Annotated in this window: 103 protein-coding genes and 2 pseudogenes (1 of these 105 cut by a window edge); 53 read left to right on the top strand and 52 right to left on the bottom strand. The window is 72.7% G+C overall.

From position 1 onward, the window contains the following. Positions 1-74 precede the first annotated feature (74 nt). The 7 genes from AMK19_RS17155 to AMK19_RS17185 all read left to right on the top strand — a co-directional run bounded on the left by AMK19_RS17155 (position 75) and on the right by AMK19_RS17185 (position 7,408). A complete protein-coding gene (locus tag AMK19_RS17155; RefSeq protein WP_073812615.1) occupies positions 75-533 on the top strand; it encodes a MarR family winged helix-turn-helix transcriptional regulator in 459 nt (152 codons plus the stop codon). A 469-nt stretch (positions 534-1,002) separates the two neighbouring features. Beyond that, positions 1,003-1,767, top strand: a complete 765-nt coding sequence (locus tag AMK19_RS17160; RefSeq protein ID WP_143200246.1) for a hypothetical protein — start codon at positions 1,003-1,005, stop codon at positions 1,765-1,767. After that, complete coding sequence (asnB, locus tag AMK19_RS17165; protein ID WP_073812618.1) at positions 1,755-3,584, top strand: asparagine synthase (glutamine-hydrolyzing); 1,830 nt, start codon at positions 1,755-1,757, stop codon at positions 3,582-3,584. The genes AMK19_RS17160 and asnB overlap by 13 nt, the downstream gene beginning before the upstream one ends. Continuing rightward, positions 3,581-4,123 (top strand): flavin reductase family protein, encoded by a 543-nt coding sequence (locus AMK19_RS17170; RefSeq protein ID WP_073812619.1) that lies wholly within the window; start codon positions 3,581-3,583, stop codon positions 4,121-4,123. The genes asnB and AMK19_RS17170 overlap by 4 nt, the downstream gene beginning before the upstream one ends. Then, positions 4,120-5,592 (top strand): 4-hydroxyphenylacetate 3-hydroxylase N-terminal domain-containing protein, encoded by a 1,473-nt coding sequence (locus tag AMK19_RS17175; protein ID WP_073812621.1) that lies wholly within the window; start codon positions 4,120-4,122, stop codon positions 5,590-5,592. The genes AMK19_RS17170 and AMK19_RS17175 overlap by 4 nt, the downstream gene beginning before the upstream one ends. Further along, on the top strand, positions 5,589-6,473 hold the full coding sequence (locus AMK19_RS17180; RefSeq protein WP_073812623.1) for a class I SAM-dependent methyltransferase: 885 nt from the start codon (positions 5,589-5,591) through the stop codon (positions 6,471-6,473). Before AMK19_RS17175 ends, AMK19_RS17180 begins: the two co-directional genes overlap by 4 nt. A 41-nt stretch (positions 6,474-6,514) precedes the next feature. Continuing rightward, on the top strand, positions 6,515-7,408 hold the full coding sequence (locus AMK19_RS17185; protein WP_073812624.1) for a helix-turn-helix domain-containing protein: 894 nt from the start codon (positions 6,515-6,517) through the stop codon (positions 7,406-7,408). Positions 7,409-7,413: 5 nt separating this feature from the next. On the opposite strand, the gene AMK19_RS17190 is transcribed toward AMK19_RS17185, so the two are convergent. Beyond that, positions 7,414-8,661 (bottom strand): MFS transporter, encoded by a 1,248-nt coding sequence (locus AMK19_RS17190; protein WP_143200247.1) that lies wholly within the window; start codon positions 8,659-8,661, stop codon positions 7,414-7,416. 211 nt (positions 8,662-8,872) lie between these two features. Here AMK19_RS17190 and AMK19_RS17195 point away from each other — a divergent pair, with 211 nt between their 5' ends. Next, on the top strand, positions 8,873-10,123 hold the full coding sequence (locus AMK19_RS17195; RefSeq protein WP_073812626.1) for an FUSC family protein: 1,251 nt from the start codon (positions 8,873-8,875) through the stop codon (positions 10,121-10,123). 19 nt (positions 10,124-10,142) lie between these two features. Here AMK19_RS17195 and AMK19_RS36535 read toward each other — a convergent pair whose 3' ends face one another. Next, positions 10,143-11,042 carry a hypothetical protein gene (locus tag AMK19_RS36535; protein WP_198953354.1) on the bottom strand — a complete coding sequence of 300 codons (900 nt, stop codon included), beginning with the start codon at positions 11,040-11,042 and terminating at the stop codon, positions 10,143-10,145. On the opposite strand from AMK19_RS36535, the gene AMK19_RS17205 reads away from it, so the two are divergent. From AMK19_RS17205 to AMK19_RS17215, 3 genes are all read left to right on the top strand, one after another. Beyond that, a complete protein-coding gene (locus tag AMK19_RS17205; protein WP_073812628.1) occupies positions 10,962-11,609 on the top strand; it encodes a response regulator in 648 nt (215 codons plus the stop codon). The two genes, AMK19_RS36535 and AMK19_RS17205, sit on opposite strands and share 81 nt — an antisense overlap. A 148-nt stretch (positions 11,610-11,757) precedes the next feature. Further along, positions 11,758-12,405, top strand: coding sequence for a hypothetical protein (locus AMK19_RS17210; RefSeq protein ID WP_073812630.1), 648 nt, complete (start codon positions 11,758-11,760; stop codon positions 12,403-12,405). Positions 12,406-12,455: 50 nt separating this feature from the next. Then, complete coding sequence (locus tag AMK19_RS17215; RefSeq protein WP_143200248.1) at positions 12,456-13,079, top strand: class F sortase; 624 nt, start codon at positions 12,456-12,458, stop codon at positions 13,077-13,079. Here AMK19_RS17215 and AMK19_RS35235 read toward each other — a convergent pair. Genes AMK19_RS35235 through AMK19_RS17230 form a run of 3 tightly spaced genes read right to left on the bottom strand, consistent with a single transcriptional unit; the run spans position 13,069 to position 15,971 of the window. Continuing rightward, a complete protein-coding gene (locus AMK19_RS35235; RefSeq protein ID WP_073812631.1) occupies positions 13,069-14,658 on the bottom strand; it encodes a hypothetical protein in 1,590 nt (529 codons plus the stop codon). The genes AMK19_RS17215 and AMK19_RS35235 overlap by 11 nt on opposite strands. After that, positions 14,655-15,554: an ABC transporter ATP-binding protein gene (locus tag AMK19_RS35240; RefSeq protein ID WP_073812632.1), complete on the bottom strand. Its 900-nt coding sequence runs from the start codon at positions 15,552-15,554 to the stop codon at positions 14,655-14,657. The genes AMK19_RS35235 and AMK19_RS35240 overlap by 4 nt, the downstream gene beginning before the upstream one ends. A 30-nt stretch (positions 15,555-15,584) precedes the next feature. Continuing rightward, positions 15,585-15,971: a hypothetical protein gene (locus AMK19_RS17230; RefSeq protein ID WP_073812634.1), complete on the bottom strand. Its 387-nt coding sequence runs from the start codon at positions 15,969-15,971 to the stop codon at positions 15,585-15,587. A gap of 170 nt (positions 15,972-16,141) precedes the next feature. Between AMK19_RS17230 and AMK19_RS17235 the strand changes: the two genes are divergently transcribed. The 3 genes and pseudogenes from AMK19_RS17235 to AMK19_RS17245 all read left to right on the top strand — a co-directional run bounded on the left by AMK19_RS17235 (position 16,142) and on the right by AMK19_RS17245 (position 18,426). Next, positions 16,142-17,191 (top strand): PRC and DUF2382 domain-containing protein, encoded by a 1,050-nt coding sequence (locus AMK19_RS17235; RefSeq protein WP_073812636.1) that lies wholly within the window; start codon positions 16,142-16,144, stop codon positions 17,189-17,191. A 6-nt stretch (positions 17,192-17,197) separates the two neighbouring features. Then, positions 17,198-17,917: pseudogene (locus AMK19_RS17240) on the top strand (SDR family NAD(P)-dependent oxidoreductase); the annotation flags it as partial. A 182-nt stretch (positions 17,918-18,099) separates the two neighbouring features. Further along, on the top strand, positions 18,100-18,426 hold the full coding sequence (locus tag AMK19_RS17245; RefSeq protein ID WP_073812638.1) for a putative quinol monooxygenase: 327 nt from the start codon (positions 18,100-18,102) through the stop codon (positions 18,424-18,426). Positions 18,427-18,518: 92 nt separating this feature from the next. Here the strand turns inward: AMK19_RS17245 and AMK19_RS17250 are convergent, their stop codons facing one another. From AMK19_RS17250 to AMK19_RS17265, 4 genes are read right to left on the bottom strand one after another with little or no spacing between them, the layout of a single operon-like run. Further along, the gene (locus tag AMK19_RS17250; RefSeq protein WP_073812640.1) at positions 18,519-19,688 is read right to left on the bottom strand and encodes an aminotransferase class V-fold PLP-dependent enzyme; all 1,170 of its coding nucleotides are present in this window, start codon (positions 19,686-19,688) and stop codon (positions 18,519-18,521) included. Between the two features lie 53 nt (positions 19,689-19,741). After that, entirely contained in the window at positions 19,742-21,856 is a 2,115-nt protein-coding gene (locus AMK19_RS17255) for a dipeptide ABC transporter ATP-binding protein (RefSeq protein ID WP_083646943.1), read from the bottom strand. Beyond that, the gene (locus tag AMK19_RS17260) at positions 21,853-22,791 is read right to left on the bottom strand and encodes an ABC transporter permease (protein ID WP_073812642.1); all 939 of its coding nucleotides are present in this window, start codon (positions 22,789-22,791) and stop codon (positions 21,853-21,855) included. Before AMK19_RS17260 ends, AMK19_RS17255 begins: the two co-directional genes overlap by 4 nt. Next, on the bottom strand, positions 22,788-23,774 hold the full coding sequence (locus AMK19_RS17265) for an ABC transporter permease (RefSeq protein ID WP_073812654.1): 987 nt from the start codon (positions 23,772-23,774) through the stop codon (positions 22,788-22,790). The genes AMK19_RS17260 and AMK19_RS17265 overlap by 4 nt, the downstream gene beginning before the upstream one ends. A gap of 365 nt (positions 23,775-24,139) precedes the next feature. Here AMK19_RS17265 and AMK19_RS17270 point away from each other — a divergent pair, with 365 nt between their 5' ends. Further along, positions 24,140-25,834, top strand: a complete 1,695-nt coding sequence (locus AMK19_RS17270; RefSeq protein WP_073812656.1) for an ABC transporter family substrate-binding protein — start codon at positions 24,140-24,142, stop codon at positions 25,832-25,834. Positions 25,835-25,944: 110 nt separating this feature from the next. On the opposite strand, the gene pip is transcribed toward AMK19_RS17270, so the two are convergent. Then, the gene (gene pip / locus AMK19_RS17275; RefSeq protein WP_073812658.1) at positions 25,945-26,916 is read right to left on the bottom strand and encodes a prolyl aminopeptidase; all 972 of its coding nucleotides are present in this window, start codon (positions 26,914-26,916) and stop codon (positions 25,945-25,947) included. A gap of 131 nt (positions 26,917-27,047) precedes the next feature. Here pip and AMK19_RS17280 point away from each other — a divergent pair, with 131 nt between their 5' ends. Beyond that, positions 27,048-27,422, top strand: coding sequence for a helix-turn-helix domain-containing protein (locus tag AMK19_RS17280; protein WP_073812659.1), 375 nt, complete (start codon positions 27,048-27,050; stop codon positions 27,420-27,422). Positions 27,423-27,561: 139 nt separating this feature from the next. On the opposite strand, the gene AMK19_RS17285 is transcribed toward AMK19_RS17280, so the two are convergent. The 3 genes from AMK19_RS17285 to AMK19_RS17295 form a co-directional block, all read right to left on the bottom strand. Then, on the bottom strand, positions 27,562-28,164 hold the full coding sequence (locus AMK19_RS17285) for a ClpP family protease (protein ID WP_073812661.1): 603 nt from the start codon (positions 28,162-28,164) through the stop codon (positions 27,562-27,564). A 1-nt stretch (position 28,165) separates the two neighbouring features. After that, positions 28,166-28,798, bottom strand: coding sequence for a ClpP family protease (locus AMK19_RS17290; protein WP_073813042.1), 633 nt, complete (start codon positions 28,796-28,798; stop codon positions 28,166-28,168). A 159-nt stretch (positions 28,799-28,957) separates the two neighbouring features. After that, positions 28,958-29,407, bottom strand: a complete 450-nt coding sequence (locus AMK19_RS17295) for a DUF523 domain-containing protein (protein WP_073812662.1) — start codon at positions 29,405-29,407, stop codon at positions 28,958-28,960. Positions 29,408-29,724: 317 nt separating this feature from the next. Here AMK19_RS17295 and AMK19_RS17300 point away from each other — a divergent pair, with 317 nt between their 5' ends. From AMK19_RS17300 to AMK19_RS17315, 4 genes are all read left to right on the top strand, one after another. Then, positions 29,725-30,963, top strand: a complete 1,239-nt coding sequence (locus AMK19_RS17300) for an MFS transporter (RefSeq protein ID WP_073812664.1) — start codon at positions 29,725-29,727, stop codon at positions 30,961-30,963. Positions 30,964-31,111: 148 nt separating this feature from the next. Beyond that, positions 31,112-31,711, top strand: a complete 600-nt coding sequence (locus tag AMK19_RS17305; RefSeq protein WP_073812666.1) for a hypothetical protein — start codon at positions 31,112-31,114, stop codon at positions 31,709-31,711. Positions 31,712-31,845: 134 nt separating this feature from the next. Then, positions 31,846-33,732 carry an NAD-binding protein gene (locus AMK19_RS17310; protein ID WP_338015794.1) on the top strand — a complete coding sequence of 629 codons (1,887 nt, stop codon included), beginning with the start codon at positions 31,846-31,848 and terminating at the stop codon, positions 33,730-33,732. Positions 33,733-33,944: 212 nt separating this feature from the next. Then, complete coding sequence (locus AMK19_RS17315) at positions 33,945-34,814, top strand: CPBP family intramembrane glutamic endopeptidase (protein ID WP_143200249.1); 870 nt, start codon at positions 33,945-33,947, stop codon at positions 34,812-34,814. Between the two features lie 65 nt (positions 34,815-34,879). Here AMK19_RS17315 and AMK19_RS17320 read toward each other — a convergent pair whose 3' ends face one another. Both AMK19_RS17320 and AMK19_RS17325 read right to left on the bottom strand, forming a co-directional pair. After that, a complete protein-coding gene (locus tag AMK19_RS17320) occupies positions 34,880-35,128 on the bottom strand; it encodes a DUF397 domain-containing protein (protein WP_073812671.1) in 249 nt (82 codons plus the stop codon). Further along, positions 35,125-35,955 carry a helix-turn-helix domain-containing protein gene (locus AMK19_RS17325; RefSeq protein ID WP_073813043.1) on the bottom strand — a complete coding sequence of 277 codons (831 nt, stop codon included), beginning with the start codon at positions 35,953-35,955 and terminating at the stop codon, positions 35,125-35,127. Before AMK19_RS17325 ends, AMK19_RS17320 begins: the two co-directional genes overlap by 4 nt. 129 nt (positions 35,956-36,084) lie before the next feature. Between AMK19_RS17325 and AMK19_RS17330 the strand changes: the two genes are divergently transcribed. The 4 genes from AMK19_RS17330 (at position 36,085) to AMK19_RS17345 (ending at position 38,892) form a co-directional block, all read left to right on the top strand. Next, positions 36,085-36,378, top strand: coding sequence for a hypothetical protein (locus tag AMK19_RS17330; RefSeq protein ID WP_073812672.1), 294 nt, complete (start codon positions 36,085-36,087; stop codon positions 36,376-36,378). Between the two features lie 178 nt (positions 36,379-36,556). Continuing rightward, positions 36,557-36,820: a putative ATP-grasp-modified RiPP gene (tgmA, locus tag AMK19_RS17335; RefSeq protein ID WP_241844447.1), complete on the top strand. Its 264-nt coding sequence runs from the start codon at positions 36,557-36,559 to the stop codon at positions 36,818-36,820. A gap of 24 nt (positions 36,821-36,844) precedes the next feature. After that, the gene (tgmB, locus tag AMK19_RS17340; protein ID WP_073812674.1) at positions 36,845-37,801 is read left to right on the top strand and encodes an ATP-grasp ribosomal peptide maturase; all 957 of its coding nucleotides are present in this window, start codon (positions 36,845-36,847) and stop codon (positions 37,799-37,801) included. After that, positions 37,798-38,892: a methyltransferase domain-containing protein gene (locus tag AMK19_RS17345; RefSeq protein ID WP_073812675.1), complete on the top strand. Its 1,095-nt coding sequence runs from the start codon at positions 37,798-37,800 to the stop codon at positions 38,890-38,892. The genes tgmB and AMK19_RS17345 overlap by 4 nt, the downstream gene beginning before the upstream one ends. Positions 38,893-39,145: 253 nt before the next feature. Here AMK19_RS17345 and AMK19_RS17350 read toward each other — a convergent pair whose 3' ends face one another. After that, complete coding sequence (locus AMK19_RS17350; RefSeq protein WP_241844448.1) at positions 39,146-40,144, bottom strand: DUF3103 family protein; 999 nt, start codon at positions 40,142-40,144, stop codon at positions 39,146-39,148. A gap of 559 nt (positions 40,145-40,703) precedes the next feature. On the opposite strand from AMK19_RS17350, the gene hemC reads away from it, so the two are divergent. Beyond that, complete coding sequence (hemC, locus tag AMK19_RS17355; protein ID WP_073812677.1) at positions 40,704-41,672, top strand: hydroxymethylbilane synthase; 969 nt, start codon at positions 40,704-40,706, stop codon at positions 41,670-41,672. 7 nt (positions 41,673-41,679) lie between these two features. Here the strand turns inward: hemC and AMK19_RS17360 are convergent, their stop codons facing one another. From AMK19_RS17360 to AMK19_RS17385, 6 genes are all read right to left on the bottom strand, one after another. Further along, positions 41,680-42,357: a JmjC domain-containing protein gene (locus tag AMK19_RS17360; protein WP_158071917.1), complete on the bottom strand. Its 678-nt coding sequence runs from the start codon at positions 42,355-42,357 to the stop codon at positions 41,680-41,682. A 253-nt stretch (positions 42,358-42,610) separates the two neighbouring features. Next, positions 42,611-43,099 carry a hypothetical protein gene (locus tag AMK19_RS17365; protein ID WP_073812680.1) on the bottom strand — a complete coding sequence of 163 codons (489 nt, stop codon included), beginning with the start codon at positions 43,097-43,099 and terminating at the stop codon, positions 42,611-42,613. 90 nt (positions 43,100-43,189) lie between these two features. Further along, positions 43,190-43,432, bottom strand: a complete 243-nt coding sequence (locus tag AMK19_RS17370) for a hypothetical protein (RefSeq protein WP_073812681.1) — start codon at positions 43,430-43,432, stop codon at positions 43,190-43,192. Positions 43,433-43,756: 324 nt separating this feature from the next. Beyond that, the gene (locus AMK19_RS37285; protein WP_241844449.1) at positions 43,757-44,200 is read right to left on the bottom strand and encodes a hypothetical protein; all 444 of its coding nucleotides are present in this window, start codon (positions 44,198-44,200) and stop codon (positions 43,757-43,759) included. Positions 44,201-44,296: 96 nt separating this feature from the next. After that, complete coding sequence (locus tag AMK19_RS17380) at positions 44,297-45,424, bottom strand: helix-turn-helix transcriptional regulator (RefSeq protein ID WP_073812684.1); 1,128 nt, start codon at positions 45,422-45,424, stop codon at positions 44,297-44,299. A 342-nt stretch (positions 45,425-45,766) separates the two neighbouring features. Beyond that, entirely contained in the window at positions 45,767-46,588 is an 822-nt protein-coding gene (locus AMK19_RS17385; protein WP_073812686.1) for a lipase family protein, read from the bottom strand. Positions 46,589-46,813: 225 nt separating this feature from the next. Between AMK19_RS17385 and AMK19_RS17390 the strand changes: the two genes are divergently transcribed. Next, positions 46,814-47,797, top strand: a complete 984-nt coding sequence (locus tag AMK19_RS17390) for a RimK family alpha-L-glutamate ligase (RefSeq protein ID WP_073812688.1) — start codon at positions 46,814-46,816, stop codon at positions 47,795-47,797. A 2-nt stretch (positions 47,798-47,799) separates the two neighbouring features. On the opposite strand, the gene AMK19_RS17395 is transcribed toward AMK19_RS17390, so the two are convergent. The 4 genes from AMK19_RS17395 to AMK19_RS17410 form a co-directional block, all read right to left on the bottom strand. Further along, positions 47,800-49,152, bottom strand: coding sequence for a glutamate-cysteine ligase family protein (locus AMK19_RS17395; RefSeq protein WP_143200250.1), 1,353 nt, complete (start codon positions 49,150-49,152; stop codon positions 47,800-47,802). A 77-nt stretch (positions 49,153-49,229) separates the two neighbouring features. Beyond that, a complete protein-coding gene (locus AMK19_RS17400; RefSeq protein WP_073812691.1) occupies positions 49,230-50,762 on the bottom strand; it encodes a flavin monoamine oxidase family protein in 1,533 nt (510 codons plus the stop codon). Between the two features lie 149 nt (positions 50,763-50,911). Beyond that, positions 50,912-52,345: an amino acid permease gene (locus AMK19_RS17405; protein ID WP_083646953.1), complete on the bottom strand. Its 1,434-nt coding sequence runs from the start codon at positions 52,343-52,345 to the stop codon at positions 50,912-50,914. Next, complete coding sequence (locus tag AMK19_RS17410) at positions 52,342-53,115, bottom strand: gamma-glutamyl-gamma-aminobutyrate hydrolase family protein (RefSeq protein ID WP_073812692.1); 774 nt, start codon at positions 53,113-53,115, stop codon at positions 52,342-52,344. Before AMK19_RS17410 ends, AMK19_RS17405 begins: the two co-directional genes overlap by 4 nt. A gap of 54 nt (positions 53,116-53,169) precedes the next feature. Here AMK19_RS17410 and AMK19_RS17415 point away from each other — a divergent pair, with 54 nt between their 5' ends. The 5 genes from AMK19_RS17415 to AMK19_RS17435 all read left to right on the top strand — a co-directional run bounded on the left by AMK19_RS17415 (position 53,170) and on the right by AMK19_RS17435 (position 59,560). Next, positions 53,170-53,910 carry a FadR/GntR family transcriptional regulator gene (locus tag AMK19_RS17415; protein ID WP_073812694.1) on the top strand — a complete coding sequence of 247 codons (741 nt, stop codon included), beginning with the start codon at positions 53,170-53,172 and terminating at the stop codon, positions 53,908-53,910. 112 nt (positions 53,911-54,022) lie between these two features. Then, positions 54,023-55,285: a DUF262 domain-containing protein gene (locus AMK19_RS17420; RefSeq protein ID WP_241844450.1), complete on the top strand. Its 1,263-nt coding sequence runs from the start codon at positions 54,023-54,025 to the stop codon at positions 55,283-55,285. Then, a complete protein-coding gene (locus AMK19_RS17425) occupies positions 55,282-56,430 on the top strand; it encodes an AAA family ATPase (protein ID WP_073812695.1) in 1,149 nt (382 codons plus the stop codon). Before AMK19_RS17420 ends, AMK19_RS17425 begins: the two co-directional genes overlap by 4 nt. 42 nt (positions 56,431-56,472) lie before the next feature. Further along, positions 56,473-57,411, top strand: coding sequence for a hypothetical protein (locus AMK19_RS17430; protein ID WP_073812697.1), 939 nt, complete (start codon positions 56,473-56,475; stop codon positions 57,409-57,411). Positions 57,412-57,769: 358 nt separating this feature from the next. Continuing rightward, entirely contained in the window at positions 57,770-59,560 is a 1,791-nt protein-coding gene (locus tag AMK19_RS17435; protein WP_143200251.1) for a zinc-ribbon domain-containing protein, read from the top strand. Between the two features lie 83 nt (positions 59,561-59,643). Here AMK19_RS17435 and AMK19_RS17440 read toward each other — a convergent pair whose 3' ends face one another. Both AMK19_RS17440 and AMK19_RS17445 read right to left on the bottom strand, forming a co-directional pair. Further along, positions 59,644-60,033 (bottom strand): hypothetical protein, encoded by a 390-nt coding sequence (locus AMK19_RS17440; RefSeq protein ID WP_073812699.1) that lies wholly within the window; start codon positions 60,031-60,033, stop codon positions 59,644-59,646. 58 nt (positions 60,034-60,091) lie between these two features. Further along, positions 60,092-60,817, bottom strand: coding sequence for a WXG100-like domain-containing protein (locus AMK19_RS17445; protein ID WP_073812700.1), 726 nt, complete (start codon positions 60,815-60,817; stop codon positions 60,092-60,094). Positions 60,818-61,049: 232 nt separating this feature from the next. Between AMK19_RS17445 and AMK19_RS17450 the strand changes: the two genes are divergently transcribed. Beyond that, positions 61,050-61,622 (top strand): MarR family winged helix-turn-helix transcriptional regulator, encoded by a 573-nt coding sequence (locus AMK19_RS17450; RefSeq protein WP_073812702.1) that lies wholly within the window; start codon positions 61,050-61,052, stop codon positions 61,620-61,622. Here the strand turns inward: AMK19_RS17450 and AMK19_RS17455 are convergent. The 10 genes from AMK19_RS17455 to AMK19_RS17500 form a co-directional block, all read right to left on the bottom strand. Continuing rightward, positions 61,619-62,344: a gamma-glutamyl-gamma-aminobutyrate hydrolase family protein gene (locus AMK19_RS17455; protein WP_073812703.1), complete on the bottom strand. Its 726-nt coding sequence runs from the start codon at positions 62,342-62,344 to the stop codon at positions 61,619-61,621. The two genes, AMK19_RS17450 and AMK19_RS17455, sit on opposite strands and share 4 nt — an antisense overlap. Next, positions 62,341-63,822, bottom strand: coding sequence for an aldehyde dehydrogenase (locus tag AMK19_RS17460; protein ID WP_073812705.1), 1,482 nt, complete (start codon positions 63,820-63,822; stop codon positions 62,341-62,343). The genes AMK19_RS17455 and AMK19_RS17460 overlap by 4 nt, the downstream gene beginning before the upstream one ends. A 59-nt stretch (positions 63,823-63,881) precedes the next feature. Beyond that, positions 63,882-65,336: an APC family permease gene (locus tag AMK19_RS17465; protein ID WP_073812707.1), complete on the bottom strand. Its 1,455-nt coding sequence runs from the start codon at positions 65,334-65,336 to the stop codon at positions 63,882-63,884. A gap of 192 nt (positions 65,337-65,528) precedes the next feature. Then, positions 65,529-66,152, bottom strand: coding sequence for a TetR/AcrR family transcriptional regulator (locus AMK19_RS17470; RefSeq protein WP_073812708.1), 624 nt, complete (start codon positions 66,150-66,152; stop codon positions 65,529-65,531). Positions 66,153-66,180: 28 nt separating this feature from the next. Further along, positions 66,181-67,026, bottom strand: a complete 846-nt coding sequence (locus tag AMK19_RS17475; RefSeq protein ID WP_073812710.1) for a fumarylacetoacetate hydrolase family protein — start codon at positions 67,024-67,026, stop codon at positions 66,181-66,183. 12 nt (positions 67,027-67,038) lie between these two features. Next, positions 67,039-67,974, bottom strand: coding sequence for a 3,4-dihydroxyphenylacetate 2,3-dioxygenase (locus tag AMK19_RS17480; protein ID WP_073812712.1), 936 nt, complete (start codon positions 67,972-67,974; stop codon positions 67,039-67,041). Beyond that, positions 67,967-69,430, bottom strand: coding sequence for an aldehyde dehydrogenase (locus AMK19_RS17485; protein ID WP_073812713.1), 1,464 nt, complete (start codon positions 69,428-69,430; stop codon positions 67,967-67,969). Before AMK19_RS17485 ends, AMK19_RS17480 begins: the two co-directional genes overlap by 8 nt. 30 nt (positions 69,431-69,460) lie before the next feature. Continuing rightward, the gene (locus AMK19_RS17490) at positions 69,461-70,270 is read right to left on the bottom strand and encodes an acetoacetate decarboxylase family protein (protein ID WP_073812715.1); all 810 of its coding nucleotides are present in this window, start codon (positions 70,268-70,270) and stop codon (positions 69,461-69,463) included. Positions 70,271-70,279: 9 nt separating this feature from the next. Then, on the bottom strand, positions 70,280-71,491 hold the full coding sequence (locus AMK19_RS17495) for an NAD(P)/FAD-dependent oxidoreductase (protein WP_274536979.1): 1,212 nt from the start codon (positions 71,489-71,491) through the stop codon (positions 70,280-70,282). A 5-nt stretch (positions 71,492-71,496) separates the two neighbouring features. Beyond that, a complete protein-coding gene (locus tag AMK19_RS17500; RefSeq protein WP_073812716.1) occupies positions 71,497-71,685 on the bottom strand; it encodes a ferredoxin in 189 nt (62 codons plus the stop codon). Positions 71,686-72,017: 332 nt separating this feature from the next. On the opposite strand from AMK19_RS17500, the gene AMK19_RS17505 reads away from it, so the two are divergent. The 6 genes from AMK19_RS17505 to AMK19_RS17530 all read left to right on the top strand — a co-directional run bounded on the left by AMK19_RS17505 (position 72,018) and on the right by AMK19_RS17530 (position 78,465). Continuing rightward, the gene (locus AMK19_RS17505; RefSeq protein WP_073812718.1) at positions 72,018-73,373 is read left to right on the top strand and encodes a glutamine synthetase family protein; all 1,356 of its coding nucleotides are present in this window, start codon (positions 72,018-72,020) and stop codon (positions 73,371-73,373) included. A gap of 15 nt (positions 73,374-73,388) precedes the next feature. Continuing rightward, the gene (locus AMK19_RS17510) at positions 73,389-74,675 is read left to right on the top strand and encodes a cytochrome P450 (RefSeq protein ID WP_073812720.1); all 1,287 of its coding nucleotides are present in this window, start codon (positions 73,389-73,391) and stop codon (positions 74,673-74,675) included. Between the two features lie 178 nt (positions 74,676-74,853). Continuing rightward, positions 74,854-75,762, top strand: a complete 909-nt coding sequence (locus AMK19_RS17515) for an ABC transporter ATP-binding protein (RefSeq protein ID WP_073812721.1) — start codon at positions 74,854-74,856, stop codon at positions 75,760-75,762. A 41-nt stretch (positions 75,763-75,803) separates the two neighbouring features. Beyond that, positions 75,804-76,544: an ABC transporter permease gene (locus AMK19_RS17520; RefSeq protein WP_073812723.1), complete on the top strand. Its 741-nt coding sequence runs from the start codon at positions 75,804-75,806 to the stop codon at positions 76,542-76,544. A gap of 14 nt (positions 76,545-76,558) precedes the next feature. After that, complete coding sequence (locus tag AMK19_RS38095) at positions 76,559-77,845, top strand: sensor histidine kinase (protein WP_083647021.1); 1,287 nt, start codon at positions 76,559-76,561, stop codon at positions 77,843-77,845. After that, entirely contained in the window at positions 77,842-78,465 is a 624-nt protein-coding gene (locus AMK19_RS17530) for a response regulator (protein WP_073812725.1), read from the top strand. The genes AMK19_RS38095 and AMK19_RS17530 overlap by 4 nt, the downstream gene beginning before the upstream one ends. A gap of 33 nt (positions 78,466-78,498) precedes the next feature. Here the strand turns inward: AMK19_RS17530 and AMK19_RS17535 are convergent, their stop codons facing one another. The 4 genes from AMK19_RS17535 to AMK19_RS17550 all read right to left on the bottom strand — a co-directional run bounded on the left by AMK19_RS17535 (position 78,499) and on the right by AMK19_RS17550 (position 82,935). Beyond that, the gene (locus AMK19_RS17535; RefSeq protein ID WP_073813056.1) at positions 78,499-79,278 is read right to left on the bottom strand and encodes a GntR family transcriptional regulator; all 780 of its coding nucleotides are present in this window, start codon (positions 79,276-79,278) and stop codon (positions 78,499-78,501) included. A gap of 192 nt (positions 79,279-79,470) precedes the next feature. Then, positions 79,471-80,250 (bottom strand): sulfite exporter TauE/SafE family protein, encoded by a 780-nt coding sequence (locus AMK19_RS17540; RefSeq protein WP_073812726.1) that lies wholly within the window; start codon positions 80,248-80,250, stop codon positions 79,471-79,473. Further along, complete coding sequence (locus AMK19_RS17545) at positions 80,247-81,671, bottom strand: MBL fold metallo-hydrolase (RefSeq protein ID WP_241844451.1); 1,425 nt, start codon at positions 81,669-81,671, stop codon at positions 80,247-80,249. Before AMK19_RS17545 ends, AMK19_RS17540 begins: the two co-directional genes overlap by 4 nt. Before the next feature lie 64 nt (positions 81,672-81,735). Then, positions 81,736-82,935, bottom strand: coding sequence for an NAD(P)/FAD-dependent oxidoreductase (locus AMK19_RS17550; protein WP_073812728.1), 1,200 nt, complete (start codon positions 82,933-82,935; stop codon positions 81,736-81,738). Positions 82,936-83,147: 212 nt separating this feature from the next. Between AMK19_RS17550 and AMK19_RS17555 the strand changes: the two genes are divergently transcribed. The 3 genes and pseudogenes from AMK19_RS17555 to AMK19_RS38620 all read left to right on the top strand — a co-directional run. Beyond that, positions 83,148-83,480, top strand: coding sequence for a hypothetical protein (locus AMK19_RS17555; protein WP_073812730.1), 333 nt, complete (start codon positions 83,148-83,150; stop codon positions 83,478-83,480). A gap of 152 nt (positions 83,481-83,632) precedes the next feature. Continuing rightward, positions 83,633-84,145, top strand: a complete 513-nt coding sequence (locus tag AMK19_RS17560; protein WP_198953358.1) for a tetratricopeptide repeat protein — start codon at positions 83,633-83,635, stop codon at positions 84,143-84,145. A 471-nt stretch (positions 84,146-84,616) separates the two neighbouring features. Beyond that, a pseudogene (locus tag AMK19_RS38620) lies at positions 84,617-85,105 on the top strand (IS110 family transposase); the annotation flags it as partial. Positions 85,106-85,444: 339 nt separating this feature from the next. On the opposite strand, the gene AMK19_RS17570 reads toward AMK19_RS38620, so the two are convergent. Next, positions 85,445-86,395: an ankyrin repeat domain-containing protein gene (locus tag AMK19_RS17570; RefSeq protein ID WP_073813061.1), complete on the bottom strand. Its 951-nt coding sequence runs from the start codon at positions 86,393-86,395 to the stop codon at positions 85,445-85,447. 344 nt (positions 86,396-86,739) lie between these two features. Between AMK19_RS17570 and AMK19_RS17575 the strand changes: the two genes are divergently transcribed. After that, positions 86,740-87,780, top strand: coding sequence for an RICIN domain-containing protein (locus AMK19_RS17575; protein ID WP_073812732.1), 1,041 nt, complete (start codon positions 86,740-86,742; stop codon positions 87,778-87,780). A 74-nt stretch (positions 87,781-87,854) separates the two neighbouring features. Here the strand turns inward: AMK19_RS17575 and AMK19_RS38100 are convergent, their stop codons facing one another. Beyond that, complete coding sequence (locus AMK19_RS38100; RefSeq protein WP_073812735.1) at positions 87,855-88,163, bottom strand: hypothetical protein; 309 nt, start codon at positions 88,161-88,163, stop codon at positions 87,855-87,857. A 158-nt stretch (positions 88,164-88,321) separates the two neighbouring features. Here AMK19_RS38100 and AMK19_RS17585 point away from each other — a divergent pair, with 158 nt between their 5' ends. Further along, positions 88,322-88,552, top strand: a complete 231-nt coding sequence (locus tag AMK19_RS17585; protein WP_073812738.1) for a hypothetical protein — start codon at positions 88,322-88,324, stop codon at positions 88,550-88,552. A gap of 32 nt (positions 88,553-88,584) precedes the next feature. On the opposite strand, the gene AMK19_RS17590 is transcribed toward AMK19_RS17585, so the two are convergent. Next, the gene (locus AMK19_RS17590) at positions 88,585-89,610 is read right to left on the bottom strand and encodes an alcohol dehydrogenase catalytic domain-containing protein (RefSeq protein WP_073812741.1); all 1,026 of its coding nucleotides are present in this window, start codon (positions 89,608-89,610) and stop codon (positions 88,585-88,587) included. A gap of 357 nt (positions 89,611-89,967) precedes the next feature. Here AMK19_RS17590 and AMK19_RS17595 point away from each other — a divergent pair, with 357 nt between their 5' ends. Then, positions 89,968-90,507: an EF-hand domain-containing protein gene (locus AMK19_RS17595; protein ID WP_241844452.1), complete on the top strand. Its 540-nt coding sequence runs from the start codon at positions 89,968-89,970 to the stop codon at positions 90,505-90,507. A 13-nt stretch (positions 90,508-90,520) separates the two neighbouring features. Here the strand turns inward: AMK19_RS17595 and AMK19_RS17600 are convergent, their stop codons facing one another. Beyond that, the gene (locus AMK19_RS17600) at positions 90,521-90,934 is read right to left on the bottom strand and encodes a hypothetical protein (RefSeq protein WP_073812746.1); all 414 of its coding nucleotides are present in this window, start codon (positions 90,932-90,934) and stop codon (positions 90,521-90,523) included. Between the two features lie 16 nt (positions 90,935-90,950). After that, positions 90,951-91,748, bottom strand: coding sequence for a hypothetical protein (locus AMK19_RS38105; protein WP_073812749.1), 798 nt, complete (start codon positions 91,746-91,748; stop codon positions 90,951-90,953). Positions 91,749-91,915: 167 nt separating this feature from the next. Here AMK19_RS38105 and AMK19_RS17610 point away from each other — a divergent pair, with 167 nt between their 5' ends. The 5 genes from AMK19_RS17610 (at position 91,916) to AMK19_RS17630 (ending at position 99,741) form a co-directional block, all read left to right on the top strand. After that, on the top strand, positions 91,916-92,644 hold the full coding sequence (locus tag AMK19_RS17610) for a Crp/Fnr family transcriptional regulator (RefSeq protein WP_073812751.1): 729 nt from the start codon (positions 91,916-91,918) through the stop codon (positions 92,642-92,644). Between the two features lie 295 nt (positions 92,645-92,939). After that, positions 92,940-96,026: an ATP-binding protein gene (locus AMK19_RS36015; protein ID WP_073812753.1), complete on the top strand. Its 3,087-nt coding sequence runs from the start codon at positions 92,940-92,942 to the stop codon at positions 96,024-96,026. A 27-nt stretch (positions 96,027-96,053) separates the two neighbouring features. Then, entirely contained in the window at positions 96,054-96,287 is a 234-nt protein-coding gene (locus AMK19_RS17620) for a hypothetical protein (RefSeq protein WP_073812755.1), read from the top strand. A gap of 26 nt (positions 96,288-96,313) precedes the next feature. Continuing rightward, positions 96,314-96,895, top strand: a complete 582-nt coding sequence (gene thpR, locus AMK19_RS17625) for an RNA 2',3'-cyclic phosphodiesterase (RefSeq protein WP_073812757.1) — start codon at positions 96,314-96,316, stop codon at positions 96,893-96,895. A 140-nt stretch (positions 96,896-97,035) separates the two neighbouring features. Beyond that, entirely contained in the window at positions 97,036-99,741 is a 2,706-nt protein-coding gene (locus tag AMK19_RS17630) for a glycosyl hydrolase (protein ID WP_073812758.1), read from the top strand. A gap of 82 nt (positions 99,742-99,823) precedes the next feature. Here AMK19_RS17630 and AMK19_RS17635 read toward each other — a convergent pair whose 3' ends face one another. Both AMK19_RS17635 and AMK19_RS17640 read right to left on the bottom strand, forming a co-directional pair. Beyond that, positions 99,824-100,714: a hypothetical protein gene (locus AMK19_RS17635; RefSeq protein WP_073812760.1), complete on the bottom strand. Its 891-nt coding sequence runs from the start codon at positions 100,712-100,714 to the stop codon at positions 99,824-99,826. A 7-nt stretch (positions 100,715-100,721) separates the two neighbouring features. Further along, positions 100,722-107,234 carry an RHS repeat-associated core domain-containing protein gene (locus AMK19_RS17640; RefSeq protein ID WP_073812761.1) on the bottom strand — a complete coding sequence of 2,171 codons (6,513 nt, stop codon included), beginning with the start codon at positions 107,232-107,234 and terminating at the stop codon, positions 100,722-100,724. Between the two features lie 300 nt (positions 107,235-107,534). On the opposite strand from AMK19_RS17640, the gene AMK19_RS17645 reads away from it, so the two are divergent. From AMK19_RS17645 to AMK19_RS17660, 4 genes are all read left to right on the top strand, one after another. Further along, positions 107,535-108,452 (top strand): ABC transporter ATP-binding protein, encoded by a 918-nt coding sequence (locus tag AMK19_RS17645; protein ID WP_073812763.1) that lies wholly within the window; start codon positions 107,535-107,537, stop codon positions 108,450-108,452. Then, positions 108,449-109,795: an ABC transporter permease gene (locus AMK19_RS17650; RefSeq protein ID WP_073812765.1), complete on the top strand. Its 1,347-nt coding sequence runs from the start codon at positions 108,449-108,451 to the stop codon at positions 109,793-109,795. Before AMK19_RS17645 ends, AMK19_RS17650 begins: the two co-directional genes overlap by 4 nt. A gap of 5 nt (positions 109,796-109,800) precedes the next feature. Further along, a complete protein-coding gene (locus AMK19_RS17655) occupies positions 109,801-112,542 on the top strand; it encodes a bifunctional YncE family protein/alkaline phosphatase family protein (RefSeq protein WP_073812766.1) in 2,742 nt (913 codons plus the stop codon). A 139-nt stretch (positions 112,543-112,681) separates the two neighbouring features. Next, entirely contained in the window at positions 112,682-114,040 is a 1,359-nt protein-coding gene (locus tag AMK19_RS17660) for an acyltransferase family protein (protein WP_073812768.1), read from the top strand. Here the strand turns inward: AMK19_RS17660 and AMK19_RS17665 are convergent. From AMK19_RS17665 to AMK19_RS17675, 3 genes are all read right to left on the bottom strand, one after another. Further along, positions 114,010-114,249, bottom strand: a complete 240-nt coding sequence (locus tag AMK19_RS17665; protein ID WP_143200253.1) for a hypothetical protein — start codon at positions 114,247-114,249, stop codon at positions 114,010-114,012. The two genes, AMK19_RS17660 and AMK19_RS17665, sit on opposite strands and share 31 nt — an antisense overlap. Positions 114,250-114,358: 109 nt before the next feature. Continuing rightward, positions 114,359-114,931, bottom strand: a complete 573-nt coding sequence (locus AMK19_RS17670; protein ID WP_073812771.1) for a hypothetical protein — start codon at positions 114,929-114,931, stop codon at positions 114,359-114,361. A 225-nt stretch (positions 114,932-115,156) separates the two neighbouring features. After that, positions 115,157-115,343 carry the end of a hypothetical protein gene (locus AMK19_RS17675; RefSeq protein WP_073812773.1) on the bottom strand. Its footprint extends 1,655 nt past the window's final position, so 187 of the gene's 1,842 nt are visible here — the last part of the coding sequence; its start codon lies off the right edge, out of view; the stop codon is at positions 115,157-115,159.

Consider the following 115,343-nt stretch of genomic DNA (forward strand, 5'->3'; position numbering starts at 1 on the left):
CCACGCACGAAACGTTAGTGCCACTAACAAAGATAGACTGTTAGTGCCACTAACGCAACGACTCAAGGACCCCCGTGAGCCAGTCCTCCCCGGACCCCACCCCGGCCCGCCTGCGCACCGTCCCCAGCCGCCTCCTCGCCCAGGCCGCCACCGTCGCCGACCGCCTCGTCGGCGACCGCCTCGCCGCCGAAGGCGCCCGCAAGTGGCACTTCGCCGTCCTGGTCGCACTCGCCGAGACCGGCCCCACCAGCCAGGCCGAACTCAGCCGCCGCACCGGCATCTACCGCAGCGACATGGTCGCCGTCCTCAACGAACTCGCCGCCACCGACTGCATCCACCGCACCCCCGACCCCGCCGACCGCCGCCGCAACACCATCACCCTCACCCCCGCCGGCCACCACCGCCTCGCCCGTCTCGACGCCCTCGTCACCGAAGCCGAGACCGAACTCCTCGCCCCCCTCACCCCCACCCAACAACACGACCTCACCCACCTCCTCACCCTCCTCACCACCCACCACCGCCCGCCCCACTGAGAACGGAGGCACTCGTACGCATCCTCGTACTCGGCGCAGTGGGCCTTCTCCGCACCGGGACGGGCGGTTCGACCGGTGGTCAGGAGGGTGAGCCGGGGCCTCGGAGCGCAGGTGCGGCAGCTATTTTCCGTACCGCGACCGCGCGCACCGCCCGCGTGGCGCGGTTCCGTACGCCGCCGCGGCCCGGATCGTTCCGCTGCTGCCGGGCTGACCTCCGCCGCGCGGGGCGTCGCGCCCCCGGCGGCGATCACCGCTTCGCCCGAGCCGCCCGCACCGACGCCCGCGGCGCCCTCACCGGCGCCCGCAGCACCCGCGTTCGGGCGCGGATCCGCTGCCGATCGCGGGTGCCCAGGGCCGGAGGGCGACGAAGGTCGCCCTCGGGGGATCCGTTCGGGGCTTCTGGGGTCCGGGCGGCGCTGCCTAGCGTGGCTGGCAGGACACAGTCGCGCGGGTCGGAGGGAGAGCACCGATGGGCGTCGTACCCGAGGGAAGGACCGGGCCGGACAGGGTCGCACTCCTGCCGGCGGACAACAACGGGGCAGGGGCGGAGGGCGCGGACCGTTCGCCGTTCCGGTCTATGCCGGACGCCGAGCGCTCCGCGCTCTGGCGGCAGCGGCTGCACGAGGCGGAGGCGGGGCTGACCAGATACCTGGTGAGTCTCGGCGATCAGCCGCAGCTCGCGGAGTGGTTCGCCCTGCAGGGCGAGATCTTCGCCGATCTGCCGGACGGCTCCGCGCCGTCCGCGCAGTGGCAGCGGCTGTTCTTCCGCGGCCAGGCGCTGATGGAGCGTTTCCTGGTGCGGCACTACGGCGAGCAGGTGCTCGCGGCGTGGGCGGCGTCCAACGCCGAGGTGCACCGCACGGTCGAGCCGGACCACGGCCGGGGCGCGGCGGACCCGATCCGCCGGATCGCCCGGCAGGCCGAACTGTACGGCTCCGACTACGAGTTCGACGACGCCACGCCGCCGGGGCCGCGGCACGCGGCGCTGACCATCACGCACTGCGCGATCTGGGACTACCGCGAGCAGGCCCGCCGCAGCGGCGTGACGCTCACCCTGGCCTCGCCGTGCACGTACTGCACGCACGCGCTGTCCGCGAACATCCGCGCCAAGGGCTTCCGCCCGGCGCACCGCCTGCGCTCGGGGCCGACCGGCCACGGCTGCCGCTGGGAGGCCGGCGTCGAGGAGCAGGGGAACGACGAGACCACGACGGGGGCGTCCCGATGTGCGGAGTGACGGGCTGGCTGGACTGGGCGGACGATCTGCGGTTGCGCGCGGAGACGGTCCGCCGGATGACGCAGACGCTGACCTGCCGGGGGCCGGACGCGGACGGGGTGTGGCTGTCGCGGCACGCGGCGCTGGGCCACACCCGGCTGGCGGTGATCGACCTGGACGGCGGCCTGCAGCCGTTCACCGACGGCGAGCCGGTCCGGGCGGTGCTGGCGTACAACGGCGAGCTGTACAACTACCGTGAGCTGCGGGCCGAGTTGGAGTCGCACGGGCACGTGTTCCGGACCCGCTCGGACACCGAGGTGGTGCTCCGCGCGCACCTGCACTGGGGGCATCGGGCGCCGGCCCGGTTCAACGGGATCTTCGGGTACGCGCTGTGGGACGCCCGGCGCGAGGAACTCCTGCTGGTGCGCGACCACTTGGGCATCAAGCCGCTGTACTGGCACCGGCATGCGAACGGCGTGCTGTTCGGCTCCGAACCGAAGGCGGTGCTTGCGAACCCGTTGCTGCGGCCCGAGTTGGACGCGGCGGGCATCGCGGAGCTGTTCGCGCTGCCGGCCGCGCCGAGCGCCGGGCACGGGCTGTTCCGGGGCCTGCACGAGGTCCGCCCGGGCCACCTGGTGCTGGCGACCCGGCACGCGGTGCGCGAACTCCCGTACTGGCAGCTGGAGTCGGCCCCACACCCGGACGACGCGGCGACCACCCGGGCCACCGTGCGGGCGCTGCTCGCGGACGCGGTGGAGGGACAGTTGGTCAGCGACGTGCCGCTGTGCACGCTGCTGTCCGGCGGCGTCGACTCCTCGGCGATCACCGCGCTGGCCGCGCAGGCCCGCGAACGGGCCGGCCAGGGCAAGATCACCAGCTTCTCGGTGGACTTCCCCGGCAGCGCCGACCGCGCGCCCGACGCCTGGCGCACCGGCCAGGACGCCCCGTTCGTGCGGGCCGCCGCCGAGCACATCGGCACCGTGCACACCAGCGTGCTGATACCCGACGACGACCTGCTGGACGCCCGCGACGCGGTGCTGCGGGCCCGCGACCGGCCCGGCTGGGGCGAGATGGACGCCTCGCTGCACCTGCTGTTCCGCGAGGTGCGCCGCCGCTCCACGGTCGCGCTGTCCGGCGAGGCCGCGGACGAGGTCTTCGGCGGCTACCCGTACTTCCACGACGCCCCGGCGCTCGCCTCCGGCACCTTCCCGTGGCTGCACGGCCGCACCACCCCGGCGGCGCTGCTGCACCCGGAGGTGCGCGCCGAGGTCCGGCCGGTCGAGTACACCGAGGCCGCGTACCGCAGCAGCCTGGCCTCGGTGCCCCGGCTGGACGGGGAGGACCCGGCGGCGGCGAAGGTCCGGGAGACCTTCCACCTGGCGCTGACCCGCTGGCTGCCGCCGCTGCTGGACCGGGTGGACCGGGTGTCGATGTCGGTCGGCCTGGAGGTGCGGGTGCCGTTCTGCGACCGCCGGCTGGTGGAGTACCTGTGGAACGTGCCGTGGGAGCTGAAGTCGCCCGGCGGCCGCGCCAAGGGGCTGCTGCGGGACGCGGTGCGCGACCTGCTGCCGCCGCAGGTCGCGGACCGTCCGAAGTCCGGCTACCCGTCGACCCCGGCGGTGCGCTACACCGAGGTGCTGACGGCCCGCGCCCACGAGCTGCTGGCCGACCCGGCCGCGCCCGTCTTCGACCTGGTGGACCGGGACCTGGTGCGCCGCCACCTCGCCGAGGGCCGCCCGCTGCCCAGTCCGCGCACCGCGCCGAACCCGGTCGGCGGCCTGGACCACCTGGTGCAGGTCGACGAGTGGCTGCGCGCCTACCGGGTGGGTCTGCGATGAGCGCGCCGGCCCACCAGGCGCTCACCGCGAGCGCGTTCCGCTCGGCGGCCCGGCACTGGCCGACCGGTGTCGCCGTGCTCGCCGCCCGCCGGTCGGGCGTCGAGTACGCGAAGACCGTCTCCTCGTTCAGCACCCTCTCGCTCGACCCGCTGCTGATCGGCGTCGCCGTCTCGCACCGCAGCCCGCTGACGGACGCGGTGCGCGCGGCCGGACGCTTCGCGGTCTCCGTGCTGGGCGAGCAACAGGCCGCCCTGGCAAGGCGGTTCGCCACCCCGGGCGCAGGCCTGGCGGTCGGCGGCTTCGCGGACCGGCCGTGGCAGGACGCCCCGACCGGCGCGCCCGTCCTGGCCGGCGCACCGGCCTGGTTCGACGCCCGGCTGTACGCCGAACTCCCGGTCGGCGACCACCTGTTGCTGGTCGGCGAGGCCGTCGCGATCGGCGAGGGCCCGGGCCGGCCGCTGCTGTACCACGCGGCCCGCTACCGGCAGCTCGGCCCGGAGATCCCAAATCCCCTTCCCGCACGAGGAGTCGGCGCATGACCCTGCTGTCCCCGGAGCCGCGCGGCCTGCTCACCGGCGCCCGCTACCTGGCCGAACTCGACGACGGCCGCGAGCTGTACCTCGACGGGCAGCGCGTCGCCAACCCGGCCGACCACCCGGCGTTCCGGCCCGCCGCCGAGGAGCTCGGCCGCCTGCTCGACCTCCAACACCAGCCCGAGCACCGCGAGTTGCTCACCTTCAAGGACCCGGACACCGGCCTGCGCCTGGCCCGCGCCTACCAACCGCCCACCAGCCTGGAGGAGTTGCGCGTCCAACGGCGCAGCGCCGAGTTCTGGCACGCCGAGGCGCTCGGCCAGCAGGGCCGTTCCCCGGCATTCATGGCCTCGATCGCCGTCGGCGTGCACGACTTCCGCCACCGGCTGGCCTCCGCCGATCCCCGTTTCGGGGCCAACGCCGAGGCCTGGTACCGGCATTGCGCGCAGAACGACCTGGTTCTGTCGCACGCCCTGGGCGACCCGCAGATCGACCGCTCGGCGAATCCGCTGGACGATCCCGACCTGGCGCTGCGGGTGCTGTCGGAGAACGAGCACGGCATCGTGGTGCGCGGCGCGAAGCAGCTCACCACCCTCGCGCCGCTCGCGCACGAGGTGCTGGTGTACCTGTCGGCGTCGTTCGCCCAGGGCCGGGCCGAGCAGTTCGTGGTGTGGTTCGCGTTGCCGCTGAACACCCCGGGCCTGATCACGCTGGCCCGCGAGCCGCTCGGCGCCGCCCCGTGGGGGCACGGCCATCCGCTCGGCGCCCGCTACGACGAGCAGGACGCGATGCTGTTCTTCGACGACGTCCTGGTGCCGTGGGAACGGGTGTTCCTGCTGCGCGACGCCGACCTCGCCCGCCAAGGCCTGGCCCGGATCAACGCCTGGAGCGCGTACGTCGGCCACATCCGCTACCGGGAGCGCCTGCGCACCCTGCTGGCCACCGCGACGCTGCTCGCCGAGTCCATCGGAGTCTCCCAGTTCCGCAACATCCAGGAGGACTTGGGCCGTCTGGCCGGGTACGCCGAACTCACCGAGTACTTCCTCGACGCGGCGGAGAACCGCGGCGCCCGCACCGACGCGGGCCTGTTCGCCCCCGGCGACACCTTCGCCTCCCGGGTGTGGTCCGCCGAGGTCGCCGGCCACGCCGTCGAGATCGTCCGGAAGATCGGCGCGTCCGGCCTGCTCATGCAGCCCTCCCCCGGCGACCTCGCCAACCCCCGGCTGCGCCCGCACCTGGACCGTTACATGCGTGGACGGGAGACCGGCGTCGAGCTCAAGTCCCGGCTGTTCCGGCTGGCTTGGGAGCTCACCGGGGACGGCTTCGGCCAACGCCAGGACCTGTACGAGTACGTCCACCGCGGCGACCTCGCCCGCAACCGCATCACCGTCTTCCACCGCTACGACCAGTCTGCGACCAGGGCCCGGCTGCTCGCCCTGCTCGACCCCGCCACTGACCAGGAGGCCCGCGCGTGAGCCCGTCCGCCGTCGAGATCCAGGCCCGCACCCTCGCCGGGTACGCCGACGCCAGCCGACTGCGCCAAGTCCACGACCGCGACTGGGTGTTGGACCGCGTCACCGGCAGCCCCGAGACGCTGATCGACCTCGGCAGCGGCATCGGCCAGCTGCTCGACACCGCCCTCGGCCGCTTCCCCTCGCTGCGCCTGGCCGTCGGTCTGGAACGCTCCGAGCACCGCCTCGCCGAGGCCGCCCGCCGGCTCGCCCCGTACGGCGACCGCGCCGTGCTGCACGCCGCCGACCTCACCGCGCCCGAGCAACTCCCGTACCGCGCCCAGGTGATCACCCAGACCTCGGTGCTGCACTGGCTGTACCCGGACGAGGACCGGATCTTCGCCTGGGTCGCCGAACACCTCGCCCCCGGCGGCCGCTTCCTGCTCACCACCTACCACCCCGCCCGGGACGCCCAGGGCCTCGGCGGCGAGGACGAGTTGGTCCGCGAGGCGCTCACCGCCCTCGGCACCCCGGCCGCCTCGGTCGCCGCGCTGCTCGCCGCGCACGGCGTCCTGCCGATCGCCACCCGCACCCGCACCGTCGACGACCTGCTCGCCGTCCTCGCCCCGCACCTGCGGGTGGCCGGCCACGCGGAGCGCGACGCGGTGGTGACCGTCGACTCGGCCGAGCAGTACGAGCACTTCCACGCCGCGACCTTCGGCGACTACTACGCGCAGGTGCTGCCCGGCCCGCGGCGCGCCGACTTCTACCGGGCCGTCGGCGCGGCCGCCTGGCGGCGCCAGAACGAACGCGGACACGTCAGCCACATGCCGGTTCGGCTCTGGGAGTTGACGGCACATGAGGAGTTTGTTGCAGGAACCGGAAACCGCCCCGCCCGCGCCTAGGGTGGGACGACCCCGCAGCCGCCGCACCTGAGGAGCCAGCCGTGTCCACCCCCGCCGTCAGTCAGGAGCTCGGCGCCTTCCTGCGCGCCCACCGCGAACGCCTCCAGCCCGCCGACGTCGGACTCACCGCCACCGCGCGGCGGCGCACCCCCGGGCTGCGCCGCGAGGAGGTCGCCTCGCTCTCCGGCGTCGGACTCGCCTGGTACACCTGGCTCGAACAGGGCCGCGTCACCGCCTCCCGGCAGGTCCTGGAGGCGGTGGCGCGCGCCCTGCGTCTGGACGCGGCGGGCCTGCGGCACGCGATGCGGCTGGCCGGCTACCACGAGCCCGTCCCCGTCTCCCGCACCGCCGCGCAGCGGCTGGCCGACGCGGTCCGGCCGGTCCTCGACTCCTGGCCCGCCAGCCCCGCCGTGCTGCTCGACCGGCACTTCGACCTGCTCTCCTGGAACGCGGCGTGGACGGCGCTCTGGGGCTCCCCCGAGGCCGTCCCCGCCGACCGGCGCAACCTAATGTGGCTGATGGCCGTCGACCGCCGCCTGCGCAGCGTCCTGCACGACTGGGAGCCGCTCGCCATGAACGTCTTCCAGCACTTCCGCGCCCAGGCCGGCCCCGCCAGGGCGGACGCCCGCACCGGCGAGCTGTACCGCCGCCTGGAAGCCGACGCCCCCGACCTCCGCCACTGGTGGGGCTGCCACACCGTCGCCGAACTCACCGCCCGCGAGGTCGTCGCCGAACCCCCGACGATCGGCCCGGTGCGCCTGACGCTCAGCTCGTTCCACCCGGTGGACGATCCGTCGGCGCTGGTGCTGCTCTTCACCCCGAACACGGGGACGGACCTGGCCCGGATGACGGAGCTGGCGGCCGCGACGAGCTGCGCCACAGGCCCCGGCCTCACGGTCAGGTCACGTCCACGGGCGAGTCACTGCCCCGCGTAGCGCTGCTACTGTCGGGCGCCCTCCGTCCCGCGCAGTGCCCCGCGCCGCTGCACACTGCCGGCGGCGGCGACGAGGGCGAGCACCACGCCCACGATCAGCGACCCGGTGGCGACGTCCCCGAACGCCCCGACCGCCCAGGCTCCGACGCCCGTGCCCGCGTACATGGTGGAGGTGAGCCAGGCGCTGGAGGTGGCGCGGTGGGCGGGGGCGACGGTGCCGGCGAGGGTCTGCTGGTCGGTGACGAAGGCGCCGGAGGCGGTGAACCAGAGCAGGACGCCGAGCAGTGCGAGAACGATCCCGGGCCCGGCGACCGCGAGCGCGATCCCGGCGGCCAGCAGCACCGACCACACCGGGAGCAGCGGCAGCCGGCGGCCCGCCGCGCGGGCCTGGTCGCCGAGGCGTCCGCCGAGCAGCGAGCCCGCCACGCTGCCCGCGCCCACCAGTACGCCGATCAGGCCGAGCGCCTGCACGGAGAGGTCGAAGCGTTCGCCGAGCACCGCGCCGAGGAAGGTGTACGCGCCCAGGTTGGCCGCGTTGAAGGCGGTGTTGACCAGCAGCGCACGCCGCAGCGCGGGGTCCCGCCAGGCCGCCAGCACCGCCAGCGCCGAACCCCCGCCCGCGCCCCCGCCCGCATCCGCGGGAGCGGCGGGCCGCGGCGCGACCTGCCGCAGCAGCACCGGCACGGCGGCGGCCGTACCGACCGTCAGGGCCCAGAACGCCGCCCGCCAGCCCGCCGCGCCGGCCAGCAGTCCGCCGAGCGGGACGCCGATGACCTGGCCGGTGGAGAACAGGGCCATGCCGAGTCCGAGGGCGCGGCCGCGCACCGCGTCGGGGGCGGTTTCGGCGATGTGGGCCCAGATCGCGGGGCCGGCGGCCGCGGCGGCGAGTCCGGCGAGGGCGCGCGAGAGGACCAGCAGGGTGAGGTCGGTGGAGAGCGCGGCGGCGGCGTTGGAGAGGACGAACAGCACGGTGCCGGCGAGCAGCGTGCGGCGGCGTCCGAACCGGTCGCTGAGCAGGCCGAGGAAGGGCGCGCAGATCGCGTACACCAGGACGTACGCGGTGACGGTGGACGCCGCGGCGGCCTCGCTGACGTGGATCGAGTCGGCGATGGTCGGCAGCAGCGGCGAGACCAGGAAGGTCTCCGTCCCGAACAGGAACAGCAGGGCGAACACCCCGGCGTAGCGCCACCGCCGGAACACCTCCTGCTCCGGCACGTCCGCGACGATCGGGGGAGAGTCGGACACGTCGCTCACGGCGACCACCACCTTGTCGGGCGGCGCGCGGCGCGTCCTCGGACCGGGGACGCCGTCGGCCGCGCGCAAGGGGGGCACGGGAGGTCCGATACGGCCATCCTCGGCAGCGGCCGGGGCCGCAACCAGACAGGCGTTCATCCTGTGACCGCCGCTCACACGCTGGTGGAGTGTCAGCACGTGTGGAGCCGCGCCGGGGGGATAGAAGGGCGGCATGCGTGTTGTTCCGGAGTCGGTGGCGGCGGTGGTGCGTCGCGGTGCCAGGGATCCGTTCGTCGTGCAGACGGTGCGGGCCACCATAGCGGCGACGCTGGCGTACGTGGCGGCGACCTGGCTGAGCCGGGAGCCGGTGCCGTTGACGGCGCCGCTGACGGCGCTGCTGGTGGTCCAGGTGACGGTCTATTCGACGTTGAAGACCAGTGTGCGGCGGGTCAATTCGGTGGTGGTCGGGGTGCTGATCGCGATCGGTTTCTCGTCGGTGGTGGGGCTGTCGTGGTGGAGCCTGGGCCTGATCATCCTGGCGTCGTTGACGGTGGGCCGGTTCGTGCGGGTGGACGAGTTCGTCCAGGAGGTGGCGATCAGCGCGATGCTGATCCTGGGCGTCTCGCAGGTCACCACGCAGGCGTGGGACCGGGTGCTGGAGACCCTGATCGGCGCGGTGGTCGGCCTGCTGTTCAATCTGGTGTTCGCGCCGCCGGTGTGGGTGGACACCGCCGGCGAGAAGATCGAGGACCTGGCCCGCCGGGCCCGGCACCTGCTGCTGGACCTCGCGGAGCAGCTGGGCCGCCCGGTGCCGGTGGAACGGGCGGCCGAGCGGCTGCACGAGGCCCGCCGGCTGGACCAGGCGATCGCGGAGGTGGACGGCGCGCTGCGGCAGGCCGAGGACAGCCTGCGGCTGAACCCGCGGATCAGCGAGGGCCTGCTGTCGCGGCTGGTGCTGCGCACCGGCCTGGACACGCTGGAGATCTGCGTGGTGGTGATCCGGGTGATCGCCCGTTCGCTGACCGACCTGGCCAAGCGCCGGGCCGCCGACGAGCGGCTGTTCCCGACGGAGGTCGCGGTGGCGCTGGAGGAGCTGTTCGCGCACATCGGCGGCGCGCTGGTGAGCTTCGCGGTGCTGGTCACCACCCAGGTCACCCGCAACGCGGAGGAGGCCGAGCAGCGGCTGACGTCCGAGCTGGCCGCCGCCTGGACGTGCCGGGACAACGTCGCCCAGCTGCTCCTGCACCGCGTCCAACAGGACCCGCAGGCCTGGCAGTTGCACGGCGCCCTGCTCGCCGAGGTGGACCGAATCCTCGACGAGCTGGACCTCGAACACCGCTCCCGCCGCCTGATGGAGGAACTCGACCGCGTCTCCGTCGCCAACCGCGAACGCTTCTCCCGCTTCGCCGGCCTCCGCCGCCTCGCCCGCGGCGAGCGGCTGCGCCGCCCACGCCGCCGACAGCACGACCGCCGGCCGGCCTGACCCGACGCCGCCGCCCGCCTCACTTCCTGAGCCCGCGCCAGGTGGTGAGCACACCCGCCGCGACCGCCGTCAGCAGCGACCCGAGCACGGCCACCGCCAGGGTGGGCAGGTGCAGGTGCGGTCCGACCTGCGTGCCGGCCGCCCGGGACAGGCCGGACGCGGTGGCCGCGAGCGGCGGCAGGGCCGCCAGGAGGCCGAGCGCGGCGCCGAGGCCGACCGTCACGGCGGTCTCCCGGGCGGCCAGCGCGAGCAGTTGCCGCCGGGTGCCGCCGACGGTGGCGAGGACGGTGTGGTCGCGGCGGCGGGCGTGCGCGGCGGCGGCCGCGCCGTTGGCGGCGGCGAGGGCGCCGTACCCGGTGGCGACGGCGATCAGCAGCGCCGCGAGGGCGTCCGTCAGCCGGGCGTCGGTCGCGTAGTCGTCCAGGGCGTAGCGCTCCGCGTCGTGCACGGCGGTGCCGGGGACGGCGGTGGCCCGGGCACCGGCGGGGACGAAGATGTCGTCGCCGAGGGCCGCCGGGTCGTGCGCCCGCACCTCTGCGCGGGACATCACGAACGCGCCCCGGGCCGGGCCGTCGGGCAGCACCTCGACGATCCGCACAGGTACGGTCGCGCCGTCGGCGAGCCGTACGCCGTACTCCTGTCCGGCCCGGACGCCGAGGCGCTGGGCCAGGGTGCGTCCGAGGACGGCCTGCCCGGGACGGTCCAGGGCGGGGTCGCGGGAGCCGAGGACGTCGATGGCGGTGGTGGCCCCGTCGGCGGCGCGGACGGCGGCCGTCGACGGCCGGCTGCGGGTCTCCAGCCCGCCCGGCGGCCCGACCCTGCTCCACGTGGAGGTTCCGTGCCGCTTCGAGTGATCGTCGCCGAGGACGCCGCGCTGCTGCGCGAGGGCCTGGTCGGGCTGCTGCAGCGGTTCGGCCACCACGTCACGGCGGCCGTCGGCGACGCCACGGCCCTGCTGGCGGCCGTCCGCGCCGAGCCGCCGGAGCTGGTCGTCACCGACGTCCGGATGCCGCCGGCCGACGCCGACGACGGCCTGCGCGCGGCCGTCGAACTGCGCCGCGAGCACCCGGGGCTGCCGGTGGTGGTGCTCAGCCAGTACGTGGAGCAGTCGTACGCGATGCGGCTGCTCGACTCCGACCGGGGGCGCGCCGTCGGCTACCTGCTGAAGGAGCGGGTCGGCGCGGTCGCCGACTTCATGGCCGCGCTGGAGCGGGTCGCGGCGGGCGGCACCGTGGTCGACCCGGAGGTCGTGCAGCAGCTGGTGCGGCTGCGGCACGACCCGTTGGAGCGGCTGAGCGCCCGCGAGCGGGAGGTGCTCGGCCTGATGGCGCAGGGCCGTTCCAACGCCAATCTGGCCGCCGAGCTGTTCATCAGCGACGCCGCGGTCAACAAGCACATCGGGAACATCTTCGCGAAGCTCGACCTGCCCGCCGACACCGACGGACACCGCCGGGTGCCGGCCGTGCTGCGCCACCTGGGGGCCTGACGGGCCGTCGGAGTGGGGGCGCTCGACCGTTGGTGCGAAACGTCGTACCGGTGCGGAGTGTTGGGACGGCGGTCGGCGGGGGCCCGGTGACCCTCGTGGGGTGTCGGCGCGGTGCCGGCAGCTCCCGTCCACCCCTCCGGAGTTCCCCATGGCCTCAACCCTGGCCGGGCGACGCCTGCTTGCCCTGCGTGTCGGCGCCGTCGCCGGCGCCGTCGCGCTGCCGCTCGTCGCGTCCGTCCCGCCCGCGTCCGCCGCCCCCGGCGACAACGGCGACGTGAAGATCCACAGTACCGGTGTGCCGTTCAACGACCCTCGGGACGAGTCGAAGGTCTGCAAGTTCTACCTGGACGCCTTCAGCTTCGACACCGTCCAGCTGGTGTCCTGGGAGATCGACCTGCAGCCGGCCGGCACCAGGACCCTGTCGGGCAGCATCGTGCTGGCCGGCGGCACCGGTCACACCACCAACCTCTCGCTGGCGAACGGCAGTTACAAGCTGACCTGGAACTTCGTCGGGCAGACCGGCGCGGCCCGGCAGAAGGTCTTCACCGTCGACTGCGGCCCCGCCGCCGCGTCCGCCCAGCCGACCGCGCCGCCGCCCGCGCACCAGAACGGCGCGCAGCCCGGGCAGCAGAGCGGCTCCCCCGAGCACCAGGGCCACATGCCCAAGGGCGGGGTCGCGGCCGGTGCGGGCGGCGCCTCGCGCGGGCCGAACCCGGCGGAGATCGCCGTCGGCGGCGCGCTGCTCGCCGGGGGCGGATGGCTGGTGGTCCGCCGGCTGCGCCGCGCCCGCCGTTGACCGCACCCCGGCGGGCCCCCCGCCGCCGGCGGACCCGTGGCGCCGACCCGTTGACGGTCGGCGCCACGGCCGTGGCGCTGCTCTTCGGCGGCATGCTGATGCGCGACGGCCTGACCTCCGAGCACCCGCCGCCGCCCGCGGCGGCCCCGGCCGGGCCGCCGCGCCTCGCCGCGCTCACCCCCGACTCCCCCGCGCTGGACCCGTCCGCGCCGCAGCGGCTGCGCATCCCGTCGATCGCCGTGGACGCCACCTTCACCGACCTGGGCCTGGACACCCGGGGCGAGCTGGAGACCCCGCCCACCGAACGGGCGAACCTGGTCGGCTGGTACCGCGCCGGGGCCGCGCCCGGCGCCGACGGCACCGCCGTGGTGGTCGGGCACGCGGACGACCGGCGCGGGCCCGGCGTGCTGTACCGGCTCGGGCTGCTGCGTCCGGGCCTGGCCATCGCCGTCACCCGGGCGGACCGGCGGATCGCCACCTTCACCGTCGACGCGGTCCGCTCCTACCCGAAGTCCGCATTCCCGTCCGACGAGGTGTACGGCACGACCGGCCGCGCCGAACTGCGGGTGATCACCTGCGGCGGCCACTTCGACCGGAAGAACGGCTACGACTCCAACACCGTCGTGTACGCGCACCTGACGTCCAGCAGCGGGCCCGGCGGCGCTAGCGCTTGACGTCGCGCCGGGCCGCGCCGGCCGCGAACGCCGCGCCGAGCAGGGCCGCGCCGAAGGCCGCGACCAGCAGCGGGTTCGGCCCGTCCAGGTGGCCGTCGGTGCGGACGGCGCCCATGAAGTCGACCGGCCCGACCTGGTTGACCAGCAGGTACCACAGCGGCAGGTACAGCGCCTGGAACGGGCGGTGGCTGCGCACGACGGCGCCCAGCCCGAGGGCCAGCGCGGGGACGAACAGCGCCCCGGCGAGCCAGTGCGCGGCCCCGGCGGCGTCGCCCCCGGCGAGCATCCGCAGCAGCGGGCCGAGGCCGGTGACCGCCGCCAGCAGCACGCCCGACACCCATTCGGCCAGCAGCCGCAGGCGCGGCGAGGGGTGCGCGGCGAGCAGTTCCTCCACGCCGTTCTCGACCTGCTGGGAGCCCAGCCGGGACCAGATCAGCACCGGCCACAGCCACACCGCGGGCAGCAGCAGCCCGGTGGCCATCGGCAGCGGCACGGCGAGCGCGGCCACGCCCAGTGCGGCGGTGACGGCCCACCAGGTCCACGGCACGCCCTGCACCAGGATCCGGGCCTGCCCGGCGAGCAGCCGCCCGAACGCCCCCGCCCGGACCGGCGCGGTGCCCGGCAAGGCCCCGAACGAGACACGCTGCGACGGCAGTTCGACGGCGGAGGCCTCGGCGGCCGGTTCGACGGCGGAGGCCCCGGCGGGTGCGGCGGTACGGCCGGGGTTGCGGGCCGGGTCGAAGCGGCCGAACCACAGCGCGGGCAGCACGGCCAGCACGGCCGCGCACAGCACGACGGCCACTCGGCTCGCCAGGAAGCCGCCGGAGTACTGCGCGCCGTCCCAGACGAAGGTGTGCAGCGACTCCGGGACCTGGGTCAGCCCCAGGCTGAACTGGCCGTCGCCGAGCTGGAGTTGCCGGCTGCGCAGGGCGTCGGCCATGGAACTGGTGGCCTGCTGCACGCCGATCCCGCCGAGCGGGGCGTCCGGCGACTGGCCGCCGATCGCGAGCGCCAGCGACACCACGAACCACACCACGTTGCCGAAGCCGCCCCGCAGCAGCGGCACCGTCTCGAACAGCACGGCGGCCGCGGCGGTCAGCGCGACCAGCGGCAGCGCGATCACGGCGAACGGTCCGAACAGGGCGAGCGGATCGACGGCGCGGTCCTCGCCGCGGACGAGTTGCAGCGCCAGCGCGGTGCCGGCCAGCACGCCGAGCATCGAGCCCAGCACCAGCAGGTTGGCGAGGAACTTCGCGGCCAGGTAGCCGCCGGTGCGCAGCGGGGTGGCGGCGAGGATCTCGCCGACCCGGCCGGCGGCGTCCCGGGCGATGCCGCCGCGCACCACCCAGAACCCGCCGACGGTGAGCCACAGCGCGCCGGCGAGGGCGGTCGCGGTGCCGACCCAGGCGCTGTTGTAGACGCCCCGGTGGCCGCCGACGTCGATGATCACCCAGCGGCTGCCGGCGTCGGGCACGGCGAGCCAGCCGAGCGCGACGGCGGCCAGCAGCGTCACCGCGTACACGGGCCGTCGCACCCGGTCGCGGAAGTCCCCGGCGGCGAGCCGGACGAAACCGCTCATCGCAGCGCCTCCTGCGGGGCGGGCGCGCCGTGCACGGCGGCCAGGTAGACGTCCTCCAGGTCCGGCGGCACGGGCACGGCGCCGTGGGCGGGCGGGTGCGCGGCCAGCACCCGCAGGCGGACGCCGTCGGCGGTGCGCACGGTGCGGCCGACCCGATGGCGGGCCTGCAGGCCCGGCACCTCGGCCGGTGCGACGGTCAACTCCCAGACCCGGCCGTGGAGTTCGCGCAGCAGCTGGTCGGGGGTGCCGCGCCGCAGCAGCCGGCCGTGGGCGAGCACGGCGAGGTCGGCGGCGGTCGCTTCGACGTCGGAGACGATGTGGGTGGAGAGCAGCACGATCCGGTCGACGGCGAGTTCGCCGAGCAGGTTGCGCAGCCGCACCCGTTCCTCGGGGTCGAGTCCGGCGGTCGGCTCGTCGACCACCAGCACCCGGGGGTCGGCGAGCAGGGCCTGGGCGATGCCGACCCGGCGGAGCATGCCGCCGGAGTAGCCGCGCAGCGGGCGGCGGACGGCCTCGGTGAGGTTGACCAGTTCGATCAGCTGGTCGATCCGGGCCCGGGCGGAGCGGGCCGAGAGGCCCTTCGCCGCGGCCAGGTAGCCGAGGAACTCGCGGGACGTCAGGTTCGGGTAGACGCCGAAGTCCTGTGGCAGGTAGCCGAGATCGTGCCGTACCCGGTCGGGCTTGGCGAGCGCGTCGCCGCCCCGGTAGCGGTAGCTGCCGCGGGTGGGGCGGGTGACGGTGGCGAGGATCCGCATCAGCGAGGACTTGCCGGCGCCGTTGGGTCCGAGCAGGCCGGTCAGTCCGGGGCGGAGGGTCAGCGTGAGGCCGTCCAGGGCGCGTTTGCCGCCGCGGTACTCCTTGCCGATGCCGTCGAGTTCGATGGTCAGGTCGGTCATGGTGGTGGTTCTCCGTGGTCGCGGGGGCGGTCAGCCCTTGAGGTCGGTGGCCCGGCCGTCGCGGGTGACGGCGACGTTGCGGGGCACTTCGACGCGGAACCTGGCCTCGCAGTCGGCCAGCCCGGTGCATCCGGCGTGCAGGTCGAGGACGCCGTCGTCCAGCGTCCAGCTGAGCTTCTTGCCGCCGACCTGCGCGCCGGTGTCGAACCACCGGGTGACCTTGACGTCGGTCCGGTCGGCGGGGATCAGGTCGGTCGGGTTCCCGTGCGCCTTGACGTCCAGCGTGGTCCCGGAGAACGCGAAAGTCTGCTCCTCCGGCTTGGCCTCGGAGGCGTCGGCGCACCCCGTCAGCGGCAGCAGCGCGGCCACCGCGAGTGCGAGCAGGGCGGTCTTCTTCGGGCTCGGGGATCGTTTCACCGGTTCCTCCGGTCGGCTCGGTCGGTCACACGGCCGAGCCTCGCCGATCCGCCGCCGCCTGCCATCTGCCGTTCGGCAGATATCCGGGCCTTGGCGGGCCTGCTGCCCGCTTGGACTCGCGCGGGTTGCCCCTCCACCCTGACGCTGGAATGTGAAGGAGGCGTGAATCCATGATCACCGAACAACAGATCCGCTCCATGCTGCACCACCCCGTGCACGACGCCGAGGGCAACCGGATCGGCACCGCGGACCACCTCTTCCTCAACGACGAGACCGGCCGACCGGAGTGGGTCAGCGTGAAGACGGGACGGCTCGGAGGCGGGCAGTCCTTCGTGCCGGTCAGGGACGCCCACATGGTCGGCGACCACCTCCAGGTCCCGTTCGCCAAGGACAAGGTCAAAGAGGCCCCGCACGTGATGGTGGACCGCGGCGGACACCTCTCCGAGCAGGAGGAACGACGGCTGTACACCCACTACGGCATTTCCTGGGACGACGCGTGGAGGACCGCCAACGAGCCCGGCGAGGGCGGCTGGGCGCACCGCGACAGCGGCAGCGGCAGCGCGGAGAGTGCCGACCAGGCCGAGCGGGCCGAGCGGGCCGCGTCGGCGACCGGACGCGAATCGCCCGCCGACATGTCCGGCACCCGCATCACCGCCACCTCCGGGGAGGGCACGACCGGCGCCGCGGCCACCGGCATCCCGGACACCGGCGGCCCGGCGAGCGCCCGCGCGGGCGAGCGGACGACCGACCGGACGACCGACCGGACGACCGACCGCATGACCGACCGCATCGGCGACCGGGAGGCGCGGGACGACGTGATGACCCGCTCCGAGGAGCGGATGCGCGTCGGCGTCGAACGCTACGAGACCGGGCACGCCCGGCTGCGGAAGTACGTCGTCACGGAGGAGGAGCAGCAGACCGTGCCGATCCGGCACGAGGAGGTCCGCGTCGAACGCGAGCCGATCACCGAGACGAACCGGACCTCGGCGATGTCCGGCGAGCCCCTCGCGGAGGCCGAGTACGACGTCGTCCTGCACGCCGAGCGCCCGATCGTGCGCACCGAGGCCGTGCCGGTGGAGCGGGTCCGGCTGGTGACCGAGGAGCACGTCGAACAGCGGACGGTCACCGGCGAGGTCCGCAAGGAACGCATCGAGGCCGACATCCCCGACGCGGACGCGTCCCGGCCGACGACCGGCGACGACGCACGCGGCACGGCCTGACCGCCCACCGCCCGGGCCGCGGCCGCGCGGATCGCCGAACTGCTGACGAGGATCGACCTGTTGATGGCCGTGGCCGGGGTGATGGCGACGCCCGGGCGGCGGGTCGGGCCGGGGTGGGAGAGCCAGTTGGCGGTGAACCACTTCGGGCACTTCGCGCTGGCCTGCGGGCTCTACCCGCTGCTCGCCGCCGCGCCGGACGGCGCGCGGGTCGTGGTCAACAGTTCGGCGGGCCACGCGTTGACCGAATTCCGTTGGCAGGACCCGCACTTCGGCGCCGGCTACGACAAGTGGCTGGCGTACGGCCAGGCCAAGACCGCCAACTCGCTGTTCGCGGTGCACCTCGACGCCCTCGGACGGGCCGACGGCGTCCGGGCGTTCACGCTGCACCCGGGCCGGATCATCACCGGGCTGCAGCGGGAGATGACGCTCCGGGAGCAGGTCGAGCGCGGCTGGGTGGACGAGCGGGGCACGGTGATCGGCGCCGGGTTCAAGTCGCCGTCGCAGGGCGCCGCCACCGAACTGTGGGCGGCGACCTCGCCGCTGCTCGCCGGGCACGGCGGCCGGTACCTGGAGGACTGCGAGGTCGCCCGCCCCGCCGCCCCGGGGACGCCGATGGACGACGGCGGCGTGCACGCCCACGCCGTCGACCCGGAGGCGGCCGCCCGCCTGTGGGAGCTCTCCCTCGCCGCGACCGGCGCCCCGCCGCTCACCCGTCCCACTCCCTGAGGCAGCCCGGGCGGCCGCCTCCTCGCCCGCTGCACGACCGGAGGCGCAGAGAGCCGTCGGGGCCCGCACGTCATCCCCGGGGGTTGACCCCGGTGCACGCGTGACAGCCCAGGTGAGAGATCGTTGGAGTTCACACGAACGAATCTTCCGGGGCCGCCCCCGGACGACAGGAGGAGACTTCCATGATCTTCATCGCGGTGAAGTTCACCGTCCGCCCCGAGCGCAGCGAGGAGTGGCTGGACCTGGTCGCCGACTTCACGGCCGCGACCCGCAACGAGCCCGGCAACCTGTTCTTCGAGTGGTCGCGCAGCGTCGACGTGCCGCACCAGTTCGTGCTGCTGGAGGCCTTCGCCGACGACGAGGCCGGGTCGAAGCACGTCAACTCGGCGCACTTCAAGAACGCCATGGCCACGATGGCCGGCGCGGTCGCCACCACCCCGGAGATCGTCAACGTCAAGGTCCCCGGCAGCGGCTGGTCCGAGATGGCCGAGGTGCGCCCCACCAGCTGACCGCACCCGGTCGCAGCGGACGCCCCCGGCAGGATCCGGACGACGAGGATTCGCGCCGGGAGCGCCCGGGACGGGCTGATCACCCGTGCGGGCTACAGCTTGGCGACCACGTCGAGCAGTCGGTCGATCTCCTCGTCGGTGTTGTAGTAGTGCGCGGAGGCGCGGACCACCTCGGCCGGTTTCTGCGACCGGTCGTCGAACTTGGCGCCGGAGGGGCGGGACAGCGAGGTGCTGACCTCGGCGGCCCGCAGGCCGTCCACCAGGTGCTGGGCGTCGCGGCCCTCCTTGGTGAAGGTGACGATGCCGCTGCGGACGGCGCCCCGGTCGCGCACCCGGACGCCGTCGAGCCCGGAGAGCCCGGCGCGCAGGCGTTCGGCGACGGTGTCGATCCGGGCGCGGATCGGGTCGAGGCCGAGGGCGAGGGCCTCGTCGACGGCCGCGCCGAGGCCGAGCAGGCCGGCGATGCTGCGCTCCCAGGTCTCGAAGCGGCGGGCGTCGGGGCGGATCTCGAAGGTGTCCGGACCGGTCCAGGTGGCGGAGTGCAGGTCGAGCTGCGGCGGTTCGAGCTGCGTCACCAGCTCCCGGTCGACGTACAGGAAGCCGGTGCCGCGCGGCCCGCGCAGGTACTTGCGGCCGGCGGCGGACAGCAGGTGGCAGCCGATCTCCCGGACGTCCAACGGGAGTTGGCCGGCCGACTGGCAGGCGTCCAGCAGGTAGAGCGCGCCCGCCCGGCGGGCGAGCGCGCCGATCCCGGCGGCGGGCTGGACCAGGCCGTCGTACGTCGGCACGTGGTTGACGGCGATCAGCCGGACGCCGCCCTCGGCGAGCATCGCGGCGAGCGCGTCGAGGTCGACCTGCCCGTGCTCGTCGTCGGGGATCGGCTCCACCGACACGCCGTGGCGCTGCTTGGCCTGGAGGAACGCCAGGCCGTTGGACGGGTATTCGCTGCGCGAGGTGAGGATGCGGTCGCCGGGGCGGAACGCGATCGAGTAGAACGCCATGTCCCAGGCCCGGGTGGCGCCGTCCGTCAGCGCGATCTCCTCGGGGCGGGCGTTCAGCAGCCGGGCCACCGAGCCGTACACCGCCTCGATCCGCTCGAACTCCCGGTCCTCGGCGGCGTATCCGCCGATCCGGGCCTCCAGCATCAGGTGGTCGACGACGGTGCGGGTGACGTGCTCGGTGTGCAGCGCCGAGCCCGCGTTGTCGAAGAACGCGCTCTCGCCGCAGCCGGGCGTCATCGCCCGCAGGTGCCTGATGTCCATCGTGCCACTCCCTGTCCGTGCCCGGCCGCCCGCCCGGGCGGCCCCGGTGTTCCCTACCCCCGGCGGGGCGGCGGGCATGCCGGGTCCGTACCCGCATGGCCGAGCGGCGGTCGGCCGCCGTCCGGGAAGTGGCAGGCGGCGGTGTGGTCGACGCCGGGGGCGGCGGGGGTGGCGGGCGGCAGTTCGGTGGCGCAGCGGGTGCGCTGTTCGGGGGCGAGGGCGGCGTGCACGGGGCAGCGGCTGCGGAACGGGCAGCCGAGGTGGCGTTCGGCGGGCGACGGCGGGTCGCCGGCCAGCAGCAGCCGGGGGCGGGCGCGTTCGGCGGCCGGGTCGGGCAGCGGGACGGCGGCGAGCAGGGCGCGCGTGTAGGGGTGCCGGGGCTCGGCGAAGACCCGTTCCACGGTGCCGGTCTCCACCGTCCGGCCGAGGTACATGACGGCGACGCGGTCGGCCAAGTGCCGTACCACGGACAGGTCGTGGGAGACGAACAGGTAGGCGAGGCCGAGTTCGGCCTTCAGCTGCTGGAGCAGGTTGAGCACGCCCGCCTGCACGGAGACGTCGAGCGCGGAGACCGGCTCGTCGAGGACCAGCAGGTCGGGGCGGACTGCGAGGGCGCGGGCGATGGAGATGCGCTGGCGCTGGCCGCCGGAGAACTCGTGCGGGTAGCGGTCGGCGTGCGCCGGGTCCAGGCCGACCTGGCGGAGCAGTTCGGGGATCCGGCGGCGGGCGTCGGCGGCGGGGACGCGCTGGGCGAGCAGCGGTTCGGCGATGACGTCGCCGACCGGCATCCGCGGGTCGAGGGAGGCCGCCGGGTCCTGGAAGACGATCTGGACGCGGGCCCGCAGCCGGTGCGCGGCGGCCCGGTCGAGGGCGGCGGTGTCCTGGCCGAGCAGTTCGATCCGCCCGCCCTGCGGGGCGGCCAGCTTCAGGATCTCGTACAGGGTGGTGGACTTGCCGGAGCCGGACTCGCCGACCAGGCCGAGGGTCTCCCCGCGCCGGATGTCCAGGTCGACGCCGTCCACGGCGAAGGTCTCGCCGATCCGGCGGCGCAGCAAGGTGCCCCGGTAGCGCGGGAAGCTGCGGGTGAGGCCGCTGACGGCGAGGACGGGTTCGCGTTCCTCGCGCGGCGCGGCGTCGGCGGCGGGCACCTCGGGGACGGGGTAGACCTCGGCGGGCGCGGGCCGGGTGGCGGCCAGGTGGTCGGCGCGCAGGCACGCCGCCAGGTGCGTCCCGCCGCCGGCCGGGTGCGTCCCGCCGCCGGTCAGCGGGGGTTCGGCGGTGCGGCAGCGGTCCTCGACGAGCGGGCAGCGGTCGGCGAACGGGCAGCCGGGGCCGCGCAGTTCACCGGCGGCGGGCGGGCGTCCGGGGATCGGGACGAGCGGTCCGCCGCGGCCGTCGAGGCGGGGGACGGCGCCGATCAGGCCGAGCGTGTAAGGGTGCCGGGGGGCGGTGAACAGCTCGTCCACGGGCGCGGTCTCGACGATCCGCCCGGCGTACATGACGGCGACCCGGTCGGCGCTGCCGGCGATCACCCCGAGGTCGTGGCTGACCAGGACGAGCGCCGCGCCGGTCTCCCGCTGGGCGGTGCGCAGCACGTCGAGGACCTGGGCCTGGATGGTGACGTCGAGGGCGGTGGTGGGCTCGTCGGCGAGCAGGATGTCGGGGTCGTTGGCGACCGCCATGGCGATCATGGCGCGTTGCCGCATGCCGCCGGAGAACTCGTGCGGGTAGGCGTCGAGGGCGCGCTTCGGGTCGGGGATGCCGACCAGGTCGAGCAGGTCGGCGGCGCGCCTGCGGGCGGCGTCCCGGCTCACCGGCTGGTGCACCCGGACGGCTTCGGCGATCTGGTCGCCGATCCGGTACACGGGGGTGAACGCGGACAGCGGGTCCTGGAAGACCATGGCGATCCGCCGCCCGCGGATGCCCGCCAGCTGCTTGGCGGGCAGGCCGACGAGTTCGCGGCCGTCGAGTTGCACGGAGCCGCCGATCCGTCCGGCGGCGGGCAGCAGGCCGAGGACGGCGAGCGCGGTGACGGACTTCCCGGAGCCGGACTCGCCGACCAGGCCGAGGGTCTCCCCGCGGTGCACTTCGAGGTCGACGCCGCGGACCGCCGGGTGGTCCCCGAAGTCGACGGTGAGGTTGCGGACGGCGAGCAGGGGGCTGGTCAACTGGTGCTCCGGCGCGAGGAGTTGGCGGTCTTTCGGGCACGCCGTCCGGGCGCGGCGGTGGGGTCGAGGGCGTCGCGCAGGCCGTCGCCGACCAGGTTGACGGCGAGGACGAACAGCACCAGCAGGCCGGCCGCGAAGTAGAACAGCCAGGGGAAGACGGGTGCGTCGCCGGCGCCGGCCGCGAGCAGCGTCCCGAGCGAGACGTCGGGCGGGCGGACGCCGAAGCCGAAGTAGGACAGCGCGGCCTCGCTCATCACGGCGCCGCCGACGGTGATGGTCGCGTCGATGATCAGGAACGAGGAGACGTTCGGCAGGATGTGCCGCCAGATGATCCGGAACGGCGCGACGCCCATGAACCGTGCGGCGGCGACGAATTCGCGCTCCCGCAGGGAGCGGGTCATCGAGCGGATCACCCGTGCGGTGATCATCCAGTTGAACACGGCCAGCAGCACCACGAACGCGATCCAGCCGCTGCCGCGCAGCCGGGGCGAGATCACGGCGATCACCAGGAACGCCGGGAAGATCAGCATCAGGTCGACCAGGAACGTCAGCACCCGGTCCGTCCAGCCGCCGAAGTACCCGGCGCAGGCCCCGACCAGCGAGGCCAGCCCGGTCGACAGCACCGCCACCAGCAGCCCGATGACCAGCGACTTCTGCAGGCCGCGCACGGTCTGCGCGAACACGTCCTGGCCGAGCCCGTTCGTCCCGAACCAGTGCTGCCCGGACGGGGGTTGACGCAGCGCCGTGTAGTCGGGCGTCGCGTAGTCCCACGGCGTCAGGTACGGCCCGACGAACGCCAGCAGGAACAGCAGCGCCAGCACCACCACCCCGGTCAGTGCCCCGCGCGACCCGGCCAGCCGCCCGGCCGCCAGCCGCACCCGCCCCACGGGCGCCCGCTCCCCGGCCACGGTCTGCTCCATCGTCTCGGCGCTCATGCCGTCCTCACTCTGGGGTCGAGCGCGGCGTGCAGCGCGTCCGCGAGGAAGCCCGCGGCGAGGACGACGACGGCGGCGAAGAGGTTGACGGCGACGACGGAGTTGACGTCCTGTTCGTTGACGGCCTGGATGAACCATTCGCCCATGCCGTGCCAGCCGAAGATGGTCTCGGTGAAGGCGGCGCCGGTGAACAGGCCGAGGAAGGCGTAGGCGAACATCGTGGTCATCGGGATGATCGCGGTGCGCAGGCCGTGCTTGATCAGCGCGCGGCCGCGGGTGAGGCCCTTGGCCTGGGCGGTGCGCAGGTAGTCGGCGCCGAGCACGTCGAGCATGGTGGAGCGCTGGTAGCGGCTGTAGGTGGCGAGTCCGCCGAGCGCGAGCGACAGGGTGGGCAGCAGCAGGTGCAGCCCCCAGTCGGCGAGGTGCGTGCCGAGGCCGCCGGAGAGGTTGGGCGTCTCGTAGCCGGTGAACGGGATGACGTCGTGGCCGGCGGCGTTCTTCGCGGCGATCGCGCCGTTCTTCAGCAGCAGCGCCAGCAGGAACACGGGGGTGGAGAGCAGCACGAAGGAGATCACGGTGAGCGCCCGGTCGGAGAGCCGGTACTGCCGCACCGCGCTCCACGCGCCGGCGGCCACCCCGAGCAGCATGCCGAGCACGCTGCCGACCAGCAGCAGCCGCATCGACACCCAGATCCGGCGCCCGAACTCGTCGTTGACGGCGGTGCCGTGGATGGTGCGGCCGAGGTCGGCGTGCAGCAGGACGCCGTTCGCCCAGGTGCCGAAGCGTTCGACCACGGGGGTGCGGTCGTTGAGGTTGAGCGCGGTCAGCTGCCGGTCGACGGCGGCGGCGGACGGGCGGGGCTGCTTGGCCTCGAAGTAGGCGCGCGGGCCCAGCGCGGTGCTGGTCAGCGCGTAGGCGAGGAACACCGCGGCGGTCAGCAGCACGACGTAGTAGCCGAGTCGCCTGGCCAGGTAGCCCGTCACGGCGCACTCCCGGCGTGGTTCGCACACCTGCTCAACATGGTCATTTGCCTTCGCTCGTACGGACTTTGACGCAGTTTTGCGCAGCAGTTGTACGCCACGCCCGGCCGGCCCGTCCAGGGTCGGTCACATCTTCGGTTCAACCGTTCGGGTGAACCTGCTGGTCACAGCTGATCAGACGGGTACGGACGGGGTGTTGCGGCGGTGTTTCGTTCCGTTTCGTTTCGATCAGTTCCGCGCATCACCCTTCTCCCGGCGCCCGATGGCCTGTTACGTTCGGCCCGCCGGCACCGACTTGGCTGCCCACGATCAAGCGTCGTCACACCTGACGACGCCTGCCGACTCTTCGAAACCCGAGGACTCCGCCGATGCGCACTTCGCCCGCCACCCGCCGAATCGGCCGCGCCGCCGCCGCGGCCCTCGCCGCGCTCCTGGCCGCGACCGCCTGCAGCAGCCAGGGCGGCGGCTCGGCGGACGTCGCCAAGACCGTGGCGCCCCCCGTCGACGCCGAGGACAACAACCCGCAGCCGCTGGAGAACGTCAAGGACGGCGGCGAGCTGCGCCTGCCGCTCCAGCAGTGGATCACCCAGTGGAACCCGTACCAGGTCGACGGCAACTACGGCGACGCGGTCGAGATCATGGGCTACGTCGAGGCCAAGCTCTTCCGTTCCGACGCCCACGGCGTCTACCACCCCGTCCCCGAGTACCTGGTCTCCGCGCAGGTCACCTCCACCTCGCCGCAGGTGGTGACGTACAAGCTCAACCCGAAGGCGGTCTGGTCGGACGGAACGGCCATCGGTTACAAGGACTTCGAGGCGGTCTGGAAGGCGTCCAACGGCAAGGACCAGGCCTACAACCTGGCCGACTCCTCCGGCTACGAGCAGATCTCCGGCGTCGAGCAGGGCGCCGACCCGAGCGAGGTCAAGGTGACCTTCTCCGAGCCGTACGCCGACTGGCAGAGCCTGTTCAGCCCGCTGCTGCCGGCCTCCGGCATCGCCGACCCGAAGGCGTTCAACGAGGGCTGGATCGAGAAGGTCCCGGTCTTCGCCGGCCCGTTCGTGGTCGCCAACGCCGACAAGACCGCGCAGACCATCACCCTCACCCCCAACCCCCGCTGGTGGGGCCCGAAGCCGAAGCTGGACCGGATCACCTACCGGGTGCTGGACGCCGCCGCGATCACCCAGTCCTACCTGAACAACGAGATCGACTTCGCGTCCGCCGGCACCGCCACCTCCTACGGCCAGCTCAAGGAGGCCAAGGACTCGGTGATCCGCACCGGCACTCCCTGGGACGAGGTGCACATCTCCTTCGGCGGCAACGGCGCGCTCGCCGACCAGAAGGTCCGCCAGGCCCTCGGCAAGGCGCTCGACCGCGCCTCGCTCATCAAGATCGCCAACAAGGGCGTCCCGGTGGAGTTCAAGCCCCTCGACAACCACCTGTTCATGACCAACCAGAACGGCTACCGGGCCAACGCCGGCGACTGGGTGACGTACGACCCGGCGACCGCCAAGAAGTGGCTGGACGAGGCCGGTTGGAAGGACTCCGGCGGCGCCCGCAGCAAGGACGGCCAGCCCCTGGAACTGCACTACGTGATGAGCGACGGCTCCACCCAGGCCCAGTACGACCTGGCCAGCGCCACCCAGAACATGCTCCAGCAGGTCGGCGTCAAGCTCACCATCGACAAGGTGCCCAGCAAGGAGTACTTCGCCAAGTACATCGACCAGGGCAAGTTCGACCTGGCCAGCTGGCGCAACACCGGCTCCTTCCCGCTCTCGAAGACGGTGCCGATCTTCCGCGCCCCCGTGGGCGACAACGTGTTCGGCAACTACTCCAAGCTCAGCACCCCCGAGATCGACACCCTGCTGCGCAAGGCCGCCGCCACCCTCGACCCCGCGAAGGCCGCCGAGCTCTACAACCAGGCCGACGTGAAGATCTGGGAACTCGCCCACACCGTCGAGCTCTACCAGCGCCCCAGCATCGTCGCCGCCCGCAAGGGCCTGGCCAACTACGGCGCGGGCAGCCTCGCCGACACCGTGATCACCTCGGTCGGCTGGCAGAAGTAACCCCGGGCCGCCGCCCGCGCGCGCCCGCCTGCCCGACCGCCCGCCTGCCCGCTCCGCGAGCGCGAACGCCCCGTCACCGCCTGTGTGGTGACGGGGCGTCAGTTCGCTTTCTACTTCCGGTGCTTGAAGTCCTCGATGGCCTGCCGCATGGTCTTCGTCATGGCCTCGCTGCCCACGTGACCGGAGTCGTCGAAGATGTGCAGCTTCGCGTCCGGCCACGCCTTGGCCAGCTCCCACGCGGTCTGCGCCGGGCAGCCCATGTCGTACCGACCGTGCGCCAGCACACCCGGGATTCCCGCCAACTTGTGCGCGTTCCTGAGCAGTTGGTCCTCCTCCAGCCAGGCCCCGTTGCTGAAGAAGTGCGAGCAGATCCGCACGAACGCGATCCGGTCGTCCATCTCCCGGTCGCTGTACATGCCCGGGATGCCGTTCGGCTCGCCCTCGATGACGGCGTCCTCCCAGGCCAGCCACTCGTTCGCGACCCGCTCCCGCACCGCCCGGTCCGGGTCCTCCATCATCCGCGCGTACGCCGCGAGCAACTGGTAGACGTCGCCGCCCCGTTCACTCTCCGGCGCGGCGTCCCGGAACCGGTCCCACGCCTCCGGCCGGAACCCGCCGACCCCCCGGTACAGCCAGTCCGTCTCCGCCCGCCGCGTGGTCGTCACCGCCTGGATGACGATCTCACCGACCCGCTCCGGGAACTCCTGCGCATACGCCAGCAGCAGCGTCGACCCCCACGACGCCCCGTTCAGCAACCACCGCTCGACGCCCAGGTGTTCACGCAGCCGCTCGATGTCCTCGATCAGGTGCCGCGTGGTGTTCAGCGCCATGTCCGCCGCCGGATCGCTCCCGTGCGGCGTGCTGCGCCCGCAGTTGCGCTGATCGAACCGGATCAGCCGGTACGCCTCCGGGTCCCAGGCCCGGGTGGGCCGCTTCGGGAACCCCGCCCCGGGCCCGCCGTGCAGATACAGCGCCGGCTTGCCCTCGGGGTTCCCGAGCTGCTCGTAGTAGATGCGGTTGCCGTCCCCGGTGTCCAGGAAGCCGCTGTCGTAGGGGTGCGTGGGCGGATAGAAGTCAACCATGACCGTCGATCCTAGGACGGCCCCCGTCCGCACCGCCTGCCATTTCTGAGCGACCGTCACCCCCGGCCCATTTCCCGCACAGCAGAACGCCGTTGTATTCCCCGGGCCCGGTGGATGCCTACGCTGGAGGGGTGAGCACTCAAGGCCCGAACGAAGCCCGCGTCATTCCACTGCGCCCGCCGGGCGGGCCCCAGCCCGCTGCGCCGAAGGAACCGCTCTGGCGGGATCTGGTGGGGGGTGTGCTGCGGCGCGAACGGCTGGCGCAGCAGCGGACGTTGAAGGATGTTTCGGAGGAGGCGCGGATCTCCGTGCCGTACCTGTCGGAGTTGGAGCGGGGGCGGAAGGAGGCGTCGTCGGAGGTCCTGGCGGCCGCCGCGCACGCGCTCGGGCTCGGGCTCGGGGAGCTGCTGTCGCTCGCGCAGGAGGACCTGGTGACCCACTCGCGTCGGCGTGGGCACGGCCGGGTGGCCGGGGGTCCCGGCAACGGGCTCTGCCTGGCGGCGTGACGGAACGGTTCGGACGGTCGGTCGGTGCGGCGGGCGCCGTGCCGACCGACCGCCCGTCCGGTCAGGTCGGGTCGTCCGCCCGTCCGGTCAGGTCGGGTCGTCCGCCCGTCCGGTCAGGTCGGGTCGTCCGCCCTTCCGATCAGGTCGGCAGCTGGCGCCGGCTCAGCACCTGGTCGGCCAGGCCGTAGGCGACGGCCTCCTCGGCGGTGAAGACCCTGTCCCGGTCGGTGTCCGCGCGCAGGGTCGCCAGGTCGTGCCCGGTGTGGCGGGACAGCACCTCCTCGACCTGCGAGCGGATCCGCAGCATCTCCTTGGCGGCCAGGCTCAGGTCGGAGACCGTCCCCTGCCGGCCGCCGCTGGCGGGCTGGCCGAGCAGCACCCGGGAGTGCTGGAGCACGAACCGCCGCCCGGGGTCGCCGCCGGCCAGCAGCACCGCTGCCGTGGACGCCGCCTGCCCGACGCAGAACGTCGAGATCGGCGACTGCACGAACGTCATCGTGTCGTAGATCGCCATCAGCGAAGTGAACGACCCACCGGGCGAGTTGAGGTAGATCGCGATCTCCTCCCCCGGGCTCGACGACTCCAGGTGCAGCAGCTGCGCGATCACCACGTTGGCGACGCCGTCGTCGATCTCGGTGCCGAGGAAGATGATCCGCTCGTTCAGCAGCCGACTGAACACGTCGTAGCTGCGCTCGCCCTGCGCGGTCTTCTCGATGACGTAGGGAACCGTGTACGAGCCCATGTCACAACCCCATCCGTCGGCGGTTGGCGGCCGGACGGATGTCGGCGAGCGACTCCACCACCTGGTCGACCATCCCGTACTCCTTGGCCTCCTCGGCCGTGAACCAGCGGTCCCGGTCGCCGTCGCGGGTGATGGTCTCCACGCTCTGGCCGGTGTGCGCGGCGGTGATCCGCTCGATCGCCTGCTTGGTGTACTCCAGGTTCTCCGCCTGGATCGCGACGTCGGACGCGGTGCCGCCGATGCCCGCCGACGGCTGGTGCATCATGATCCGCGCGTTCGGCAGCGCGAACCGCTTGCCGGCGGCGCCCACCGTCAGCAGGAACTGGCCCATGCTGGCGGCGAATCCCATCGCCAGCGTCGAGACGTCGTTCGGGATCAGCCGCATGGTGTCGTAGATCGCCAGGCCCGCCGTCACCGACCCGCCCGGGCTGTTGATGTACAGGCTGATGTCGGTGCGCGGGTCCTCCGCGGAGAGCAGCAGCAGCTGCGCGCACACCCGGTTCGCCGACACCTCGTCGACCTGGGTGCCGAGCAGCACAATGCGCTGCGCGAGCAGCTGCGCCGCGAGGTGGTCGTCGAAGCGGCTGGGCGGCGTGTCGCCGTCCTCCGCACGGGGCTGGAACGGACTGGACATCGGGGACATCGGAGGTCTCCTCCTCGGGGCCGGAGTGTGCCGTCCACTCCACTGTTCACCCCGGACGAGGCCCGGACGAGAGATCTCTGCCCGCCGCGAATTCGCCGACAGCAGACGGGTTTTCCGGGCCCCGAACGGCTGGACCGCGGCCTCGAACCGTTAGACCCCGGGCGCGGGGCGGACGGTGATCCCGTTGCGTTCCAGCAGCGCCGCCGTCACGCCGTCGCCCGGCACCAGCGCGCCCGCGAACGAGCCGTCGTAGACCGCGCCCCGGCCGCACGAGGGGCTGCGGGGCATCAGCACCGCCTCCGTGCAGTCGGCCCGCCGAGCTGCCAGCAGCGCCCGCTCGGCGCCCGCCACGAACTCGGCCGTGACGTCGCGGCCGCCGTCCTCCACCACCCGCGCGGTGCCGTCCAGCACGTCGTGCCCGTCGCCGCCGACCAGCTCCGCCGGGGGACGCGGGGTGGGCAGGCCGCCCGCCACCTCGGGGCAGAACGGCACCGCCCGCCGCCCGTCGAGCAGCTCGGCGAGCGCGGGCGAGGCCTTGTCCCGCCCGTCGAACCGGCACGGCACCCCGCGCAGACACGCACTGACCAGAATCGCTTCCACCCGCCCAGGCTACCGGGCGGCACAACCGCCCGGCACGGGGTCTGAGCTGCGGGAACCCGATCCCCCGACGGACCGTCGGGAGGTGACTCCGACGGATCGTCATTCACCGGACAGTTGTCAGGAATTCGTATATTCGACGGCTTGGGGCATTGCCAGGTGACGCTCCGCGCGTTCAGGATGACTGCCGTCCCGGCCCGTCGACACGGCGCACCGTGCCGACGCCGACGGCCTGCCCCACGGGCCGGGCGGGGCCGGCCGCGCCCGCATGCCCCGTACCGTCCCCGTCGACCGGGCCCCGTCCTTCCGAACGGAGCCACATGCCCGCCCCCGCCACCGCGGCCCCCGCCGCGACCCCGCAGCAGGCCCCCGTCCTCGCCCGGCCCCGCCTGACCGCCGCCCTGCTGATGGCGGGCAGCTGCCTGCCGATCCTCGGCGCCGTGCTGATCGCACCGGTGCTGCCCAAGCTCCAGGACCACTTCGCCGCCACCCCGGGCGCGGACGTGCTGGCCCCGATGGCGCTCACCGTCCCCGCGCTGTCCCTCGGCCTGATGGCCCCGTTCGCCGGCGTCCTGGTCGACCGGCTCGGCCGCCACCGCCTGCTGGTCGTCGCCACCGTGCTGTACGCGATCGTCGGCACCGCCCCGCTGTGGCTCGACTCGCTGGGCGCGATCGTCGCCAGCCGGGTGCTGGTCGGCGTCGCCGAGTCCGCCATCATGACCTGCTGCACCACGCTGATCGGCGACTACTGGTCGGGCCGCCAACGCGAGCGCTACCTGGCGCTGCAGGCCATGTGCGCGTCGATCTCCGCCACCGCGTTCTTCGCCGTCGGCGGCGCGGCCGGCTCGGCCGGCTGGCGCGCCCCGTTCTGGGCGTACGCCGTCGGCCTGCTGCTCGCGCCCCTGATGGCGACGCTCCTGCGCCCGACCACCCGCCCGCAGCCCGCATCCCCCTCCCCCGCCGCTTCCTCCGCGCCGCTCCTGCGCCGGCTGCTCGCGCCCTGCGCGCTCACCTTCTTCGGCGCGATGGTCTTCTACACCATGCCCGTCGAGACCTCCTACCTCCTCGACGACCTCGGCGTCACCGCCCCGGCCGCGATCGGCCTGTCCACGGCGATCGCCAGCGCCGCGACCGTCGCCGGCGCGATCACCTTCACCCGCATCACCGCGCACGCCGAACGCCTGCTGCCCGCCGTCCTCGCGACCTGCGCCGCCGGCTTCGCCATCGTCGCCTTCGCGGGCAACGCCCCGGTCCTGGTGATCGGCGCGGTCGTCAACTGCTTCGCCGGCGGCCTGCTCCTCCCCACCCTGATCACCCGCACCCTGGCCCTGCTCTCCGACGCCGACCGCGGCCGCGGCACCGGCCTCTGGAACGCCGCCTTCTTCCTCGGCGAATTCGTCTGCCCCGTCGCCCTGATCGCCGTCTCCAAGGCCACCGGCACCCTCGCCTCCGCCATCGCCGTCCTCGCCGCCGCGACCCTCCTCGTCGCCGCCGCCCTCACCACCCTCCGCACCCGCCGCACCCCGACCCCCCTCCACCCGGACAACGCCACGGCCTGACCCCGACAGCGTCCGCTGCCCGCCGCCCGCGCCACTCCGGCCCGGACGGCGGGCGCCCGCACCTCGTGCGCCCCCGCTGCGCCCTTGATCCCGGCGGCCTGTTCGCGGACTGTCGAAGACTTCGACGGAAGTCCGACCGGGGGGATCGATGGGAGCACCGAACACTGCCAGCCCGTGGGCGCACCGCATCTTCGGCGAACTGGCCGACCGGATGGCCGCGACCGTACCGGCCTGCATCCTGCGCGCCCACGCCCGGGCCCGCGGCGGCCACGAGGGCGTCCACACGCAGACCCGCGAGGCCTACGGGCACGGCCTGTACGCCGCACAGTACGAGGAACTCGCCGCCGGCCTGGCCGACTTCCCCGGCGCCGAGCCGGTCCGGCTCCAGGCCCGCACCGTCATAGTGGTCGCCGGGCACCTCATCTACCCGATCCGGTACGCGAAACGCGACGCCCCGGTCACCGCCGCCCGCCTGCGCCGCGCCACCGGCCTGCGCGCCGAGCTGATCCGCCGCCACGGCCCCGAATCCCGGCAGTACACGCTGGACCTGGGCATCGACCTGCCCGCGCCGGACGAGCCGCACATCGACCTGCTGCGCCTCGCCCCGGACACCGCGCTCGTCCTGGTCGCCTACGCCTGTTCCCTCACCTCGGGCGTGGTCCGCCTCGAATGGGGCTCCGCCGAACTCCGCGCCGAGGACCGCGTCCTGCTCTGGCACCACCACGAGCCGCTGCCCTTCCGGCCGTAACGGCCCGTCAGGGTGCGCGGCCCGAGACGTCCGGCCGGCGGCCCGGGCAACGGCGTCGCGCCGGTGGTGGCCGGTCTGGCAGGGTGGCGTACGGACGGCCCGGTGGCAGCGGGCCCGGCGACGCGTGGGGGGCAGTGTTGGGGGAGGCGGCGGTCGCGGCGGTTCCGGAGGCGCGGGCGGGGGAGGCGGACGGCGACGGGCACATGATCGTCTGTGGCGGGGGGCCGCTGGCGCACCGGCTTGCGGTGCAGCTCGCGGCGCTGTACGAGCGGCGGGTGGTGGTGCTGGTGCCGTCGCTGACGGAGGACCACGGGCCGCGGATCGCCGAACTGGCCCGGGAGCGGCCGGGCTCGGTGCGGGCCGTCCAGGCTCCCCGGCTGGACGTGGCCGCGCTGGAGCTGGCCGGGGTGGGCGGCGCGGTGGCGCTCGCGCTGACCTCCGGGGACGACCACGCGAACCTCCAAGTGGCGCTCAACGCCCGCCAGTTGAACCCGGACCTGCGGCTGGTGGTGCGGGTCTTCAACCGCCGGCTGGGCAACCGGATCGAACAGGCGCTGGACCGCGCGGTACTGGCCCGCAACCCGGAGCTCACCCGGGCCGAACTGGAGGCGTCCACCACGGTGCTGTCCACCTCGGCGACGGCCGCGCCCGCGCTGGTCGCGGCGGCGGTCTCGGGCCGCAGCCAGGCGGTGCAGGTCGACGGCCGGCTGCTGCGGGCGACCGTGCGGCGGGCCGGGGAGCCGCCGTCGGGGCAGGAGTTGACGACCGTGGCGGCCGTCGGCCCGCTGGACGAACCGGGGACGGGCTCGTCGCTGCTGCCCGCCCCGGAGCCGGTGGGAACGGAGCGGATCGGGGCGGAACCGGTCGGGGCGGAGCGGGTGGTGCTGGAGCTGCTGGGCGGCGGCTCGACGACGGCCCGTCGGCGCCGCCTGCCGGGCCTGCCCGGCCTGCTGTTCGCGTCGCTCTTCTCGGCGCGGCTGCGCTGGGCGCTGGCGGGCCTGCTCGCGCTGCTCGCGCTGCTGGCCGGGGCGACGGTGGCGTTCACCGGGCAGTCCCCGGCGCACTCGGCGTGGCTGACGGTGCTGGACGTGCTCGGCATCGCCGACCCGACCGACGAGGGCGGCCGGTCCGGCAAGGTGCTGCAGATCCTCACGGCGGTCAGCGGGATGCTGCTGATGCCGCTGCTGATCGCCCTGGTGTTGGAGGCGCTGGGCACCTTCCGCACCGCGACGGCGCTGCGCCGCCCGCCGCGCGGACTCGCCGACCACGTGGTGCTGGTGGGCCTGGGCCGGCTCGGCAGCCGCGTCCTGGAGCAACTCTGGGACCTGGACGTGCCGGTGGTGTGCGTCGAGGCCGACCCGGCGGCGGTCGGCGTCGCCCGGGCGCGGGCCTTCGGCGTGCCGGTGGTGATCGGGGACGCCACCCAGGACGGGGTGCTGGAAGCCGCGAAGGTCGGCCGCGCGCAGGCGCTGCTGGCACTCAGCAGCGACGACTCCACCAACTTCGAGGTGGCGCTCGCGGGCCGCGAGTCCGTTCCCCGACTCCGGGCGGTACTCCGGCTGTTCGACGACGACTTCGCCGAGAACGTGTACCTGACGCTGCGCGACTCCTACCCGGAGGCACAGACCCGCAGCCGCAGCGTGGCCTACCTGGCGGCGCCCGCGTTCGCCTCCGCGATGATGGGCCGCCAGGTGATCGGCGCGCTCGCGGTGGGCCGCGAAGTCCTGGTGATCGCGGCGGTGGAGGTCGCCCGCTCACCCCGCCTGCGCGGCGTCACCGTCGCGGACGCCCACCGCCCGGGCCTCTGGCGCGTCCTCGCCGTCGACCTGGCCCCACCGGAACTCCGCAGCCCCGACCTCGCCCAATCCCGCCCCGGCGGACCGGAGTTGCTCTGGTCCCCACCGCCCGACCGGGTCCTGGTCGAGGGAGACCGCGTCGTGGTCGCAGCCACCGCCCGCGGCCTCGGCCTCCTGGGCTCCCGACCCGACCGCCCCGCACGGGAGCACCACCAGGGGCGGTGAACGCCTCGCCGAGCCGTGCCGTCCCGGGCCACCGCCCGGGCGCGCGGCGCACCCGCGCCGAACGAGCGGCAACCGCAAGCGCTTTCGAGAACGCGTTCACGGCGGACCAGTCTCCCCCCTCCGGGCCCCCGGCGCAGTGGAGCAAACTGCACCTTCGACCGAGGAGCCTGCACGGTGGCCCCGGCCACCGCTCGGTTCGTAGCGTCCCGGCCATGGAACGAACGAATCCTCCGGGCAGCCCCGGTCTCTTCCCTTTTCTGGCGATCAGCTTCGTCGGAGCGTGGCTCGCCATGGTCCCGCTCTGGCTCGACGGCCTCCGCCGGACGAGCGCCGCGCAGGGCACGTCGCCGCTCGCGGCGTTCTGCATGATTCTGATGATGCTGGTGCCGGCACTGACCGCCTTCGGCCTCACCGCACGCCGCCACGGGCCGCGCGCGGCCGTACGGATCCTCGGACTCACCAGGGCCACCCCGTGGCGGCACGAACTCCGCTCCGTGGCAGTCGCGTTGACGATCCCGCTGGGCCTGACCGCAGCCGGCCTGGCGGTGGCGACGGCGGCCGGCCGGTACAGTCCCGCGCACCTGCCCGGGCCCGCGGTGATCACCCCGCTGGTGCTGAGCGCGCTGGTGTCGCTTCCGCTGTACTTCGGCGAGGAACTCGGTTGGCAGGGCTACCTGTTGCCCAGGCTGCTCCGCCTCGGCCGGACGCGCGGCCTGCTGATCGGCGGCGCGATCTGGGGCGCCTGGCACGTCCCGATGACGGCGCTCGGCGGAAGCTACCCCGGCCACTCGGTGCTGCTGGGCATACCCGCCGCCGTGGTGACGGCGACACTGCTCGGGACCGTCATCGCCACCGTCCGGCTCTCCACCGGCTCGGTGTGGGCGGCCGTCGCGGCGCACGTCTCGCTCAACGAGTTCACGCTGCCGCTGACCCGCGAGGTCTCGGACCGTCTCGTCGACCCGCTGTTCGCCGGGCCGCTGAGCATCACGACCTGGCCGATCACCGCCCTCGCCGTCCTGGGCGCCTGGCTGGCCCACCGCCATCGGGCCGGGACGCGCGCAGCGAGGACGGCAGCCGCGTAGGCCGGAGCATGACGAGACCCCATGGCCCGGGTGGGCAATGGGGTCTCCAAACCTGTCGGCGCGGCTCAGACTTCGCCGAAGTGCCCAGCGGCTGCGGCGGCGGCGAAGGCGCCCCAGCGCCGTGCCGGGATACGGAGGAACGGTCCGTCCGGGCTCTTGCTGTCACGAACGAGGCACACGCCGTCGGACGGCAGGTAGGTGGTGGAGATTTCGACGCAGTCACCTTCACCGTTGTTGGTGCTGTAACTGGACTTGAACCACTCCGCCTGCTGCGCGTCCACGTTGGGGATGGATGAGGGCTGCGCGGTGGTCATTCTTGGATCTCCTCCATGGCGCGCAGAAGCCACCTCTGTGACTCCTGTGGCGGCAGTGCTGCCGCTTGCACAAGATCGTATGTGAGGGCGTTCCGGTGCACCTGTTCCGGGGATTCCAGGAGCTGCCCCGAGACAGCACCTTCAACGTAGGCGACCCTGGGCGCACCAAGGAAGTCCAGCAGCGTTATCGAGCCGCCCATTGCACCGTGACCGCCCGCGGAGAACGGCAGTACTTGAACGGTCGAGTGCAGGCCGTCGCTGAGGTCGAGGACGTGCCGAATCTGACGGCCCATCACTCCCGGGCCGCCGATCCACCGGCGGACGACCGCCTCGTCCAGCACCACCCACAGGTACGGCGGGAGGTCACTTGTCAGAACTTCCTGTCGTACCGCGCGAGCTGCCCAGAGGCGTTCGACCTCGTCAGCGTCCGCACGGGGTCTACCGAGCCTGATCGCCGCCCGCCCGTACTCCGCCGTCTGCCACAAGCCCGGGAAGCTACCTGCAACGTACTTCCGCATGTACGAAGCCAGTTGCTCCAACTCCATGAAGCGGCGCGACCACTGGGGGAAGTTCTCCAGGTGCGAGAGTCGGTACAGGCGGCCGAAGAGCCCGCAGGCTTCAAGCGCCTTGTCCAGCTTGGCCGGCAGGTCCGGGGGAATCGCGCGGTCGGCCGTCTCGATATTGCCGAGGTGGGTCTTGCTGTAGTCGACGACCCGGGCAAGGGCGGCCAGCGACAGGCCCAGACGCCTCCGGGCCTCCCGAAGCTCGAACCCGAACAGGTCGGCCACCGACCGCTCGGGTTGGAGCGCACGTTCCTGGAACGCCACCGCCTGCACCGCCCGTCCTCAGACGCTTTGCGGACATGCCGCCGCTTCCAAGAGTAGCGCCGAAGCACCACGCTGGAACTACTCACGGTGAAGCAGAGCGGAGCCGAACAGCCTTACGGAGATCGTGTCATGACTGTAGATCAGCCCACAGAAGCGCGAACCCTCAAGGAGCTGCTGCCGGCGAACCCCTACCAGCCCTCGGCCTTCGGGGAGCTGGTCACCGACGGCCGGACCGGGCAGACCGGCGCATATATGGGCACGTGGACGGGCCTCGTCCACCTCCGGCCGCTCCGTGGCGGCGAGGAGTGGCGCGTTCCCCTGGAGTGGATCACCGAGGGCCCGACGGAACTTGAGGCGAAGCTTCGGGAACGCAACCGGGACTCCCACCTCACCGACGCGCACCTTCCGCGGGACGCCTCGTGAAGCTGCACGTGACCACATGCATCACAGACTCCGCCCGGTTCCCCGGGCGGCGCCGATCCGGAATCGCTGCGAAGTGATCAGGACCGGCAACACCCGTCCCGGCGGACGGAATCGGTGCCACCGCAAGGGCGGGACGTACAGACAACCACCATCGACCAAAAGATTGGAAGTGCTGGTCGTGTCCACACAGACCGCTGAGCGCCCCAAAAGCATGAGGCCGTTCGGTCTCACGAAGGCCGTGCCAGTCGTCCCGACCACGGACGAGACCCTTCACACCCTGACCCTGTGCCCGGAGCGGCAGGTCAGCGTGACCCTGGACAACGAGATCTTCGTCCACACGCCGTCGATGACGACGAGTACGACGAGCCAGACGCAGTACCAGACCGAGACCGATCACCAGAAGTGGATGGACTCCGACACCGCGCCAACCATCGACCAGTGAGCTGACACGACAGGAGACCGAACGGTGACCGTTCTGGTGCTGACCGCCGATCTCGACCCCACGGCCGATCTGGTGATCGCCGAGTTGAACCGGCGAGATACCCCGATCGTACGGATCGACCCCGGCGACTTCCCCGCGAAGCTGTCGCTCACGGCTGTGATGGGCAGTCAGGGATGGTGTGGAAGGGTGCGCGGTCAGCATCGGGATGTGTCCATGCCCGGCATCCGTTCCGTGTATTACCGACGCCCGTCGGACTACCGACTGCCGGCGGACCTGGCCGAGGCCGACCGCGAGTGGTCGCGGGCGGAGGCGATGGCAGGCCTTGGCGGCGTGCTGGCGTCCCTGGATTGCGTGTGGGTCAACCACCCCCACGCCAACCGGCGAGCGGGCCTCAAGCCGCTTGCGCTCGCTACGGCTGCCCGCGCCGGCTTGACCGTCCCGAATACCTTGATCACCAACGAACCGGACCGGGCTCGTCGGTTCGTCCGTCAACTCCCCGGCGGGGTAGCCGCGTACAAGCCTCTCGGCAGCACCATGCCGCCGCAGGAGGACGATGGACGGGTTGTTCTCTGGACCAACCGTGTGGCCGCCGAGGAGATCGACACGGGGGTCTCATGTACCGCCCATCAGTTCCAGAGGTGGGTCGACAAGTCGCATGAGGTGCGGTTGACAGCGGTCGGGGAAGAGCTGTTCGCGGCCGAGATCCACGCCGGGTCGGAGGCGTCCCGAATCGACTTCCGAACCGACTACGACAGCTTGACCTACAAGGTGTGCGGCGTGCCCGAAGTGGTCGCCGACGGCGTGCGGTCCTTGATGGCCGCCTTCGGACTCCGCTACGCGGCACTGGACTTCCTCGTTGACAACGATGGGATCTGGTTCTTCGTGGACCTCAACCCCAACGGTCAGTTCGGCTTCGTCCCGGACCTCCGCAAACCGATCACCACCGCCCTTGCGAACCTCCTCGAAGGAGTCCCCCGATGACTCTCCCGACGGCACCGGCCGACCTTCGTCTCAAGCTTGCCGACCGCCTTCGGAACACCGGTGCCATCAAGTCCGACCGCTGGCACGAGGCGTTCGCCACCGTTCCGCGCGAGGCATTCGTTCGAGGATTCGCCGTCGGCGCGCAGAACGGCCCCGTCCACCTGACGCCCGACGACCCCCAGTGGTTGAGCACGGTCTACAGCGACGACTCCCTCTTGACCCGGTTCGACACGGGCGGAGTTCCGACCAGTTCGTCAACGATGCCAACCCTCATGGCGTTGATGCTCGAAGCCCTGGATGTGGCCGACGGCAACAAGGTGCTCGAAGTGGCCACCGGCACCGGGTACAACGCTGCTCTCCTGAGTCACCGTGTCGGCGACGAGAACGTGACCACGATCGAGATCGACCCGGACCTGGCCCACGACGCCGAGCAACGCCTCGCCCGGGCCGGATACCGCCCCACGGTCCTTGCCGACGACGGACGGATCGGCCATCCCGGCGGAGGCCCGTACGACCGGCTGATTGCCACCTGCGGATTCTCCAGCGTTCCCCCGGTATGGCTCACGCAACTGCGCCCCGGCGGTGTGATCGTGTGCCCGGTCGGCGGCGGAGTCGTGCGACTCGTGGTCCGGGACGACGGGACCGCCTCGGGAGCGTTCCTCCCCGACGCGGCCTTCTTCATGCCCGTTCGCGGGATCGGCGGCACCGGGACGACGCCTGTTCCACCGCCCCTGCCGGACACCTACAGCTCACGTCCGTGCTCCGTGGCGCCCACGGACTTGCTGGACGACGGAGTCCACTTCCTTCTGACGCTCGCCCTGCCCCGGGCGATGCACCGCTATACCTACGACGACGCCGGCAAGATCACCGCTGTGCACATCTGGCAGCCGGACGGGGCGTGGGCCGAGCTGCGATGCGGCATCGCACGGCAGTCCGGGCCCCGAAGGATTCTGGACACGGTGGAGACCGCCATCACGGCGCACAGGGCCGCCGGGCGTCCGACCCGCGACCGGTACCGGCTCACCGTCGAAGCGGGACGGCAGTGGGCATCGGTCGCAGACACCGAAGGACCCCTCTGGGAGCTGGGCTGACCCGAGCGGAACCCACCGCGGCTCCTCACGGCACGTCCGGGCCATCGCCCGCCGGCGGCGCCCCGGACGCAGACCTTCAGTCAGTCGGCGGCCAGCCGGTAGCGGCCGGCCTCGGGCCGGCCCCTCGGGAGTCGGCGTCACATCACACCACCTCCGGACGCTCCGCCCCCAATCCGGGGGTCGACCTGCCACGACCGGGGCGCCGGCGGAAGCGACAGCTCCCGCCGGCGCACGGCGCATTCCCGTCGACCCGTCAGAGCGCGGACACCCAGTAGCGGTCGAACGTCATCGTCCCGTTGCCCGACGCGCCGGTGCGGGTGCCGGTCGTCGTGGTGGCCAGGGTGTACCAGGACTCGACGTAGTCCGGGTCGTCGGTCCACCAGGACGACGGCATCGCGTCGATCACGGCGTTCACCAGCGGGATGTACGCGCCCTGGTCGGTGATGGTCAGCAGCACCGCCGCCAGCGCTTTCGCCAGCGAGGAGTAGTTGGTGTTGCCGTCGTCCTCCATCATCACGACGTCGGCCAGGTTGTACTTGTACAGCGACCAGTTCACCAGGATCTGGTTCGGGTAGTACGTCTTCTTGGCGTCGTCCAGGTACGGCATGGTCACGGTGTCGACCCGCACCTTGCCGTCCAGGCCGAAGCCGGTCACCAGGTCGAAGATCTCCGCGGCGCCCTTGAACCACGGCTCCTTCACGTCGTTGACCGTGACGGAGGTGACCCGGGTCGTCCAGAACCCGGTGGCGGCCGCAGCGCTGTTCACCGGCGCGGCCGCGACCGGGCTCTGCAGACCCGCGGCGGACAGCTCCTTCTGCAGCACCTTCATCCCGGCCTCGGTGGCCTTGTCGGTGTCCACGTCCACCAGGTAGACCGGCCGGTCCGGCGCATGGTCGGCGGCCAGCTCGTACGCCTTGCCGGTGCTGTCGTACGCGACCACCACGGCGGCGTTGTCGTCCGACGGCGAGGACGCCACCAGCGGCTCGACACCCTCGGCGGCCGCGCCCACCAGCCGCACCTGGAGCAGCGAATCGACGTCCGCGCCCAGCCCCTTGGCGTCCGCCACCTGACGGTCCGCCTTGGCGATGTGCCCGCCGAACCCGGCCGCACCCTTCGTCGCCGACCCGGCCGTCAGCCCGTGCAGCCCGACCGCCTTGCCCTGGGCCACCGCACCCGAGACCTGACGCTGCCACGCCTTGTCGCCCAGCGACAGCGCCAGCGAACGCGCCGCGCCGTCCTCGATGACGTCCACAGCCGAGGCCCGCGCCGCAACGCGCTTCGATTCGTGAGCGGGCGCCGCCGAAGCGAACCCCTGAGCCGCCGTCACGGCCAGCCCGGTCAACGCCAGACCGGTCACCACCGTACGCAGCCGCCGTGCAGAGTGCAGGGAGAACAAGAGGGAGCCTCCACCTGTCGCCGCCCACCCGACTTCCGGGCAGGCCATGGACGCCGAACCCGGGTCGGGTCCGACGCAGTTGGTTCCTGGAGCGGACCCATGGTGAGGCATTGGACGTCTACGCGAATAGACCCCATGCAACCGTCCAGTACGGTCGATCACGAAACACCCGAAATGTCTGGCAGGTACGCGCGAAAGTTGCGCGGGCGCGAAGCGGAGAACTGGCCCCGGGGGACATTCCGCGCGACGGACCGAATCGCTGTGCAGGCACGGGAGTTGTTCTCCCGGCACCGGGCGGACGCGGACGGCGTCCGCCGGCTGCTGCACCCCGCCGTGGCCGCTCGAATCCGTGCGCCTCTCGAGTGGCCCGGACGCGTTACCTATCAAGAGACCCGCAACGGAAGGACAGACCGCAATGACGGCCGAGTACCCCGGCAGGACCCTGCGCGTCGGCACGCGTAGCTCGCCGCTCGCCCTCGCCCAGACGGACATGGTGATCGCCGCCCTGCGCGCACACGTCCCCGACCTGGTGGCCGAGGTCGTGCCGGTGACCACCGAAGCGGACCTGTGGCAGGGCGACCTCGCCCAGCTCGGCGGCAAGGGCCTGTACACCAAGCAGATCGACGCCATGCTGCAAGGCGGAACGGTGGACCTGGCCGTCCACTGCATGAAGGACGTGCCCGGGGACGTGCCGTTGCCGCGCGGGCCGGTCTTTGCCGCCTACATGGAACGCCCGGACGTACGGGACGTGCTGCTGTTCCCCGAGGGCTCCGAGCACCGCACTCTCGCCGACCTGCCGCCGGGCGCGATCATCCTGTCGTCGGCGGTCCGCCGGAAGGCGCAGATCCTGCGGGCCCGCCCCGACGTGAAGGTCGTCCGGGTACGCGGCGCGGTCGGGAGCCGGCTGGAGAAGCTGGACGGCACGCGGAAGATCGACGTCCACGCGGACGGCACGGTCCTGGCGATGGCCGGACTGGCCCGGCTCGGGATCGAACGGTCCGGCTACGTGTTCGGCATGGACGAGATGCTGCCCGCCGTCGGCGCGGGCGTCCTCGGACTGGAGTGCCGCCAGGAGGACCGCGCCACGACGGCACTGCTGGAGAAGGTCAACCACCCGAAGACCCAGCGGGAGGTGACCGCGGAACGCGTGCTGCTCCACAACCTTCGCGGCCACTGCAACAGCCCCATCGCCGCGTACTGCACCACGGAGCCGGACGGGCAGATGTCCCTGCGCGGCATGGTGTTCGACCGCGAGGGCTCGAAGTTCGCCAACGCGATGATGTGGGACGAGCACCGGGGAGACCCCGCCGTCCTCGGGGCCCGCGTCGCCGCCGAACTCCTCCGCCAGGGCGCACGCGAGATCATCGCGGGCATCCCGCACTGACCCGCCGTCACCTGACCCCGCCCGTGACCCTTCCGGTGGGTTCCGGGAACAGCGCCGCACGGACGGTGTCCGCGACGTCCGCCGGGGAAGTGGTGGCCAGATACCGAACTATCTGTGCCTGCGTGTCTGCCAGTGTGTGGGGCAGGTTCTCGGGGGTGAGCCGGCACGGTGCGATCCCGGCCCGGAACTCGGGGCGATCGAGCGCGGTACGCACCAGGGCTTCCGCCAGGTCGAGCGACATGCGCTCCCGCAGGGCGAAGGTCAGGTGCAGGGAGGGATCGGGATCGTCCGGGAGGCAGTGCGGGCTGTGGACCCACCCGCGCGGGATGACCAGCGTGTCACCGGGTTCCAGGTCGTACACCGCGTACGGCTCGGCGCTGTTCCACCGCTCCTGCATCTCTGCCGTCCACATGGCGGGGGACGCAAGGTACTCGTCCACCGGGAACTGGACTTCGGGACGCCACAGCGGCCAGCGCTTGCGACCGTGAAGGTGTGTCACCACGGCCAGGAACTGGTCCCAGTGGTGCGTGAGTCCTTGTGCGCCGGGCGGGGTGACCAGGCCCGAGACGAACATCGTGCATCCGGTCTCTGCTTCGATCTCGCGGCACAGTTCGGCCAGGTACGGCACTCGCGTCTGCAGGTGCCGCAGATTGACCGTGTGCCCGCCCTCGAACAGCTCCCGCAACTTCCCGGGCCGCAATTTGCCGTCCCGGGAGAACCGTCCCGGGTGCGCAGCCTTCCCATCCTTCACGGCGGCCGTGAACGCGGGATCCGTCAGCCCGTGGTCGATGTAGGCCCCATGAGCGGAAGCGTGATCCGCTCGTCCAACTCGGACCCGCCGCGACGGTACACCGCGGGTTCGATCGGGCAGTCACGTAGCAGTGCTTCGGCCCCCTGGGGACCGACCAGCGTGGCAAGCGCCATGCAGTCTTCTCCGATCACGAGAGAGGGTGCGGGCATGGAGTACGGGGGTGGAACCGGTTCGGGCATGCGACCACCGAAGCGCTGAACATGCGTTCGCCCGACAGGTAGTGGACCCACACCACGTCGGTGCCGTGGGTAAGGGCCATCGTGGCGTACTCCACTTTTGCCGCGGTTCCGATATCCACCGGAGCCCCGTCCGTACGCTGGGCCGGCGGGTACTGGTCGTACATGCCGGCCAGCCACTCGGCGGCTTCCTTGGGCTCCGCCCAGGTCTGCCGCGCAAGGCAGGACGGGCGACGCAGCAGCCAATGCCCTGTCTGCATGGGCGGAATCGTCCGTTGCTCGAACGGCATGTGCGCTTCCTGGTCCGGCGCCTTCATACCGGAGACCATCATTTGCCACGCTGTGTCGAACGGGGCGGGGCGCCGCAGATACTCGGCGTGGTACTGATCGGGCCTACCGAGCCACGGGCCGTAGCCGTGGAAGTGGGCGAGATTCGTCACGGGCTATCCTCCACGGAGCGGGGGTTGCTGGTCCGACTGAGACTCGGACCAACAACCCCCGTGTGATTCAGTGGTGCGTCAGTCTGGAACTCAGGCCGCCGCGCCCCGGATGGCGTTGATCCGGGCGGCGAGGGCGTCCAGCTCGGCCCCGGTGAAGCGGAGCAGCGGCGAACCATCGCCCAGCTTGCTGTCGCCGAGGGCGTAGGCGTCCACCGGGCCCGGGATGGCACCGATGGTCGCGCACGACTCGGACTCGCCGTCGCCGCTGTTGCCGCCGCACACCTTGGCCAGCACCAGGCCTTCGGTCGGCAACTCGTACAGGTTGGTCTTCATTTCTCCTCCAAGGGATGATCGAGTGTCCGGTCGATCGGGTGACCGGCCGGGTGCTGCACCCGTTTCGCTCGCGGGGTTGGCACGCGACCCGAACGGGAGTTGTCGGGGGCTACTCGGTGGAAAGGCCGGGGCATGTGTCCACCGGACAGTGCTGGCGATTTCGTGCGACGTATCGGCCTGCAACCCCCGATCACGGCGAGCGCCATGGCGATGAGGCACGCCACCCACCGCAGCCGGCAGTGCGAACGCGAGCACCGCGCCAGCCGGTGCAGCACCAAATCCGAGCACCACAAGGCCCGTCAAGGCAGTCAAGCGCGTCACCGCTTACCCCGCCTTGCCACCGATGACGGCCGCCATGTCCGCACGGACCCGTTCATTGACGGTCGGCTCCCTTACCTTGAGCGGATCGGCCGTCCACGGCTCGCCGTTGCCGAAGGACCCGGCGAGCCGCCACCGTTCGCCCTCCATACCGCGGAACCTGCCGAGTCGGCCCGTGGACGTGTCGACCAGCAGTTCGCCGGCGGTCGGGACCGCCTTGATCGCGTGGAGCACCGACGCACCTGTGAGAACGGCGAACGCCAGCTCCTTGCCGGGGTCAATGTCCAAGCTGCCGAGTGCCAGCCGACAGTCGCCCGACTCCGTCTGTTCCACCTTGAGTCCCGGCAGTGCGACACCGATGGAGTTGAGCGCACTCCCCAGGTAGGCGCATGCCGTACGCGCCTGCTCGAAGTGTTCTGCCCGACGTTGTGCAAGTAGCTCGTTGGTCACGCTGTCCCCGATCGCTCCGAACCGTGCGGGGACACAACTTTGCGTGCCACAACAGGTCGTCGGACAGGGGGTAGCCGCTTGGGGTAGCCAGGCCCTTTAGGCCGCTTCCACTTCAGCCATCAACAGACGTAGCGTCAGGGATCTTTTGTTCGAAGGAAGTTGACTGAGCGCCGCCCGCGCATACGCCACTCCGCCGACACGATCGCCTGCCTGAGCGAGCATGAGGCCGCGATGCAGCTCAAGATGCGTGGCGAACCGCGGAAGTGAGGGCGGAAGCAACAAGCGTGCTTGCTCCTGAGCGTGTTCGGCCCGTTTCTCCTCACCGAGCCGAGCGAGCAGCAGAGACGAAAAGACGTTCATCCGCCACTCGGGCACCGCGTAGTCCGACTGCTCGTCCGCTGGTGAGGCAACCCGCTCGAAGACTCGCCACCCCTCGTCGTTGAGCTGCAAAGCTGCCCGCCGGTCGCCGCGGATCGCGGCAGCGTGTGCCTTGCCCATGAGCGCATTGAGTCGGCCGAGGGACGGCCGCGAGTCGACCGCCAGAGCCTGGTCGGCGAACCGTTCCGCGACCGCCAGCGATGCGCCTTCATAGCCGAGTGCGATCGCAGCGCGCCCCCGCACCCATACCCGAGCAGCCTGGTCGTCGGACCGGTCGGCTGCAGTTGCCGCCATGCCGTACCAACCCGTGGTTCGTGCCGCGTCGGTGCCAGGGAACGTCTTGGCGAACAGAGTTGCGAGCCGGGCGGCCACCTCCCACATGCGCGGGCCCTCGGCTTGCCGCTGCAGCACCACCATGTCCGCGGCGAGACGGCGTTGGATCTCCTCCGCACCGGACGACATGTAGTCCCGGCCGTAGATGTAGAGCCGTTCCTGCCAGTCGTCCAGGGACGGCCCGCCGCGGAGAGCAGTCGCGAAGCCGTGGGACAACAAGTCCGAGGCAGTCGCGGGCGCTATGGCTGTCGCGGCAACGTTCGTCAAGAAGGATCGTCGGTTCACGTCCGCACTCTCAAGAGCGTGAAGGGGCACCTGCAAGGCGGTAGCCAAATGACGTAGCCAGAGCGGGCCGGGCTTCCGTCCCTGGTATCCGTTCTCCCACCGGCTGATCAACTGCCGTGTCACCGTCGTACGGTTGCCCAACTCATTCAGCTTCGCCGCAAGTTGGTCCTGAGACATGCCCAGTCCACGGCGCAACTCTTCGATCAGACTCCCCACCGCCGTCGTCATGACCGGCAGCCTACGCCGGACCGCACCACAGGGCCCTCCACTTGATTCCCCCCTGCGGGGGACGCAGCACCTGTGCAGCCAATCGCGACAACTCGACCGCCAGGACGGCGTCGGCCCGAAGGCATCGACGCGGTTGCCGGCGACAACGGTGACCCCACGGCACGGTCGACCAGCGCACCCAGAAGACCCCGGAAACGGCAAGGCCCCGCCCCGACCGCCCGCGTGGGCAGGACAAGGCGGGGCGTGTGTGGTGCTGCGCGGGTTTCCCTGATCTTCACGTCCACTCGGAGCGGCGCGACGCGGAAGGCGCCCTGACCGCCATCGGCGATTACGGGACAGCCCTTAACTCAGGTTCTTCTCCAGCGCCGCCAGGTAGTTGCGCATGAAGTGGTCCCGGATGCCGTCGCTCGCCGGGGCGAAGGCGTCGGCCGTCAGGCCCTTCGCGTGGTCGGGGAGGGTGCCGAGGAGGCCTGCGTTGTCGTGGATGCGGCCGGCGGAGTCGATGTAGCGGGCGGTGTCGACGTGGGTGAAGGCCGGCTCGGGTGGGAGTTGGGGGACGATGTCGTTGTTGTTGACGAAGCGGTAGGTGCGGTCCTTGAAGCCCTTGTTGTACGCGGCGGCGAGGAGTCGGTCGCAGGTGCGGGGCTGGCCGAAGGTGACGACGCCGTCGGCCTGGAGCTTGGGGTCCTCCAGGTAGAGGCGGGCGGCGGCCAGCATGGCGAGGGCGCCGCCGAGGCTGTGGCCGGTGAACCAGAGGGTCTGGCCGTTGTCGCGCAGGTCGGCGATGGTGTCGCGGACGGTGGGGAAGACCGAGTTGAGCGCCTCGGCGAAGCCGTAGTGGACGTAGCCGGTGTCGGCCGGGCCGGGCCAGGGCGGGGTGGTGCCGTCGGAGAGCCAGTCGCGGATCTCCTTGGGTTCGGTGCCGCGGAACGCCGTGATGATCATCCGGTCGCTGGCGGCCGTGTAGGCCTGGGTGTCCTGGAGCGGGAACGGCGGGGTGAACGCGGTGAAGTGGTGGCGGACCGTCGGGAGCCCCCAGTCGTGGGCCTGCTGGTCGATGGTGGCGTCGTCCTTGTAGGCGAGGTCAGCGGCCTTCGCCAGCCAGTAGGCGTGCGGGAGGCTGTAGCCGGTGACGGATTGGTCGAGCGTGGTGGGGACGGCCACGGGAGGTGTGTCCTTTCCGGAGGGGTGGCCGCCATCGTGCGCCGCGGCGGCGGCCGTGGCCCGGCAACCGGGGGTCGGACACGGCGGCGCTGCGGAGCGCGGTCCGCGCACACGGGCAGTGGTCACGCCCGAGGGGGCGCGCGCCATGAGGGCGGTTGTCGCGGCGGGCGCACGGCCCGGATGATGGGGACGATCCCGTAACTGCCAATCCCTGGAGCGCGTTTCGTGGCGGCCGACCCCAGTCCCGAGGCCGATCTGTGGCTGCTGCTCGGCCCCTTCGTCCGCGACGCCCCGACGACGCATCGCCTCGCTGCCGCCCTCGCCGAGGCCTTCGGCCCGAGGTTCGCGGCCGTGCCGACCGACCGGCTGCTGCTGGGCGTGACGGGCGGGAAGCTGACCCTGCACGACCTGACGGGCCGCCGGATCGAGCCGCCCCGGGTGGCGGTGGTCCGCCTCGCGACGACCTCGCTGAGCATGGACCGCGAAGTCACCCTGATGCGCCAACTCGAAGCACTCGGAACCGAGTTGGTCAACCCGATGGACGCGACCCTGACCTGCGTCAACAAGTTCTGGCAGCTCCAGCGCCTCGCCGAGGCCGGCCTGCCGGTCCCCGACACCCGCACCCACACCGACGCCCACCCGGGCCGGGCGGTGGCGGCCGGCATCCCCGAGCCGTGCGTGGTGAAGTCGGTGCGCGGCAGTGGCGGCCGCCGGGTGTTCCTGGCCCCGGACGCCGCGACGGTGGCGGACCTCCAGGGCAGCCTGCGCACCGACGTGCCGTTCCTGTTCCAGCGCTACGTGCGGCACTCGCACGGCCGCGACCTGCGGGTGATCGTGGTGGACGGACGGGTGGTGGCCGCCGGCGAGCGCCGGGCGCCCGACGGCCGCCTCCAGTCGAACACGGCGGGCGGCGGCGTCCTCGAGGCCTGCCTCGGCCGCTACCCGGCGGCGGAGCAGCTCGCGGTGCGGGCCGCCGAGCGGCTCGGCCTGGTGTTCTGCGGCGTCGACCTGCTCTTCGAGGAAGGCAACGCTGCCACGCCCGAGGCCAACGCCTCCACGGCCGGGGGAAACGCTGCCAAGCCCGAGGGCGACGCCTTCACGGTCTGCGAGGTGAACGCCAACGCCGCCTGGGGCGACCGGATGCCGGACGTCACCCCCGCCCTCGTCGCCGCGATCGCCAAGCGCCTGCCGTCGCGAAGCCTGCCGTAGCGTCAGATCCGGTATGCCGCAACGTACTTCGAAGCGTCAGAACCGAACTCGCCGCCCCACCGCGCCAGCGTCTGCTGCGCGAAGGTCCGCCCGGTGGCGGCGATCTCGTCGAGCGGGTCGAGGTAGCCGGGCACGTGCGGCGGTTCGAGGCCGGCGGCGACGCGGGCGTCGAGGCCGGCCCGGGCGAGGCGGAGGAGTTCGGCGGCGAGCGGACGGACGGGGGTGCCGCCGAGGCGGGTGTCGAGGCCGCGGGTGGGGAGTCCGGCGCGCGCGGCGCGGTGCTCGGCGGCGCTGTGGTGGCCGGTCAACTCCCAGGCGGCGTCGCAGGATTCGCGGTGGTAGCTGAGTCCGGTCCAGAGCGCGGGGAGGGCGCCGAGGTGGGGGTGGGGCGGTCCGTCGGCGCCGCGCAGTTCGAGGGTGTGGCGGACGCGGGTGTCGGTCCACAGTTGGGAGAGGTGGGCGGCCCAGCGGCGCGGGGCGTCGTCGAGGCCGTCGCGCAGCAGTTCGGCGAAGCTGCGGTCGGGGGCGCGGTGGTAGCGGCCGTCGTCGGTGCGGTAGTGGATCAGCGGGATGTCGAGCGCCCAGTCGACGAGGTCCTCGGCGCCGACGTCGGGCCGCAGTCCGGGTGGCAGCAGGCCGGCCCGGCGCGGGTCCATGCGCAGCCAGGCCCAGCTGCGGTGCGACAGCAGCCCGCCCGAACGTCCTTCGTGGAGCGGCGAGTTGACGAGCAGCGCGGAGATCACGGGGGCGGCGGCGGTCTGCATGCGCAGTTTGCGGGTGAGGTCGGCGGGGTCGAGGAAGTCCAGGGTGGCCTGGGTGGAGAGCGAGTGCGCCATCACGTGCGGGGCGCGGGCGCCGCCGGGGCCGAGGTCGGCGAAGTACTGGCGCATCAGGGCGCCGCGCGACATCGGCACCCATTCGACGTCGGCGAGCCGGCCGAAGGGCAGGTTGCCGCCGGGGACGAGGGCGAGGCCGAAGCCGGCGGCCAGGTCGGCGAGCCGGGCGAGGGCGGCGCGCACCTCGTCCATGGTCTTGCCGACGCCGGGCCCGGGGGTGGAGGAGTACTCGATCTGCCCGCCGTGTTCGAGCGTGACGGTGCTGCCGTCCGGCAGCCGGACGCCCGTCAGGCAGTCGCCGTCCCACTCGGGTTCGCCGCCCCAGTGTTCGGCCACTGCCTCCAGGACGGCGCGGACGCCGCGCGGCCCGGAGTAGTGCGCCCCGATGCCGGTGGCCGGGTCGAGCAGTCCGCACTCGACCTCGACGCCGACCTGCTCGACGGCGCCGGGAGGAGGCGCCAGCGGGGCTAGCAGTTCGGCGCGTTCCATCACGGGGCGCTCACCAGTGCGTTCCGTCACGGCACGCTCACCGGCGCGTCCCGTCACCGCGCGCTCACCAGTGCGTTCCGTCACCGCGCGCTCAGCGGCGCGTCCCGTCACGGCGCGCTCACCGGGGCGGCGGCGCGCGTGTCCCGGGCGTGCGAGAGGAGCGTCCCGACCGCGCCGAGCGCGGACTGCGCGGCGCCCTGGCACCAGGCGTGCGCGCCGGAGAGGTGTTCGCCGGCGAAGAAGATCCGCGGCCGGTGCGCGGGGTGGGGCGCGCCGAGCACCGACAGGTAGCGGGTGTGTTCGCCGGGCGTGAGGTGGGCGAACGCGCCGCCGCCCATGCCGGTCTGGACGTCCCAGTTGCAGTGCACGAGGTCGTCGATGTCGCCGGTGATGCCGGGGTGCAGCTTCTCCAGGCAGTCCAGCACCAGCGCCTCCCGGTCGGCGGCTTCGAGCGCGGCGAACCGGCGGGCGTTGGCGCCCCACAGGTAGGCGGCGAGCAGCACGGCGGGTTCGGCGGAGCGCAGCGGGTCGGCGGCGCCCCAGCGGGGGGTGCCGGAGCCGTTGACGCCGCCGTCGGTGCGGACGGCGTTGTCGGACGGGTACCAGCACTGCTGGATCGGCAGGTCGGTGAAGCTGCCGCCGCCGTGGATGCCGTCCTCGATCTCCCAGCGGCGGCGGGTGACGTGCAGCAGGGTCTTGGCGCTGGAGGCGTAGCTGATGCCGCGCACGGCGTGGCGCTGGGCGTGCGGCAGGCCGGGGGTGACGGTGATCTGGTCGAGCGCGGGGGCGGGGATGCAGCAGACCACGAAGTCGGCGTGGTCGTCGAGCCGGCCGCCGATCTGCCGGCCGTGGATCCGGACGCCGTCGCCGCGCAGCGCGAGTTCGTCGACCCGGGTGGACAGCCGCAGGGTGCCGGGGCGCAGCGCCCGGACGAAGGCGTGCACCAGGGCGTCCATGCCGTCGGCGAGTTCGACCTGGCCGCGGTGGAACAGGCCGAAGTAGTCGACGAGGACTTCCAGCAGCGAGGACTGTTCGTAGTGGGCGAGGCCGCTGGCGTGGCCGAACAGGTCCCAGGCGTCCTGCGAGAGGTGCTCGTGCACGTACTGCCAGAGCGAGACGGAGGCGGCGCGTTCGAGGGCCGGGTCGTCCCACCGGCCGTCGAGGGCGCGGCGCTGCTGTTCGACGGTGAGGCCCTGCCAGACGGGGGCGAGGATACGGTCGAACAGCGCGGACGGGGCGTGCCGTTCCTCGGGTCGCAGTGCGAAGGCGGGGAACAGCGAGGCGACGTCGTGGACCCGGACCCGGTTGCCGCGCAGGTGGTAGTAGGCCTGCGGGTTGGCGTTGACGAAGGGCCGGGTGGCCAGTCGGAACCGTTCGACGTAGTGCAGGACGCAGTGGTGGTTGGCGGGGATCCGCATCGCGCCGAGGTCGGCGTGCGTGCCGTCCCAGAACCGGTGGGTGCGGATCCGGCCGCCGGGCCGGTTGCCGCGTTCGTACACCACCACGTCGAAGCCGCGCCGCTGGAGCTCGTAGGCGCACACCAGGCCGGCGATGCCGGAGCCGATCACGACCACCCGGCCGCCGGGGCCGGCAGTGGGTGTGAGCAGGGCGCGGGGGAACGCAAAACTGGCGTCGAACATCGGGACCCCTTCGGTGCGCGTACCGCGCGGCGGCCCCACCGTTGCCCGCTACCGTCCGTGACCGGACCTCACCGCGCCTCCCGCACACCGTGCCACCGGGCCGCCGGGTTCGCATCCCGGTGGCCCGACGACAGCCGTCTTCTCGGGGCTCAGACCGGAGTCGTCGCTCCCTGCTTGCGCTGGAGCCAGAGGCCGGCGAGCGACACGGCCACGGTGAGGGCGAGGGCCAGCAGGGCATCGACCCGCGACTCGGCGAGCACGATCATCACCGCGTACAGGCCGAGCAGGGCGAGCAGCACGGCCCAGGTGAGGCCGGGGAACAGCCAGACGGCGGTGCCTTCGGCGGGGCGGCGGCCGTCGGAGCGGTCTTTCCGGCCGAGCACCAGGTGCGAGGCGGCGATGCCGATCCAGGTGACGTAGACGGTGTCGCCGGTGATGTCGACGAGCCGGCTGAACGCCTCGGTCGGGTGGGTCACCTGGAGCACCAGGCACAGGGCGGCCAGCGCGGAGGTGAAGAGGATCGCGGTGTGCGGGGCGCCGCGCCGGGAGATCCGGGCGAACAGCGCGGGCGCGTCCTTGTCGCGGGCCAGCGCGAACAGCATCCGGGAGCTGGCGTAGACCTGCGAGTTCATGGTGGAGAGCATCGCGGCGAACAGCACGATGTTCAGCACGGTGGACGCGCCCGGCATGCCCAGGTGGTCCAGGGTGGCGGCGAACGGGCTCTCGCCGACGGCGGCGCTGTTCCACGGGAGCAGCAGCACCACGACGGACAGCGAGCCGAGGTAGAACACGGTGACGCGCCACAGGATGGTGCGGGTGCTCTTGCGGATCGCGGCGGCGGCGTCCTCGGCCTCGCCGGCGGCGATCGTGACGATCTCGGTGCCGGAGAAGGAGAACATCGCGCCGGAGGTGGCGATGACGACGCCGCTGAAGCCCATCGGCAGGAGGCCGCCCTGGCCGAGCAGGTTGTCGGTGCCGGGGGCGGGTGTGCCGGGCAGCAGGCCGGAGACGGCGACCAGGCCGACACCGATGAACAGGGCGATCACGGCGACCTTCACCCAGACCACCCAGAACTCCATCTCGCCGTAGGCGCGAACGGAGCCGAGGTTGACGGCGGTGACGACCCCGAGCATCAGCACGGCGATCAGCCACACCGGGAGCGACGGGAGCCAGCCGTGGACGATCCGCCCGGCGGCGATCGACTCGATGCACATGCCGAGCGGCCAGCCGACCCAGTAGATCCAGCCGCTGGCGAACCCGGCCCAGCGGCCGAAGGCCATCCGGCCGTACACCGCGAAGGCGCCGGTGTCGGGGCGGCTCACCGACATCTCGGCGAGCATCCGCATCACCACGATGACGATCGCGGCGGTCAGCGCGTAGGCGATCAGCACGCCGGGGCCGGCCTGCTGGATGCTCACGCCGGAGCCGACGAACAGCCCGGCGCCGACCGCGCCGCCGATGCTGATCATGGTCATGTGGCGGCTGAGCAGGCTGCGCGACAGCTGTGCCCCGCCGGCCGCGACGGCCGTGTCGTGGGCGTCCTCCAGCAGCTGGGCCCCGGTGTTCTCTCTGACGTCGCTCACGATCGCAGCTCCACTCCGTGCCGGGTCTCCACCTGGTTCAGCAGCGCGCGGAACAGCGGCAGCCGCAGCTCCTCCACGGGCTCCAGCGCCTCGGGGTGCCACTGGACGCCGACCGTCCAGGCCGCCTCCGGGTCGACCGGTTCGATCGCCTCGACGCAGCCGTCGTCGGCGCGGGCCGAGACCCGCAGGCCCTCGCCGACCCGGTCCACCGCCTGGTGGTGCCCGGAGGCGACGGCGATCCGCTCGCGGCCGAACGCCTCGGCGACCTTGGTGCCGGCCGTCAGCGCGACCTCGTGGGTGGCCCACTCGACGCCGGCCGGCGGGTTGTGCGTGACGCCGGTCGGCGCCATGTCGACGTGCAGGGTGCCGCCGCGAAGGACGTTGAGCAGCTGCATGCCGCGGCAGATGCCGAGCATCGGCCGGCGGTGGTCGAGGGCGTACCGGAGCACGGCCTCGTCGAGCCGGTCCTGCACGGGGTTGACGTCGTACAGCGACGGGTGGTTCGCGTCCTCGCCGTACCGGGCCGGGTCGACGTCCCCGCCGCCGGGGACCACGAAGCCCGCGCAGGCGGCCAGCTGCTCGGCCGACGGGTTGCCGTCGGCGTCCGGCTCCAGCAGCACGGGCTGCGCGCCGGCGGCCCGGATCAGGCCGACGACCTCCTCGAAGATCGCGTTGGCCTCGCCGATCCGCACGTCGGCGCCTGGAGCGTCGCCGTCGCTGAGGCGGACAGGTATCCCGATGAGGGGTTCCGGGTGATCGGTGACGCTCATAGGCTCTCCCTGAACGGCTTGCGGATGAGATGCGAAATCTAGAAGATAGATTTCATGGATGGCAAGAGCTGGACGCAACACATCGAACCGGTGCGTGCGGCGGGGGCTGCCGAAGCCATCGCCCGCCGCCTCGGCGAACTGATCGGCGCACGGATCCTGGTCGGGGGCGACCGCCTGCCGCCGGAGAAGACCCTCGCCGAGCTGTTCGGCGTCGCCGTGATGACCGTCCGGCACTCGATGGCAGTGCTCCGCGAGGACGGCCTGATCGAGACCCGGCGCGGCCGCGGCGCCGGCACCTTCGTGGTCCCCGACATCCTCACCCGGATCGGCGAGTTGACCGCCCTGCACCCCTACACCCGCGCCGACATCGAGGAGTTGACGGCCTGGCGGATCGCCGTCTCCGGCGAGGCCTCCGCCCGCGCCGCCCGGCTGGCCTCCGACGCCGGCCTGGACCGGATGCGCGCACTCGAACTCGCCGCCGACGCGGTGGTCGCCGACGCCGAGGCATACCGCACCGCGGACGCCGGACTGCACCTGCACATCGCCGAACTCTCCGGCTCCCGGCGGCTGTTGGAGGCCGAACAGGGCATCCAGCACGAACTGACCCGGCTCCTCGCCGGCCACCCCGGCGGCACCGGCTCCCGCAGCACCCCCGACCAGCGCCACCGCGCCCTGGCCGGCGCGATCGAGGCCCGCGACCCGGCCCTGGCCCGCCGACAGTTCGCCGTCCACGCGGAGGCCACCGCCGACCTGTGCCTGCCGTTCGTGCAGGAGCCGGCCGAATCACAGCCGTGAGGCAGAATCGATGCCGATCGAGAGGGAGCCACTCCAAAGAGGGAACGGACGCACAGACATGTCTCCAGAGGAAAGCGGCAGCACCCGCGCGCCCCAGTCGAAGGACCACCAGTTGTCCCTGTACAGCCGCTATCTGACCGGTGCTCCCGCCGAGGAGGGTGATGACGTCCTGGTGGAGATCGGGGCCGGTGGGCGGAGCACTGATGTGGAGTTGGAGCGGCCCGACGAGGAGCCGGGCAGTGCGGACGACCGGATCACGGCACCGTACGATCCGTCCAAGATCGAGATTCAGACCCTCAACCCGACGATCAACCTGCTGATCTCCCGGCTGATCAACGGAATGATCGATCTCGCCCCGGATTTCCAGCGCAAGGCAGGCATCTGGTCGGACGAACAGCAGAGTCGGCTGATCGAGTCCCTGCTCCTGCGGATCCCCATCCCCTCTTTCTACGCCTCCGAACTCACCGACAGCTCGTGGGCCCAGGACAGTTCTTGGGCGATCGTGGACGGCATCCAGCGCCTCACCGCGATCGCGCGGTTCATCGCTCCCGAAGCTCTGGCGGAGTCGGGGATCGACTCCGGGCCGCTGAAACTGCGCGGCCTGGAGTACCTCAAGGACGATTTTGAGGGCAAGGGGTACAACGATCTTTCGGGGCGCATGCAGATTCGCCTCAATGAAAGCCAGGTCGTTGTCCACCTCATCCGCCCGGGGACACCCGAAGAGGTCAAGTTCAATATCTTCGCCCGTATCAACACGGGAGGCCTCCCGCTGACCCGGCAGGAGATCCGACACGCGCTCATCCCGGGCCCGGCCCGGAAGCTCCTGTCCTCGCTTGCCGAATCGCCGGAGTTCGCCTCGGCGACCGGCCACGGCGTCTACAGCGAGCGGATGGCGGACCGCGAGATGGTGCTGCGCTACCTGGCCTTCCGACTCGCCGACCCCAGCCGGTTCCGCAGCCAGGACTTCGACCAGTTCCTCGCTCGCACCATGCGCCAGGTCAATCGGCTCACCGATGACGAGCGGGAGGATCACGCCCAAGACTTCCGCCGGGCCATGGCCACGGCTGAGGAAATCTTCGAAGGCCACGCCTTCCGCAAGCAGTTCCCCGGCCAGACCCGACGCTCACCGGTGAACAAAGCCATTTTCGAAACGGTCTCCGTGAATCTGGCCGCGCTCTCGGAGCCTCGGCGAGCCGCGCTGGTACGCTCCCGCGAGCAGGTGGTCGAGGGATTTCAACAGCTCATGACCGACCGGAACTTCGAGCGGGCCGTGTCCGTGGGCACCGGCGACCGGGCCAAGGTTGTCGGCCGCTTCGCAAAGGTCCACGAACTCTTCAGCACCGTCCTGCAGAACAACGGGAGCAGCAGCCAGTGATCGAACAGTTGTCACTGACCAACTTCAAGGCGTTCCGGGCCGCCGACATCCGGCTGGCTCCGATCACGCTCCTCACCGGCCTCAACTCCTCGGGCAAGAGCACGGTCCTGCAATCCTTGGCGTTGCTTCGGCAGTCGTACGACTCCGGCATCCTCATGTCCACCGATGGGGACGCCGACAGCCGCGGGGGCTTCCTCCTCGACGGCGACCTCGTGGAACTGGGCACAGGCCAGGATCTCCTGCATGAGGACTTCACCACCGAACGGCCGGGCACGGATCCACTCATCTCCGTCGCATTCGACACCATCGACAAGGAGTCGTACGCCTGGTCCGCCCGGTACGCGCCGGAGCAGGATGTCCTGTTGCTGGACAACTCCCCACGTCCGACGGACTGGGGTGATCTCCCCCTGTTCTCCCGCCGCTTCCAGTACCTCAAGGCCGACCGGATCACACCGGCCACCACCTACCCCCGGTCTCATCATCAGGCCATCGGCCGAGGCTTCCTCGGTGCGCGCGGTGAACATGCCGTCAACTATCTGAGGCACCACGCACAGGACGTCGTACCGGACGGCCGCTCGCTCCGGCATCCGCAGGCAGACGGGCACACGCTGCTCGACCAGGTCGTCGCCTGGATGCAGGAACTGTGCCCCGGGGTCAACCTCGAAGCCTCGGAGATTCCCGGGATCGACTCGGTGCGCCTCAGCTTCGGATTCGGTGGCACTGCCGGCTTGGACTCCACCCGGCGCCGACGCCCGACCAACGTCGGCTTCGGTCTCACCTACGCCCTTCCCATCGTCGTGGCGTGCCTCACCGCCGGGCCCGGCAGTCTCATTCTGTTGGAGAACCCCGAAGCCCATCTCCACCCACGCGGCCAGTCCAGGATGGCCTCACTCATCGCCGCCGCGGCGTCCGCCGGCGCCCAGCTCATCGTTGAGACCCACAGCGACCACGTACTCGACGGAACCCGGCTGGCCGTCAAGCAAGGGCGTCTGACAGCAGCGGACACCGCAGTGCACTTCTTCCGGGGCAACGGAGCCGGAGTGGAGATCATCACCCCCACGGTCACCGACGACGGATCGCTCTCCGAATGGCCGGAGGGATTCTTCGACGAGTCGGAGAACACGCTCGACCAGTTGTTGGGCTGAACGCCCGCCTGTCAGTTCGGCAAGACCAAAGGGGGGCGCTCCATGGTGCTCATGTTCTTCAACGAGAAGTCTTGTGTCTCCGACTGCTCGCAGGAGGAGATCGGGCAGGCCATGCGCGATTTCGTACGGGTCTGCCAGGCGGTCCGGCGAGTGGACAACGGGGCGAGTCTCGTCAGCGAGGTCAGGTTGGAGGACTTGGAACTCGCACCTGGCTACTACCTCGCCCAGTGGCGGAACGAGAGCCGAAACCGCGACTACTGGCGGTTCATGCGGTTGCTCAACCGGAAGTCCCCGCACTCCACAGTGCTGCCGGCACCCCCCGATGACCAGGACGTCGAGTACCGCCACAACGGCGACCGGGTTCTCGGGCTGGCCGCCGCCCACCTGATGGACGCTCTGGCAGTCAGCCTTCCCACCACCCGGGCCTGGGAGGATTCTTGGCTGAATGTCGACTACGTCCTCCTCGACGAGGACGAGATCCAGGAGGACAGTGCAGAGGTTCGGCACGCTTCGACACCTGAGCATGTATCGGAACACGCCGACTGGATACGCGAGAGCGCGGCGGGCGCCGTCACCTCGGGCGCGCAGCTCTGGGAGGAACGCGAAAGCCTCTTCGCCTCACTCCAGTTCGCCCCCGGTGTGGAGGACGACCTGAGAAACCTTGCGAGTGTCTCCGTGCCCTCGGTCCGGGCGGCTCTGCTCGCACTCGACACAGCGGCAGCCAGCTGGAAACCGGGCGATTCGGAACCCGCGTGGCCCATCAAGGTGGTGCCCGAGAGTGATACCCGGATCAATCTCGGGCTGTGCAACTTCACTGACAGCGACGGAACCAAGCGGCTGTTCAGCCTCCATACCCGGTTTCGACCGAAGCCCGGCCGTATCCATCTGCGGGTGGTCACCGAGGAGGGGCGGGTCCGAATCGGCTACATCGGCCGAAAGCGGCTGGCGGAGGACGTCCCGCGCAGGTCGCGGCGAGTGTGAGAAGGGCCTCCTCAGCACCCGGTCGAGGGTGTCGGTACCTGCGTCGACCGGGTGCCGAGGCGCACGGTCCGGCACGGCCTGACGACCGACCGGACCGCTGCCTGTTCACTGCGCGCCTGCCACCCGCCGGCCGGCCCTCGGAGGCGCTTCATCAGAAGCCGAGCGGCGTGTAGGTGGACATCGTCTGCGCGAACGCCTGTCCGCCCGCGGGTGCGGCGGCGACCGGGAAGACGGAACGTGTGGACAAGTCGGCCCCCTCGGGTTTCGTTGCGGTGCCCGAGAGCGCCAAGTGCGAGTAGATATTCCGTCAACACCCACTGACGGCGATGCCGTACCGCGCCTGTGGGAAAATTCGCAGGTGAGTGCCATATCGTCGCCCCGGACACCGGCCCAGTTGTGCGCGAATCCCGACTGTTCGCAGCCCACCGCCTACCGGACGCGTTCACGCGACGCCTGGTGCGACGAACACATCACCGGCATCCTCCGGGCCGGCGGCCTCGAACCGCTGGAACCGTTCGACAGGCCCACCGCCTGGCGGCTGACCAGGTGCCTGGCCTGCGGGTGCGAGGCGCACTACCGGTTCGACTACACGCTGGACAAGAACGCGGCGGGCGAGGCGACCTGCCGGGCCTGCTACTGGCGCGGATGGGCGCTGGACGTCCGCCGGAACCAGGGCCCGTACGCGGACCTGACGCCGGTTCCGGTCGAGCAGGCCCGCGCGCAGGCCGAACAGCACGGCTACGACCATCTCGCCGCACTGACCGAGCCGTCGTACGCCGAGGACCCGCACCACGTCCGTTGCCGGTACTGCGGGCGGCTGAGCGCCGATCGGCTCGGCGACATCGCGTTCGGCTGCCGGTGCCGGACCAACCCGAGCCGGGCCCGGCAGACGTCCGACGCGCCCGGCGAGAAGAAGCGCGACCTGCTCAAGGACTCGGGGCTGCCCGTCCTCGACTGGTGGGACCACGAGGCCAACGACGCCGCGCAGTGGGAGACCGTCACCGTCACCGCGCTGCGCGAGGCCGCCTGGCGCTGCCCCGAGTGCGACCTGCGGTTCCGCGCCCGGGTCAGCCACATGCTGCACAGCCGGGACTGCCCGGCGTGCGCGCCGAAGCGCCGCGCCGAACGGGAGGACGAGCTCGCCCGCCTGGCGGTGACACCGGTCGCCGACCTGCCCGAACTCCTCGCAGCCTGGGCCGACGAGGACGACCCGCACGCGGTGACCGTCGCCGGCGACCACCGGCTGCGCCGCTTCCGCTGCCCGCAGGGCCACCACCCGAGGGTGACGCCGCTGCGGTACCTGGAGGCGGGCTGCCCGTCCTGCCGGAGCCTCAAGACCTCCGCCGCCCGGAAGGAGGCCGAGGCCGACACCCCGTTCCGGCTGAGCCCGGAGATCGCCGGCCAGTGGCACCCGACCCGCAACGGCCGCACCGACCTGGCGAAGATCTCCCCCAGGTCGCGCCGGACGCTCTGGTGGCTGGACCCGAACTGCGGGCACGAATGGCAGGACACGCCCGAGCAGCGCGACAAGGGGCAGCGGCTGCGCTGCCCCGGGTGCCGCACCATCCTCGACTCGCTGGCCTTCCACTTCCCCGACCTCGCCGCCGAGTGGTCGCCCGCCAACCCGCTCTCCGCCTGGCAGGTCCGCCCGACCGCGCAGACCGCGTTCGTCCCGGCCTGGACGTGCTCCGACGGGCACGGCTGGCAGGCGCCACTGGCCTCCCGGGCGAACGGCAGCGGCTGCCCCGAGTGCCAGGAACACGGCAAGTCGCAGGTGGAACTGGCCCATCACGCGGCCGCGCAACGCGCCTTCGGCGCCGCCGCGTCCGGCCGGACCGTCCGCCACGACGCGTTCGCCCGGCGCGGCACCTGGACCGTCGACATCACCGCGCCCCTCCCCGACGGCCGGACGCTCGCCATCGAGTACGACGGCTCCTACTGGCACGCCGACAAGGCCGACCTCGACACCGAGAAGTCCCTCGACCTCCTCGCCGCCGGCCACCTCGTCGCCCGCCTGCGCGAACACCCGCTCCCGCCCCTGCCCGTCCAGCACCCCGACTACGTCGAATTCACCGTCCACTCGTCCGCTCCCCGGCCCGACGAGGTGATCGATCGGGTGCGGAACTGGGCGACGGCCGACCGGAGTTGACACCGCTCGCGACGGCCCCCGCACCGGCCAGCACGGCCCCGTGGGCGTCATCAGATCGGCCGCTTCAGGTCCGGCCTGCCGGGTCATCGGCGATCCGGCCGCCCGGGGTGTCCAGGCCTGGCCCGCCGCCAGGCGTCGCGTGCGGTTTGGACGGCGTCGACGGCACGCAGCCATCGGCCTTCGATCCAGTCCCGGACCGACAGACGGGCCGAGGTCCATCGGAACCACCACGGCAGCCGGCGGAACGGGATGAACGTCAGCGCATCCTTGATCGCCGTATCCGCCACCCCGCCCAGCCCTTCGGCCCGCAGCGCCGCGAAGATTCCGGGAGTCAGCCGGCCCGAGGTCCTGGCGAGGTCGCCGGCCGCCACGCAGGCCGGCTTGCGGACCTCGAACCGAGTGGCTCCCAGGGCACGCTCGACCCTCGCCGCGACGGCCTCGAAGTCGTCGCTCGCGAAGACGAGTTCGATCACCGCGGCACCGACGTCGGGGTCGTCCCGGTCGAGGGCGGCGTCGACTGCAGCGAGCCGGCTATTCGAAGCTCACCCCCGCGATCTTCGACTGGAACGCCTGCGCGTGACCGGCCACCGTCTCCGCCTGGTCGTGCATCATCCGCGCGTGCTCCTCCAACGCGTCCGGGTCGATCCGGAACCCGCTGCCGCCACCGCCGCCGCCCGAGACCCCGATCGCCGACTCCGCCGCCTGGAACACCAGCCCCTGCACGGCGTTGGCCACCGTGTCCACCAGCGGGCCGATCGCGGCCTCCACCACCTGGGCGACGATGTACTGCTCCAACTGCTGTTCCAGGTAGTTGATCAGGCGCTTCGCGGTCTCCTCGATCAGGATCACCGCGGCCTCCGCCGCACCCAGCGTCGCCACCGCCGCCGCCTGGTCCGCAACGAACGCGGCTGCCAGCGCGATGAGTTCACCGATCGTCTCGATCTTCATCGCCACGATCACGTCCGCCGCGATGTCCAGCGCGTCCGCGACGACGTGACAGGCCTGCACCAGCTCGTTCAGGTGGCTCTCGGAGAGCGACGCCCACTTCGCCAGCAGCGCCTCGTACGAAGCCCCCTCGTACGCCTGCCCCAGCCGCTGCACCGTCGCCGTCGACTCCTGGTGCACCGACTCCACGTTCTGCGCGAACTCCCGCACGTGCGAGCCGAATTCACGCACCTTGTCCTCGTTCACCGTCGGCCAGTTGATACCGATGAACGACAGGAACTCCACTACCTCGCCCGGCAGTTCGATCGCCACGCCACGCCCTCCCCCGACGGCACCCGCAGGTCCGTTCGACCGTAGCCGAGGCCCGGCATGCGGGGGCGAACTTTTCAGATCTCGTGACCGGGTTCATGACGGAGCGCCCGGCCGGAACGCCTGCCGGCATTCCGAAGGGGGGGTCGCGCGGTGTGCGCCCGTAGAATGCGACACCGAACTGTCGTGGGCCCGGCCTGCGGCTTCCGGCGGCGATACGGACGGAGGGAGCCCGGTGCCCAGCCAACGGTCCATCAACGAGGCGGAGCGGCTCGTCGGGGCGAAGCTCGGCGGAACGCCCGTGCGGGCGGAGCGGATGGCGGCGGTGGCCAACATCTACCGGGCGGCGTCCGCGGTGCGGCAGCACCTGGAGAACTCGGTGCTGCGCGGCTCGGACCTGACCTGGACCGCGTTCGTGGTGCTCTGGGTGGTGTGGGTGTGGGGCGAGTCGGAGACCCGGCGGGTCGCCGAGGAGGCGGGCATCTCCAAGGGGACGCTGACCGGGGTGTCGCGCACCCTGGAGTCGCGCGGCCTGCTGCGGCGCGTCGACCACCCCACCGACGGACGGCTGGTGCTGCTGGCGCTCACCCCGGAGGGGGAGGAGTTCATGCAGCGGGTGTTCCCGGCGTTCAACGAGGAGGAGTCGTTCGTCACCGCGCAGTTGAGCGACGCCGAGTGCGAGAGCCTGGCCGACGGGCTGCGCCGGGTGGTGCTCCAGGTCGAGGAGCACGGCGAGGACCGCCGCTGCTCGCTGCTGAACGGCGAGGAGCCGGCCCCGCGCCGCAGCGGCCGGCGTCCTCGGGGCTAGGAGCCTGCCGCCTCCCGCGCCAGCGCGTGGAAGATCGACTGCTGCACCGGGTCCTGCTGCGCGGTGTCCTCCGGGTGCCACTGCACCGCCGTCAACCACCCTGCGTCGCCCGCGAGTTCGAGTGCCTCGACGGTCCCGTCGGCGGCCCGGGCGGTGACGGTCAGCCCCTCCCCCGGCCGGTCCACGTGCTGGTGGTGGTAGCAGGACGCCTCGGCGACGGCCGCGCCGCCGGTGGCGCGGGCGAGCGCGGAGTCGGGGGTGAGGGCGACGGGGTGGCGCAGGTGCCGGTGCTCGTGCTCGGGGCCGCCCATGTCCTGGTGCAGCGTCCCGCCGAGCACCGTGTTGACGACCTGGAGGCCCCGGCAGATCGCCAGTGTCGGCACCCGGCCGTCGATCGCGGCCCGGGCGAGTGCCAGGTCGAACGCGTCCTGCTCGTCGTCCACGTCGTACACGGCCTCGTGCACGTCGGCGCAGCCGTAGCGGTGCGGTGCGAGGTCTCCGCCGCCGGGCAGCAGCAGCCCGTCGAACCGGGCGAGCCGCTCCCGCACCTCGGCAGGGTCGGCGACCCCGCCGGGCGCGTGCGGGTGCAGGGAGACGGGCTCGCCGCCGGCCCGCCAGACGGCCTCGATCAGGGCGCGGGCGTTGACCTCGGCGGCGTACCGCAGCGCGGAGGTGGAGGCGGCGAAGCGGGCGGGGACGGCGATCAGCGGGCGGGGGCTCATAGGTGGATCCATGTGGTCTTGAGTTCGGTGTACTTCTCCAGCGCGTGCGCGGACTTGTCGCGCCCGTTGCCGGACTGCTTCATGCCGCCGAAGGGGACGGTGAGGTCGCCCTCCTCGTAGCAGTTGACCCAGACCGTACCGGCCCTGAGGCTGCGGGAGACCAGGTGGGCGGTGGACAGGTCGGAGGTCCACAGGCCGGCGGCGAGGCCGTACTCGGTGGCGTTGGCGAGGGCGACGGCCTCGTCGAGGTCGTCGAAGGCGAGGACGGACAGCACGGGGCCGAAGACCTCCTCGCGGGCGAGGCGGCTGCCGGGGGCGACCTGGTCGAAGACGGTCGGTTCGAGGTAGCTGCCCCCGGTGTCGGCGCCGCACCGGGCGCCGCCGGTGCGGAGCCGGGCGCCGTCGGCGAGGGCGGCGTCGACGTGGCCGAGGACGCGGTCGAGGTGGGCCTCGCCGACCAGCGCGCCCATCTCGGTGGCGGGGTCGAGCGGGTCGCCGACCCGCAGTGCGCGGGCGCGGGCCACCACGGCCTCGGTGACCTGTTCGGCGACCGAGCGGTGCACCAGTAGCCGGGACGGCGCGGTGCACATCTCGCCCTGGTTGAAGAAGATGCCCCAGGCGGCGGTCGCGGCGGCCCGGTCCAGGTCGGGGGCGTCGGGCAGGACGATGTTGGGCGACTTACCGCCGAGTTCCAGCCAGACCCGCTTGAGGTTGGAGTCGGCGGCGTAGTGCAGGAATTGACGCCCGACGGCGGTGGAGCCGGTGAACGCCAGCACGTCCACGTCGGGGTGCAGGCCGAGCGCCCGCCCGGCCACCGGGCCGTTGCCGGCGACGACGTTGAGCACGCCGGGCGGCAGTCCGGCCTCCAGGCCGATCCGGCCGAGGCGCAGCGCGGACAGCGGCGAGTTCTCGGAGGGCTTGAGCACCACCGTGCAGCCGGCGGCCAGCGCGGGCGCGATCTTCCAACCGGCCAGTGTCAGCGGGAAGTTCCAGGGGACGACCGCGCCGACGACGCCGGCGGGCTCGCGGGTGACGAGGGCGAGCGCGTCGGGCGCGGTGTGCGGGGATTCGTCGGTGAGTTTGTCGGCGAGGCCGCCGTACCAGCGGAAGGTGTTGACGACGGCGCGGAGTTCGATGTCGTGCGCGTCGGTGACGGGCTTGCCCATCTCCAGGCTGACGGTGAGCGCGAGTTCCGTCCGGTGCTGTTCCAGCAGGTCGGCGAAGCGCAGCAGCACCCTGCCGCGTTCGGTGGGCGACAGCCGGGGCCAGGGGCCTCGGTCGAAGGCCCGGCGGGCGGCGGCGACGGCCGCGTCCACCTCGGCCGCGCCGCCGTCGGCGACCTCGGCCAGCACCCGGCCGTCCCGGGGCGACACCACGGCGAACGCCTTCCCGCCGCCGGCCTCGTCGGCGCCGTCGATCAGGTGCGCGGTGACGGGTCGCAGGGCCTCGGCCCGGCGCAGCCAGTCCTCGTGGGTCATGCGGGTCCTCCAGGAAGGGCGGCCGCGCGTCCGGGTGCCGGACGCGCGCCGCGGTCGAACTATCGGGAAGCCGAACGCCGTTGCCGGATCCGCTGGTTGACCACTCCGGCCGCCAGCACCACGGGCACCGACAGCACCAGCCACAGGGCGGTGCTCAGCTGTCCGCCGATCAGGGTGGTGAAGTTGGCGAGGATCAGCCAGATGGCGCCGGCGATGCCGAGGGCGCCCAGCACGGGGGCGATCACGGTGTTCCACAGCCGGGTGTCGACCCGGTTGCGGCGGAAGTACACCACCACGGACACCGAGGTCAGCAGGTAGAGCAGCATCATCGCGAGCACGGCGAGTCCGCTGAACCAGGAGAACAGGGTGAGCACCGGGTCCTGGCCGGCCACCGCGAACGGCACCACCAGCAGCACGGCGATGACGGTCTGCACCCGTCCGGCCGCGGCCGGCGCGTGTCGACCGTTCAACTGTGCCAGCGCGGGCGGGAGTTGGCCGTCCCGGCCGAGGCAGAACAGGTAGCGGGCGGCCGAGTTGTGGAAGGTGAGGACGCCCGCGAAGAGCGAGGTGGCGAGCAGCACCGGGAGCACGCTGTTCACCCAGCCGCCGAACAGGTCGGCGATGGGCGCGAACACGAACCCGGCGGAGTCGCCGGCCTCCAGCGCCGCGTTGGCCGCCGCCGGGGCCTGCGAGGCGCCATGGGCGGAGATCAGCGACCAGGAGGTGAGGGCGAAGAATCCGGTGACCACCAGCACCGAGAGGTAGGTGGCGCGGGGCACGGTCTTCTTCGGCTCGCGGGCCTCCTCGCCGTAGATGGCGGTGGCCTCGAAGCCGAACATCGACGCCAGGGCGAACATCACGGCGATGCCGGGCGCGCCCTGGAGGGCGGACGACGGGGAGAAGCTCGCGCTCACCCCGAGGCCCTCGGGGCCGCCGCCCTTGAACAGCGTGACCAGGCCGAACACCAGCAGGATGCTGAACTCGGCGAGCACGAACGCGGCGAGCACCTTCGCGCCCATCTCGATGCCGGTCGCGCCGAGCGCCTGCACCACCGCCATGGTGACCAAGGTGTAGACCCACCACGGGAGATGGAGCGGGGTGTGGTCGGCGACCAGCGAGGAGACGATGGAGCCGTACAGGCCGTACATGCCGGCCTGGATGGCGCAGTAGGCGAACAGCGCGACGCTCGCGCCGCCCGCTCCGGCGGTCCGGCCGAGGCCGGTGCCGATATAGGTGTAGAAGGCGCCCGCGTCGACGACGTGCCGTCCCATCGCGATGAAGCCGACGGAGAACAGCAGGATCACCACGCCGGCCACCACGTAGGCGGCGGGGGTGCCGGATCCGTTGCCGATGGCGACCGAGATCGGGGCGGCGCCGGCGATGCCGGTCAGCGGGGCCTGGCCGGACAGGACGAAGAAGAGGATGCCCAGGACGCCGAGGGCGTTGGGCTTGAGGGTGGCACTGGTGGGGGCGTGCCGCACGGTCCGCTCGTGGGAAGCCGTCTGACTGTCCACACGGATCACCTGCCAGATCGAAGTGGGGGGAATCGTTTCAGGTCAAACGAGTTGCCTCATCGTGGAGGCGGGCGATCCGTTTGGCAAGGGTTTCGCACTGCCCGGGCGGTAACGGTTCGATGCCGCCCCGCAGGTCGGCCCGCCTCCCGGCCGCAGGTCGGCCGACAGGCCGGCCCGCCGGCCGACCGCAGGTCAGCCCGCGTCCGGCCGACCGCCCGGCGCAGCCTGCGGCCGGGAGGCCAACACCTCCAGCAGGGACCGGAGTTCGGACAGCGCGTCCTCCGTCGCCGCCCGCTCGCCGAACACCAGCTGATGCAGCACCAGGCCCTCCAGCGCGGCGAACACCAGCCGCGACAGGCCGGGGCTCACCGGGTCCGGCAGGAGGCGGCCGAGCTCGCGCCGGCTCGCCTCGAAGTACTCCTCGTACAGCGCGCGCAGGTGCGCCAGCAGCTCCGGCCGCCGCCGCGCCTCCAGCAGCAACTCGTACTGGAACGCCTGGAGTTCGGGCCCGGATTCGACCATGTCGGCGAGGCCCGCGGCGAACCCGTCCGGGCCTCCGGTGCCGGACTCCAGCGAGTTGGTGCCCAGCGAGGAGCGGATGGCGTGCGTCACCGCCTCCTCGATCAGCGCGTCCCGGGAGCCGAAGTGGTGCACGACCAGGCCGTGCGTGACTCCGGCCTCCTCCGCGACGGCCCGGTAGGTGAGGTTGCGCAGCCCGCCCCGGGCGACCACCCGCACCGCCGCCTCCAGCAGCGCGGTGCGGCCCGTCCCGTAGTTCTTCACGCGCTTGCGGGTGGTGGGCTTGGGGTCGTTCATGGCGGTGACCCTACCGGGCGGCGCCGGTTCAGCGCTTCGGCGGCCGGATGCCGCGGAACTCCCAGTCGCCGCCGAGCGCGGTGGACAGCACCTCCTCGGACTCGGTGGGCTGCGCTCCCACGTCGGTGCGGATCGGCGTCGGGCCGGTGACGATGCGGTTGGTGAGCCGGCCGAGGCCCTCGACCTCCACCTCGACCACGTCGCCGGGCTGCACCGGACGGGAGTTGGCGGGTGTGCCGGAGAGCAGCACGTCGCCGGGGTACAGGGTGATGGTGCGGGCGATGTCGGCGACCAGGTAGTGCATGTCCCAGGTCATCTCGTCGGTGGAGCCGTCCTGGACGACCTCGCCGTTGACGTAGGTGCGCAGCCGCTTGCCGCGGAAGTCCCAGTCGGTGACCAGGCCGGGGCCGAGCGGGCAGAGCGTGTCGGCGCCCTTGACGCGCAGCATCGAGCCGGCGTCGGTGTCGCGGAAGTCGTGCAGGCCGTAGTCGTTGGCGACGGTGTAGCCCGCGATGTAGTCGCCGGCCTCCTCGGGGGAGATGTTGCGCGCGGTCCGTCCGACGACGATCGCCACCTCGCCCTCGTAGTTGAGCCACTGGCAGCCCTCGGGGCGGACGATCGCGCCGCCGTGCGCGTTCAGCGAGGAGGTGGGCTTGTGGAAGTAGGTGGGGGTGTCGGGCAGGCCGATCCGGAACTCGTCGACCCGGCTGCGGTGGTTGAGGTGGACGGCGATCACCTTGGACGGCGTCACGGGCGGCAGGTGGTGCGCGTCGGCGACGGCGACCCGGCGGCCGTCGCCGGCGACCAGTTCGTCGCCGTCGCGGACGGTCTCGACGACGGCGCCGTCGAGGAGGATGCGGCGGTACTCGGGCACGGTGGGGCCTTTCTAGGCGAGGCGGTGGGGGTGGCGGGGGGCGGTGTCGTCGGGCAGGCCGGTGCCGGTCCAGCCGTTCGCGGGGCGGTCGAACCAGAGGTGGACCTGTCCGGTGCCGATCGAGTTCTCGTACTCGCCGTACTGGCGGGCCGGTGCGGTGCAGGCCCGCTCGCCGAGGGCGCCGGCCATCATCAGGTAGTGGAAGAACCTGGCTTCGGGCTTGTACGTGGCGAACTCGTCCATGGTGTCGAGCACTCGGTCGTGTCCGCCTTCCTTGAACCAGGCGATCCGCTGCTCGTCGGCGGCCCGCGCCTCGGGGGTGAAGATGTGCGAGGGGTCGCTGGATTCGTGCTTGCGGAGCTCGCGCAGCGGCCAGAAGGTGTGCGACAGCGCGCCGGAGGCGATCACGATCACCCGGCGGCCGGGGGTGGCGGCGATGCCGTCCGCCAGGGCGCGGCCGAGCCGCAGGTGGTCCTCGTTGTCGCCGGTCTGGCAGACCCCGATGGTCACCCACTTCTTGTCGGGCAGGCCCTCGCCGAGGTACTTCCACAGGTTGACGGTGGCGTAGAAGATCGGCAGGTACGGGTCGTCGATCGGGGTGATCCAGGTACCGTGCCGGTCGGCGAACGCGGCGATGTTGTCGGCGAGTTCGGGGTCGCCGGGGAAGTCGTAGGGCATCCGGCACATGCCGCGCGGCAGTTCCTCTGAGGTGAACAGCCCGGCCCGGCGCCGCTGCGCGGTGACCACGAACTCGACGGTGGTCGCCCAGTGCGAGTCGAGCACGACGACGGTGTCGTAGTCGTCGCGTTCGAACACCTCCTCGCGCAGCTGCCGCAGGCCGGTGACGAGGGTGATCTCCCTGCCCTCGTTGAGTTCCCGGCGGGTCTCCTCGGGCAGCACGACGGTGGGGACGTGGGCGAGCAGGCCGGCCCCGACGATCTCACCCATGGCCGTTCCATCCCTTCGGCGCGCTGACGGTGTTCTTGACGTCGCAGTAGAAGTCGAAGCTCCAGGTGCCGCCCTCGCGGCCGACGCCGGAGTGCCGGGAGCCGCCGAACGGGGCCCGGAGGTCGCGGACGAAGAAGCAGTTGACCCAGACGGTGCCCGCGACCAGCTGCCCGGTGACGCGTTCGGCGCGCTCGCGCGAGCCGGTGGCGAGGGTGGCGGCCAGGCCGAAGCGGGTGTCGTTGGCCAGCCGCACGGCCTCGGCCTCGTCGCGGAAGGTCTGCAGGGTCAGGACGGGTCCGAAGACCTCCTCCTGGACGATCTCGGAGTCCTGGGCGACGTCGGTGAGCAGCGTCGGCGTGTAGTACTGGCCTTCCAGTCGCGTGCCGCCGATGACGGCGCGGGCACCGGCCGCGATCGCGCGCCGCACGAAGCCGTCGATCTTCTCCAGCTGCCGGGGGTGGATGTTCGGGCCGAGGTCGGTGGCCTCCTCGCGCGGGTCGCCCTGGGTGAGCTGCGCGGCCTTCTCGACGAAGCGGCGGGTGAACTCCTCGGCGACGCTCTCCTCGACCAGCAGGCGGGTGGCGGCCAGGCAGACCTGTCCGGCGTTGTCGTACTGCTCGACGGCGAGCGCGGCGGCGAGGTCGAGGTCGGCGTCGGCGAACACCAACAGCGGTGACTTGCCGCCGAGTTCGAGGCTGAGCGGGGTGAGCTGCGGGGCGGCGGACGCGGCGATGTGCTTGGCGGTGGGGACGGAGCCGGTGAAGCTGATCCGGCGCACGTCGGGGTGGGAGGTCAGCGCGTCGCCGATCTCGGAGCCGAGGCCCTGCACCACGTTGAGGACGCCGGCGGGCAGCCCGGCCTCGGCGGCGATGTCGGCGAGCAGCGAGGCGGTCAGCGGCGTCCACTCGGCGGGCTTGAGGACGACGGTGTTGCCGGCGGCGAGCGCGGGGGCGACCTTCCAGGTGGCGAGCATCAGCGGCGCGTTCCACGGGGTGATCAGCACGCACGGGCCGGCCGGGTCCCAGCTGATGTGGTTGGTGTGGCCGCGGGTGTCGAAGTCCTCGTGGTCGAGGGTGAGCAGCCGGTCGGCGAAGAACCGGAAGTTGTGCGCGACCCGGGGCATGACGCCGCGTCGGTGCGAGCGCAGCAGCGCGCCGTTGTCGGCGGTCTCCACGGCGGCCAGGTCCTCCAGCCGCCGTTCGACGCCGTCGGCGATCGCGTGCAGCAGGCGGGCGCGTTCGGCGCGCGGGGTGGCGGCCCAGGCGGGGAAGGCGGCCGTGGCGGCGGCGACGGCGGCGTCGGCCTCGGCGGCGGCGCCGCGGGCGATCTCGCCGAGGACGCTGCCGTCGATCGGCGAGTGGTCGGTGAAGGCGGCGGCGGAGGCGACGCGCTGCCCGCCGATCCAGTGCCGGGTGTCGACGGCGACGCCGGCGACGGTGGTGAGGTGTCCGCTCATTGCGTCACGTTCCTTGCTGGGCAGGGCGGTTCACTGACCGACGGTGGTGGTGTTCGAGGCGAGCAGCCGGCCGCCGTCCCAGACCACGCCGACCTGCCGGTAGTAGGCGGCGATGGGTTCGCGGATCTCCAGCCGGGCGAGTTCCTCGGTGGGCGACTCGAACAGCTCCAGGTCGGCGTCGCCGACCCAAGCCGGTCCGGCTTCGAAGGAGGCGGCCCCGGAGGCGACCAGCTCGTCCAGGGCGAGGCCCTTGCCCTTCTCGATGGAGGGCAGCCAGCGGTGGTGGGCCATCGGGTGGCCGTTGACGAATCCGTTGGTCCCGGACGGTTCGCGCAGCGTGACGACGGCCTGGGCGAGGCGGCGGTCGGCGGCGGCGAGGGTGGCCCCGAACCGGGCGCCGGCCTCGATCCGCGGCGCGGGGCCGTACGGGTGCGGGCGGGTCTGGTGGATGGAGCCGAGCTTCTTCGGGTAGCCCTGGTGCAGGCCGCGGGCGATCGCGAAGTCCTTGTCGACCCAGATGTACACGCAGCGCGAGTACGTCTGCCCCTGGAACTTGCACCGCACCACGGCGAAGGCTTCCTTGTACTGGGCGAGCACCGGGTCGAGCAGTTCCTGCCCGGACGCCGAGCAGGACTGCCAGTCGGCCCAGATCAGTGCGACCGCGCCGGGGTCCTCGTCGGCGAGTTCCAGCGGCTCGGGCAGCAGTTCGCGCACCCGCTCGGGGTCGGTGCGGTACTCGATGGTGAGCAGGTCGCCGGAGTAGCGCCACGGCGGGGAGGGGATCAGCGACGAGGATCCCGTCGCGGTCTTGGGGTGGAAGTACCCACGGACGTCGGCCACTTGGATTCCTTACGCGGTGAGGGCGGGCTGCTGGAGCAGCTCGGCGCGGTGACGGGCGGCGGCTGCGGCGGCCTGCTGTCCGCCGAGGGCGACGACACCGACCAGGCGGCCGTCGCGGTGGTAGCCGACCAGGACGTCGCCGTCGAGGTCGCCGTCCAGGACGCGCACGTCCTCGCGGCCGAGGGCGGGGGCGCCGAAGGACTGGAGGCGGAAGTCGTGCTGGTCGCTCCAGAAGGTCGGCAGCGGCGCGAACGGGTCGAGGCCCGGCTCGGCGCCGGCGAGGTGGCCGGCGAGCACCTTGGCGGCGTGCTTGGCGGTGTCGGTGGGGATCGACCAGTGCTCGACGCGGCGCGGGACGCCGTCGTAGCGGGCGTTGGGGAAGCGGGCGACGTCGCCGACGGCGACCACCTCGGGCCGGCCGCCGACCCGCAGGTGCTCGTCGGTGAGGACGCCGTCGGTGAGGTCGAGTCCGTTGCCGTCGAGCCATTCGGTGTTGGCGATCGAGCCGACGGACTCCACCACCACGTCCGCGGGAAGCACCCGGCCGTCGGCCAGGGCGACGCCGGTGACGCGGTCCTCGCCCTCGAAGCCGGTGACGCCGGCGCCGAGCGCGAAGCGGACGCCGCGCTGCTCGTGGCGGCGTTTCAGCGCGCCGGCCAGCAGCTCGCCGAGCGGTCCGGCCATCGGCAGCGGCAGCGGGTCGACGACGGTGACCTCGGCGGCGCCGAGGGCGACGGCGGTGGCGGCGACCTCGCAGCCGATGAAGCCGGCGCCGACCACCACCACCCGCGCGCCGGGTTCGGTCAGCGCGGTGCGCAGCGCCCGGGCGTCGTCCAGGGTGCGGACGGTGTGCCGTCCGGCGGTGGGGCCGGGGCAGCGCAGGCGGCGCGGGCGCATGCCGGTGGCGACGACCAGTGCGGCGTACGACAGGCCGGTGCCGTCGGAGAGTTCGACGGACTGCCGGTCGAGGTCGGCGCGGACGACGGCGGTGCCGAGGTTCCACGTCACGTCGGCGACGGCGGCCCGGGGACGGAAGGCCAGCGAGTCGAAGGAGGCCTTGCCGGCCAGCACCTCCTTGGACAGCGGGGGCCGGTTGTACGGCGCGTGGGGCTCGTCGCCGACGAGGGTGATCGGGCCGGTCCAGCCGGCGGCGCGCAGCTGTTCGGCGGCGCGCAGGCCGGCCATGGAGGCGCCGGCGATCACGACGGGTGCGGCGTTCACCGGGATCAGCCTTCGATCCGGATGGCCTGCAGCGGGCAGACGTCGGCGGCTTCCTCGACGTCGGCGCGCAGGGCGTCGTCGGGGTCGGCGACGTACGCGAGGCGGCCGGTTTCGTCGAAGGAGAAGACGTCGGGGGCGGCGAAGACGCACTGGCCGTGGTCCTGGCACTTGTTCATGTCAACGACGACCTGCATGGCCGGTCCTCCTGGGGGTGGGTGGGGCAGCGGGGGCGCCGGAAAGTCATTTGGCGTCAAACAACATAGGAAGCGGTCGCCCCGGGGTCAATAGCTATACGGATGGATAAATTAATGCGTCCGACCCCTTGCGGGACGGTGACCTGCGTTCATACGGTGGGCCACCAACAGCGAGCGGTTCCTGCGCCTGGCCGCAGTCCTGACGCCGCCGCTCCCCCTCCCCCCAGGGCCACGGACTCCGGTTCATCTCGGTCGGCACAGCCCGGTGCCGCGAGCAGCCGCACCCCCGCGCACCCTGGGCGGCGCCCCACACTTCCCCACAGGAGACACCGGTGAGCGCATCCGACACCCCGCCCGTCCGCCACCACCAGGAGCGGCTGGCCGCCCAGGGCATCGACGTGGTCCGGGTGACCTATCCCGACCTGATCGGCACCGAACGGGCCCGGGACGTGCTGCTCGACCACCTGCCCTCGGCCTGCGACCACGGCCTCGCGTTCTGTCGCGCCGTCTACCACACCAGCCCGCAGGGCGACGTCGTCCCCGTCCCCGGCGGCCTGGACGCCGGCCTGCCCGACATCTGCGTCCGCCCCGACCTCGACACCCTCACCCCGCTGCCGTGGGAGCCCGGCGTCGCCTCCTGCCTCGGCGACGTCACCGACCCCGCCACCGGACGCCCCGCCCCCGAGTCGCCCCGCGACCTGCTGCGCGCCGTCGTCGAACGCTGCCGCGAAGTGGGCCTGCACCCGGTCGTCGGACCGGAGCTGGAGTACTACCTGTGCGACCCCGCCCCGGGCACCGCGCGCGGCTGGCGCCGCTACAGCGACGCCTCGGGCGTCGTCTACACCGCGGGCCTGCGCGCCGACGGCGACAACCACCTGCTGCGCACCCTGCGGCAGCTGCGCGAGCTGAACATCGGCGTCACCGGCGGCAACCACGAGTTCGACGGCTCCCAGTTCGAGATCAACCTGACCCACTCCGACGCCCTGTCGGCCGCCGACCGGGCCTTCCGCTTCAAGGCCGCCGTCAAGGAACTCGCCCGCGCCGAAGGCCGGTTGGCCACCTTCATGGCCAAGCCCTTCATGGACGCCGGCGGCTCCGGCTTCCACCTGCACCTGTCCTGCACCGACGAGGACGGCGGCAACGTCTTCGCCGACCCCGCCGCGCCGTACGGCCTCAGCGCCACCGCCCGCCACGCCGTGGCCGGCCTCCTCGCGCACGCCCCCGCGCTCGCCGCCCTCTCCAACCCGACGGTCAACTCCTACAAGCGCTTCGGGCCCGACACCCTCGCCCCCTGGCTGGTCGACTGGGGCCTGGACAACCGCAGCGCCATGGTCCGCATCCCGCCGGAGCGCGGCGCCGGCTCCCGCTTCGAGCTGCGCCTCGGCGACGCCGGCGCCAACCCCTACCTCCTGATCGCCGGCACCCTCGCGGCCGCGCTGCTCGGCGTCGTCGCCGGCGACGAGCCGCCCGCCCCGCTGGAGGGCTACGGCTACGACCCCGCCAAGTCCCCCGTCCTGCCGATGTCGCTGCCCGCCGCGCTCGACGCCCTGGAGGCCGACACCGCGCTGACCGAGGTGCTCGGACAGGACTTCACCACCGCCTACCTCTCGTACAAGCGCGACGAGGTCGCCCGCTTCCATCGGCACGTCACCGACTGGGAGTTCACCGAGTACGCCTACCACCTGTAAGCCGAGGAGCGAACCATGACCACCGCCGCCCACTCCGACGCCGTGCCCGAGCCGATGCCGCTGGACCAGGTGAACCTGGCCGATCTCGACAACTTCACCGACGGCGTCACCCCGTACCGGATGTTCCACACCCTGCGGCAGCAGGACCCGGTGCACTGGCAGGAGGAGGAGGCCCCCAACTCCGGCTTCTGGGCGCTCACCAGGCACGCCGACATCGCCCGCGTCGACCGCGACGCCGAGACCTTCACCTCGGCCCGCTTCGTCAACCTGGAGGAGGTCGACGACGACCAGATCAAGAAGCGCGCCTCCATCCTGGAACTCGACGGCGTCCGCCACCGCGCCCTGCGCAGCCTGCTGCAGCGCCAGTTCGGCGCGAACGTCATCAACAGCTACGCCGACTTCCTGCGCGGCCTGACCGCCACCACGCTGGACGCCGCACTCGCCAAGGGCACCTTCGACTTCGTCAAGGAGGTCTCCGCCGACTTCCCGATCAACGTCCTGGCCCGGCTGCTGGACGTCCCGCCGGAGGACAACCAGCAGCTCATCGACTGGGGCAACCGGATCATCGGCAACACCGACCCCGACTACGCCGACGTCCTGCTGCACAGCGCGGAGAGCGAGAAGTACCGCGACCTGCCGTTCCGCTCCCCCGCCTCGCTGGAGGTCTTCGCATACGGCCGCGAACTCGCCGCGCAGCGCCGCGGCGGCGCCGGCACCGACCTGATCTCCCGCCTGGTCAACGAGACCCCGAAGGACGGCGTGCCGCTGTCCCCGCAGGACTTCGACAACTACTTCCTGCTGCTGGTCGTCGCCGGCAACGAGACCACCCGGCACACCATCAGCCACTCCATGCTGGCCCTGCTCCAGCACCCCGAGCAGCTCGCCCGGCTCCAGGAGGACCCCTCGCTGATCCCCGCCGCGGTCGAGGAGTTCCTGCGCTGGGCCTCCCCCGTCTACCACTTCCGCCGCACCGCCACCCGCGACGTCGAACTCGGCGGCAAGAACGTCAAGGAGGGCGACAAGGTCGTCATGTGGTTCGCCTCCGGCAACCGCGACGAGGAGGTCTTCGGCAACCCCTACGACTTCGACGTCACCCGCAAGGACAACGACCACATCACCTTCGGCAAGGGCAGCCCCCACCTGTGCCTGGGCAACCTGCTGGCCCGCACCGAGATCCGCATCATGTTCGAGGAGCTGATCCCGCGCCTGGCCTCGATCCGGCTGGCCGGCGACGTCCCCCGGGTGCGCTCCAACTTCGTCAACGGCATCAAGAAGCTGCCCGTCTCGATCACCCAGGCCTGAGGCCCGCACCGCCCTCCCCGGCCGTCCGGGGAGGGCGTCCGGCGTCCGGCGTCCGCCTTCCGCCTTCCGTCTGACGCCGCATCAACCGATCGGTGGATGGCGGCATCCACCACAGTCCGCACCAAGCCTGGCCGACCGGTCGATCCGGCGCCGCGGTACCGGCTGGCACGCTGCTGCCATGGCAATCATCGAGGTGGAGAACCTCGTCAAACGTTACGCCGGGCGCGCCGTGCTGAACGGCGTCTCCTTCGCCGTCGAGCCGGGCGAGATCTTCGGCATCCTGGGCCCCAACGGAGCCGGCAAGACCACCACCGTCGAGTGCGTCGAGGGGCTGCGCGCCCCCGACGGCGGCACCGTCCGGGTGTGCGGGCTCGATCCGCAGCACGACGGCGGGCAGCTGCCGCAGGTGCTCGGCGTGCAGCTCCAGCAGAGCGAGCTGCCCGACAAACTCACCGTCCGCGAGGCGCTGGAGCTGTACAGCTCGTTCTACCGCCGGCCCGCCGACTGGCGGGAGCTCGCCGAAATCCTGCGCCTGACCGACAGGTTCGGCACGCAGTTCCGCCGGCTGTCGGGCGGGCAGAAGCAGCGGCTGTCGATCGCGCTCGCCCTGCTCGGCACCCCGCGGGTGGCCGTGCTCGACGAACTCACCACCGGCCTCGACCCGCAGGCCCGCCGCGACGTGTGGGGCCTGATCGAGCGGATCCGCGACCGCGGCGTGACGATCCTGCTGGTCACCCACTTCATGGAGGAGGCCGAGCGGCTCTGCGACCGACTCGCAGTCATCGACACCGGCCGCGTCGTCGCGATCGACACCCCGGACGGCCTGGTCTCCCGCATCCGGTCCGCACAGCGGATCCGGTTCCGGCCGTCCGCCCCGCTCGACGTGGCGGAGCTGGCCGCGCTGCCCGAGGTCGAATCCGTCGAACGGGTCGGCGAACAGCTGGTGGTGACGGGCGACGGCGAACTCCTGCTCGCCGTCACCACGGTGCTCACCGCCCGCCGGATCGCCGCCCTCGACCTGCGGGTCGAACAGCACTCGCTGGAGGACGCGTTCGTCGCGCTCACCGGCCGCACCGCCGAATCCTGAGCCCGCCGAGTCCCGAGCCCGCCGAATCCCGAGGAGTCCCTGTGTCACCGCTGTTCCGGCTCACCGTCGCCGAGACCCGGCTGTTCCTGCGCGAACCCGTCGTGGTGTTCTTCGCGCTCGCCTTCGCCCCGATCCTGCTGGCGGTGCTCGGCCTGATCCCCTCCATGCGGGCCGCCAACCCGGAGTTGGGCGGCGTCCGGCCGATCGTTTTCTACCTGCCGATCGTGGTCGCGATGGGCATCGCCCTGTTCGCGCTCAGCGGCCTGACCCAACTCCTGGCCGGCTACCGGGAGAAGGGCGTGCTGCGCCGCCTGCGGACCACCCCCGTCGGGCCGCGCGTGCTGCTCGGCGCCCAGCTGCTGATGGCCACCGCACTGTCCCTGGCCACCCTCCTCGTCCTGCTGGTCGTCGGCCGGCTGGCGTTCGACGTCCACCTGCCGCGCCTGCTCCCGGCGTTCCTGCTCTGCCACCTGCTGGTCGCGGCCTCGATGTTCGCGCTCGGCCTGCTGGTCGCCGCGCTCGCCCCGAACGGCCGCAGCGCCGCGGCGGTCGGGTCGCTGCTGTTCTTCCCGCTGATGTTCTTCGCCGGCCTGTGGCTGCCCCGGGCCAGGATGAACGGAGTCCTGCTGACGATCAGCGATTTGACGCCCCTCGGCGCAGGCGTGCAATCCTTGCAGGACGCCACCGCCGGGCACTGGCCGCACCCGATCCACCTGCTCGCCCTGCTGGCGTGGACGACCGTGGCCGGTGGGCTCGCTGCCCGGTACTTCCGTTGGGAGTAGGGGGGTTGGGCATCGTGACCGGCATCGTGACCGCGCTGCGCACCGCATCCGACCGCCGGGAGCAGACCGGGACGGCCGCCGTCCGGCTGCTGCCGTTCGTCCTGCTGGCCCTCAGCACCGCGATCGCCGTGCTGCAGTGGCTGCGCGACGTCCCGATGCCCTTCCCGCTGGTCCTGGGGCTCTCGGTCGCCGCCGCGCTCTGGATGCTCGGCTTCCACGCGCTCCGCCCAACACGTCGCCGGCCGGCCGGGGTCCGCTGCGGGTACTACGCCGGGCTGATGCTGCTGGCCGCCGGGCTGGTCGCCGTCGCCCCCTGGTACGGCCTGTTCGCCTTCGCCGGCTACCCGCAGGCGTTCCAGCACCTGACCGGCCGCCCGCGCTACGCCGGCGCCGCCGCCACCGCGGCGATCTCGGCGGCGGCGTTCATGGGCGGCGTGTCCGGCATCGACGCCGCCCGCATGTGGTGGGCCTGGGCGGGCATCGGCCTGATCTCCGCGGTGCTCGCCGGCGTGCTGTTCCACTTCGTCGGGACGGCCGACCGCCGCAACACCGAGCAGAAACGGGCGCTCGCCCGCCTGCACGAGGCCAACGCCAGGCTGGAGGCCGCGCTGGTGGAGAACGCCGGCCTGCACGCCCGCCTGCTGACGCTGGCCCGCGAGGCCGGCGTCCAGGACGAACGGCAGCGGATGGCCCGGGAGATCCACGACACCCTCGCCCAGGGCCTGGCCGGCATCCTCACCCAACTCCAGGCCGCCGAACAGACCCTGGACGCGCCCGCCGCGCTGCGCCGGCACCTGGCCAACGCCACCGGCCTGGCCCGCGAGAGCCTCGTCGAGGCCCGCCGCACCGTCCACGCCGTGCAGCCCACCGCCCTGGCCGAGGCCCGACTCCCCGACGCCATCGGCGAGGTGACCAGGCGGTGGTCCGAACTCCAGCACGTCGACGCCCGCCTGACCACCACCGGCGACGCCCGCCCGATGCACGCCGAGGTCGAAGCCGCCCTGCTGCGCACCGCCCAGGAAGCCCTCGCCAACGTGGCCAAGCACGCCCGCGCCACCCGGGTCGGCCTCACCCTCTCCTACATGGAGGACGTGGTCACCCTCGACGTCCGCGACGACGGCGCGGGCTTCGACCCCGCCGCCGCCCGCCCGGTCATGTCCGCCGACGGCGGTTTCGGGCTCGCCGCGATGCGCCGCCGCGTCCAGCGCCTCACCGGACAGCTCGTCGTCGAATCGGAGCCGGGCGGCGGAACGGCGATCTCCGCCACCGTCCCGGCGATCCCCGCAGGAGGCACCAGGTGATCACGCTGCTGATCGTCGACGACCACCCCGTCGTCCGGGACGGACTGCGCGGCATGTTCGGCGCCGACCCGCGCTTCGAGGTGCTCGGCGAGGCCGCAGACGGCGCGGCCGCCGTCGCCGCCGCGCAGCGGCTGCGACCCGACGTCGTCCTGATGGACCTGCGGATGCCCGGCACCGACGGCGTCACCGCCATCAGGGAACTCGCCCGTCTCGGCCTTTCCACCCGCGTCCTGGTGCTCACCACCTACGACACCGACGGCGACGTCGTCCCCGCCATCGAGGCCGGGGCCACCGGCTACCTGCTGAAGGACACCCCCAGGGACGAGCTCTTCCACGCCGTCGAAGCCGCCGCCGAGGGCCGGCCGGTGCTGTCCCCCGCCATCACCGCCCTGCTCATCGGCCAGGTCCGCCGCCCCGCGCCCGCCCTGCTCTCCGCCCGCGAACTCGAAGTCCTCGAACTGATCGCCAAGGGCACCACCAACCGCGAGGCCGCCCGGCAGCTGTTCATCAGCGAAGCCACCGTCAAGACCCACCTGCTGCACCTCTACGCCAAGCTCAACGCCACCGACCGCGCCTCCGCCGTCGCCGCCGGCTTCTCCCACGGCTACCTGACGCCCTGACGGCGGCCGCCCCCGGTCGGTTGCGGCCCGCGTTCAGGACATCTGGACCGCCGCGCCCATCCGGTAGTCGTGCGCGGAGAACGCGGCCGAGACGGCGAAGCGGTCCGCGCGGACCAGGGTCTGCCGCCACTCGATCAGCCGCCCCCCGTCGTCCCGGCCGAGCCGGTCGATCGCGAGCAGCGCGGTGGTCTCCGGGCAGTCCAGCAGGATGCGCTCGCCCCGGCCGGGGACGACGGCCCGGATCCGCTCCCAGCCGCCGCAGATCCGGCTGCCGCAGTGGCGTTCGAGTTCGTCGTAGAGCGCGGTGTGGGTGAAGTCCACGTCCAGCAGCGGGTGGGCGACGTCCCAGGGCAGCCAGATCCGGTCGACGGCCAGCGGCTCCTCGTCGGCCAGCCGGATGCGCTCCAGGTAGAGCAGCGGCGTGGACTCCTCCAGCCCCAGCCGCGCGGCGATGACGCCGTCGGCGCGCCGGTCGAGCGCGCGCACCACGCTGCGCTGGACGGCACCGACCTCCTCCACCGAGCGGAACAGGCTGTACCCCTCGCCGACGTCCTGCTCCAGCGGGCGGCTCGCGGTGAACCTGGACGCCCTGCCGCGCTGCGCGCTGACCACGCCCTCCTCGCGGAGCCCCCGCAGCGCCTCGCGGACGGTGTGCCGGCTGACCCCGTACTCGGCGCCCAGGTCGTGCTCGCCGGGGAAGACGTCGCGGAACTCGCCCTCGTCGAGCCGGCGCAGCAGGTCGGCGCGCAGCTGCGCCCAGAGCGGGCTGCCCGCGGATCGGGTGATCGGCCTGGGGCCGGGGTCGGTGGTCACGGCGCCGTCCTGGAGGTCAGGGTTCGGATGGGTGGAGCGGGACACGAACTGAATGTTCGTACCTGGGCGGGGGCTGCACAAAATCGGACGCCCGCCGGGTGCGGCGGGCGTCCGACGGTGCGGCGGTGACGGGGGCGGTCGGGCGGGGCCGGTGACGGGGGCGGTCGGGCCAGGGCGGTCAGGCCAGGGCGGTCAGGCGAGCACGCCGATCAGCATGAAGGAGGCCACGCCGAGCAGGACTGCGGCGAAGGCCCGCTGCAGTGCGGCGCCGGACAGCTTGGACGCCAGTCGCCTGCCGTCCCAGGCGCCGAGCACGGCGGCGCCCACGAACGGCCCGAAGACGGCCAGGTCGAGGGAGATGCCGGAGACCGCCAGGCGGGTGGTGAGGGAGACCACCGAGTTGATCAGGATGACCACCAGGCTGGTGCCGACGGCCTTGCGCATCGGCAGCCGGAGCACCGAGACCAACGCGGGCACCGCGAGGAAGCCGCCGCCGACGCCCAGCAGTCCGGTCACCGCGCCCAGCCCGGCGCCGGCCGCGACCGTGCCGAGGCGGCCGCGTCGGGCCGGCCCGGCGGGGCCGTCGTCCTCGGCCGGGGCGCGCGTCGTGGTGCGGGTGCCGCGCAGCATCGCGGCGGCGGCGAGGGCGGCCAGGGCGGCGAACGCCGCGGTCAGCACCGACTGCGGGATGCGGTGCGCGAGCACCGACGTCCCGATGGCGGGGAGCACGCCGGCCGCGGCGAACAGCGCGCCGGTCCGCCATTTGACGTTGCCGGTGCCGGCGTGGCGGAAGAGCGCGGTGACGGTGGTGGCGGTGACGATGACCAGGCTGGTGGTCCCGGCCTGGGCGGGCTCGACGCCCAGCAGGTACACCAGCGCCGGCACCGCCAGCACGCCCCCGCCGCCGCCCAGCGCGCCCAGCGCCACGCCGACCACGGCTCCGCAGAGCAGAGCGGTGATCAGGACGCTCACGCCGTGACGCCGTCCGGGGCGGTGTCGGCGGGCCGGACGACCTCGCCCTGCCAGGCGCCGAACCCGCCGCGCAGGTCGGTGGTGTCGAAGCCGCGGGCGCGCAGCACGGAGGCGGCCACCGAGGAGCGGTTGCCGCTCGCGCAGATCACGGTCAGCGGCCGTCCGGTCGGCAGTTCGCCCAGCCGGGCGAGCAGTTCGGGCAGCGGGATCAGCCGGGCGCCGGGGATGGTGCCGGCGTCCCGCACCTCGCCCGGTCCGCGGACGTCCAGCAGCTCGAACTCGGCTCCGGCGCCCGCCAGTTCACCGGCGAGGGCGTCGGCCTCGACCCGGGTCGCGGCGGCGAGGTACTCGGCGCCGACGGCGTCCACCGGGGCGGCCAGGGCGCCGAGGACGCGGTCGAAGCCGATCCGGGCCAGCCGGGTCCGGGCCTCGGCGGCGGTGGCCGGGTCGCCGCACAGCACCAGGGTGTCCTGGGCGTCGAGCACCTGGCCGGCGAGCTCGGCGAAGCGGCCGCCCAGCGGTATGTTGACCGCGCCGTGCAGGTGGGCGGCGGCGAACGCCTCCGGGTCGCGGGTGTCCAGCACGGTGGCGCCGCCCGCCCGCGCCGCCAGGAACGCCTCCGGGGTGAGCGCCGGCACCGCGGAGCCCTCGTCCAGCACCGGACGGGCCTCGCGGTTGCGCACCGAGGTGAACGCGAAGTAGGCGGGCACGGCGGGCTGACCGGCGGCCACCACGGCGACGAACTCGTCCTCGGTCATGTCGGCCAGCGCGTAGTTGCCGCGCCGCTGGTTGCCGATCGTGCAGCTCAGCTCGGCGGACAGGTTCTTGCCGCAGGCCGAGCCCGCTCCGTGCGCCGGGTAGACCCGGGTGTCGTCGGGGAGGGTGAGCAGGGCGCGGGTGGAGCGGTACAGCAGGCGGCCCATCTCCTCGGCCGACCGGCCGCGCGAGCTGAGCAGGTCGGGGCGGCCGACGTCGCCGATGAACAGCGTGTCGCCGGTGAGCACGCCGTACGGGACGGCGTCGTCCGGGTGTTCGCGCACCACGACACAGATCGACTCCGGGGTGTGGCCCGGGGTGTGCAGGATCTCCAGCTCGACCTCGCCGAGGCCGAGGCGCTCGCCGTCTGCCAGCGGGTCGGTGTCGAAGTCGAGCGCGGCGACGGAGCCGTAGGAGATGCGCGCGCCGGCGCGCTCGGCCAGCTCCAGGTGGCCGGAGAGGAAGTCGGCGTGGATGTGGGTCTCGATGACCCGCTCGATGGTCAGACCGTGCTGCGCGGCGGTGTCGAGGTAGTCCTGGACGTCGCGCTGGGGGTCGACCACGACGGCCCGGCCGGTGGTGCGGTCGCCGACCAGGTAGGAGGCGTGGGAGAGGCAGTCGAGGTAGAACTGCACGAAGACCAGCGAGCGGTCGGGCGTCGTCATCTGGGGCTCCTGAAAAGGGAGTTGGACGGGGCGGGAGGGTGGGAGCTCGGGTGCGACCGGAGGGTCAGGCGAGCCCGCGGAGCATGAGGTTCCAGTAGAGGAACGGCAGGCCGCGCCGCTTGAGGTGCCACATGTCGGTGCGCTCGCGGAAGGTGTTGATCAGCGGGATCGACGGGGCGGGCCGACCGCTGTAGTCGAACTCGGCGAGCAGCATCTTGTTGCGCGCGGTGGTCAGCGGGCAGGAGGCGTAGCCGTCGTAGGAGGCCGTCGGCTCCCGGCCGTTCATGGTGGCGAGCAGGTTCTCCACCAGCACGGGTGCCTGCTTGCGCACGGCGGCGCCGGTCTTGGAGTTCGGCGACGATCCGGCGTCGCCGAGCGCCCACACGTTCGGGTGCCGGACGTGCCGCATGGTGTGCTTGTCGATCTCGACGTAGCCGGCCGGGTCGTCGGTACCGGCCAGCGGACTGCGCTTGACCCAGTCCGGGGCGCTCTGCGGCGGCACCACGTGGGCGACGTCGTACGGCAGGGTCGTCGTGCCGCCGGTCCCGAGGTCGGTGACCACCACCTCGCGGGCGCCCGGGCGCACCTCGGTGACCTCGCTCCCGTAGTGGACCTTGATGCCGTAGCGGCGCACCACCTCGTCGAGCACCCGGGCGAACTCCGGGACGCCGAAGATGGCGGCGCCGGGGATCACCAGGTGGACGTCGATCTTGCCGAGCACGCCTTCCCTGCGCCAGTGGTCGGCGGCCAGGTAGGCGATCTTCTGCGGGGCGCCGCCGCACTTTATGGCGCCGGTCGGCATGCTGAACACCGCGCTGCCCGAACGGGTTTCGCGGATGAAGCGCCAGGTCGCCGGAGCGTACTGCGGCAGGTAGTTGCTGGACAGGCCATCCTTGCCGAGCCCCGCCTCCAGGCCCGGCACCCGGTCCCAGTCCAGCTGGATGCCGGGGCAGACCACGAGGTGCTCGTAGGAAACCGTGCCGCCGTCGTCCAGCGTCACCTCCTGCGCCTCGGGGTCGACGGCGACCGCGGCCCGGCGAATCCACTGCACGCCCTTCGGCATGACGGACGCCTGCGGCCGGATGCTCTCCGCGAGCGGCGCCCGTCCGCCGCCGACCAACGTCCACAGCGGCTGGTAGTAGTGACGGTCGCTCGGATCGAGCACCGCGAGGTCCTTCTCGCCGGCCCGTCGGAGCCGGGCAGCGACCGAGATACCGGCGGTCCCGCCGCCGATGATCACGATCCGATGATGCTTGCTTGTCAACGGCCCTCCCTCGGGAAATGTACGGACATTAAAGTAGGGCGGGGCCGCGACCGACCGCAAGACCGCCCGGGGAATCCCGCCGCATTTGTCCGTACATTTGCCTCTGAGGCACGAGGCGCAGACCCGCAGGACCGGCCCACCGGCGGCGGCGGCCGGGCGAGGAGGGCCCGATCAATGCCGCCCGGCCGCGCCGCGCCGCCGTATGCTCCCCGATGGAGACCGACGGCGTCTCGCACGGCTGCGAAGTCCTGGCCGCAGGGCCCTACTTCGCGAATCTGGTGTTCCCCGCACTCCCCCGACCGGTCGCACCGGGCGGCGAGGTCTTCGCGGACGGCTTCGCGTTCGTACCCGGCGGCGCGCACACCCTCGCCATGGCGCTCTGCCGACTCGGCCGCACCGCCGTCCGGAGCGTGGACTTCGACACCGACCTGTTCAGCACCGACGTCCTGGCGGCGGCCCGAACGAAGGGCCTGGACGAGCAGACCTTCCGCCACCACCCGTTCCCCGCAGCCGACCTCGCCGACCGGCTCGCCCGCACCCCCTGACCACGCCCGACCGGGCCGCCACCACCTTCCGGGGCCGCACGCTGCGCGCTGCACGCCTGCCGACGCCGACCCCAGAAAGAGAAGGGGCGCCGGCGGACGAGGCTGCACTATGGTGAGCCGATCTTCGGACCTGTCCGCATGGAGGCGCAGCAGTGACGACCGACGTGACGCCCGAACTGGCCGAGGCGATCCGGCGTGGCTACGACCGGCGGGACCGGGCGAACATGGCGCCGACAATCGCCTACTTCCAGGCCCTGCTTGCCGAACACCCTGGTCACCCGGTCCTCATGTACGAGGTGGGTGGCGCCTACGACACCGCGGGCCAGGAGGAGACCGCCCGCAGCTACTACGAGCGGGCGCTCGCCCTGGATCTCGACGGTGACGTCCTGCGCCGGTGCCTGTGCCAGTACGCCAGCACCCTGCGGTGGTTGGGCGAGCTGGACGAGTCACTGGCGGTGCTCGACCGTGCCCGCAGGGAGTTCCCCGATTCGGACTCCGTACGCGTCTTCCGCGCCCTGACCCTCAACGACGCCCAGCGGCCGGACGAGGCGGTGGCCGAGTTGCTCACCGTCGTCACCGGGCACGCCGAGGTCACCGACCTCGGACGGTGGACGGTCGGACTGCGGGGCCTCGCACAGTGGCTCGCCGACGGCCGCCCCGCCTAGGAAGCACCTGCCCTGCACAAGGCCGACGCAGGAGGGCCTTGGCGGCGGTGCACGGCGACCCGTACGCCGACACCAGCCGCCTCGAGGAGCCCCGGCACAAACCGCATGCCACAGCGGCCCGGGTACGAGCTCGGCCCTCCGGGCGGCCGGGGGGTGTCCTCTTCGCCACATCGGGTCGTCGTGTTGGCGTCCGTCGGATGTCGAGGATTCTGGTCACGGATCTGGACGGCACCCTGCTCCTCCCTAATAAGACCTACCGAGGCTCCGTCCGGCAGACTCGGTGCCTGGTAGCCGCCAACAAGTGAGCACCCTCTTTTCCCTGGACACCGAGTCCTGTTGACAGATCGTGCCCCTGCCGGTCGGCCAGGAGCGAAATCGCTGATGGGATGTCGTGCCCGCCCGGTTGCGGCGTGAGCACAGCCTTATTAGGTCGCTGATGGTTCTGCTGCGGGCTGCTGCCGATCGACGTCTATGACGGAGGACGAGTTGCTGTTCGTTGGGGACGACTGGGCCCAGGACCACCACGACGTCGAGCTGATGGACGCCACGGGCCGCCGGCTGTCCAAGGCTCGGCTGCCGGAGGGCGTGGCAGGAATCGAGCGGTTGCACGCGATGATCGGTGCCGAGCTCGGCGAGGACAGCAAGGCCGAGGTGGTGATCGGGATCGAGACCGATCGGGGTCCGTGGGTGCAGGCTCTGATCGCCGCCGGCTACACGGTGTACGCGGTCAACCCGCTGCAGGCCTCCCGATATCGGGAGCGTCTGGCTGTGTCAGGGGCCAAGCGCGATGCGGCCGACGCGCACATGCTCGCCGACATGGTGCGCACCGACTCCCATCAGCTCCGTCCGGTCTCCGGGGACACCGCCGGTACCGAAGCAGTCAAGGTGGTGACGCGCATCCACAAGACCCTGATCTGGGAACGGACCCGCACCACGCAGCGGCTGCGGCACGCCCTGCTCGACTACTTCCCCGCCGCCCTGGAGGCGTTCGAGGACCTAGACGCCTCCGACGTCCTGGAGCTGCTGGCTAAGGCGCCTGATCCAGCAGCCGCAGCAAAGCTGACGACCACACAGATCAGCGCGGCCCTCAAGCGCGCCCGCCGGCGCAACATCGCCGACAAGGCCACCAAAATCCAGGCCATACTGCGCGCCAAGCACCTGGGCCAGCCCGCCGCTGTGACCGCGGCCTACGCCGACTCGGTACGCGCTCTTGTCGCGCTGCTGGTCACATTGAACGAGCAGGTTAACTTCCTGCACAGGCAGGTCGAGGACTACTTCGGCCGACACCCCGACGCTAGGTCAGTGCTCCCAGTAGTCGAGGTTGGGCAGCCGGACCCAGGTGTCGGCGGGGCCGGTGACGGCGCGGGCGCTGGTGGGTCGGAGGCCCGCGAAGGCGCAGGCGTAGGCGACGGCGTGATGGCGGTAGAGATAGCTGGCCAGGACCTCCTCAGGGGTGTCGTCGGGGAGGGGGCCACCGCCGGGGTGGAGGTCCCATCCTTCTACGGTGCTGTTGCGGACGATGCTGCCCTGGTTGCCGCTCTTGGGGTTGGCGTAGAGGCCGTAGCCGAACGTACCGGTGGTCAGGCGGGTCATCGCACCCAAGGTGGACGGGGTATAGCCCCAGGGCTGGGTGACGATGCATCCGCCAGGAACGGTCGTGACGCCGACGATGAGCAGGCTCTCGTCCATGTCGTACTCGTGCGGGTCGTCGAGGAAGTCCGCCATGAACTCCTCGTCCGCCGACGTCGCGTCCAGGCGGCGGATCGCCTCGGCTGCGTCGATCCCGGCGATGCAAGCGATGCCGGTGCCCTCGTAACGGAAGCGGCCCAGGGCCTCGACGAGTTGCCGACCGCGCTGGACGGTGGCCTGCTCGGCTGCCGTCAGGCCGGGTTCTTCGTCGGGGACAGGGAAGAGGTCGGGGACCGGCCCGGCCATGGCGAGGCGGCCCGGCGACCAGCCGCCAAGCTGGGGCTGCCAGGGATCGGCACCGGCGGCCACGAGGGCCCGGGCATTGTCCGGTTGGTCCTCCAGGACGGCCCCCCACAGCGCCGTCGTCCCGCACTCCAGCGCGTCCACGTTCGAGACACGGCCCGCCAGTTCGGCCACCACCTCGGGAGAGCCGAACCCTGCCGCCCGGTGCAGGGGGCGCCCCCCGCCCCACGCATCCGGGTCAGCGCCCGCATTGAGCCGCGCGCGGATGTCGCCATGGTCTCGCCAGCTTTCCCAGGTCACACCGGCCCAGCCCGTCATCGTGCCTCTCCGTCCTCTGCGCACCAGCGCGGGCGTCGGCCCCTCCACACACAGTCGCATGCGGGTCCGACAGCCGTCGTTCCGAAGCCGATCCGGTCCGCGCCGAGCCGGTCGACCAGGTGCCTGCTGCGACGTCAGGAGCGCCGGACAGTCGCCGTGTGGGCCCTTGCAAGCCACGCCAGCCGGGCGGCGGCCGGGCGCCACGAAGGCGATGAACCCGGCCGAACACCGTCCGGAGTCCAGGACGACCGCCTCTCCGCCCTCCCGTACGGCCCGCTCTCCAACCGGCTGCCCCCGCTCGCCGACCACAGGGCCCACGTACTCGCCGTTTGACTCTCCAGCTCATGGGATGTCTGTCAAGTCAGCGTGTTGAGACGGCAGAGCGGGTCAAGCTGCCGCCCCTGGCCGTTCAGGACGCCTCCACCGCCGAGGGGGCACTCCTCGTGCAATGGGACTGGGTCGGTGTCGATCAGCAGCGGTTCCGGCTGGAGAAGCTGCCCGACGGCAACTACCGCCTGATGGCCAAGCACAGCGGGAAGTACCTGGCCGTCAGCGGTGGCGCGACCGCCGACGGCACCGGTGTCTGCCAGCAGTCCTGGGCCGATACCGACGAGCAGAAGTTCGCCCTGCGCGAGACGGTGCCCGACCCGGTGGGCCTGGTGGTCCGGCACTGCGGCAAGGCGCTGCAGGTAGCCGGCGGCGACACAGCCAACGGCGCCTCGGTCGTTCTGGGCGAGTGGGATCAGGCCGCACCGCAGCGGTTCCGCGTGGAGGAGGTCGGCGGCGGCTACTTCCGTTTCGTTGCCGAGCCCTCGGGCAAGGTCCTGAACGTCTCCGGTGCCGGCAGCGGCAACGGCGCCCGGGTGGACCAGTGGGACTGGGCCGACGCCGACCAGCAGCAGATCGAGCTGGCCCCGGCCCCCTTGAACACCTCCGACTGTGCGCCGATGCTCGTCAAGCACAGCCAGAAGTTCGTCTGCGTGGCCGACGGCAGCAGTGACAACGGTGCCCCGCTCGTCCAGCGGCCCCTCGCCGGTGTCGGGGGCGACGTCAGCAAGTACCGCTTCCGCGTGAGTCCGGTCAACGACGGCTACGTCCGGATCGTGATCGAGCACTCGGGCAAGGTCCTGAACGTCTCCGGCGCCAGTACCGACATCGGCGCCGCGGTGGACCAGTGGGAGTGGGCCGACGTCGACCACCAGAAGTTCCGGCTGGAGCCCACCGCCGACCAGGCCTTCTTCCGTATCATCGCCAAGCACTCCGGCAAGGCCCTGCAGATCAGCGGTGGCGACACCTCCGACGGCGCCGCGATCGTCCAGGCCGACGTCAGTGACACGGAGAGCCAGTACTTCCGCTTCTTCGTCCTCACGCTCGATTCACGTTGAGAGCAGCTTCCGGCGCGCGCTTCCCGGCACCGCTGTCCAGGCGCACCGCCCCGACGAACCGGGCCGTCGGCCCGCTACGGCCGTCGCGGCAGCGGGCCACCGGTGCCGGGCACACACCGATCGAGAGCGGGCACGTCCCGCACGCCGGCGCGGGCGCACAGCGCGCTGTCGCTCCGGTAGAGGCACAGCAGGAGGGCGTGGGGGTTGTCGTAGAGGATGGCGCCGTCGCGGGCGAGGAAGGTGCGGGCGAAGCGGGCGGTGATCCGGCGACCTTCGGTGCGGGGGGTGGTGGCGGCCTGGAGGAGGACGCGGCGGGCGGCCGGGCCGGAGACGCCGCCGCCGGCGGTGAAGTGCTCGTGCAGGTCGGCGGCGGTCTCGGCCACGCTCAGGGCCGTCTCGACGTCGATCAGGGCGTGGATGCCTCCTCGGGCGCGGTTGCCGTAGCGGCCGGAGGTCTCGGTGTCGCCGGCGGTGCGCAGGGGCCGTACTGGACGGTGAGGGCGACCGGGCCGCCAGGTCCTCCGCCGCCCCGGGCGTCCTGGTGCTCTCCCGCCACGCAGGCGCGGCCGAGGAGTTCGCCCCCGCCGCCGTCCTCACCGACCCGCACTCCCCGGACGACCTCGCCGCCCGCCTCGCCGTAGCCCTCACCGCCACCCCCGCCGAACGCCGCACCCGGATGGCGCGCCTCTCCGCCCTCCTCGGCCACGACCGCCCACTCGACTGGGCCACCCGCGTCATCGACGCCATCCGCCAGACGCCGCACGGAAGTTGACAGCGCCCACCGGCCGACGCCGGGCCGCCCGGTCACCCGTTCGTGAGCACCATCCGGAACCGCGCCCGGCCGTCCAGCATCCGCCGGTAGGCCTGCTCCGCGCGGTCGAGCGGCACGGTCTCGACCATCGGGCGGATGCCGTGCAGGACGCCGAACGCCATGGTGTCCTGCACGTCCTGCGCGGTGCCGGACGGGTGTCCGCGCAGGACCAGGCCGTTCATCAGCAGTTGGGCGGGGTTGATGCCGAGCGGCGTGATGTCCGCGCCGACGACGACCAGTTCGCCGCGCGGGGCCAGGCCCCCCACGGTGGCGGTCATGGCGTCCGCGTTGGCGGCCGTCGCCAGCACGACCCTTGCGCCGCCCAGGGATTGCAGCGCCTCGGCGACCGGGGTGTCGGAGGTGCTGTCGATGTAGTGGTGGGCGCCGAGCTTCTCGGCGAAGGCGGCCTTCTCCTGCCCGCGCGCGATAGCGACCGTCTCGAAGCCCATCGCGGCCGCGAACTGCACCCCGAGGTGGCCGAGGCCGCCGAGGCCGAGCACCGCGACCAGGTCGCCGGGCCGGGCGGAGCTGCGCCGCATCCCGTTGAAGACCGTCACGCCCGCGCAGGACATCGGCCCGGCGTCGACGGCCGTCAGCCCGTCGGGAATCCGGGCCAGCGCGTCGACAGGCGCGATCGTCTTCTCGGCGAAGCCGCCGTCGTACGCCCACCCCGGGACCTTCAGGTAGCGGCAGACGATGAAGTCGCCCTCCCGGCAGGGCCGGCAGTGCCCGCAGCTGCCGCCGAACCAGCCGACCGCGACCCGATCGCCGACCTGCCAGCCGGCCTCGCCCGCACCCGCCCCCAACTCCTCGATCCGGCCGGCGATTTCGTGACCGGCCACGACCGGGAACGACACCCCAGGCAGCCCGCCGCCCAGGAACATCGCGTCGCTGTGGCACACCCCGCACGCCTCCACCGCGATCCGCACCTGCCGTGCTCCCGGCTCCGGCACCTCCCGCTCCACCACCTCCAGGGGTCCGTCCGGAACGCTTGCCTGCACAACGCGGTAGGTGCCCATGTCCTGTACTCCTGACGGAAGTTGACGTCCACCCAGCACCCCTGCGGGCGGCCCGCTCCAGTATCGACGCCGGACCGCGCCCCCGCCGCCCGATCCCCCGTGTCCGCCACGGATTCCGTCGTTCGGGCGAGCCTGCGGGGCGTCCCGGCCGGTCGTCACCTCGCTCCCGCCGCATCACCCACCACCGTTCGCACACCGATCATCTGCTCATTGCGAACTATTCCACCCAAGGCGTGACTTTCCCTTTCTCCGATTGCCCCGCCGTTCGGCTTCGCCCTAGCGTGCGTCGAAAGTCGCGACCGGGCCCGCACTGCCCTGTCGCCGGGCGAGAGAGAGGCGGCGCGAATGCCGGCCGAAGTGAAGAACCAGAAATTCAGCATGCTCTTCCACTGGTTCGACCAGGGTGGCGACAACATGCTCACCCATGACGATTTCCTGGCGATGGGAGAGCTCTTCGCCACGCTCGCCCAGCCGGGCGACCACGAGAACGCCGCGGCGATGAAGAAGGCGTTCGAGGAGTGGTGGCGGGTGCTGCTGGAGCACGGGGACGCCAACGGCGACGGGCAGATCGACCACGAGGAGTTCCTCGCCCTGATGAAGGCCACCGTCACGGCACCGGAACACTTCGAGAAGGCGGTGCTGGCCATCGCGGACGCCCTGATGCGCGCGCTGGACACCAACCACGACGGTGTGTTGAGCAAGGACGAGTACGTGCGCATGTACGACGCCCTGGGAATCCCGCCCGAGCACTCGGGGGACGCGTTCCAGCGGCTCGACCTGGACGGCAACGGGGTGCTCAGCCACGACGAATTCCGCAGCGCCATCACCGAGTTCTACCTGAGCTCCGACGAGAACGCGCCGGGGAACTGGCTGATCGGCCCGATCCGGCAGGGCTGAGCCCGCGGACCGCCTACGAGTCGCCGTTCCGGACCACCCGCTGGTCGCCGTGCTGGACGGCGTAGACGGTGCCGCGGTCGTGCGCGGTGTTGTTCTGCGTGTACGCGAGGCGCTGCTGTTCGCCCCGGAACTCGTCGACCAGTCCGGCGAGTTCGGGGCGCAGCTCGGGGTCCTGGCGGATCAGGGCGGCCAACTCCAGGGCCCAGAAGGCGAACAGGGCCCGCCGGGCCTCCTCGGGGCGGTCGGCGTCGCGGACCAGTTCGGCGTTGCGGTCGAGCTGCTCGGCGACGGTGCGCTGCCGGTCGCGGCCGAGGCGGTGGAACATGGCGAGCGTCCCGTCCTTGACGGACTGCCACAGGTCGGTGGCCATCGCGCCGACCACCACGGCGGCGCCGGACTCCGCGAGTGTCACCAGTTCTTGCTCCATGGGGGGTGTCTCTCCTTCAGTTTCGGGGGGTGGTGGTGATGTGCTGGACGCCGTTCTGGACGGCGTAGATGACGCCGTGCCCGGTCGCCCGGTTGTTCATCCGCGACGTCCCGGCGGCCGGCGGCGGCACGGCCGGGGGTACGGCCGGGGGCGCGGCCGGGGGTACGGCCGGGGGCGCGGCCGGGGGCGCGGCCGGGGGCGCGGCCGGGGGCGCGGCAGAAGGCACGGCCGGGGCGTCGGCCGCGGCCGTCCGGAGCCAGGCGGTGGAGGTGAACTCCTTGTTGCGGACGGCGACTTGCCGGTACTCCTCGGGTTCGATGCCGGGCAGCCCGGGCTGCACGGTCTCCTCGTGGAAGTGCTCGGAGAGGACCAGCACGGCGACGGCCCCCGGCGCTTCGGCCAGTTCGGTGCGGACGGCGGGCGCGTCGAGCAGCCGGGCCAGCACCTCCAGCGGCCGCCCGGCGACCTCCCCGTCCGGGCCGAGCCGGACGTCGCCGGCGTGCAGCGCCATCCGGACCCGGATCGTGGTCGGCGGCCCGGCCAGCCGGTTGTGGGCGCGCAGCCGGGCGGCGACCTCGTCGAACAGCGGGTGGACCAGCGACGCCTTCGGCGCCCCGGCGGGGGCGGTGACCCGCAAGCCGTCGCCGAGGTCGTCGATCCGGCACTGCGCCCAGTCGATCCGGCTCCGCCCGAAGGACTCCCGCAGCACCGCCCGGAGCGCCGCGCGAATCGCCATCAGCGCCGGGTCGCCGCGTCCGGCGGAGCGTTCGATGTCCACGGCGAGCACCGCCCGGTACGCCAATTCCCAGTCCACGCCAGCCTCCTGATGCCGCACCTTCGCGAGCGCTCCGGGTTCCATGGTGCCGGACCGGCGGGCGGCGGACCCCGTCGGAATACGGTTTCTCCCACCGACCCGCACCATCCCGGGCGGCCCGCCGACCGCATACTGGTGACAGCAGCGCACCGGGCAGGGGGAGAGCGATGGCAGCCGACGACCGCAGCCGCACCGGAGACGGGAGCGCCCCGTCCGGCCGTACCTGGGCGTGGCCGCTGTCGAGTCTGCTCGGCGGCCTGTCGCCGGCCGAGCGGGAGCCGCTGCTGTCGCTCGGCACCGAGGTGCGGTACCCGGCCGACCGGGTGCTGGTGCGGGAGTCCGACCGGACGGACTTCCTGCTGGTGCTGCTGGCGGGCGTGGTCAAGGTGACCGGCCGCACGCAGGATCACCGGGACGCGCTGCTGGCCGTGCGGATGGGCGGCGATCTGGTCGGCGAGTTCGCCGCCGTGGACGGCCGGCCGCGTTCGGCGACCGTCACCAGCTGCGGCCGGGTCACGGCCCGGGCGGTGAGCCGCCCGGCGTTCCTGGACTGCATGCGGCGCGAGGCGCGGATCGCGCAGGCCGTCAACGAGTCCATCGTGACGAAGCTGCGGGCCGCGAACGACCGCCGGATCGACTTCACCGGCTGCGACACGGCGACCCGGCTGGCCCGGGTGATCCACCAGATCGCGGTGACGTACGGCGAGCCCGCCGGCGCGGGCGCGGTGATCCGCTGGCCGATCACGCAGCCCGAACTCGCGACGCTGTCCGGCGCGGCCGAGCCCACCGTGCACAAGGCGCTGCGCCGCCTGCGCGAGTCGGGGGCCGTCACCACCGGCTACCGCAGCATCCGGGTGGAGAGCATGGCGCTGCTGGAGACCATCGCCTTCCCCTGACCGGAAACCCTCCCCTGCCCGCAAACCTTCCCCTGCCCGGAAGCCTTCCCCGAACGCTTCCCCCGACCGGGGAGGTGATGTGAACGGCCTTGGCGGAAACCGTCGTTCGACGGGGTCTCGCCGCACGGCCCGCACTAGCCTGGCCAACTACCGGACCGCCGACGGCAGTTCCGGACCACTGCCGGGCGCCCGTCACGCCGCCCGGCGGACCCTCACCTTCTGTACCGGCCGACCTGCCCGCGCGGCGGTCCGCCTCGAGAACGGTCGCGCTCCACGGCCGGGAGAGACAGTCGCGATGGAAGAACCGGACGACTCCGCCACGAGCAGCACCGAGCGCTCCCCGGGCAACGACTACCGCCTCGACATCGACGGCGACGCCAACGGTCCGGTGGTGGTCGGCGACCACAACCTGGTGGTGGACGCCGACCACGGCTCCACGGTGACCCTGCTGGTGGCGGGCCGCCGCCCCACGCCGGTGCGCCGCCCGCAGGTGGCGCTGCTCCCGCGCCGGCCGCAGCCGCCGCTCGGCCGCGAGGACGAACTCGCCGAACTGGCACGGGCGATCGACGCCGGCGGGCTCGTCCAGCTGTACGGCCCGTCCGGCACGGGCACCAGCATGCTGCTGCGCCACGCCGCGCACCGGACGGCCGCCGGGTCCGACGGGCGGGTGTACCTGAACGCCGCCGACCGGGAGGTCGCCGACCTGGCGCAGGAGATCTTCGAGGCCTGCTACGACGCCGTCGGCTATGCCCCGTCCGAGCCCGAACTGCGGCGTCTGATGGCCGGGTTGAGGGTCACGGTGTACCTCGACAACGCCGACCTGACCCGCGCCGAGGCGCTCGCCCTGGCCGACCTGGTCCCGGACGCGACGTTCGTGCTGGCCTCCCACGACCGGTCGCTGCTCGGCGAGGACGGCGCGTTGGTGGAACTCGCCGGGCTGGACCGGGCGGCCGGCCTGGAGCTGCTCACCCGCGAGCTGCGCCGACCGCTCGCACCGGGCGAACTGGCCGACGCGACGACGCTCTGGCAGGCCGCCCAGGGCCGCCCGCTGCACCTGCTGCAGGCCGCGGTGCTCGCCCGGTTCCGGTCCGCCGGCGACGGCGGCCTGCCGCGGGCGGGCGAGGTGGCGGAGATCGTCCCGTTGCTGCTCGACGGCCTCGACGACCCGTCCTCGCAGGTCCTGCGCCTGCTGGCCACCCTGGACGGCGCGGAGCTCGCGGCGGAGCGGATCGCCGCGATCGCCGACCTGCCGGACGCGGCGGCGCTCTGCGAGCGGCTGGCGGACGTCGGCCTGCTCCGCGCCGAGCAGCACGGCTACCGCTGCCCGCCGGACGCGGTGGCGGCGGCGCTCGGCCGGACCGACCCGTTCCCGTTCGAGCGGATCTGCGCGCAGCTCACCGAATGGGTCACCCGGCGGGACACCGTGCCCGCCGAAGTCGCCGAGCACAGCCGGGCGTTGGAGCGGGCGGTCGCGCTCGCCGAGGCCGCCGGGCGGCCCGAGCTGGCCGTACACCTGGCCCGGGCGGCGTCCCCGGCGATGGCGCGGGCGCTGCGCCCGGGGGCGTGGGGCCGCCTGCTCGGCCGGGGCTGGAACGCCGCCGAACGGGCCGGCGACCGGTCGGCGCAGACCTTCTTCATCCACGAGGAGGGCATCCGCAGCCTGCTGACGGGCCGCCGGGTGATCGCGGTGGTGCTGCTCGGCGAGGCGGCGCTGCTGTGGAAGGCGATCGGAGACCTGCACGGTGCGACGGCCGCGCTCAACGCCCAGCACGTCGCGCCCGGCCTGACCGGGCCGCCCACCCTGCCGCTGCCCACCCCTCCGCACGTCCCGGCCGTCCCCGGCGACCCGGGTGCCGGGCTGAGCAGCATCGGGACGCACGGCGGCACCGCGGCCCAGAGCGCGCAGACCCAGTCGGTGGCCTCGCACATGGCGAACCTCTCCCCCACCCCGCCGCCGTCCGCCGCACCCGCGACCGTCCCGCACGCCGCGACCGTCCCGCACGCCGCGGCGCCGGCGGCGCAGCACGGCGCCGCGCAGGCGGGCCAGCAGGCGGCCGGGCACGCCGCCGGACACGCGGCGGCCGGCGCGGGTGCGGCGGCCGGTGCCGGGGCCGGGGCCGGGGTGGCGGGGACGGCCGGGGTGCTGAGCGCCAAGGGCCTGCTGGTCACGCTGGGCCTGCTGCTGGCCGGTGCGGGCGCGGTCACCTGGTCGGTGTCGGGCGGCAGCGGCGGCGGTGGCGGCGGGGCCGGCGGGGCCGGCGAGGGGAAGGTGCTGCGGGCGCCGTTCGAGCAGGCGGTGCAGGCGCTGGCCTCGGCCCCGGGCGTCCGCTACCAGGGCGACTGGAACGTCCAGGAGTACCTCAACGACGTCACGGTGACCGCGCACGGCGAGAAGTTCGGCACCAGCCACCTCAGCAACCAGAGCATGGCCGCCGACAAGGACGCCCAGGACATGCTGACCGTCGGCGGCAAGGACTACTCGCGCTGGCACTCCTCGGACCTCATCCTGCGCCTGTGGACGTACAACGGCCTCGGCGACCGGACCAGCACCGGCACCAGCCGCCTGTCCGAGGAGATGGGGATGTACGAGACCCCGGCCGACCTCGCCAAGCGCTTCTCGCAGGCGCTCGCCGACCGGCCCCGGCTCCCCGCCGCGGAGAACCCGCCGACCACCGACGTGAACGGCGTCCCGGCCCTGCGCGCGGACACCACCGTCGGCTACCTGTACGTCTCCCGCGACGCGCCGTACCGCGTGCTGCGCTGGGAGCCGCCGAGCGCGATGAAGTTCCAGCTGCCGACGGACGGCAAGCTCTCCCGCGCGATGGAGGCCCACTCGCCGATGTGGGAGACCACCTCCATGGACCTCTCGACGGTGGCGCCGGGCGGGACCGGGGCGATGTACGACGCCCTGGAGGCGTCCGTCAAGGGCCTCACCACGGCCCGCTACGGCACCCTGGACTTCGACCAGGACCCGGACAGCCATGTGAACTGCGACGCCACCGGGTGCCACATCAAGGAGAACGTCACCGCGAAGATCCTCCAGGGCGACTCCGTGGTCCACGGGCTCCCGCACGTCAATGTGGTGATGACGGTCGGCACGATCACCATCGACGGCCGCGCGGCCGGCAAGTGCACCAGCGCCCCGACCTCGCTCCCGGTCGGCACCAGCGCCGTCAGCGGCACCATCACCTGCGACGACGCGGCCGGCGCCGCCGTGTTCCAGCAGGTCAGCGCGGAGAGCCAGAACCGGGCCGACGCCCTCGGCAGCAGCACCTACTGGGACCGCGCCTCGGACATCGAGATCGAGGCCCTGGTGCTCACCGGGGCCGAGGTCGACCAGCTGCTGTCGACCGTCCGCCAGGAACGCTCCGGCGCCCACTGACCACCCCCTCCACGGAAGGAGTCCCGCATGGCCACCCGATCCGGTGACCGGTACGACGTTCGCATCGGCGGCGACGCGCACGGCCCCGTCGTCGTCGGCCGCGACAACCGCGTCGAAGCGCCCGCCGCGCCCGACACCCCGCCCGAGTCCCCGACCGAGTCCCCGACCCAGAACAACACGGCCGGCGGCCACGCCTCGCTCTACACCGTCATGAAGGGCGACCTCCACGTCCACCACGAGGCGGCCGACCCGGCCGACTGACCGGCCGGGGGTGCTAGAAATCCCTGGTGGACGATCACCCCGAGCCCCCGACCCGGCGCCTGTTCGTGGCGCTGGCCCCGCCCGACGACGCCAAGGACGAGCTGGCCCGCGCCCTGCAACCGGCCTACGCGGCGTACCCGCTGCTGCGCTGGAACCGGATCGCGGACTGGCACATCACCCTGGCGTTCCTCGGCGAGCTCCCCTCCGCCGCCGTGCCGGTGCTGCGCTCGACGCTGCCCGGCGCGGCGGCCGCGCACCCCGCGCCGCGGCTGGCCCTGCACGGCGGCGGCCACTTCGACGGGCGGCTGCTGTGGAGCGGCGTCACCGGCGACCTCGACGGCCTCCACGAACTCGCCTCCGCCGTCCGCGAGTTGATCCGCGCCCACGGCCTCGACTTCCGCGACCGCCCGCTGCACCCGCACCTCACCCTGGCCCGCTCCCGACGCGACGACCCCACCAGCGTCCCGTTGGCCGCCGCCGGTCTCACCGGCTTCGCCGGCCGCAGCTGGCCCGCCGAACGCCTCCACCTGGTCGGCAGCAACACCGGCCGCGGCCCCGGCCCGATCCGCTACCGCGACCTCGCCTCCTGGCCGCTCGCCCCGTCCTGACGTCTCGTCAGGAGGCTTTGCCGGTTCGGGTTTTAACCATTCATTACGCCGCGTCCCTTCCCATCGACCGCGCCGACCCGGGAGGCTTCGGCGGGGCTGCGCGATCGTGCGTCCCGCCCGTAGCGAAAGGACCCGGCACCGTGCCCAAGAGGCAACGCCGACGGCTGCTGCTGCCCGCCGTCACCCTGACCGCACTCGGCCTGGCCACCTCCCAGGCGCTCGCGGCCCCCGCCCCCCACCCGGCCCTCCCGCGTCAGGCTCAGCACCAGGCCGAGGTCGGCCGGCAGCACGCCGCGAAAGTGCAGGGCAAGGTCTCCGCGCACAACGCGCTGACCGGCGGCGACGAGGACGGCGCGGACGAGGCGGAGAACTCCGCCGAGGGCGTCGCGCAGTACACCGAGGCCCGCACCGCCCCGGGCGTCGTCGCCCCGGGCGCGTACGGCGCGGCCTGGGCGCAGTTGCAGTCGATGCCGCATGTCGGCGCCGCATGGCAGCACGTCACCTCGAAGCCGTACAACGCGGACGACCCGCGCTACCGCGACATCAACTCCAACTCCAGTGGCGGCGCAGGCTACGTCACGGGCCGGATCACCGGCATCGCGGCCGACGACGACGGCAACGTGTACGCCGGCGGCGCCAACGGCGGCGTGTTCCGCTCGCGCACCGGCGGCGGCAACTGGGAGCCGATCGCCGACAGCCTGCCCACGCTGTCGACCGGCACGCTGGACCTGGACGAGGGCGGGCGGCTCTGGTACGCCACCGGCGAGTCCAACACGGGCGCCACCTCGTACGTCGGCACCGGCGTGTACGTGCTCGCCGACCCCCGGCACGGCCGGTTCGCGCCGAGCAACCGGGTCGGCGGCTCCGAGCTGGAGTCGACCGTCATCCACGCGCTGCGCTTCGGCGGCGGCAAGGTGTGGGCGGCCACCAGCCGCGGGGTGTGGAGCCACTCCACCGCCGAGCTGTCCGGCCCGTGGAAGCTGGAGTTCGCGCCCAACCCGGCCTATCTGCCGGGCGGTTCGCTGGCCAAGGACCCGTCCGCGCCGTACCGGAACATCGCCAACGACATCGCGATCGACCCCAAGGACCCGTCCAAGGTGGTGCTGGCGATCGGCTGGCGCGGCGGCGACACCTACAACGGCTTCTACAGCCGGGCCGCGGACGGCAGTTGGCAGCGCGTCGGCGCGCTCGGCGACCTGCCGACGGACGCCGACAACGTCGGCAACGTGACCTTCGCCCGGTCGGCGGACGGCTCGCGCTACTACGCGATCGACCAGTCGCCGCTGCTCACCAGCACCGACCCGGACTCCGGCCTGAAGGGCATCTACGTCTCCAAGTCCGGTTCGCCGTACGGCCCGTGGACGCTGATCGCGGACAAGGACAAGATCAAGAACTCCGGTTCGGCCCTGACGGACGACGGCTACCAGCCGGGCATCCAGTCCTGGTACAACCAGTTCCTGCAGGTCGACCCGACCGACCCGGACCACCTGTACGCGGGCCTGGAAGAAGTGCTGGAGACCAAGAACGGCGGCACCGACTGGACGGTCCCCGGCCCGTACTGGAACTTCCCGTTCTCCTGCTGGAGCATCGACCCGAGCAAGCAGACCGGCGACTGCCCGCCGACCGTCCACTCCGACCAGCACGCCGTCGCCATCGGCTCGTACCGGGGCAAGGCCACCGTGTACGTCGGCAACGACGGCGGCATCTACCGCCGCCCGGTGGACGGCGCGGCCGACGCCTCCGGCCACGCCACCGACTGGAAGTCCCTCGCGGACGGCACCATCGACACCCTGCAGTACTACTCGGTCGGCATCGGCAAGGACCCGGCGGACCGCTCCGGCAAGGGCGTCATCGTCAGCGGCGGCCTCCAGGACAACGGCGAGTCCATCCTGCGCGCCGGCGACAAGGTGATGGGCTCGAACTTCGGCGGCGACGGCGCCGACACCCTGGTCGACCCGGCCAACGGCTGCAACATCGCCGAGGAGTACGTCTACCTCGACATGTGGGTCACCCAGAACTGCGCGGTCAACGACGGCGCCGCGAGCGAGGACCCGAGCAAGGCCACCTCGTACGAGGTCGCCCCGCCCGACAAGGCCCTCGGCGGCTCCGGCGCCCGCTTCATCGCGCCGATCACCGCCGACCCGAAGGACGGCAACACCTGGGTCGCCGGCGGCCGGCACGTCTGGGTGCAGCACAAGGGCTGGGCGATCCGCAGCGGCAGCGAGTGGAGCAACGCCTACGACCTGGGCGCCGGCCACCTCGCCACCGCCGTCGCCACCGTCGACGGCACCGTGTACGCGGGCTGGTGCGGCCCCTGCAACAACCAGGGCTTCAGCCGCGGCATCGCGGTCGGCAGGACCGACGGCACCGGCTGGCACCAGCTGAACCTGCCGGTCGACGGCACGCTGCCGAACCGCTACATCAGCTCCTTCGCGGTGGACGAGAAGAACGCCCAGCACGTCTTCGTCGCCTTCAACGGCTTCTCCCGGACGTGGACCGAGGGCCCCGGCGCGGGCATCGGCCACCTCTTCGAGACCCGCGACGGCGGCGCCACCTGGACCGACGTCTCGGCCAACCTGCCGGACGTCCCCGCCACCTCGGTCAAGATCCTGCCGGGCGGCGGGCTGGTGCTCGGCACCGACCTCGCCGCGTTCTACCGGGCGCCCGGCGGGAAGAACTGGAAGGTGCTCGGCCGCGACCTGCCCACCACCTCCGTCCAGCAGCTCAAGACCGGCCCGGACGGGCGCCTGTACGCCGCCACCTTCGGGCGCGGCATCTGGTCGATCGACCCTCGCGGGCTGATCGACGACAACAACGGCCAGGGCGACGACAACAGCCGGCACTGACCCCTGCACCACCGCTGCCCCGCACCACCGCTGCCCGGCCCGCTCACCCGAGCGGGCCGGGCAGCCGCATGCTGTCGACTCCTCAGCCACCCGGCCGCAGGGCCTTCTCGGGCGGTGCGCCGTACAGCGCCGGGTGGAGGTAACGGCCGCGCTCCGCGCGCGGTTTGGTCTGCTCGGGCTCGATGCGGTGGGCCTCGGCCCAGGCGTCGGCTCGCACGCCGGTGACCTGCCAGGCCACCTTCAGGCCGGCCGGTGCGCCCGCGATGCGGAAGCGGCGGTGCTCGATCTCCTCGGCGATGTGGAGGTCGGGGGCGGGTGCGCCGATCGCGGTCAGCTGGTAGCGGAAGTCCCGGTTGAGGGCCTCGAACCAGCCGGGGAGTTCGACGCTCGCCGTGCCGTCTGCCCCGGCGGTGACCGTCCCGTCGTAGACGTTCTTCATCTCGGACGACTCGACGAACGAGTGCGTCAGGTACTTCTCGGCCGGTGCCAGCGGGTGATCGATCCGGAAGCCGCCACTGCTCTTGAACAGGTTGCCCATCACGCTGACCGGGCCGGTGAACCAGGCCGCGCAGCAGTCGCTCGCGAGGTACGCGGCGTGGTCGTTGTTCGGGTTGAACGCGGCCACTCCGGCGTTCGGCGCGATGCCGACCACACCGAAGTCGTCGCCCAGGCAGGTGCCCTGGACGGCGGCCGCCGAGCTGCTCTGCGCCAGCACGGCGATCCCGGTGTCGCTGGTCGCGTTCACCGCCGTGCCCTGCTGACTGCGCGCCAGGACGCCGATCCCGTTGCCCAGGCAGTTGCCGACCACGCCCACCCCGTTGGTCGTTCCGCCGAGCAGGGCCGTGTCACGGTCGTTGACCACCTCGACGGCCGTGGGCGCGTCGCTGGTCGCGGAGATCGCGGCGGTGCCGCCCGTGCCGGTGGCGGTGACGGCCGGGGTGGCCGGGGTGGAACTGCTGAAGTCGCCTTGCACGGTGCGCTCACTCCTTTGAGAAGAGTTGCCTCGTGTACTTCACGATCTCGTGGCTCTCCAAGCTGAACCGCGTGATCATGTCCCCCATGAAGTGGCCGATCTTCTCGGCCGACGGCCGGCCGCGGTGCTTCTTGATGAAGTCGGCCCACATGCCGTTCCACTGCGTGTGCAACCACTTGTGCAGGAAGTGCGGGATGCGGATGCAGTAGTGCCGGGTGTTGATTCCGGCCCGCTCGAAGATCTTGATGAACTGGGTGGGCAGCAGGTGGTGAACCTCCGTCCTGAGCAGGGTGACGACCCGGCGCAGCTCGATCCACTCGGAGCCGCTGGCAGCCGACAGGACGGTTTCCGGCACCCCGGCCACCGTGGCCAGAGCCGTCTCCGTCGCCTCCGCCGCAACTTCCACCGCGCCGACCGTCGCCTCCGCGGCCGTCCCGACGGCGAGCGCCGCGCTCCCCACCGCGCCGAGCACGGCCTCCCCCGCCCCGACGAGGGCGGACATGGCTCCGACCAGGGGCAGACTCCGCGGCCCGCTCCCGGACGGCGCCGCGCCGTGCACCGGCGCCGCCACCGTACGGAACCTCGACTCCGCCGGGTCGCGCTGGAGTTGGTCGGCACGGCCGCGGTTGCCCGCGGTGGCGCCCGCGTTCGGCGGCAGTCCGGTCGCGGCGGCGCCGCCGTTGCCGTTGTCGTTGGGCGGGGGCGGGGGTGGCGGTGTCGGCGGCTTGGAGGTGTGGGGTCCGCTGCCGGGTGGCGTGGCACCGGCCGAACCCACGGGCGACGGCCGGGCGCCCTCCCCGGCCCCGGCACCTGCTGCCCCGGCACCGGCCGACTTCGACGCGGGCGTCAACTGCTGCCCGGAGCCGGCACCGCGCCCGGTCGACTGCTGCGGCCCGGAGCCGGCGCCGGAGTGCGCCGATGGTTGCGCGGTGGCCGGTGACGTCGAGCCGGTCTTGGCCGGCGAGGCGGCCGGCGGATCTGCCGGTGCGGCCGGGCCGGCCGGCGGTTTCGGGTCGTCGTCCAGGGTCGCGCCGTTGAACCCGGCGGGGTCGCGCAGCGACAGCGGGTTGTTGACGACGTAGGCGTAGCGGTTCCAGGACTGCGGGTTCAGCGGGTCGGGGGTCAGCGGGTCGGCGCTGAGGAAGCGGCCGATGACCGGATCGTAGAAGCGGCCGCGCATGTCGATGAGGTACCAGCCGTCGATGTGCCGCTGCCCGGTGTACCCGGTGTGCAGGGCGGTGTCGTGCTCGGCCCGCGGCAGGGCGGGGTCGGTGGGGTCGGTGCGGCGGCCGAAGGGGTCGTAGGCGTAGCGGTGCAGGACTTTCCCGTGGCTGGTGGTGACCAGGTCGGTCGACTGCTGGTGGTCGGCGTGCAGGTATTCGACGCGGTCGGCGGTGCGGGCGCCGCCGGCCAGCACCCAGGTGCGCCGGGCGACCAGCCGTCCCGGTACCACGATGTCGAAGATGTGCTGCCCGTCGGGCCGTTCGGTGCCGATCGGGCGCCGGTACTCGTAGAGTCCGTCGAAGCTGTCGGTGGCCAGGCCGCTCAGCCGGTCGACGGTCTGTACCCGGCTGCCTTCGCCGTCGTAGCGGAATTCGACGGCGCGTGGCTGCTTGGGTCCGCTCTGCGTGATGCGGGTCGGCAGGTTGCCGCGGCCGTAGCGGACGGTCCGGCCGGGGGCGCCGGTCTGGTTGCCGCGGGCGTCGTAGGTGTAGGCGCCCAGGGTGGTGGCGACGACGGCGTGCGGCCCGGCGACCGCCGGGTTGTAGGTGTAGGCGAGGTCGGTGCCGGGGCCGACCTCGATGGCGCGCAGGGTGATGTCGCCGATGTCGTCGTAGTCCCAGCGGACCTTGCGGTCCCCGGGGTCGCCGCGCCAGGTCCAGCGCCGCAGCCGGCGGCGGTTGTCGTAGCCGAACGCCTCCTTGGTCCGGCGCACGCTGTCGGTGCGTCCGACCAGGTTGAGGTTGGCGTCGAACCGGTAGCGGGTGTCGCGCAGCAGCTGGTTGGCCCCGTCGAGGGTCTGGATCCGCTGGAGCACGCCCGGGCGGGCGCCGTCCTCGATCCGCCGGTCGGTCAGGCCGTTGCCGAGTGCGTCGTCGCCGAACAGGCCGGAGGCGTCGGCGTTGACCCACTGCCAGTAGACCCGCCGGTCGGCGGCGTCGGTGGCGCGCAGCAGTTGCCCGAACTTGCCGTACTCGTACCGCAGTTCGAACGGTTCGAGGCTTCCGGCCTTCGGGTAGACGATGCCGCTGAGGCGGCCCATCGCGTCGTACTCGTGGGTGAGCGTGTACCGGTTGGGGCCGACCGAGCAGGTCTTGGTCACCGGGCGGCCGATCGCGTCGTAGCCGAAGACCTCGGTGACGGCGGAGAGCGGCGCCGCGATCCGGGTCACCTGCCCGGTGGCGCCCACGTCCCAGTCGATCGTCACGTCGCCGTCGAGGGCGTCCCGGATCGCGGTGGGCCGGCCGGCCGAGTCGTACTCGTGGTCGACGGCGTGACCGTCGGCCTGGATGTCGCGCAGCGGATCGCCGAACACGTTGTACGTGTAGGTGAGGTGGCCGCGGTCCGGGTCCGTCTCACTGATCAGGCGTCCGAGCCGGTCGGCGTCGTAGCGGGTGACGTTGCCGGCGATGTCCGTGACGGACGCGACCTGGCCGAACGGCGCGTAGTCGACGGTCATGCCGGCCGGGGCGGTCGCCGTCCCGACCAGCGCGGCGTCGCGGTCCGTGACGAAGACCGGGCGCTCCAGGCAGTCCGTCCGGGTCGCGGTGGCGTGGTGCTCGCCGTCGGTGGCGATCAGCCACTCGCCGCGGTACTCGTAGCCGGTGCTGGTGCCGTCGGCCCCGGTCCGCGCGGTGATCCGCCCGAGCGTGTCGTACGTGAAGGTGTCCCAGCTGGGCGCGTCGGCGGCGAAGTGCGGCAGCGATGTCCGGACGGCCCGGCCGAGCGCGTCGTACTCGGTGTCGCGGATCACGGCCTTGCCGTCGTCGCGCGCGAAGAGCGTCCGGGTGACCACCCGGCCCAGCTCGTCGTGGTCGAACAGGGCTTCCTCACCGGATCCGGCCACCACCGAGATCCTCGCCCGGCCGCCCACGTCGAGCTGGTGGGCGGTGGTGCGGGTGCCGTCCGGGGCGAGTTCGCCGCGCAGCCGGCCGAAGCCGTCGTACTGCCGGAAGGTCTGCACGCCGTTCTGGTCGGTGCTGCTGATCTGGACGCCGAGCCCGGGGTGGTGGGTCGCGCTCACCGTGTGCCCGAGGCCGTCGGTGACCTGGACCGGGAACTGGTGCTCAAGGCCGTCGTACTGGACCTCGACGGAGCGTTTCGCGCCGCCCGGGCCGATGCTCTCCTCCAGGGTGACCCGGAGCAGGTTGCCGTCCGGGTAGCGCTGGAGGGTCCGGTAGAGCGTCCGCACGCCGTCCGGCTGGGGGCCGATCGGCAGCCAGCCGTCGGGGCCCAGCACTCCGGGTTCGACGGTCTCGCGGGTGAGCAGGCCGTCGCTGCCGTACTCGTACCCGAACCGTCTGGTCTGCGCCGAGCCGTTCGGGCTGGTGCTCCGCTCCGTCACCTCGGTGCACAGCCCGATCAGCCAGCCGACCGGGTCGTTGCTGTAGGCGGACTTCACGGCGAGCGCGTTGCCGTCGCTCCAGGTCTGCGAACGGACGGTCAGGTTCCCGTAGGCGTCCATGTCCTGCGCCGTGGTGCAGCGCCGCACCGGCATGGTGGGCACCCCGTTCCGGGTGATCACCTGCTCCTCGTCGATGCCGAGCGGAACGACGAAGTAGGGGATGGTGCCCACCGGGCCCGGCCGCTCGGTGTAGGTGGTCGTGGTGCTCGCCCGGTGCTGAAGGCCGTGGCCGAGCGGGGTCGTGGTGACTTCCTTGACGGGCAGTCCGAGCAGCGGATAGCTGCCACTGGCCGCGGCCAGGTCGGGAAGGTAGTCCGAGACGGTGCTGACACCGGTCTCGACGTGCACGGCGGTGCGCCGCCGGAAGCCCAGGAACCCGGCGCCCGTGACGTCCTGGACGCCGCCCGCGTAGGTGTACCGGTGCGTGTTCACCCCGCCGACGCCGTTGTCCTCGCGGTACTCGGCGACCACCCAGATCTTCCCGGTGCTCGCCCGCAGCGGGAAGGTGAACCCGTACTGCGGGGTGTGCACGGCCGGGTCGGAGATCGGCCGGTAGCCGACCGAGGTGTGGGCGCCCAGCCCGTCGGTGATGCCGGTCAGCAGGTCGGCCCGGTCGCCGCCGCGGACGAACACGCGCAGCTGGCCGTCGCTGTACATCACCACGCCGTCCAGGCCGTCGCCGTTGTGGTCGATCACCTCACAGAGGTCGAAGCCCTCCGGGAACTGCTGGTCCCAGCTGCTGGTGAAGGGCAGCTGGATCTGCGCGAAGCCCTGGCCGTCCCACCGCAGGACGTACATCGGGTCGCTCAGCTCCCCGGCGGTCCGGGTGCGGACCAGCACGGTGGCGCGGCCGTCCTCGTTCCAGTCGATGACGCGCAGCGCGGGCGTGAACCTGCTGGGGAGCTGCGGGAGTTGGAGCGCGACGGGAACCGCCTGGCCGAACGTGCCGCCGAGGTTCTCGGTCAGCGTCGGGTCGGACACGGCCGCCGGGGCGGGTCCGGGCGCGCCGCCGAGGCTGAACGCGGACGGCAGGCCGCTGCGGGTGAAGTCGCCGAACAGGTAGTCCTGCCCGCGCGGCAGCGTGCCCAGCGCCACGGTGGTACTCACCTGGCCGCCCTGCCTGGTCACGCCGACGGCCGACCAGCGCGGGTCGCCGCCGGTGGTGCCGGAGTCGTCGACGAGCAGCGCCGTCGCGCTGCCGCCGTCCGGGGAGACCGTCAGGTGCGGGAACGGGTAGGTGCCGAGCGGCTGCTCCACGTCGAAGTTGAGGTTGCCGCCGAGGTTGGCCCGCAGGTACCAGTTCGGGTCGACGCCGCCGCCGCCGGTCCAGCCGTGCACCAGGTCGGGCAGCCCGTCGCCGTCCAGGTCGGCCACCTCCACCGGCCCGTCCACCGAACCGGCCGGGTTGAAGATGTCCCGGCCCTCGAAGACCCAGAACGAGCCGATGCTGCCCGAGGCGCCCGAGCGGTCGATTCCCGCGTGGTGGACGCGGTAGGTCGGGCTGCCCACGGTGCCGGGCTGCGCCGAGTCGTCGAGGACGAAGATGTTCATGAAGTCCCCGGCCGGGTCCGGGTACACGTACACCCGGCCGTCCGCGCTGTCCGCCGGGACGGGGATGTCGGTGTAGTACGGATCCCGGAAGCCGGTGGGCGAGGCGGGGTCGGAGCGCAGGATCGCGAAGTGGTCCGGGTCCGAGCGCGGCACGTAGAGGATGTCGTCCCGCCCGTCGCCGTCGAAGTCGGCGACCCGGATCCGGCCGGGGAGCGTGCTGCGCCCGGCCGGTGTGGTCTTGATGTCGGTGATGCACGTCGCGATCTCCTGGAAGCCCGTCCCGCCGAGCTCCCAGTCGAAGGTGTGTCCGCCGAGCGCGATCCCGGCCCCGTCGAGTTCCTGGACACCGGTGAGCAGGCTGCGGCCGCTGACGCTGGTGTTCTGGTAGGCGAACAGGTAGCGGCGCAGCAGGGCGACGTTCGACGGGTCGGCGGCGGTCGGGTCCGGGCCGCTCATCCGCAGCTCCCGCAGCCGGGTGTTCTGGGTGACGGGGAGACCGGACAGCAGCCGGGTCTCGGGGTCGGGGCGCGTCTCCCACCCGAAGTCGACCGAGCGCAGTGCCGGCACGCCGCCGCCCTGGGAGCCCGTGTACTGGATGCGGACGGGCACGAAGTCGCGTTCGGGCGGCGGCAGGTCGGGCCGGAACGGGTAGCCCTGGTAGGTGATCCGGAGTTCGTTGCCGGAGCGGTCCCTGATGCTGCGCAGGCCCCAGCCGTAGCGGACCGGTTGCTGCGACACCGCGACGGCGTCCCGCACGGCGGCGGGCAAGGTCCCGGCCGGTACCTGAACCGGCGTCACCACCTGGGCCAGGCCTTCGAAGCGTGAGCCGAGGTCCTCCCGTCCGAGGCCGCCGAAGGTCAGGATCCGGCCGTCCTTCTGAAAGGCCTCGAACCAGGTCGGGCCGAGCGGGCGGCCGTCCGGCGCGGTGTCGACGTCGTGCAGCACGATCTTGGTGAAGGTGTCGCGTTTCGTCCGGTACTCGGCGCCGTCCGCGCCGTGGGTGCCGCCCACGAGGACGAGCGGTTCGCCGTCCAGCGCGAACGGGTCGGTGCTGTCGTACCTGATCGGCCCGTCGGTGCCTTCGTCGGGGATGGTGCGGCGGCGGCGGGTGATCCTGGGCAGGCCGCTCAGCGACCAGCCGACGCCGAGCGGGCCGTTGCCGCCCCGGCTGTGGTAGTGCAGGTCCAGCTCGGGCTGAACGCCCAGCCGCCCGACCGGAACCCAGAGCGGCAGCGTCAGGCTGCCCGCGCCGTCCGGTGTCACCCCGAACGCGCCGCCGGCGAGCTTGCCCGGCGTCACTCCCGCCACGTTGTCGGTCGGAACGATCGGCGTGGGACCAGCCATGGCACGTCCTTCCAGACGCCCGGAAGCACCGAACCGGCCAGGTCCACAGGCCCGCTCGGAGCGCAACCCCGGTTCCACCGTACGCGTGACGACACCCCCGCGCGCCCGCTGACGCCCGTGCCCCGGGAGGCCCGCCCCCGGATACATCGGATGATTTCCGGTCCGGTCGACCGATGAGGTGACGAATCGTCAATTCCTCCGCCGCTCCTCGCCTTCCGTTCCATGAATGTTCAGGAAGCGGTCCCTGACCGCGTCGCGTCAACTGCCTAGGGTCTCCAACGGCTTTGGAGGGAAGCACGCATGGACACACCGCTCGCGGTCCGGGCCCGGGGGATCACCAAGCGCTTCGGCGAGGTGATCGCCCTCGACGGCGTCGACCTCCGGGTGGCGCAGGGCCGGATCCACGGCCTGGCCGGACCGAACGGCGCCGGAAAGACGACGCTGCTCGGCCTGCTGCTTGGCCTGGCCGCCGCCGACGGGGGCAGCCTGGAGATCCTGCGGACACCGATCGGGCGGGCACTCGCCGCACCGGACGGGGTGGCCGGGTTCGTGGACGGGCCCGGTCTCTACCCCGCGCTGACCGCCCGGCAGAACCTCACCGCACTGGCCGCGCTCCAGGGCCGGGCCGCGCGGGTCGAGGAGGCACTCGACCAGGTCGGCCTCACCGACGTCGCCGACGACCGGGTGGGCGGTTTCTCGCTCGGCATGCGCCAACGGCTCGGCCTCGCCGCCGCCCTGCTCCCCCGGCCCCGCCTGCTGGTACTGGACGAGCCGTCCAACGGCCTCGACCCGGCCGGCAAGCGGCAGGTGCACGGCGTACTCCGGCGGCTCGCGGCGGACGGCTGCGCCGTCGTGCTCTCCAGCCACCGCATGGACGACCTGGAGGCGCTGTGCTCCGAGGTCACCGTCCTCGCCACCGGACGGACGGTGTTCTCCGGCCCGCTGCCCGAACTGGCCGCCCGGAACCGCGAACTCGACCACCGGCTGCTCACCTCCGACCCGGCGGCGGCCCGCCGCGTCGCCGCCGGAACGACGGGCGTCCGCCTCACCGACGACACCGCCGACCGCCTCGTGATCCGCGCGGCCGTACCCGCACTGGACGCCCTGGTGGTGCGGCTGGTCCGGGCCGGCATCGCCGTGCGCGAGCTCGCCCCGGTGGTGTCGCCGCTGGAAGCCGCGTTCCTCGCCCTCACCGACCAGCAGCAGGACGCCCGATGACCACGACCCTCACGCCCACCACCACCCGCGTGCCGGTGACCCGCGCCTTCCGCTTCGAACTCGTCAAGCTGCTCGCGCAGTGGCGGATCCGCCTGCTGCTGCTCGCCTGCTGGCTGGGCCCGGCGGCGTTCGTCGCCGGGGTGAGCCGGCAGTCCACGCTTCCCACCGACACCCTGTTCGGCCGCTGGATGCACGCCACCGGCTGGGCCGGGCCGTTGGTGATCCTCGGGTTCGCGGGGAGCTGGGCGCTGCCGCTGCTGACCTCGATGGTCGCCGGTGACGTGTTCGCCGCCGAGGACCGCCTCGGCACCTGGCGTCACCTGCTGGTGGCGGTCCGCTCGCCGCGCCGGATCTTCGCCGCGAAGGCGCTGGCCTGCCTCGCCGTCCTGGTGGCGCTGGTCGCGGGCCTCGCGCTCTCGGGGGTGGTCGGCGGCCTGCTGGCGGTCGGCAACCACCCGCTGGTGGGCCTGGACGGCCACCTGCTCTCCCCCGGCGACGCGGCGCTGCGCGTGCTGCTGGCCTGGCTGTGCGCGCTCGCCCCGACCCTGGCGCTGGCCGGGATCGGCCTGCTCGGCTCGGTCGCTCTGGGCCGCTCCCCGATGGGGCTGCTGCTGCCCGCGCTGGTCGCCCTGGCGATGCAGCTCGCCCAGCTGATGCCGCTGCCGGTCGCCGTCCGGCTCGCGCTGCCCGGGTACGCGTTCCTCTCCTGGAACGGCCTGTTCACCGGCCCGGTGCAGCTCGGCCCGCTGCTGATCGGCGTCGCGGTCGGCCTGGTGTGGGCAGCGGGCACCACCCTGCTCGCCCGATTCCTGTTCCTGCGAAGGGACTTCACCAACCCGGCGCACGACGCCCCGGGCCGCCGGACGCTGCTGGTCGGTGCGCTGCCGCCGCTCGCGCTGCTGGCCGTCACGGTCGGGGCGCTGGCCCCGGCGGTCGGCGCGGCGGGCTCCGGCATCGAGCAGCAGAAGGTGCAGCGCTCGGTCGCCACGGCCTTCGCGCACCTGTACCGCCTGCAGACCGCCGAACTCAACCGTCCGGACGTCACCGAGGCGCAGTTGCAGGTCACGGCGGCGTGCGACAAGGGCAGCACCCGGGTCGAGCCCGAGGGCGCGGGCAACGACTGGCGCTGCGTGGTGTCCTGGCGCCTCCCGGGCGTCGAGGCCACCGGGACGGCCGTCTACCAGCTCGACATCGCCCCCGACGGGCGGTTCGTCGCCGACGGCGACGGGCCGAAGGAAGTGAACGGCTACTTCCTGGTGCGCACCGCCACCGGCGACGCGCCGAACCCGCTCTGGCAGTTCGACGGCAACGTCGAGCTGCTTCCGGCACCTTCGAAGGGATAGCAACGATGCAGGTCACACGTCGTCGGCTGAGTGACGCACCGGCCACGGGCGGCGGTCGCAGGACCCGTCGCCGGACGCTGGTCACGGCCGCCGCCACGGCGGTGGTCGTCACGGCCGGCGCCGGTGTCGGCTGGGCCAAGTCGGACACCTTCGGCACCAACCGGGTCGGCCAGGTCTACGACCAGGGCGAACTGGTCTCCAGCAACCAGTACCTCGCCCCGTACGGCGAGCGGCTGGTGATCGACAACGGCAAGATCATGTCGTCCACGGTGAGCCCGGACGGCACCCACCTGGCGGCCTCGGTCACCGACGGCGGCGCGGCGCTGGCGATCGTGGACGTGAAGAACTGGAAGGTGCAGCAGCTGGTCGGCAGCGCCGCCGGCTCCACCCCGAAGATCGGCACCAACGCGGTGGGCCAGGAGGGCCCGACGTACTCGCCCGACGGCAAGCAGCTGTGGCTGGGCCAGCCCGACGGGTACACCCGGTTCGACGTGAACCCGGACGGCAGCGTCGCCAACCCCAAGGTCGTCAAGATCGCCAAGAGCGGTTCGCAGCAGGCACTGGTGGCCGGCCTGGTGTTCTCGGCGGACGGCACGACGGCGTACGCGGCGGTCAACGGCCAGAACCGGGTGGTGGCGATCGACACCGCCGCCGGCACGGTCGGGCAGAGCTGGGCGGTGGGCATCGCCCCGCGCGGCCTGGCGCAGGCGGGCGGCAAACTGTACGTCAGCAACGAGGGCGGGCGTCCGGCGAAGCCCGGTGAGAGCACCATCAACTCGTACGGCACCCAGGTCCCGGCCGACCCGAACACCGGCGCCACCCTCACCGGCACCGTCAGCGTGATCGACCTGGCGAACCCGTCCGCCGCGCCCGGCAGCATCGACGTCGGGCTGCACCCGACCGCCGTGTACGCCAAGAACGGCGCGGTGTTCGTCACCAACACCGGCACCAACAGCGTCTCGGTGATCGACGCCGAGCGCGACAAGGTCGTCCAGACCATCGCCACCCGGCCGTGGTCCGAGGCCTCGATCGGGTACGAGCCCGACGCGGTGACCCTCACCGACGACGGCCACCTGCTGGTGACCCTCGGCCGGGCCAATGCGATCGCCGTCTACCGGTACGCGGGCCCGCAGGAGCCGGCGAGCTACGTCGGCCTGCTGCCGACCGACTACTTCCCCGCCGAGATCTCCTCGTCCGGCAACCACATCCTGGTCTCCAACACCCGCGGCATCGACGCCCGCCGGGTGGACGGCGCGCACGGCACCCACGACACCACCTCCAGCGTGGTGCGCTTCACCCTGCCGAGCGACAAGGAGATCCGGAAGCAGACCGCCAAGGTCTTCGCGCAGAACAACTGGACCAACAACGCGGCCAAGCTCGCCACCGGCAACAAGGCCAAGGCGCAGCCCGTCCCGAACCGGATCGGCGACCCGTCGACGATCAAGCACGTCTTCCTGCTCGTCAAGGAGAACCGCACCTACGACCAGGTCTACGGCGACCTGCCGCAGGGCAACGGCGACGCCTCGCTGGCGCAGTTCGGCGCGAACGTGACGCCGAACCAGCACGCGCTGGCCGAGCAGTTCGGGCTGTACGACAACACGTACGACATCGGCACCAACTCCGCCGAGGGCCACAACTGGCTGATGCAGGCGGACAATCCGGAGTACACCGAGTCCTCGGCCGGCGAGTACATCCGCAGCTACGACACCGAGGACGACGCGCTCGGCCACCAGGCCGGCGGCACCCTGTGGAGCGGCGTCCTGGCGGGCGGGAAGTCGGTGCGGGACTTCGGCGAGTTCCACCAGTTCCTCACCAAGCCGGCCGGCGCGACCTGGCAGAACCTGTACTGCGACACCAAGACCATGCAGGCCACCGGCAACGGATCGGCCTACAAGCTGGTCTCGTCCTCGCCGATCCCGTCGCTGAACAACGTGTCGGTGCCGGCGTTCCCGAAGTTCGACACCGCCGTGCCGGACATCTACCGGGCGCAGATCTGGAAGCAGGACTTCGAGCAGAACGGCCCCGCCGACCTGAACATGCTCTGGCTGTCCAGCGACCACACCGGCGGCCCCGCCAACGCGGCCGCCCAGGTCGCGGACAACGACCTCGCGGTCGGGCAGATCGTCGACGAGATCACCCACAGCCCGTACTGGAAGGACTCGGCGATCTTCGTCGTCGAGGACGACTCGCAGGCCGGCCTGGACCACGTGGACGGGCACCGGGCGCCGATCCAGATCATCAGCCCGTACGCGCAGCACGGCGTCGTCGACAGCCGCTACTACTCGCAGATCAACATGATCCGCACCATCGAGCAGATCCTCGGGATCAGGCCGATGAACCAGAAGGACACCGCGGCCACCCCGATGACCTCGGCGTTCACCGCCACGCCCGACTTCACCCCGTTCACGGCCCTGCCCAACCGCACCTCGCTCACCAACGGCCTGGCCACCCCGCCCTCCTGCGGCCCGGACGTGCCCGCCGCGCCGAGCGCGCTCGCCGCTCCCGCCGCGACCGGCGCCGTCCCCGCCGAACAGGCCGACCTGGTGCGGACCTGGTCCGCCTGGAAGGACCAGCAGCGCCTGACCGGCGCCGACGCCGCCCCGGACCGCGCCAACCCGGCCCAGATGAACCACCTCACCTGGTACGAGGCCCACGACTGGAAGACCCCCTACCCCGGCGAGCAGACCCTGCTCGCCCCGGCCGACGTCCCCGGCGCGTACCTGCCCTCGGCGGAACTCGACGGCTGACATCCCCAGGCGCGTCCTCCGCACGTAGGAGCACCCCTCGCACCACGGCCGGGCGGGCCCGCTGTCCGGGCCCGCCCGGTTCCCCGCCGAGCAATACTGAGGTGTACGCACCAATCCGCCCTCCGCCCCGCCGAGCCCCATGCCCCTCCCCTCCGCCTCCCCCGGCCGCAACCAGTACGCGGACCTCCTGCGGGTCGGCGCGATCTGCGCCGTCGTGCTGGGCCACTGGCTGCTGACCGACCTCACCTACCGCGCGGGCCGGGTCTCCGGGCTGGACGCCCTCGACTACGTCTCCTGGGGGCGCTGGGCCACCCTGCTCTTCCAGGTGATGCCGGTCGTCTTCCTGGTCGGCGGCTACGCCAACGCCGCCTCCTGGACGGCGCACCGCCGCGCCGGAGGGTCCTGGACGAGCTGGGTGCACCGCCGCGCCCTGCGGCTGCTCCTGCCGACCACCGTCTACCTCGGCGTGGTCTCCCTCGCCGCCGCCGCGGCCTGGGCGGGCGGCGCCGGGGCGGCCGAACTCGCCCGGGCGGGCTGGTACCTGGCCCTGCACCTGTGGTTCCTGCCGGTCTACCTGCTGCTGATCGCACTGACCCCGGCGCTGCACGCCGCGCACACCCGCCGGGGGCTCGCCGTGCCCGCCGCGATGGCGGTCGGCGCGGCCCTGGTGGACCTCGCGATCCTGGGCCCGCGACTGCCGCTGCTCGGCTTCGCCAACTACCTGCTGGTCTGGGGCGCCATGCACCAGTGGGGCTTCGCCTGGCACGACGGCAGCCTCACCCGCGGACACCGCCCGCTCGTCCTCGCCCTCGCCGGCGCGCTCCTCCTCACCGGCCTGCTGACCTGGGGCCCGTTCCCGGTCGACATGATCGGAGCCGGCCTGCCGGCCGGCAACACCACGCCGCCCTCGATCGCCCTGCTCGCCTTCGCCGCCGCCCAGTGCGGCCTGCTGCTCGCCGCCGAGCCGCTCGCGCGCCGCCTGCCGCCCTCCGCCCTCCTGCACCGCCTCAACCGCGCCGTGATGACCGTCTACCTGTGGCATCCCGTCCCGGTCGTCCTGGTCGCCGTCACCCTCTACCCGGCCCGCCTCGCACCCCAGCCCGCCATCGGCGGCTGGCAGTGGTGGGCCCTGCGCCCCGCCTGGTTCGCCCTCCTCGCCGCGCTGCTCGCCCTCCTGGTCGCCGCCGTCCACCGCGCCCAGCGCCCCCTGCTCCACCTCCCGCCCCTCCCCAGCCCCTCCCCCGTCCTGCTCGCCTGCGCCCTCGCCACCACGCTCCCCGCGCTCGCCTGGCTGGCCGTCAACGGCTTCGCCCCCTCCGGCCGGCCGCCCGTCCTCGCCCTCGCCGCCTACGCCCTCGGCATCGGCCTGCTCCTCGCCCGCACGACGCCTCCGCCCCACCGCCGGAGGTCGGCGGTGGGGCGGAGAACACGTCCGGACGTCGGGTCAGACGGCCGTCGGAGGAACGGTCAGAAGTGGAGGTCGGGGCTGGTCTGGTAGGTGTAGCCGGTGCCGGGCTGCCAGTAGAACCGGGCCTCGGCCTTGACCTGCCCCCCGCCGTCGCTGACGCACACCTGCTGCCACCCCGGCCCGTCGCACCCGCCACCGGTCGCCGCCGCCGCGGACCCGGCCCCCGTCAGCGCGATCCCTCCGGCCATCGCGGCCGTCGTCAGGGCCAGCGCGGCCCTTCGGATTCCCTTGAACGACATGATCGTCACCCCTGTCTCGACAGACCCGGCCGGACCGACCGGGCACGGGGAAGAGGTTCGTCGACCGCGATGGACATCCGATGAGCATGCACATGCCCAGCGGAAGGGCTCAGGCCGACGCCCGCAGCAGCAGCTCCTCCACCTCCGCCGCCTCGCCCGTCAGCTCCAACTGCCGGAAGTGGCCCAGCGCCTGCTGCAGGCAGATCCGCGCCCGGTCGGTGTGCCGCAGCCGCGTCAGCGCCTCGCCGAGGGCGCGCAGGACGGCGCCCTCCAGCAGGCCGCCGACCTGGCGGGCCTGCGGCAGGGCCTCTTCGGCGGCGCGAACGGCGGCGCGGTCGCGGCCGGCGGCGAGGTGGATGCGGGCGATCAGGCTGCCGGTGGCCGCCTCGAAGGCCAGCATGCCGAAGGCGCGGAAGCGTTCCAGGACGTCGGCGGCCTGCGCCAGGGCGGGTTCGAGGTCGCCGCAGAGGTGGAGCACCCGGGCCAGGTAGTACCGGCCGACGGACGCGGAGATCGACACCTGGCGCCCGGTCAGCTCCACACACCTCCCGGCGGCCGCCCGCGCCTGCCGGTGCAGCCCCAACTGGGCCTGGTTGAATGCCAGTTCGCCGAGCACCAGCCCCTCCGCGTTCTCGTCCCCCAGCCGGTGGAAGAGCGCCGCCGCCTCCTCCAGGCAGGCCACCGCCTCCTCGAACTCGCGCAGCGCCCGGGCGTTCGCGCCGAGGAGCTTCAGGGTGTCGGCCCGCAGCGGGAGCCGGTCCTCGCCGTCGCACAGGGCGAGGCAGCCACGCAGCTCCGCGCCACGTGACCCCGAGCCGGGACGCCCTCCACCGCGCCGCCGGTTGACGCCCCCTCTCCACGAGAGAAGGACCGGACGTGATCGACAGGCGTACCTTCACCACCGCGCTCAGCCCGCCGGCGGCTTCGGCGTGTCCACCAGCAGGTCGAACGCCAGCCCGCTCGCTCCCTCGCCGCGCCCCGCGCCGCGGCCCGCGGCGAGCCAGACGCTGACCCGGCCGTTGCGCCAGCGGGTGCGGCGGTAGCCGACGGTGAGGCGGGTTCCGGTCTGCGGGACCTCCTCCTGGTTGACGAAG

It is taken from the genome of Kitasatospora sp. CB01950 (assembly GCF_001905465.1).
Lineage (GTDB): Bacteria > Actinomycetota > Actinomycetes > Streptomycetales > Streptomycetaceae > Kitasatospora.

Excerpts from the sequence above, each read along its gene's own strand:
- AMK19_RS17245 (WP_073812638.1), top strand. The coding sequence starts at position 18,100 with ATGATCTTCATCGCGGTGAAGTTCACCGTCCGCCCCGAGCGCAGCGAG.
- AMK19_RS17300 (WP_073812664.1), top strand. The coding sequence starts at position 29,725 with ATGCCCGCCCCCGCCACCGCGGCCCCCGCCGCGACCCCGCAGCAGGCC.
- AMK19_RS17250 (WP_073812640.1), bottom strand. The coding sequence starts at position 19,688 with ATGGACATCAGGCACCTGCGGGCGATGACGCCCGGCTGCGGCGAGAGC.
- AMK19_RS17455 (WP_073812703.1), bottom strand. The coding sequence starts at position 62,344 with ATGAGCCCCCGCCCGCTGATCGCCGTCCCCGCCCGCTTCGCCGCCTCC.
- AMK19_RS17285 (WP_073812661.1), bottom strand. The coding sequence starts at position 28,164 with ATGGGCTCGTACACGGTTCCCTACGTCATCGAGAAGACCGCGCAGGGC.
- AMK19_RS17655 (WP_073812766.1), top strand. The coding sequence starts at position 109,801 with ATGCAGGTCACACGTCGTCGGCTGAGTGACGCACCGGCCACGGGCGGC.
- AMK19_RS17650 (WP_073812765.1), top strand. The coding sequence starts at position 108,449 with ATGACCACGACCCTCACGCCCACCACCACCCGCGTGCCGGTGACCCGC.
- AMK19_RS17665 (WP_143200253.1), bottom strand. The coding sequence starts at position 114,249 with ATGTCGTTCAAGGGAATCCGAAGGGCCGCGCTGGCCCTGACGACGGCC.
- AMK19_RS17210 (WP_073812630.1), top strand. The coding sequence starts at position 11,758 with ATGGCCTCAACCCTGGCCGGGCGACGCCTGCTTGCCCTGCGTGTCGGC.
- asnB (WP_073812618.1), top strand. The coding sequence starts at position 1,755 with ATGTGCGGAGTGACGGGCTGGCTGGACTGGGCGGACGATCTGCGGTTG.
- AMK19_RS17410 (WP_073812692.1), bottom strand. The coding sequence starts at position 53,115 with ATGAGCGTCACCGATCACCCGGAACCCCTCATCGGGATACCTGTCCGC.
- AMK19_RS17620 (WP_073812755.1), top strand. The coding sequence starts at position 96,054 with ATGGCCACCCGATCCGGTGACCGGTACGACGTTCGCATCGGCGGCGAC.
- hemC (WP_073812677.1), top strand. The coding sequence starts at position 40,704 with ATGACGGCCGAGTACCCCGGCAGGACCCTGCGCGTCGGCACGCGTAGC.
- AMK19_RS17610 (WP_073812751.1), top strand. The coding sequence starts at position 91,916 with ATGGCAGCCGACGACCGCAGCCGCACCGGAGACGGGAGCGCCCCGTCC.
- AMK19_RS17575 (WP_073812732.1), top strand. The coding sequence starts at position 86,740 with ATGGGATGTCTGTCAAGTCAGCGTGTTGAGACGGCAGAGCGGGTCAAG.
- AMK19_RS17160 (WP_143200246.1), top strand. The coding sequence starts at position 1,003 with ATGGGCGTCGTACCCGAGGGAAGGACCGGGCCGGACAGGGTCGCACTC.
- AMK19_RS17660 (WP_073812768.1), top strand. The coding sequence starts at position 112,682 with ATGCCCCTCCCCTCCGCCTCCCCCGGCCGCAACCAGTACGCGGACCTC.
- AMK19_RS17330 (WP_073812672.1), top strand. The coding sequence starts at position 36,085 with ATGACTGTAGATCAGCCCACAGAAGCGCGAACCCTCAAGGAGCTGCTG.
- AMK19_RS17345 (WP_073812675.1), top strand. The coding sequence starts at position 37,798 with ATGACTCTCCCGACGGCACCGGCCGACCTTCGTCTCAAGCTTGCCGAC.
- AMK19_RS17370 (WP_073812681.1), bottom strand. The coding sequence starts at position 43,432 with ATGAAGACCAACCTGTACGAGTTGCCGACCGAAGGCCTGGTGCTGGCC.
- AMK19_RS17545 (WP_241844451.1), bottom strand. The coding sequence starts at position 81,671 with ATGACGACGCCCGACCGCTCGCTGGTCTTCGTGCAGTTCTACCTCGAC.
- pip (WP_073812658.1), bottom strand. The coding sequence starts at position 26,916 with ATGGTTGACTTCTATCCGCCCACGCACCCCTACGACAGCGGCTTCCTG.
- AMK19_RS17480 (WP_073812712.1), bottom strand. The coding sequence starts at position 67,974 with ATGGGTGAGATCGTCGGGGCCGGCCTGCTCGCCCACGTCCCCACCGTC.
- AMK19_RS17470 (WP_073812708.1), bottom strand. The coding sequence starts at position 66,152 with ATGAACGACCCCAAGCCCACCACCCGCAAGCGCGTGAAGAACTACGGG.
- AMK19_RS17460 (WP_073812705.1), bottom strand. The coding sequence starts at position 63,822 with ATGACCCACGAGGACTGGCTGCGCCGGGCCGAGGCCCTGCGACCCGTC.
- AMK19_RS17235 (WP_073812636.1), top strand. The coding sequence starts at position 16,142 with ATGATCACCGAACAACAGATCCGCTCCATGCTGCACCACCCCGTGCAC.
- AMK19_RS17640 (WP_073812761.1), bottom strand. The coding sequence starts at position 107,234 with ATGGCTGGTCCCACGCCGATCGTTCCGACCGACAACGTGGCGGGAGTG.
- AMK19_RS36015 (WP_073812753.1), top strand. The coding sequence starts at position 92,940 with ATGGAAGAACCGGACGACTCCGCCACGAGCAGCACCGAGCGCTCCCCG.
- AMK19_RS17555 (WP_073812730.1), top strand. The coding sequence starts at position 83,148 with ATGGAGACCGACGGCGTCTCGCACGGCTGCGAAGTCCTGGCCGCAGGG.
- AMK19_RS17485 (WP_073812713.1), bottom strand. The coding sequence starts at position 69,430 with ATGAGCGGACACCTCACCACCGTCGCCGGCGTCGCCGTCGACACCCGG.
- AMK19_RS17400 (WP_073812691.1), bottom strand. The coding sequence starts at position 50,762 with ATGTTCGACGCCAGTTTTGCGTTCCCCCGCGCCCTGCTCACACCCACT.
- AMK19_RS17290 (WP_073813042.1), bottom strand. The coding sequence starts at position 28,798 with ATGTCCAGTCCGTTCCAGCCCCGTGCGGAGGACGGCGACACGCCGCCC.
- AMK19_RS35235 (WP_073812631.1), bottom strand. The coding sequence starts at position 14,658 with ATGAGCGGTTTCGTCCGGCTCGCCGCCGGGGACTTCCGCGACCGGGTG.
- AMK19_RS17175 (WP_073812621.1), top strand. The coding sequence starts at position 4,120 with ATGACCCTGCTGTCCCCGGAGCCGCGCGGCCTGCTCACCGGCGCCCGC.
- AMK19_RS17570 (WP_073813061.1), bottom strand. The coding sequence starts at position 86,395 with ATGACGGGCTGGGCCGGTGTGACCTGGGAAAGCTGGCGAGACCATGGC.
- AMK19_RS17645 (WP_073812763.1), top strand. The coding sequence starts at position 107,535 with ATGGACACACCGCTCGCGGTCCGGGCCCGGGGGATCACCAAGCGCTTC.
- AMK19_RS17195 (WP_073812626.1), top strand. The coding sequence starts at position 8,873 with ATGCGTGTTGTTCCGGAGTCGGTGGCGGCGGTGGTGCGTCGCGGTGCC.
- AMK19_RS17415 (WP_073812694.1), top strand. The coding sequence starts at position 53,170 with ATGGATGGCAAGAGCTGGACGCAACACATCGAACCGGTGCGTGCGGCG.
- AMK19_RS17600 (WP_073812746.1), bottom strand. The coding sequence starts at position 90,934 with ATGGAGCAAGAACTGGTGACACTCGCGGAGTCCGGCGCCGCCGTGGTG.
- AMK19_RS17315 (WP_143200249.1), top strand. The coding sequence starts at position 33,945 with ATGGAACGAACGAATCCTCCGGGCAGCCCCGGTCTCTTCCCTTTTCTG.
- AMK19_RS17320 (WP_073812671.1), bottom strand. The coding sequence starts at position 35,128 with ATGACCACCGCGCAGCCCTCATCCATCCCCAACGTGGACGCGCAGCAG.
- AMK19_RS17270 (WP_073812656.1), top strand. The coding sequence starts at position 24,140 with ATGCGCACTTCGCCCGCCACCCGCCGAATCGGCCGCGCCGCCGCCGCG.
- AMK19_RS17590 (WP_073812741.1), bottom strand. The coding sequence starts at position 89,610 with ATGGGCACCTACCGCGTTGTGCAGGCAAGCGTTCCGGACGGACCCCTG.
- AMK19_RS17305 (WP_073812666.1), top strand. The coding sequence starts at position 31,112 with ATGGGAGCACCGAACACTGCCAGCCCGTGGGCGCACCGCATCTTCGGC.
- AMK19_RS17170 (WP_073812619.1), top strand. The coding sequence starts at position 3,581 with ATGAGCGCGCCGGCCCACCAGGCGCTCACCGCGAGCGCGTTCCGCTCG.
- AMK19_RS35240 (WP_073812632.1), bottom strand. The coding sequence starts at position 15,554 with ATGACCGACCTGACCATCGAACTCGACGGCATCGGCAAGGAGTACCGC.
- AMK19_RS17510 (WP_073812720.1), top strand. The coding sequence starts at position 73,389 with ATGACCACCGCCGCCCACTCCGACGCCGTGCCCGAGCCGATGCCGCTG.
- AMK19_RS17260 (WP_073812642.1), bottom strand. The coding sequence starts at position 22,791 with ATGAGCGCCGAGACGATGGAGCAGACCGTGGCCGGGGAGCGGGCGCCC.
- AMK19_RS17430 (WP_073812697.1), top strand. The coding sequence starts at position 56,473 with ATGGTGCTCATGTTCTTCAACGAGAAGTCTTGTGTCTCCGACTGCTCG.
- AMK19_RS17500 (WP_073812716.1), bottom strand. The coding sequence starts at position 71,685 with ATGCAGGTCGTCGTTGACATGAACAAGTGCCAGGACCACGGCCAGTGC.
- AMK19_RS17380 (WP_073812684.1), bottom strand. The coding sequence starts at position 45,424 with ATGACGACGGCGGTGGGGAGTCTGATCGAAGAGTTGCGCCGTGGACTG.
- AMK19_RS17515 (WP_073812721.1), top strand. The coding sequence starts at position 74,854 with ATGGCAATCATCGAGGTGGAGAACCTCGTCAAACGTTACGCCGGGCGC.